The organism is Bacillus sp. UNC438CL73TsuS30, assembly GCF_000482325.1.
In the GTDB taxonomy this organism is placed as follows: Bacteria; Bacillota; Bacilli; order Bacillales; family Cytobacillaceae; genus Neobacillus.
The window spans coordinates 1-115,343 of sequence record NZ_AXVA01000012.1; the positions used below are offsets into that span (position 1 = coordinate 1).

Here is a 115,343-nt window from a genome sequence, read left to right on the forward strand (position 1 = left end):
AACGAATCATGAAGCTGCCAACCATCATGGACTCAGGAAACCAAGAACAAGAGGGAGGGAATCATTAAGGATCACGTCCAAATTGACGGCCATGGTTATCAATTTGAAAATTATGGTAAAGGAATTAACCGAACCTATCAAGCCCTTTTATCGTTTCAAAAAATGCGAAAATCGGGTAAAGGCCCCCGTCTGCCCAAATTAGGGAAATCAGGATAAATAGAGGGCCTTAGGAAGGGAAAATACAAAAAAACAATGAAAGTTTGTGAAAAAATCCAATAAAATTCACAAAGTATGTGAAATAAGGTTTAGAAGTGGAATAAACTACAACTTAATCGACAGTCTCAAATCTCCCCTTATTTACCCCGAAATGAGCTCCTTTCTACATTTAACCGAAAAATCTTCGCTTATTTCTTACCTTTGCTGGTTACTGGTTACAAGATAGGCAGCGACATCTTATGAGTTTTACCCAAAAATCCAAAAGAGCCTCAATCTGATGCATTACGGTAAGGTTTTTGTATTCCTAATAAAGAAACTCGCCAATACTAGGGCGAGTTTTACTTTTTTATATAACCATAAAGATGCCAATACGACTGTCATTTCGGCATGTATTTTAAGAGAAGCACCTCAAAACGGAACCTTTATTAATAAGTGTAGGGTGCCAGGAAAGTCCGGGCGCCCTTTCTTTTGATTTATGACAAAATCCTATAAATCATCAATAACAATATAACCCGCTTTAACCGGACCGTGCACACCAACTACAAGCTTTGATTCGATGTCTGCGGAATTACTTGGTCCTGTAATAAAATTAATACAGGAAGCAATATGCTCTTCACGTTCTACTTTTTCCCGTATCATTCTAGCTGCTTGGGTCATTCTTGGAACAATTGTACTTTTGGGAATCAGGATAATTGAAGTGGTAGGTAAAAAGCTAACAGTCCGGCCCCTATCATTGCTGCTGAAAAGAACAGCTGTGCCGGATTCAGCAAGCGTAATATCGCTTATCGTAATTCCTATATTAGCCCGTTCCGCCCGCTTAATATTTTCTTCTCCAATCGAAGAATCCCACTCTTGAAATTCAATCCCTTCCTCAGGCCATCTCTCATTAAACAGGGGAGATAATCCATATTCCTCAAACCGGGGATCTTTCCACGACAAGATCGGCCCGCCGCCATAATTGGCGACCATTTTATTTATGGTTTCAGCTAATTCAATTTTATTCGTTAAAACAATGTCTGTCAGGATGTTCCCACATTGCGGTTTCAGAACGTCCACTAATTCATCTGAACTTGCATCTTTTAATACCGCATCCTGAGGTGAGTATTTCCACTTTGGTCTTTCTACCCCCACGGTTACTAAATCTCTCCCTAGACGCCCAGCAATATTACTAAGAAATTCATCCCGATTTTGTATGGAACCCTTCATGATCGGTCCTCTCCTTTCGAACGGTTTTTAAACCAATCACGAAAGCGCTCTTTATTAGGCGCAGGAAATTCCCGAATTTCTGTCCATGCCTTTAATGGGCCTGGGCCTTTTGATATTTTATCTCCGACAGTAAAAGGATTCATCACAGACGGTGCAAGTTTTGATCCTAATTTATAAAGAGAGGGGGAAGAGGCACCAAGTCCGAATGCTTTCATTACGAGTTTTTCTGAAATGGGTGCTTTTCCTTCTTTTTCGACGATGATTTGCCGATGTTTATGAAGCAATTCGTGTAACGGTATTTTTACCGGGCAGGCTTCCGTACAAGCCCCGCATAATGTCGATGCATAGGGGAGTTCTTTGTAGTCATCGTAACCGCCTAGTAATGGTGATAAAACCGCTCCGATTGGCCCGGAGTAAATAGAACCATAAGAATGCCCCCCGACATGACGGTATACAGGACAAACATTCACACAAGCTGCACAGCGGATGCATTGGAGAATTGACTGGAACTCACCGCCAAGAATATCTGCCCGGCCATTATCAACAATCACTAAATGAAACTCCTCCGGTCCATCGACATCGCCTTCATCTCTTGGTCCCGATAACACGGTAACATAGCTTGTCAGCTTTTGGCCGACGGCACTTCTTGTTAGCAGGCTGACAAGGACATCTAACTCTTCATGAGTTGGAACAAGCCTTTCCATTCCCATCACTGTAATTTGGGTTTTTGGAAGAGCCGTTACCAAATCAGCATTTCCTTCATTTGTTACTAAGCAGATGGAACCTGTTTCAGCAATGGCAAAATTGCAGCCGGTAATGCCGATATCAGCAGTTAAATATTCGTTGCGGAGCGTTTCACGGGCATGCAAGGCCATCTCTTCAGGCTTGTCTGACTTTTGATAGTTTAATTTTTTCACAAAGACTTCCCTGATTTGCTCTTTATTTTTATGCATGGCAGGGCCGACGATATGGGAGGGGAGATCATGGTCATCCAATTGCAGAATATATTCTCCTAAATCGGTTTCAATGACCTCACAGCCTGCACTTTCTAAGCATGCATTCAAATTAATTTCTTCTGTAACCATTGATTTGGACTTAACAACCTTTTTGGCCTGTTTCGTTTCAACTATTCTACGAATATATTGATTTGCGTCGTCCGCTGTTTTTGCAAAATAGACATGGCCGCCTCTGTTTGCGACATTTTCACTTAATTGATATAAATAAAAATCCAGGTTTTCTAGCACGTGTTTACGGATTTCTTCACCGTGTGAACGCCATTCCTCCCAGTTGCCAAGCTCTTCCGCTGCCATTAGCTTCCTTGAACTTAAGTTATCTTGCGCACTGGATACTGCACCTCTCATAAACGCGTTGTTAATTCCGGTATCTACCCGATGATTAAAATCTTCCGTTCCAATTTTCATCGGCATATTCTTTTCCCCCTTTAGATCGTGAACCTTCTTATCTCTCGTTAATACCTTTGAAATCTGTAAAATTTTAATAGGTTTCCTTTATTTTTAGCGTCCCCCTGACTACTAATTGGGAGGAGTCTTTTACTTTTGAATAGTCTAAATTTTTTGTTTATAAATAAATAGGTTATCATAAATAATTAGGTATGTATACACTATATAATGTATAGCTTAAAGCTGTTCAGGGAAGAGAGTTGAATTTGTAGATCATTTAGGCGTTTCTTTAAACATTACCTTTTTTACTTGCTCCGTTTTGTTGCTAAACTCAATATCGACAAAAACCCCAAATTCCTTTCCATTCTCTTTTAACCAAAGCTTGAATTTTTCTGTAGAAGTTGTGGGGCCACTGATTCTGCCAATATGAAGGTAGTCAATAATTTGAGCTTTCGGATACTTTTCTTTTGTCTTCTTCATCGCAAAAACCCCCCACTTCGCATAGGGAGGAATAGGCTTCCGTTGTGCGTATGCTGTATTCAATAAATTTCTTGGAACAATGATTTCCGAGCAAAAAACAACTGACAAGGCCAAACTAATAAGTAGCTTTTTCAAGGATTTCCCCTCTTTTGTTTTTAATCTTATTTTTCCATAAGAAGTAAAAACTTATGTAAATCTCTGCGATTTAGTATAGAGTTTTGACTGATGGAGCTTAAATAGTATTTTGCTGCGGCAAATTGAAAGAGCACACAAAAATGTGTGCTCTAAAGGTTTATTGTTATCTTTTTTTCTTTTTAGAATTATCTACAACTGCCGCAAGCTTGTTTTTATTAACGACTTCCAAAACAATTTGCACCTGGAACTTTTGCTCATCCACGCTAGTAACACTCGAAACCTTTCCTTTACGGCCTTTAATTTTTAAATCCTCGCCTACCGATGGAACCCGCTGAAGAAGCTGGGTTAATAAAAGATTTTTATTTTCGAAAAAATATACAACAAACATTTTACTCTCTCCTATTTCATATGATTTTGGGTATTCTTCCTATAAAATATTGGAGAAAGATTCAATTTAGACCATATTTTAAAATGAGCTTGAATTTTATGATGAAATGGATGAGAAATAAAAAAGAGCCTGAGGATTACCTCAAGCTCTCATTTCAACCCTATTTTATATTAAAACCACAATCTTTTATTATAATCATAATCGGGGATATCGAAATTCTCTTCAATTTCTTTATTTGGGATGTTTTCTTCACAAGGTTCTTCAGACTGATTGTATACACGTAGTTCAAATAAAAGTTCCATTGTTTGTATCCCCTCTCCTATTTCTTACTTTTATTTTAATGGAAGCGGTTCCATTTGTCAGGTGGTTTTTACTGGAAAAATAAATATGGTATTTTTGTCCCACACTATTAATTTTTTTTGCAAAACCTGAAACCGAATACCGTTTGAAAAACGACATACTAGTGAAACAAATAAAAATGGAGGTACCCCATTTTGAACAAAGACCAAAATCTTATGAATCGTATTCGTCTAGGTGACGAGGATGCATTTAGTTTGCTGGTGGAGGATCTATTATCCGCAGCGTACAAAACCGCTTACCTTATCCTTCACTCAAAGGATCTGGCAGAAGATGCTGTCCAAAATGCATTAGAGGATAGTTATATAAGCATTATGAAAAATAAAGAAATCCGAAATTTTAAGGCATGGTTTTACAGGCTGGTTTATTCACGTTCAATAGATCTTTATCGTAAAAACGCACGAGCCTACTACAGCGATATTGATGAAAATCCTGAGGCAGAAGCCAAGATGAATTCAAAATCTGCTCAGCAGCAAGCCATTCAAAACGAAAATGCTGCAGAAATGATCAGCCTTATTATGACCTTAGATCGGGAACAAAGCGTTCCAATCCTGCTTTACTATTATGAAGATTTATCGTTAAAAGAAATTAGTCTCATACTAAATGAAAATCTTAATACCGTTAAAACGAGAGTGAACCGTGGCAGAAAAAAGCTAGCTGAATTAATGAAAAAGCACAAGAAATATCCTATGGAGGCAAACACATATGGAATTTAAAAAGGATGAGATGAAAAATACATTTGACCAGCTCCCTGTTCCTGTGACTCTTAAAAGTTATACAAAGAATATTCCGCATAGATTTAAGGACGGTCAGTTTGAAGAAGGCAGAATGGAGCGGGTTGAACGAGAGTGGGACCTGTTTCATAAAGGCCGGAAGAATCAATGGTCCACCCGTAAGAAGATAGGAGTTTTTTTCTCAGCGGCAGCTGTCGCTTTCCTTGTATTTGTTGGTTCTGGTTTTGTCTCACCTACAATGGCCAAAATGATTGCTAAAATCCCGCCGCTCAGTGAGCTTTTTAATCAGTATCACGCAGATCTTTCTGATTCCCTTACAAAGGAATTGAAAAAACAAGGCTATCCAGTGAAAGAAGTTAGGGAGCTTGTGGATGGAATTAAAGGTGGAGTCTACATTTCACTTGATTCATCCGAAGAAGAAATTAAAACAATGAAGCCGGCAGTTGAAAAACTAGCTTTCAAGATCCTTCATGGAGACCAATATAAAGGAACAAGGACGGAGGATTATTTCGTACGCGTAAGGAAATATGTACCTGAACCTAAAGAATGGCTGAAGGAACAGGAAAATATCAGTAGAGAAACTGATGAGATTTTCAAAATTGCAGAGCCAGTTTTAAAAGCCCATAACTATAACAGGAGTTTTGGTGGCGGTCCGGATAGGGTTGAACTTGAATTTCCAAGCAAAGAAAGCCCGCAAAAAATTTCAGAGGTTAAAAAGGCCGTAGAGGATGCCCTAAAATCAGCTGGGAAAAGCTCTGTTAAAGTAAAATATCGAACCTTTAATTTGGCGAAAAGGGAGCATTATGATCGCTGGTCTAATGCGGTTTCCGGTATTGGTACTGAATTCATGACCTACAAGAAATACCATGTTTCCGGTGTTGGCTACAAGAGTATTAATGGTGAGAAGATGGAAATTTATATTCGTATGACACTCAAGAGTACTGACCCGAAGGCATCCGAATTAGCATCCGACCTTAATACCATGAGTGAAGAATTTATTCATTCCGATGAAATCTGGAGAAAAGTAAAGGACGATCAATATGAAATCATCATCACGAGTAAGGACAAAAAAAGGATGAATAAATAATGTTTGAAAAAGGACCATCCAAGTGGTCCTTTTTATCACCCATTTTTTGTTAAAATGGAGGATAAAAATGGAATAGTGTCGAATATAAGTTTACTAGAATAATTTTTGATTCGTGTTTAATTAGGAAAGGAGCTAGATCAAATGGGTAGTAAATACTCATTAGGAGCATGTTTTATCATTATCGGGTTAGCTTTTATGTTGTATAGTCCAAACATTGCAGAGGAATGGACTGATTATATTAAATATCCAGGGGATGGAACTTTTTATTATTATGATTATATGTCGCGTTCAATTGTCATAACCTTAATAGGGTTTAGTGTTCAATTAACCGGCATATTAGTTATATTGTTTTCGTATTTTTCAAAAAGATCAAGGCGTTAAAAATTGTAGAACAAACTTTTGAAATAAATAGTATGATTAGGTGATGGGGAGGTATTGGAATTAAGAATACCTTTATTGTTTCTTGTTCGTCCTTCTAGGAATGGAATTCCAAACAGGCTTAATCCAAAAATAAATAGAACAATCCTTTAAAGGAAGTGCACATTTTGTCTAAGAATCAACTCCATTTAAGTAATCACAGCATTAGTCCAGAGAGTCTCCGTTCTGACTGCAGCAATTGTTTTGGTTTGTGCTGCGTTGCCTTGCCGTTCGCAGCCTCAGCAGACTTTGCCGTAGGAAAAGAAGGCGGTTGTCCGTGCGCGAATCTTCAAGTGGATTTTCGCTGCGGTATTCATAAAGGTTTAAGGAAAATGGGCTTTAAAGGCTGCACGGTATATGAATGCTTTGGTGCTGGTCAAAAGGTTTCCCAAATCACTTTTGAAGGAAACAACTGGCGTGAAAATCCACAATCTGCGAGACAAATGTTTGATGTGTTTCCAGTGATGCAGCAGCTACATGAGATGCTCTTGTATTTAAACGAAGCGCTAATGTTAAAGGAAACTCAATCAATCCACAAAGGGCTTAAATCCATGCTTCAGAAAACAGAGGAGCTTACCTTTCTTAGTCCCGAATCTCTATTGGAACTAGACTTGCCTGCACATCGGGCAGAGGTAAATGTGTTGCTCCTTAAGACTAGTGAATTAGTACGTACTGAGTCAGGGGGCCAGAAGAAAGGACCGAAAAGCTCTCGAAAAACCTATGGTCAGGGAGCTGATTTGTTTGGAGCAAATCTTCGTAAGGTTAATCTCCAAGGTGCGAATTTAAGAGGAGCTTGTCTCATTGCAGCCAATCTTAAGGATGCTGATTTAAGAGGGGCGGATCTGATCGGTGCTGACTTCCGCGACGCAGATATTAGTGGAGCTAACTTAATCGGAACTATATTTCTCACGCAGGCTCAAATCAACGCAGCAAAGGGCGATGTAAACACAAAATTACCGAAAACACTTACCCGCCCAGCCCACTGGCTTACTACAGAAAATAAATAAGAGACAGAGATTATTTAAGGGAGTATCCAATGCCGATTTATTATTTTACTTTTGACGCCATACCCTTAGCAGAAAATCCCGAAAAAAAGGAATGTGCCGGTGCAGTTGTCTGTTGCTGGGTGGATTCAATTGATGTTAACTTCGCATTAGCGAAAGCAAAAAACTACATAACCAATGAAGGCTGGGAAGTAATTACGGTTGAGGAACAGTTTATTGCTACTCGTGAACAGTATGAAAATGATCCTGAAAATGAGGATGCACTTGAGTGTTACGATGAAGCAGCTAGCGAGGGTGTTTCTGCTATCTTTTATATTTGGCCGTATGATGATTAAACTAAAACGTAAAGGGCGCCAAATGATAATGGCTTGGTGCACCTGTTGCAGTATTAAAAGGCATCGTGCAATGCGCGATGCCTATTTTCACTCAACAGCGAAGGTAAAGGTTTCTTTTAATGGCCTGCCTTCTTGGCCCTTTTGTGTCCAAATCACTTCTACCTCTAATTCTGTCGCTTTATCAGCCAAAGGGAAATTTTCAAAACGAAAAGGTTTACCCTTATTCAATTGTTTGGCTAAAGAAATTGCCTGTTCAAAGCGGCCTTCCGTGCAATCTTCCCCATCAGGACATCCAAAAAGGGAGAACTTTGTTGTAGAATTTGGTTCATTCCGATACATAAACACTTCCACTGAATTTACCTTTTTCCCAATATTATGGATTTCTAAAGAATAAGTATTAAACTTTCCTTTTTCAGATTTAGCCAGTCCCTTGCCATGCCCTGGCTCTGCTACTTCCACGGACCATTGCTTCGATGAATGTTTGATGGGTAATTTATTAAAGCTCAGCGCCTCTGTCTCTAAAGCGATTGAAATCAGAAATAAAAGAATTAACGCTAAGGTGGTAAGTTTCGTTTTCATATTTCAAATTTCCCCCAACATTTAGTCAGTCGGGATTATTTTTCCCAAAATAGAATGGAATATGAAATGTTTTTTTGATAGAAGGGAGGAAACCTGTGAATAATGATTGAAATCGTAATCTATAAACTTTGGTTTCCATTTATGATAAACTATTCAATTCAGACAGTGGCATTGTAGGTTTATGTTCCCATATAATCAATACTAAAAATGCTTTGTTATCAGGAGGAATTATGTCAAAAAAGACGATTGTGTTTACTGGTGGAGGCTCAGCCGGCCACGTAACACCTAATATTGCCATCATTAAGGAGATCGGTAATGACTGGAATATTCAATATATTGGTTCGAAAAACGGGATTGAAAAAGAGTTAATCTCAAAAATCAATATCCCTTATCATGGAATAAGCAGCGGGAAGCTAAGAAGATACATAGATGTTGAAAATGTAATGGATGTTTTTCGGGTATTAAAAGGCTGTCTAGATGCTAGGAAGGCTTTGAAAAAGATAAAACCGAACCTTGTTTTTTCTAAAGGCGGTTTTGTATCCGTGCCGGTCATCATCGCTGCCAGGTCATTAAAAATTCCAATTTTTATCCATGAAAGTGATATTACCCCAGGCTTGGCCAATAAAATTTCACAAAGGTTTGCAACCAAAATCTTTACTTCATTTGAAGAAACCAAAAAGTATTTTCCGACACAAAAGACTTCCGTGATTGGGTCGCCGATTAGAAGAGAGATTTTTAAAGGTTCAGAGGAAAAGGGCAGAAGGTTTCTCGGATTTCATGATAACCGGCCGATTTTGACGATTATGGGTGGAAGTTTGGGCGCGAAAAAAATTAATGTGGCTGTAAGAGGGGCTCTAAAAAAACTTGCCGCTGAGTACCAAATTGTGCATTTATGTGGCAAAAATAATATGGATTCGAGTTATTCAACTGTGCCAGGGTATAAGCAATTTGAATATATTCATGATGAGCTGCCCGATATTTTAGCTGCAACGGATTTAATTATAACTAGAGGCGGTTCCAATTCCATTTTTGAATTTCTAGCTTTAAAAATCCCGATGCTTATTATCCCTTTAGGCTTGGAACAGAGCCGAGGGGATCAAATTTTAAATGCTAAAGCCTTCGAAGAAGAAGGGTACTCTTTAACGTTACAGGAAGAAATCTTAACGATGGAAACTTTAGTTGACCAGTTGAAGACTTTGCAGAAAAAAAGTGGAGAGATCCGCAGGAATATGGAACAGTCAAAAATGGGGGATGCATTGCAGACTCTTATGAACGAAATTAACGGACTAAGCTCATGAAAAAAGTAGGCGATTCTTCGACATTGGAGGATCGCTTTTTTTTATGGGAAATTTGGGACTTCAAGAATAATACAAATTGAAGTTAATAAAGTGTTATATAAAGGACTAACTGTCTGGATGAATGGTTTTGCGTTGAAAGGAGCTCGTTGAAGTGAAAAGAGAAAATAATGCGGCTCTTATCGTATTTTTGGGTATCGTCTTATTCATTTACATGGTCGTAAATGCTTTCCGCCATATTAAGGTCTATGTTGTTTTTAGTTCCGGGCTAACTCCTTTTATCATTATGGCAGTATTAATTTTGGCGATTGTTATTTTAATTGTTAGAAGCTTATAAGTTACATTTTTAATCTCTAAGGCGATACCTGAAAACATAGGGTATCGTTTTTTCTTTGTTAGGGATTCCATTACCTGCCTTAATCATTATTATTGCTGCGATATTTTTTGTTTCGAAATGTAAGTAGTGATTTTTAAACGATTTTGCGGAAAGGTACGAACGGTCCGAAATAGGGAAACATAGGAGGATAACCATGAAGGGCTGAAAGGATGTGAATCGTGTTATGACCAAGCTGAATACTATGATGGTGTATAATTTGATTCCAAGGTCCAAACATTGGGGCAGAATAACCTAAATAAATAGGCGCACCTGACCCAGTAATAATCGTATGCATGTTATCACCAACTTATTTTTTTACATAGTACGTTCCGAATTTAAAAAAGAGCATGTCCCTCTTATACCAAAGGGCGGATTGGGGAAATAGGGTATCTTTAGTCCGAAGATTAAATTTAAAAAGATTGAAAAAAGAAAAGTAACTGAGGCTGCAACGGCCTACAGTGACTTTTCCTTTTTACATTACGATTTGCATCTGATTAATTTTTTGTGTAGAGGAAGTAAAAGACTAAATACCACAAAGTACAATGGAACTGAAATAATAAAACTCCAGCCATTGGTTTTCATATAACCTACTTTCCTCATTCCCCATTCAATTAAAGTAGAAATTAAAATAAAGATAATGGCTAGCATCCATCTATTTGTCTTCTTTAAATAGTTTAAATAAATAACTGAAAGGGAGGATGGGATTAAGCTGTAGCTTAAAAATTCACCGATTCCTGTGACTTTTGGGTTACCGAAATCAACAAGATTAAGCATCTTTCCTAAAACAGAATCAGAAATCCAAGCAATATAACCAATAATTCCAAATGTAACATAAAACTCTCTCCAGCCAATCTCTTTTTTAGGTATAAAGAGAGCATACAAAAACAATAGCAGAGATATAACAATTGGCAGCCAATTTCCTTGTGCCTGTAAATCCAAATTTCTAGATAGTGAATTCAAAGTGATCACCTTAACCTAGTCCTTAATTAATTTATCACGGTCTGGGGATTGTGGAGGTTTTTCCAACCATCCATTTCTGCAGCCATTAAAGGAATTTTGGTTTTATCTTCCTTTTGACAACCTCCTACACATTCCTGTTGATAATAATATTCCCTAGAAAAATGGAAAATATGAAAATTTAGCCGTAAAATCTAATAGATGAGCTTTTAATCTATTGAGGAAATGGTATTTTTAAAATAGTTAAGGTCTTGCCCAATTAGTAAGGAGGATGATGAAATGATCGCGGAATTGATAAAAACAGAAAGTGGAGCAATTGCACGGTATGAACGGCACTGGAAGTATTCTGAACAAGAAGTTTGGGCGTGGTTAACAGAGAACGATAAACTTTCTAACTGGTTTTCAGAGCTCGAAGTGGAGGAACTCCGTGAAGGCGGGGCAATTATTTTCCATATGCCCGATGGTACTTCTGATAAACTAACGATAACCGAACTAAAAATGTATTCTGTTTTAGAGTTTACCTGGTGGGAGAACAGGATGCGCTTTGAATTGAGCCCGGAATTGGGTGGGTGCAGATTGGTATTGACGGAGAAATTGAAAGAAATCACAGACCATACGCCCAAGGATCTTGCCGGTTGGCATACGTGTCTAGAGGTAATCCTTGCATTGTTAGATGGTAGAACAATCGAATCACGTGCTGAGGAATGGAAAATCTGGTATGAAAAATATATTCATGCAGTACAGGAATTTAACTCGGGAAATGCTGATTAAAGCACCATTTGGTGTGATGAAGGACAAAATAGGGTAGAACCCCGTGAAAATGTCCTTCATCTATCCCTTTGCTACGGATTCGGAAACATTGATTCCACTACATCAATCAGCTCTTTTTCCGTCGGTTGATAAAGCTTCTTTTCACTCTCTAGCTTCACAGTATATTGAATATTATCATACAGAAAAATAACCTCATATCCAGTTGGAATCCCCTTAATAAAAGCCTGTTGACCATTTTTCAGTATTAGAGTGCGATAATCCTTTAAAGCACCCAACTTTCCTAAATGAGGCGTTGCTTGAATGGACAATTTACCATTTTTATCTTGATAAAACCAAATGGCCTCATTGTAGACTACATTACCTTGTACATGGGTTACCTTAAAAGGGAAATATGTGGGGACGAGCAGCTGCTTATTATATTTCTCTTGGTATTCCTTGATTGGTTCATTCATTAATGGGTTGGAAAGATCAGAAAGCACTTTGATCCTAGAAATTTTATTATTTTCGACGTAAACCTCCCATATAAAAGCAATTCTTTCAGTGAATGACTGGTTATCAAAGTATTCTCGTTCAAAACGTGCTAAAAGGATTCTAGCATTTTTATGGGGGGAAGGCAGTGTTTCAATTCCTTGAATTGGTGTGTTTTCACGAATTTCAGGGATTTTAACCGATGGCTTAATCAACTTCCTAGCCAATCTCTCATCTTTATTCATAATCGCAATTGCAAAATCATGAAGGACAGTCTGCGTAGGATCCGGGGACTTTGCCATTATTGGAATAGGCGCCATCAACATTATCAAAAGATAAACAAGGAATGCTTTTTTCATAATCATCACCTATCATTAAATTTCCATTTCAATAACGGAAATATTCTAGACTGTAAATGGGTTCTATTTTTTAAAATAACCGCTCAATCAGTACCCAAACAGGACCTTTAACTTGGAATAGTATCTGTAGGAATTTCTCCATTTATGGCACCTCCATCGTTTGTTTTAAGTCTCTCCAGCAAAGAGACTTTTTATTTTTACAAAGAGAGATTTATCTCCACTCAATTTTTCCCAAATTCCACCTCCTATTAAACTTCTAGTATAAAATAATCTTAAGAAATTCTTAAGAATTATCCAAAATGAATGTTAAGATTTTCCGTTTATTATATAAATAATGAAAAAATTGGTAGATAGAAAGAAGGGGAAACATGGATTCGTATTATGTTCTTGTTGTCGATGACGAGAAAGAGATTCGGGATGTCATCGAGATTTATTTGAAAAATGAGGGTGTAACGGTGTTAAAAGCGAAGGATGGGCTGGAAGCATTAGAGATTCTAAATGAGCACCCGGTCCATCTCATTATTCTTGATGTAATGATGCCGAAGCTCGATGGGATTGCAGCCACCTATAAAATTCGCGGATCGAAAAACATCCCGATTATTATATTAAGTGCGAAAAGCGAGGATACCGATAAGATATTAGGTCTTCAGGTTGGGGCAGATGACTATGTCACAAAGCCCTTCAATCCAATGGAGCTTGTGGCCCGCGTGAAATCACAGCTAAGAAGGTTTGTAACCTTAGGTACATATGAGGGAATCAAAAAGGTAATTGATCTAAATGGGCTAATTCTAGATCAAGCGGCAAAAGAAGTAACAGTCCACGGGGAACCTGTGAAGCTGACCCCAATCGAATATAAAATCGTAGAGCTTCTAATGACAAATGCCGGCCGGGTGTTTTCTATTGATGAAATTTACGAACGAGTTTGGAAGGAGCCAGGCTATAACGCGGAAAATACGGTTGCAGTTCACATTCGAAAAATCCGTGAAAAGATTGAAATTGATCCGAAAAATCCAAGATATTTGAAGGTGGTGTGGGGGATTGGGTATAAAATGGAAAAATAAAGTTCTTATTGGAATCTGGGTGTTGCTGATCACGTATGGACTTGGAGGTATATTAACTGTTTTTACTACAGGAGAACGTCTTTTTACTCGTGATTATTTCCATACGGACAATTTTCAAAGCTATATGGACCAATTCCCAGGGTATTTTACTATGTTTGAGCTAACGAATATCCCATTGGAGGATGCGAAAAAGACGATTAAGGTTACAAAGGATGACATCAATGAGTATCGCTATCGGTACGGGAGTCTGTCTGAACAGGAAAATAACGTTAAAGAACAATATGAGCAACGAATCTTTGAAGCAAAGGCTAAAGAGGATCAAGTGACAGTGGATTCATTGACTTCTGAAAGAGACCAAAAGATTAAGGATATCATCAATACGTTTAATAGTGACAAGTATGTCCAACAAAAGATTGTGAAGGAAAAAGAAAAGAAGATAGAAAAGTACTTTAAAGAAAGAGAGAATTATCGCGAAGATTTTCAGCGCTTTAAGGATGCATTCCTATACTATTATCAGGACAAGGCCACGGGAAAAGTCTACACAAACCTTCAACTATCAGATGGAAAAACGGCGAAAGATGTAATGAACTCTAAAGATATGCTGTTTTATACAAATTATTATCTGCAGCAAGATGATCCCATGTATTTTGGCCCAGGTGAACATGATGTTATTAATGCCATGATTCCCAAATCAATGGAAACGTCCGGGATGCAACTCGGAGTGCCAAAGTCACTGTCTTCTGATAATTGGTTAATGTCTGAAGCAGAAAATTATAAAAAACAGCGAAACTTGTTATGGGTCTACGTTGTTTCAGGTATAATCGCCCTTCTCGTTGGCTTCTTAATCCGAAAAAATTCAAAAGGGATTCAGGCAGAAATTGAAAAATGGAGGCCATATTATAACAAGCTACCCGTTGATGTAAGGGTATTCCTTTTCATACTATTGGGAATCGGATTCATCTTCAGTTTGTTTGTAACAAACAATCAGGTCATTTATTTTTATGAAAATCCAATAAATGCTGGAAAAGACTTCGTGATTCTTCTTTTCATTGGGCTGATTTTGGGAGCAATTACTTTTGTCCAATGGAACTATCTAGCTGTAGTCGTAAAAGAGTGGAAAGCGATTAAAACCCAGTGGGAAAAAGCTTTGATTTATAAATCAGGAAAAAATAGCAAAGTTCTTTTTAAGAAAGCAGTTACAAAATTAAAAGAAGCCTTTTTAAATCAAACAGCGGCAACGCAGGTGTTTATTCTTTTAGCTGCAGCGTTTGGATTAGGGCTAGTTGCTGTGTTGGTTGTTGTACAACCGGTGTTTCTTCCATTTTATCTAATCCTAGTGGGGTGCACGGCAATTCCTATTGTCGTGATGCTGGTTAATCGGATGGCGTACCTAAACCAGATTGTTGAAAAAACGAATGAGCTTGCTGCCGGAAAGATGGGGCAGGATTTGGAGGTAGCTGGGAAATCAGTCCTGGCAACGCTTGCTGCCAATCTTAATGTGTTGAAGCAGGGAGTAAAAACATCCCAGAATGCACAGGCAAAGAGCGAACGCCTGAAAACCGAGTTGATTACCAATGTCAGTCATGACCTAAGAACACCGCTGACTTCTATCATTACCTATACTCAGTTGTTAAAAACAGATGAGGTCTCAACAGAGGAACGGACTGCTTATCTTGAAATTATTGATCGGAAGTCAAAGCGATTAAAGGTGTTAATAGATGATTTGTTTGAAGTATCGAAAATGGCGAGCGGCAATATTGAATTGAAAAGGGAAAAGGTGGATCTCGTCCAGCTATTGCAGCAGGCGCTGGGAGAGTATGATGATATGATTAAGGAATCCAGCCTGCAGTTCCGGGTTACAAATACGGAGAAGCCCATTAACGCGATTGTAGATGGACAAAAGCTTTGGCGTGTGTTTGATAACTTAATAGGAAATATCCTGAAATATTCAATGGAGAATTCCCGCGTGTATATAACGATTTCCAAATTGAATGATCAAGCGATGATTACTTTTAAAAATGTTTCTAGATATGAATTGAATGATAATAGTGATGAGCTATTTGAGCGGTTTAAGCGTGGCGACACTTCACGCCATACAGATGGCTCAGGTCTTGGCCTTGCGATAGCGAAATCCATCGTTGACCTCCACGAAGGCAGCCTTGAGATTGAGACGGATGGTGATTTGTTTAAGGTAAGTATATCATTGTGGCTTTCGGAATAGTCATTCTTAAGATATATCAACACTTTTTAGAAAGATATCAACACTTTTTAAGATATATCAACACTTTTTTAAAGCATATCAACAATTTCGACCGTCAAAAGGCGGTCATTCTTATTTTAACCATCGCCTCGTCGATATAGAAAATGAGCCATATAAAATTAATGTAAAGTGCAAGGTTTTCCATGAATAGATTAAAATAGGTCTTCCCGTCCTTTATAAAATAATATGAAAATGCAATAGGTTATAAAAATATATAGGTGTATTTTAAAAATAACAAGACAAAAGCAACCGCCAATGGTTGCTCTTGACTTGTTATTCGTGTTTTTCTGCAATCTTTGACTCGAGACTTGTACTCTGAATCGCTTCAGTGATTTTCTGCTTATTCTCCATCTGCTCTTCATCGGTCCGTGTTTCCCAAATACTATATTTAACGGTATTTGGAGGATTTTTATTTTCATTTTCCACTGATTCCACCTCCACTAAATAGGGTTTCTATTCTTGATAGAACTATTCACTTGGTGGAATGCCCAATTGGAAAATGATCTGAGTTCATCTCTGAACTGCTTTAAAGTGTCTTTTTTTAAAACAAACTTTTTTTATTAATAGAAGCAAGCTGCTCCAACGATGATTAAAAGAATAAATAATACTACGATTAAGGCAAAACCGCCAGCACCATAACCGAATCCACCGTAACCGCATCCGCCATAACCATATCCAAATCCACCGTAACCAAACATAATAATCCCCCTTTCAAGATTAAATACATTTTTTTCTTAATAGAAGCCGCCTCCAATATATGCAGCTCCTACAATAATAAGGAGGATAAACAATACAACAATCAATGCAAATCCTCCAGCGTATCCATCAGACATCTTATTACACCTCCTGATTTAGGTACTAACAAAATATGTAATGGATGAAAAGAATGGAAGGGCATATACCTATTTCAGGAAGATGTGAAGAGATCTTATGAAAAAAGGTAATTACTACATAGGAAAAAGGCAACGTGTTATTAATTTCGAGGTTCGGAATTAGGGACAAAAGTGGTGGGAGAACCGGGGAATGTGTCTCCAATAAGCGTAATAGGGGACAAAAAATCCACCCAAATCAAGAATAGGGTTTCCAATAAGCAGTATAGGGGACAAAAATAGCAGATGAATAAATAAATTTGTCCCCAACACCATCATGGCCGTAAAATCACCTTAATACAGTCTTCAGTTTTTGTATCAAATACCTCATACCCATGCTTTGCCTGATCCAACGGAAGGACATGGGTGATGATATCGCTTGGGTCAATTTTTCCTCCATTAATCATATCGTAGAGGAACGGCATATATGGAATGACCGGGGCCGGGCCTGTTTTGATATCAACATTGCGTTGGAAAATATCACCAAGTGGGAAGGCGTTGTATCTGCCGCCGTAAACCCCCGTAAGCTGAATCGTTCCGCCTTTTCTTACGGCCTGACTTGCAATTACAATTGCACCCATTGAACCGCCATGCAGCTTTAACCCGGAAGCAAGAAACTCGAGCGGGGTCATTTTCCCGTCCATTCCAACCGCATCAATCACGATGTCAGCCCCACCCTTGGTAATCTCAAGCAGGTAATCCCCAACATTTTCATGATCTTCAAAATTAACAATCTCAACCTTGTTCGTCCGTTTTGCATGCTCGAGACGGTACCCAACATAATCAACAGCGATAACACGTTTAGCACCCTTTAACCAAGAGAATTTTTGTGTCAACAAGCCAACGGGGCCGCAGCCTAGGAATCCTTTACACCCGCATGATCTACACTCCAGTAGGCGGTTGGTGCTGCATCAGCAAGCAGCACTAATTTTTAGTCCTCGACTTCACAATTATCGGGAATTTTAAAGGGAGTAAAGTTTCCGAATGGGACCCGCATGAATTCTGCCTGGCCACCGGCGTATCCACCTGTGGTTTCTGAATAGCCAAAGAAACCTGAACCTTGACCATGGGGGTTTTAACGAAGGCAACCACAATGAGTGCTTTGGCACAAGATCCAGAATTAAAGGCGATTCTAGCAAGTGATGTAACAACAGGCACACAGCATATCAAGCAGCTTCAACAGTTTTTGACGAATCGGGAGGATGTCCAATGAATCAATTCATACAAGGTCTTATGGGAATGGGTGGAATGACAGACCAAGTCATTGCAACGGATTTCTTGATTTCGGTCAAATCGGGGGTGCGAAATTATGCTGCTGCGATTACGGAGGCTGCCACTCCGGAATTAAGAGAAGCTCTTCGGGAACAATTAGGGGATGCCATTGAAACTCATGAAAAAATCACCAACTTTATGATGGCAAGGGGATATTATCATCCACATGAATTGGGCGACCAGCTTCAGGTAGATTTAACAGCAGCTGACACAGCTTTTAATCTTGCACAGAAATCGTAAAAAAACCCCAAGTCGACTTGGGGTCTTTTATCTATACTTTTTGCAAATTTATCACGGTCAGCAGACAAAGGTGGTTCTTCAAGCAGCCATTTTCAATCCAAATATTACCCCCGTCATCGTACAAAGTATTCCCAGACTTTTTTTATTGTCCAACCTTACTAAATCCCATCATTCAGGATCTTCCATTTTAAATATACCTAAAAATAAGGCTTTGTGCTCATAGAAAAAGGATAATGGTTCAAAATACAGAATAAGGACTTTTCTGTAATAAAATCTCATTTAAAAAAAGTTTAATGGTAAAGTTGGGAAGACAATGGGAAAAAGTGACCGCAAAGTTGAAATGCTTTTTTGGAGTATTGCCCTCCCTGGATTTGGGCAGCTTCTAAATGGTAAATATCTAAAAGGGCTATTATTTGTCGGATTAGAATTTTTGATCAATGTTAAAGCCCATTTTAACACGATTATCATGTTAAGTTTTCAGGGCGAAATCGTAAAAGCAATCCAAGTGACGAACTATCAATGGCTAATGTTTTATCCATGTTTATATTTTTTCGCCATGTGGGATGCATGGAAGGATGCTGGAGGTGGGAAGGACCGATATTCATTTATGCCTTTTGTGTTTGCTGCCTATTTTGTAACGGTTGGCTGTATGTATTCCAATACCCTTAAATTATTTGGAGTTCTAATCGGTCCTGTATGGCTTCCGATTTTGTTTATGATTCCTGGATTATTCATTGGTATGGTCATTCGGAAAATTATCCTCCATTTTTCATAGGATGATTTTTCTGTTTTAATAAAAAAGAAGCTAGGAATTTGAGCTTCTGTTGTTTGTTCTGGGTAGCTCATCTTATAAAGAAAGTGCTGCAACACCTGTTTTTAGTACAGGCTTTTAGCTTTTGCTTCATTCGTACTATTTTAGAACAACCAGTCCGTCAGGTATGATTGCCAGTATCTTTATTACACTCTTCAAAAATTCCACTCAGAAAATTTAGCCAAATTGAACGTATTTCCTATTATAATATCGCGGATATTAATTCAAATTAAGAAAATAATATTCAGCAAACGGAAAGAATAAATCAATTAAATTTTATATTGGGATAGCGAAGGAAACGTGAACTTTTATTCAACTTCCAGGAGTTTTCCATTGATATGAGGCTGTAATTCCTTTATGCTAGATATTGAAAGCGTTATATTGAAATAATATATTTCTTTACTCCGGGTCTTTAATATCCTCAAGTTGTATTTCAAAACAGCTTGATTACATTCACAAAAGGGGAGATATAGATGAGGAAAATTAGCTTAGCATGGCAAATTTTCATTGGGTTAGCCTTAGGTATCATTGTCGGTGCCATTTTTTATGGAAACCCGCATGTTGAAACTTATTTGCAACCAATTGGGAATATTTTTATTCGTTTAATTAAAATGATTGTCATCCCGATTGTTGTCTCAAGCTTGATCGTTGGTGTTGCCGGTACGGGTGATATGAAATCCTTAGGAAAGCTTGGGGGAAAAACACTTCTGTATTTTGAAATTGTTACGACCGTAGCAATTGTAATCGGTCTTTTAGCAGCAAATTTATTTCATCCGGGTTCCGGAGTGGATATGTCCCGTTTAACAAAAACTGATATAAATACGTATGTAGAAACCGCAAAAACTACGGAAACACATTCTATGGTTGACACATTTGTCAATATTGTCCCAACTAATATCATGCAATCACTTGCAAATGGTGACATGCTTGCAATTATTTTCTTCTCTGTTATGTTTGGGCTTGGAGTTGCGGCAATTGGAGAAAAAGGAACGCCGATTGTGAATTTCTTTAAAGGAACAGCCGAGGCCATGTTTTACGTGACGAATCAAGTTATGAAGGTTGCGCCGCTTGGTGTTTTTGCATTAATTGGGGTTACAGTATCTAAATTTGGTTTAAGCTCCTTAATACCACTCGGAAAACTTGTGATTGTGGTATATGGTGCGATGTTCTTCTTTATTCTGGTTGTGCTCGGACTTGTGGCAAAACTCGTTGGAGTTAATATCTTTAAATTCCTTAAGTATTTAAAGGACGAATTGCTCTTAGGTTATTCAACCGCAAGCTCGGAAACTGTTTTGCCAAAAATCATGGAAAAGATGGAGAAACTCGGATGTCCAAAAGCGATTACATCGTTTGTTATTCCAACCGGATATTCCTTTAACCTTGATGGATCAACACTTTACCAGGCGATTGCAGCATTGTTTCTTGCACAAATGTATGGAATTCATATGAGTATTGGTCATCAAATTACCTTAGTGTTGGTATTAATGATTACATCAAAAGGTATTGCTGGGGTTCCAGGTGTATCGTTTGTTGTTTTACTAGCAACTTTAGGAACAGTCGGCATTCCCGTTGAAGGTCTTGCCTTTATTGCAGGTATCGACCGGATTTTAGACATGGCCCGTACATGCGTGAACGTGGTTGGAAACTCCTTGGCTGCTATTGTGATTACAAAATGGGAAGGTCACAAGCTCGATGACTCTGGTGAAGAGCAAGTGGCGTAAATAAAAAAGGTGCCCCGGGCACCTTTTTTTCTTTTAAGCAATCTTTATGGCTTTCCCAAAAGGGACTTTTGGCAAAAATACATCTGGGACCAGCCAATAAAGCTCATAATCCACCTTTGTGATTTCTTCATAAATATAACCGGTTACGTCGGTTATGTAGAATAAGGTATCTATCTTTTCCTTTTCGGCCCATTCTAATACATCGGTATAAGAGGCTTTTCCATGTGTATGATATTTGATGGTGTCGGATTTAACCGGGGTAATGCTGCGTATTTTGAAATCGGCTTGAACGAGAAGGGTATCGGGCTTAACGGTTTCGAATAGTTTTACAATGTTATTAATTAGAATTGTTTGTACTTCAACGGATGAGGTATCAACTGCAAGAGCGATTTTTTTATCTTCTTTTTTTTGAATCATCGATAAAAGTCTCATATGCCATTTCAACTAAACCAACTCCCTTGTATTATGAGCAGCAGTTTTTAGTTTGCTTTTTCAGCGAAGAAAATATGTTGGTTAATGCTTCTAGCCTTCTTTTTTAAAGCAATTATTATAAAAAAGAGGAATTTGTACAAGTTGGGGATTTGCCAGTTCAATTTTTATATTTTCTACATATTTATATATAAAAATTATCATTTGGGGGGTGATGATGGTGCAAGGAAGAAAGAAACGAAAAAGTCTTTTTCCAATCTGTATTTTCCCGGAATATAGATGGTGTGGTCCGGGTTGCAGCGGTCCTGGAGCACCGATTAATGATGTTGATTACTGCTGCTATAGACATGACACCTGCCTCGATTACGGAATATCCCCCTGCCAATGTGATTATGAATTCATGGAATGTCTTCGCTATAAAAGAAATCCACATACACAAAAAGGAAGAAATGCAAATCTCATGTATGAATTTATGAAAATGAAAACATCACTAACCTGTGGAGGGTATAGAAGACACAGATAGTTTTTTGTAAGTGGGTAAACTCAGTAAAGATGCCCAGTAGGTTTTTAGTGTCAATAGTATCCTTCCTTAAAGGGAGTCTGATATTACCAGTTAATTACAAAATTTTCTTGATTATTCACTCAAATTAAAGTAGTATTAACTTACTATTTATGAAAAGGGTGACCATTAAGCCGATGATCTACTAATCCTATTGTAAGAAAAAATTCGTATCAACGAAAATATTTCTGGATAGGATTAGTGCGGACTTTTTTACATAAGTTATGGATAGTACAGGAAATTTAGTGTACTATGCCCATTTGTGTATGTTTTGCCTCCTGTCCAGGTTAGGAATATGGAGGTTTTTTTATGGAAAAAACAAAATCAGATATTACTGTCGGAGCGTTGTTTCGAAACCGGGTTATTCGTACCATTCTCTTATCCGTATTTTTCCTGCAAATTGGTATCTGGGTACGTAACTATTCAATTTTACTTTATGTCATTGAACGAACTAATGAAAATCCAGTAGCCGTTTCGCTTATTTCTGTAGCGGAATTTGCCCCGATCTTTCTGTTTTCCTTTATTGGCGGAACTTTTGCAGACCGCTGGCGTCCAAAGAGGACCATGATTTGGTGCGATTTTCTCAGCGCGCTCTCGATTTTTGTTGTCCTGCTGACACTTCTTTTCGGAAGCTGGAAGGTCATTTTCTTTGCGACCCTTGTTTCATCGATTCTATCGCAGTTTTCACAACCATCCGGAATGAAGCTATTCAAGATTCATGTCAAAGAAGAACTGATCCAAATGGGGATGTCGATGTACCAAACGGTATTCGCTTTGTTTATGATTCTCGGTCCAATTATTGGAACCTTTGTGTTTCAGCATTACGGCATTAATGCCGCAATTGCCATCATGGGAATTGCATTTCTATTGTCCGCAGCGATTTTATTCATGCTTCCTCCTGATAAAGAGAGTGAGGAAAATCAAGAGAAGACCACGCTTCTAAATGAAATGAAAGCAGGATTCCGTTATGTTTGGAACAGTCGTGCATTAACACTTCTTGGCGGTTGTTTTGCTGCTGCAGGCTTAGGGTTAGGGCTTACCCAGCCATTAGCTGTTTTCCTTGTTACCGAACGGCTTGGGCTGCCAAAAGAACAGCTGCAATGGCTGATGGCTGCTTTTGGAATCGGGATGATTTTTGGAGGAGCCCTGACAATTGGTCTTGCGAAAAAAACCCCGCCGCAAATCCTGCTTGCGCTTGGTATGTCGGTAAGTGCAATCGGATTCTTCGTAATGGGGGTATCAGATCAATTATGGCTGACCTTGACAGCCCAATTTATCAGCGGACTGTTCATGCCGTGCATTCATATCGGGATTAATACGATGATTCTGCAAAATACTGAGGCAGCTTTTATCGGAAGGGTTAATGGGATCTTAAACCCAATGTTTATGGGAACAATGGTCATTTCCATGAGTGCAAGCGGATGGTTGAAAAAAATATTTTCGCTTCTAACCATGTATGAAGCTTCAGCCCTGTTATTTATTGTTGGGGTGCTGGCCTTAGTGCCTTTATTTAAGCGATCTTCCTCGGTATTAAAAGGAACTGGAGAAATGTAATTGGCTATAACAAACAGAGCTTGGAAACCCAGGCTCTGTTTTATTTAGATTTCCTTAGAGCCTCCTTTTCCAAGTGACGTACCCACCTATAATAATTTAGTAAAATGAGCAGCAAAAAGGGATCAAGAATGGCTGCATGCCAGAGTTTCCACCAACCATAATGAAAATATCCCCAGGGTTCCGGCAGTAGGGTCACTAGTTCGTATAATAAAATGGCGATTACAAAAAAGAATATATAAACAGCTTTCTTTAGGAGATTGGCCGTGTAGGGAAAACGGTTAAGAAAAATGATGTTAACCGGTGGGACCAGAAACATATGAGGTATTAGCCCAGACCAATCGACATCTTTATCAAAATACCAATAGGCATGTAACTTGAATTCAATGATGGTGTCGAAAATGCTTTGAAAAGCGACCGTAAAAACCCAGATATGTGCAATCAGATTGGCAGTAAGAATTTTATTTATTTTAAAGGCAGTAAGGTTAAACACTATAATGGCAATAATAAGTCCAATCATGGAATTTTCCTTTTTTAAGATAATTTACCCATAGTGTTCGTTATTTTATACACCTCGTTAGCACAAAATAAGCCAGGCGCCTGCCTGACTTATCTTTTCACAACTTCAAATAATACGGCAACTCCAACACCACCGCCACTGCCAATCGCAGCTACAGCAAGACGAGCATTTTTCCTTCGCTGTACTTCATAGAACAGCCTCGTAACCAAAATGGCACCCGATGCTCCGTATGGATGACCGATGGTTAAGGCGCCGCCGGACACATTTAGTTTTTCGTACGGGATTGAAAGTTCCTGTGCGCACGCGGCAATTTTTGAAGCGAAGGCCTCGTTGATTTCAAAAAGATCAATCTCTTCAATGGTCAGCCCATTTCTTTTTAACAAAGTTTGGATGGCCGGAATCGGAGCTGCTCCGGGATAGTGGGGATGTACTCCTGCCGCCTGACTGTCAACGAAGCGGAGAACCGGTTTGTATCCAAGATGAAGTGCTGTAGACTCCTCCATTACAACCACGGCAGCTGCACCGTCATGAATTCCGCAGCTGTTGGCAGCGGTCACGGTCCCGTTTTTTACAAAAATCGGTTTTGCCCGTTTAAGCAGTGCGCTCATGTTTCGCTCCTTACTAAATTCCTCATCCCTGCTATGCCGTTTAACTGCGACGATTTCTTCTGTAAATAACCCTTCTTTATAAGCCTCCCAGCTGCGATGATAGCTTAACAAGGCGTATTCATCCTGTGTTTCCTTACTGATTCCAAATTTTTCTGCAACATATTCAGCCGCAACCCCCATATCTGGATCACCGATATGATCAGGTGAGAAGCGGGCTCTTTTTGGAAAAGGTGAGGTGCTTGGACTTTCGACACCACCGGCTAGATAGCATTGACCTGCACCCCCTTGGATATAATAGGAAGCCATGCGAATCGCTTCGAGACCGGCACTGCATTGGCGATCTAGGGTTACACCGGGGACCTGAAGTGGAAGGCCTGCTGTTAAGGCTGAAAGCCGGGCAATATTTCCTCCGGGCCCTGTCACATTTCCTAAAAGACAATCGTCAATCTGATCCTCGATACCTCTTGCTAAGTGCTGAAGCAAGGGAGCAGCCAGCTCATGGGGCTGTAGGGATTGAAATATTCCATTTTGTTTTCCGATGGGGGTTCGCTTTGCTTGGACAATGACTGCTTTTTTAATGGTTGTTCACCTTGCTTTCGACCAATTCGATTACCTGCCTGCGGGCAATTTTTCCGCCGCTTGTATAGGGCATTTCATCGACGAATACCCATTTTCGCGGGATTTTAAATGAAGCAAGTTTTTCCTTGCACAATCTTTGAAGTTCCAATTTTGTGGCGGAGCCTTTGACCACTGCGGTTACGATTTGTCCCCAGTAAGGGTCATTTACTCCAATAACGGCTACTTCCTCTACTTCATGATGTAAGGAAAGTACTTTTTCAATTTCTTCCGGGAAAATATTGATGCCTCCATAGAGAATCATGTTCTTTTCCCGACCGACAATATACAGGTATCCTTCTTCATCCAAATAGCCCATGTCATGAACGGTAAGCCAATCATGTTCTGCTTGAACTGTGTTGTGATCGGGCTCCAGGTATCCGCTGAAAATCATTTTACTTTTTACGAAAATTTTTCCTGTTTGATTCGGCTTTGCCAGCTTAGAATCCTGCAGGCGAATTTCGATTTTTACATTATGGCAGGGCCTTCCGACAGAACCCGGTTTTCGTTCCATTTCCTGATCGGATAATACGGTTACAAAGCTTAGCTCGCTTGCCCCGTAAAACTCATACAGGGTCAGGTTCGGAAACTGGCTGCGGACCTGGCGTTTGGAATGATCCTCCCATTTGGCCCCGGAGGAAAGAATCTTTAGCGGCCTTTCGATGGTACGTTCTGCCTGAAAAAGGGAGGAAATCATCGTCGGGACAACATAAAGAACGGTAATCGGAGCCGTCTCAATCCACCTCATTGCCTGGGATGGGATGTATTTTTCAAGCAAATAAACGGTTCCGCCCAGATACAGCGTACTGATTGCACCGTAGAGGAAGTGGGAATGAATCAGCGCCCCAGGGATCAGAACGTGGTCATTCTCATCCATCTGGAAATCAACGCGGTTGCAGGCAAAGCTTGCAACCCACGAGTTGTGTGAGCGAATAAATGCTTTCGGATTACCTGTCGTACCGGAAGTGAATCCCATGTAAAAGGGAAGTTCCCCGTTAGAGTGCATGGTTTCCAGGGCAGATCCCCGCTGAATTTCCTCCAGGCATTCTTCCCAAATGTAAACTTTAGTGGAGAGATGGAGGTTTTTTAATAGTGTACTCTTGGATTTGGTGGTAATCAGTAGAGACGCCTTGGAAACTGCAAGTCGTTTTTCTACCTCTGATTCGGTCCATTTTATATCAAAGGGGACCGCTGTCCAACCGGCTGCAGCTGCCCCCGTAAACAGCTGCAGAAAAGGAATCCCATTCGGAAGCAAAATCGCAACCGTCCTATTGAGAGAGTGGAAGGATCCAAACCAATTCGCCGTTCGACAAACCCGTTCATACCACTCCTGATATGTAATCCTCTCCCCAGCCGTTAAAACCGCTGTTTTCATTGGAAACTTCTTTGCATGATTTGCATATGAGTCAGTAATCGAAGCCATCTTTATTCTCCTCTCTAGATGAATTCGACAAATTTCGGGTGGCGACAGGCACCACCCGAAATTTGTCGAATGATAGTAAAAAGAGACACCGTTATAGTGTCTCTGCGTTTTTATGCAGGTTTCGTTTTATTGCCGGTGATTTGGCTAGTCTGTATACGAGGTAGGATGCTAGGGTTGCTTTTAGGATGTCTCCCGGGATATAGACTAGGCTGGTGATGATGGCGTCAGTAAGTTTGATGTGCATGATGAAGGCTTGGACTGGAATGCCGATTATGTACATCATGAGTATTCCAACGGTTAGGTTGATGAATAGGATTCTTCCCAGACGCAGTTTGCTGAAACGAGAGATGAGATAGCCGAGGCACAATGCGGTAATCGGCCATGAAATTAAATATCCGGCGCTTGGTCCTAAGAATACGGCAAAACCCCCACGTCCCCCCGACAATAGCGGTGCACCCGCTGCAACTAGCAAAAGGAAAATAATCATACTCCAAGCCCCGCGTTTCGCGCCTAATACACCGCCGGCAAGCAGAACGCCAAACGTTTGCAGGGTGATGGGAACTGGTGTAAACGAGAGCATGATTGGCGGGACAAAGCCTAAAGCTCCCATAAAGGCTGCTAATAAAGCAACATATGTAATATCTAACAGTTTCATATTCCATCTCCTCATATTTAACTATAAATTCATACCTTTTTCAATTTTTATTGTAAAAGCGGCAAGAATATATGTCAACCTAATTTTACGATAAGTTAACATATAAAAATAAAATATTGGGAAAATCGCTCTATTTTTTCAAAAATATTGATAGATTTTGAATGTTATTTCCCAATCTTCCCCAGCTTTTTCCCATGCTATAATTATTTTGAAAATTATAAATTCTCTTTCAGGAGGTCTAAAGTAGATGAAAAAACGTACATCACTTGTTCTTGCCCTTGGTCTAACAGTAGGAGCAGTCATGCCATTTACGGCTGCAGCACAAGCCAAAACACCGTATAATGTGATGGCTGCAAAGGAAGATCAGTTCAATAAAGGTGCAAAGGTGACCTGGAAAAAGGGACAAGCTGTTCCAACCTTTGTGCATGGAAAGCTATCAACTAAAGGTCATAAAGACAAGGAAGCTATTAAACAATTTATTAAAGAGAATAAACAAATCTATCAATTAGATTCGGAAAAAGATCTCACATTATTAACTATTCAAACCGATGAAATTGGCAGCACACATTATGATTTTGTTCAATCGGTGCAAGGCATTCCTGTCGACGGGGCAGCCTTTAAGGTTCATACCGATAAAGACGGAATTGTAACTGCTGTCAATGGGGATGTATTCCCAGAAGCGTCCAGTTATTTTAAAGGGAAGCTAAAAGCACAGCTTTCCAAGGATGCAGCGCTTTCCAATGCATGGAAATCAATCAATCTGACAAAAGATGAAACACTAATTGATGCCGAAGCCGGCCCTAGAGGAGAAAAAGAACGGGGGCTGGTTGAAAAGAGTAAGCAAGTAATCTATAAAAAAGGGAATGACTTCTATCACGCCTACAAAATCAATCTTCAATTTATTCAGCCGTATCCGGCCAACTGGGTCGTTTATGTGGATGCAAACAATGGAAAGATCCTAGATTCCTATAATGCAGTGGCAGAAGGAACGGGTGTTGGTGTTTTAGGTGACACCAAAACCATTAACACCTATTATTCGGGAGGAACTTATTATTTGTACGATACGACGAAACCGATGAGTGGCGTGATTGAAACAAGAACAGCAGCCAATAGAACGCGTTTACCAGGTAACTATTCGGTTGACGCTGATAATAATTTTAATTCGACCTCCCAGCGAGCAGATGTAGATGCCCACTATTATGCCGGTGTTGTTTACGACTATTATAAAAATAATTTTAACCGTAACAGCTTTGATAACAATGGCGCAACCATTCGTTCATCGGTCCACTATAGCAAAAATTACAATAATGCCTTCTGGAATGGCTCGCAGATGGTGTATGGGGATGGCGACGGGACAACCTTTACCTCTTTATCTGGTTCACTGGATGTCGTCGGCCATGAGCTAACCCATGCAGTTACTGAACGAACAGCCGGATTAGAGTACCAATATCAATCAGGGGCCCTAAATGAATCGATTTCCGATACGTTCGGAGTGTTTATGGATCGTGGCGATTACTTAATTGGGGAGGACGTTTACACACCGCAGAAATCAGGAGATGCTCTAAGAAGCTTATCCAACCCGAAACTCTATGGTCAGCCGGATAATATGAGCGGCTATGTGAACACAACCTCTGACAATGGCGGGGTACATACAAACAGTGGTATTCCAAACAAAGCCGCCTATTTAACGATTCAACAGGTCGGATTCGATACGGCTCAAAAAATTTATTATCGTGCCCTAACCGTTTATCTATCACCTAAGAGCAACTTTAGCGATGCCCGCGCCTCTCTTCTTGCTGCAGCGGCAGACCTTTACGGGTCAGGCAGCACTCAATATAGTGCAGTAGCATCTGCTTGGTCACAGGTAGGAGTCTATTAAAAATAGCACTGGTAGGACTGGTAATAATTTGCCAGTCCTACTTGACTTATTAGTTTACAAAAATTAGAATATTCTTAATATAATTGGAGGTGCAGGGAGCGAGGAATTTGATCGGAGAACGGATTCGCTATTTTCGAAAAATGAAAAATATCACGCAAAAACAGCTGGCAGAGGGCATTTGTGCCATCTCCTATCTTTCAAAAATTGAGAGTGGAACAGCTGCTGCGAGTGAAGAAGTTATTCGGTTGCTCTGTGAAAGACTAGAACTCGGTGATGGCACGTTAGATGAAGGCTTTGATGGGGACTTGTTGAAAAAAATGGATCCATTTAAATTAGCAGTAAAGAACAAACAATTTCCAGAAGCTGAAAAAATGAATGAGTCCTTAAAGGAAGCCATACAAAAGAGTCAATCACAGCAGGTTCATATGAAGTATGATACGTATCTGTTTGGCCTTTATGTTTTTTCTGGAAAAACCGAGCTGGCCCAATCTTTACTCGCAAAAATTCAAAAATACCCGGAGCTTTTGCAGGACAGGCCGCATCTTCGTTTTGACTACTATTATTTTTTAAGCATCTATTATTATTTTCAAGAACAATTTCAACAGGCGATGGTTTGCAATGAGAATATGATTCTTTTGTTTAATCTTCCCGAAGTGACTGAGGTAGAAAAAGGAAGAATCTATTATAACCAAGCCCTTGCCTGTACGAGTATCTATCAATATTTTCAATCGATTCTTTTAACTCAAAAGGCCTTAGAATTTTTCCGCCGGGAATTTGATAATGAAAGTAGTCTAAATTCACTTATTTTATTAGGGGTCAACCATCGCCGCGTTCATAATTACAATGAATCGGAACGATTTTTAAAAAAGGCTTTGCAATTATCGCTAAAATTAAAGGATGATCATTCGACTTCAATCATTTACCACAACTTAGGTTATTTATATTCCAGTATGAATCGTTCTGAGGAGGCACTTCAATATTTCCAGGCGGCTCTCGATTCAAAGGGCATTATGGACCATGAGCTTTTAGGTACGTATTACTTAGTGGCAAAGGAATATATGAATCTTGGAAATAAGCAGGAGGCAAGAATATGGTGCGGTCAAGCACTTTCAAAGCTTAAAACTGTGCCAATTGATGAATACCATTACCATATTCATTTGCAGAATCTTGAGATTGAGCAAGTAGAAAACAGCCAATATGAAGAATTGCTGCTAGAAGCGATCCACTATTTTGAACAGATGCAATTATATCATTATGTTACGGAATGCTCGGAAAAACTGGCGAACTATTATTTTAAAGATACAAAGTATAAAAAAGCGAGTGAATATTACCGATTAGCCAATGACGCCCGTAAGAAAATTAACTAAGGGGGAATGTATATGTTAAAAAAATTAATCTTGGTGACCGTGATCATCGGGGCATTTCTTGCCGGTGCATTAAAGGTGTCTTCTAGCCATGATACAGCTCATGACATCCTGCCAAAAGTGATTTACTCACAAGGAAATGAAACTTTGTAACGGAATAATGACAAAAACCTTGCCAGTGTGAGCAAGGTTTTTATTATGCAAAAAAAGAGATTGGTATATCCACCAATCAAAATTATGGGAAGTTTTTGGACTTTTAGGTTCCAAAACCTTAATTAAGTTACTCTTATCTTATAACGTACATGTGTAGAACTTAGGGAGAAGTTGTGTGGAAGTTGTGAAGATTCCTTCATCAAAAAATGATTGCAGGAACAAGCGCCAATTTTAACCGATATAACTTAGGGCTTAAAGGTGCTTATCTTTTTAGCAGGTTAGCCTACATCAACCTGGGTCTTAATCGCTTCTACATTGCTATCCATTTCATTCGTATACGCATTCTTAACAGGTACAACTGCAAGGGCAATGGCCGCAATTATTCCGGGGATAGCAAATGCTATGAAATTTAAATGAATCGGTAAAGAAATCGACAAAAGGAATCCGCCTAAAAGTGGTCCAGCCATTCCGCCAATCCTGCCTATACCAGAAGCCATTCCTAAAGCAGTGGACCTAATATACGGTGGATAGTACTGAGAAACATAGGCTTGGACAATATTTTGGGAACCAATGGTCGCTGCACCCGCAATGGATACTAATAGGTAGATTAAAAATGAACTTCCGCCAAAACCTAGTAATGTTAAAGCAATTGCTCCAGAGGCGTACATCGGAACAAGCATCTTTTTGGAACCGTATTGATCACAAAGTCGACCAATAATAAGTGTTCCGATAATGGCACCGCCTTGAAGTGCAATCAGGAAGCCCAGACTTGAATTTAATCCATAGCCTGCTTCGATCATTAATTTAGGAAGCCAAGTATTTAAACCGTAGACCATTAATAAACAACTGAAAAATGCAATCCAAAACATAACCGTGCTTACTGCTCTTTTATCTTTAAATAATCCAATAATCGGAACCTTTGTTTCTTGTGTTTTCTGTACTTCTACGATTTCATCATTTAGATTAAACGTGGACTCTGGACTTACCTTGGAAAGGGTAGTGATTAATTTTTCCTTCTTGCCAGTTCGAATAAGGTAACTGGCAGTTTCAGGCAATTGTTTTTGCATAAATGGTAAAAGTAATAGAGGCAGGCCCGCAAACCAAAAAATGGCCTCCCAGCCGAACTTAGGCATTAAAAAGATTCCTAATAGTGGAGCAAGAATCCCCCCGACTGAATACCCGCATAATACGATGGATACAATCATACTTCTCATTTTTTTAGGTGCATAATCTGTCAATAACGCAATGACATTTGGCATAATCCCGCCAAGACCTAGTCCGGCTAGAAAGCGAAAAGTGGAGAAAACAGTTGGTGTTTGGGCGAATCCGCAAAGAAATGTAAATAAGCTAAACAAAAGGAGGGTAATCGCAATAACATTTTTCCTTCCAATCCGATCGGCAAGTGTTCCGAACAGGATAGCACCGAACATCATACCAAATAACCCATAGGTTCCGATTGCTCCGGCTTCAACAGGAGTAAGGTTCCATTTTTCAATTAGGGTGGGCACGACGGTTCCATATACAACAAGATCATATCCGTCAAACGAGATGATGAAGAAACTCCATAATAGTAGGATTAAATGAAAGCGGTTAAATTTACTGCCAGCGATAACTTCTGTTGAATTAATCTTTGCCAAGTTTTTTCCCCCTATTTTCAAAAAAAGTTTAATGATAATGCTTACTAAATTGCTAAAAATTATTCTTTAACTATTAACACCACCTTTACTTTATATATAGTGGAAATGGTTCTCTATTTATGGATTATAAACAACGATTAGTATATTTTCAATATTTTGTTTTTAATATTGATTATTTTCTGTAAATTAGGGGCCGAAATTTATTATAATAAAACGAAAAAAAGCGGGGATTCCCCCGCTTTTTATCTATACCTAATTATTTAATTTCTCTTGAGAATTATATCCGAAACTACCGGATATTTCTTTGCTGATATTGATTAAATATTGACTTAGATCATCCTCTTCATGATCCGGGATGAATTGAGAAAAACCTACAATCGTTACGGCTCCAAGCAGTCTTTTTTTATAATTAAATACAGGGAAACTAACAGAGGATACGGATGAAACCAACGGTTCCCTTGCAAAGGAGATTTCTTTTTCTTGGATAAGAAACCGTTCTTCTTCAAGCTGACGAACTTTTTCTTGTGAAAGCTGCATGAATTCCTTTGTCTTCCAATCGTGAATCATTTGCTCATCCATAAACGCCATAAATATTTTTCCGGTTGAGGAATGAATAGGGAGGAAAGTTCCTATCTGAGCGCCAATATTATAGCCTCGATGAATGTTAATATCTTTAACAATCATCGGGCCATTGTGTGTCCAGCTAGAATATAGAACCGTACTCGAACTTTTCTCATTAATTTCTTGCAGAAAGGGTGTAACCCGATCAACAACATTTTCGTGGTCTGCTGCTGCCATTCCGTATTCAATTAACTTACTTCCCAACACATATTCTCCGGTATCCTTGCTTCGATAAAGGATTCCTAATTGGGTAAAGGTATTTAAATATTTGTAAAGATTACTCTTTGTAATTTGCGTTAGATCCTGAATATCGGTAAATTTTAATGGTTTTCCTTGTTTAGCAATTAAATCGACAATACCCATTCCAATCTGTAAGGATTGAATTGTCGTTCCTTTTTTCGTGACTTCCATAATGATCCTCCTACAGAGCTCTATTATTCCCTATATTAGCATAGCGGCTAATGATATCCCACAGGCAAACAAAAGTTCAATTTTCTGAAAGTACTTTCTATTAATAATATTGACAATATGATTAATTTATTATATAAATAGGGAACACAATTACCTAATTTGATAATATGGGCGAGGTGAAAAGATGAAAAAATATTTAGTGTTGATTGAGAGAAAACCTTCTTTCACAGGCAGTTACATTCAAGGTCACCGAGAATTTTTACAGAGTTTGCGAGAAAAGCAATTGTTAATCATTGCTGGCGGATTCGAAGACCAAACTGGTGGAGCTTATGTTGTGACTGCGGATTCCTTGGAAGAAGCCAAAAGTCTTGTAAACAAAGATCCTATGAATCAAGAAAATGAATCCGTTTACACTGTTAAGGAATGGAATGCAAACTAAAATAAGAGCTTCAATACTTGGCGCAGGGAGGATGCCAAGCATTAGATGATGCTTCTTATTTAGCTGACATGCTTAAGGTTATGGGGATGACTTTGAGCAGACATTTGCAACTTATCAGGAAGAACGAATTCCGCGTACAGCAAAGGTACAAAAAATGCACGTACATGGGGAGAAATTATCCATGCAGAGAATCCAGTTTCGATTTTGCTCCGTAACACACTTCTAGGGAAATAGAAGCGAAAGAATTTGAGATGATCGACTGGTTATATGGAAATAAGAAACTTCCTATTAAGAATTATTGTTTCATTTATATAGATTAAGAGAAAGGGCCTATCATTATAGAGATAGTGCCCTTTTCTTTGTATTGCCTTCCTGATACAAATTAGAATAAAATATAAATAATTTTTATGGATAAGGATGTAGTACATGGAACTGAAACAAATACAGTATTTTACTGAGGTTGTGAAACATGGAAGCTTCTCTAAGGCGGCAGAAAATCTCCATTTATCCCAACCGAATATCAGTAAAATTGTTAAAAACTTAGAAGAAGAGTTAAATGCAAAATTATTAATCCGAACCACAAGAAAATTTGAGCTAACGGATACAGGGAAATTACTATATCAATGCGGGCAGCAAATTGCCCAATCTGTACAGAATTTTTATCAGGAATTTGATGATATTACAAATAGTAAGATGGGCTATGTGAAAATGGGGATTTTCTCCACACTTGGAACGGATGTCTTCTCTGAAATCATGTCTTTATTTCACAAAGAATATCCAGGTATCACCGTCCAATTTGTTGAGGATGGAGCGCTTAATTTGAAAAAAATGCTCATTCATGGCGATATTGACTTGGTTGTGATGCCCATACCCATAGAAGAGGAATTTGAGTGCATTCCTTTTATGAGCGGTGATTTACGTCTTCTTGTTCATCAGAACCATCGATTTTCAAGCTATGAGGCCGTTTCGTGGGAAGAACTAAGGAATGAAAGCTTTATCATTTTCCGAGAAGGGTTTAAAGTCCATGAATTAATTATCGAAGAATGTAAACGAGGCGGCTTTCAACCAAAGATTATTTGTGAAACCTCACAGATAAACTTCATTATGGACATGGTCGCTTTCAATCATGGGATCGCGATCCTCCCCCAAAGGTATCAGAAAGAAATTGATAAAAGTGAAAGAGGGGTAAAAATCATTCCGCTAATGAATCCACAAGTAAAATGGCAAGTCGGAATTGCTTGGAAAAAAGGAAGTTATATTTCACATGCAACCAAAACGTGGCTCGAATTTCTTGGTAACACCCTAAAGGTTGTTAGTGGTGAGGTTCAATAAGCTATATAGTAGAGAGCAATTAAAGCTCAAATTGACAGATAGGGGTCAAGTTTGAGCTTTTTGTTTTGCTACCAGATGAATCATGACACAATGCCCCTACTATTTATTACTTATTTATATACTATATATAATTTTTATATATTTTACTTATAGTATTTGGCGGGATAAAATTTAAAAGAATAAATTAAATATTCAAAAGTTTATTAATATTCAAAAGGAGGGTGTTCTATGAAAAGTAAAAAGGTAATGAACTCTTTTATGGAAGCGATTTCAGATATTAAGGGCGGTTCCACTTTAATTGTTGGCGGTTTTGGACTTTCCGGCATTCCTGAGTGCTCCATTCAAGCTCTTAAAGAACAAGGAACTAAGAATTTGACGGTTGTCAGTAACAATTGCGGGGTCGATGAATGGGGTCTCGGTCTTTTGTTAGCAAACCACCAAATTAAGAAAATGATTTCTTCCTATGTAGGTGAAAATAAAATTTTTGAACAACAGTTTTTAAGTGGCGAATTGGAAGTGGAATTGACTCCACAAGGTACGCTTGCAGAGAGGATTCGTGCTGGCGGCGCAGGAATTCCTGGATTTTATACCGCTACTGGTGTAGGGACGCCCATTGCGGAAGGCAAAGAAACGAAAGAATTCAATGGAAAAACCTATTTACTTGAACAAGGCATCGTCGGGGACTTTGCTCTCGTAAAAGCTTGGAAAGCTGATACTCTGGGCAATCTCGTCTACCGCAAAACATCCCGCAACTTCAATCCGCTGGCAGCGATGGCGGGGAAAATTACCATTGCCGAAGTGGAAGAAATTGTGGAGCCGGGTGAACTCGATCCGGATGAAATACATACGCCGGGTATTTATGTGCAACGCTTGCTGCTTGGAACGAATTATCAAAAACGAATTGAACGTCGTACGGTTGTACAAGCTTAATTTTTTACTAGAATGGGGGGCTAAAATGTGAACGATCTTCGTCTTAAAATCGTAAAAAGAGCTGTGAAGGAAATTGAGGATGGCATGAATGTAAATCTTGGTATTGGCATGCCAACTATTGTAGCCAATGAAATTCCGGCTGATTTCAATGTCTTGCTTCAATCGGAAAATGGCCTGCTTGGTATCGGACCGTATCCGTTAGCCGGTACGGAAGATGCCGATTTAATCAATGCTGGAAAAGAAACCGTTACGACAGTTCCGGGGTCTTCCTTTTTTGACAGTGCTGAGTCGTTTGCCATGATTCGCGGCGGTCATATTGATTTGGCGATTCTTGGCGGCATGGAAGTGTCTGAAAATGGAGACTTGGCGAACTGGATGATTCCTGGAAAAGTGGTTAAAGGCATGGGCGGTGCGATGGACCTTGTGAATGGGGCGAAACGGGTTGTCGTCATTATGGAGCACGTGAATAAGCACGGGGAATCGAAAATCAAAAGAGAATGTTCCCTGCCTCTTACTGGCCAGCAGGTGGTCCATCGATTAATTACAGATTTAGCCATTTTTGATTTTACTCTGAATGGAATGGTTCTTGTCGAAACCCAAGAAGGAGTAACCGTTGAAGAAGTAAAAGAAAAAACAGAGGCACAGTTTACGGTAGCAGTTGAGCTTGCGGTAAAATGTTAAGCTCATGCAGAGATATCCGGATCTCTGTGATTGATTTTTGGGATATATCGTATTTCCATTATTAGCAATTAGGAAGTAAATAGTCAAAAGAAATTTCCAAAGGGGAGAAAACTTCACAAAATGAATTCCATTGAAAGTACAACTATCAAAAAAACAATGAAACGGATATTACCTTTTACTCTTTTATGTTATGTAATTGCTTATTTAGACCGCGTAAATATGAGTTTTGCTGCTTTAGAAATGAATGCGGATTTGGGGTTATCCGCTGAAGCTTTTGGTTTATTGTCGGGGATTTTCTTTATTGGCTATTTTTTATTCGAAATACCAAGCAATCTCATCATGCACAAAGTGGGCGCTAAACTTTGGATTAGCCGAATCATGATTACATGGGGCATCATCACAATATTAACGGGATTTGTACACTCAGCCACCCATTTGTATATTGCCCGTTTCTTACTAGGGGTTGCAGAAGCAGGTTTTTTTCCAGGAATTATTTTATATTTTACGTATTGGTTCCGAGGTAATGAAAGAGGGCGTGTATCCTCGTTACTCGTTATGGCGATGCCGATTGGTACCATTATAGGGGCACCATTATCCACCTGGATTATGGATAACATTTCCTGGAGTGGAATGGCAGGTTGGAGATGGATGTTTATTATTGAAGGCAGCTTGGCCGTAATTTTCGGGATTGTCACACTGTTTTATTTAAAGAATCGTCCGAAAGATGCTAAGTGGCTAACTGAGGAAGAAAAAAATTGGCTGGAAAATGAACTGGATCGAGAAAGACAACAAAGTCTTTTGGTAAATAAATCTTCGAAATTGGAGATGTTTAAAGATTCGAAGGTATGGAAATTAGCTTTTATCTATTTTGCAAATTATACAGCCATGTATGGTCTTGGTTTTTGGTTTCCGAGCATTATTAAATCATTTGCTGCCACATCAAGTAATATTGAAATTGGTTGGTTGACCATTATACCGGCCTTGATAGGGATTCCCTCCATGCTCCTTTTTGGATGGAGTTCAGATAAAAGAAATGAGCATAAGAAACATTTGATTGCCAGTTTCCTTATTGCGGCAGTCGGTTTTATTCTATGCGGTTTTACCAATAGTGCAATGATCATGATTATATTGATTGCTTTTTCAGCCATTGGGCTTTATGGATTTGTAGGTTCATTTTTCTCCTTTATGACCCTGTTTTTTACAGAATCTACTGCACCCGCAGGTATTGCAACTGTTAATGCATTCGCAAGTTTAGGCGGTTTTATCGGTCCAATGATTTTTGGTCAGTTAGCAATTTCCCACGGGATGTTCTTGATCGGTATATTAGCGATTCTTGCCTGTGTAGTTGTCCTTTCGCTGAGACAAAAAGGAGAAAGTGTTATAAGCAGACAAGAAGAAAATGTTATTAATCCTTCATAGTCAGGGAAAACGATTGAGAAATGATTAAGATGAATGATGAAACGAAAGCAGGCGGAAAAGAATGAAGAATGAATATAAACTAAAGGTTCGTTGGGGAGATACGGATGCAGCAGGGATTGTGTTCTATCCTAATTTTTATAAGTGGATGGATGAAGCAACTCACGAATATTTTGCAGAAATTGGCTTTCCTATTTCCAGTCTAATAAAGGACAAACAAATGAATATTCCTTTATTAGAAACACATTGTCAGTTTAAATCCCCATTATTTTATGAAGATGAAATTTGTATAACCACAACAGTAGAACTGGTTAAGAAGAAAGTTTTTAAAGCTACTCATCTGTTCACAAGAGGGGAACAACCAATTGCAGAAGGATATGAACTGCGAGCATGGACAAGTTTTGAAAACGGATTAAAAGCAATCGAAATTCCAGACGAAATCAAGCAAAAGATGATATGAAATTAGTGAGATCTGGCTGTCGATTGGATTAGACAGCCAGATCCACTAAATGATAAATAATTTAAATGCTTAAACGAGATTAATAGTCTATTAACTTTTTATGTGAATTTTTATCAAAAGACCACTAAAATCATAAGAAGGCGGGATCCAATGATGGAAAAATTAATTATTACAGTTGCAACAACAGGGGATTTTGCGACAAAGGAGCATACTCCTTATTTACCGACTACTCCACAAGAAATTGCCGATTCTATCTATGGATCATGGCAAGCAGGTGCAGCGATTGCTCATATCCATGTCCGGGATGACGAAGGAATACCGACTTTAGACGCAGAGAAGTATCGTGAGGTAAGAAGACTGCTTGAAGAGAAAAATTGTGATATCATTATTAACTTTACGACGGCTGGAGGAGAACTGAGCGACGTTACGAAAAGGTTCCCAATTTGTGAATTACAGCCGGAACTTGCATCCTTTGATGCGGGATCCTTTAATATCGGACCGAATGTATTTATTCATTCACAAGGAATGCTTGAACAATTGGCGGAAAAGATGCTGGAAACAGGTGTGAAACCGGAGCTTGAAGTGTTTGATGTCGGGATGATTCATAATGCGTTACGCGTGGCGAAAAAAGGATTGATCAAAGAGCCTTTCTTTTTCCAATTTGTACTAGGGGCACAAGGCGGCATCCCTGCAACACCAGAAAATCTCATGTTTATGAAAAATAGTATTCCGGAAGGGGCGTACTGGTCAGCGATTGGCGCGAGTAAGGATCAATTAATGATTAACACGATGACTATTTTGCTTGGTGGTCATGTTCGTGTCGGAATGGAGGATGCGGTTTATTTCCGTAAGGGAGAACTGGCAAAAAGTAATGCTCAATTTGTTGAGAGAATCGTAGAATTAGCCAAGACTCTAGGTAGGGAAGTTGCTACTCCTAATGAAGCAAGGGAGATTCTAGGTTTAAAAGTAAAAAGTGTCGCTTGCAGATAAATATGAATGAATAAAAAAGGGAGGACTGTAAATTCCAGTACTCCCTTAAAATCAGTATGATCTTACTCTCCGCCCGTAACGCCAAGGGCTTCACCCGTGATGGCTGCTGCACCGTCTGATGCTAAGAATAAGGCTGTAGCGGCAATTTCAGATGGTTCAAGTAATCGCTTCATCCATTGCGCTCCTAAGATGTGATGATTTAATGCTTCTTCTATCGTTGTTCCATCTTGTTCTGCAAGTTTTGGTAATTGCTTTTCGATTAAGGCTGTACGAGTTGGTCCAGGTAAAATTGAATTCGCCGTTATGCCATATTGTGCGTTTTCCATCGCTACGACGTTTGTAAACCCAATTTGACCGTATTTCGCTGCAACATAAGCGGATTTATACGCATCAGGCCTTCTGCCGTGTCCAGAAGAAATCGTAATGATCCGGCCTTTTCTTTGTTTCTTCATAGCAGGAAGCACATGTTTCGTTGTTAAGAATGTACCTTTTAGAATGACATCAACAACCAAGTCCCATTTTTCTTCCTGGAAATCTTCAACAGGAGAAATAAACTGAACTCCTGCATTGTTGATGAGGACATCCACCGTTCCACGTTCCGCGATGACTTTTTCAACTGCGGATTGTACACTTTCTTCGTTTGCGACATTTACTTGATAGCCTTTTGCATTTCCTAATGTTTCAGCGGCGCTTTTTGCGGCATCTTCATTTAAATCAAAGATGGCCACAAAGTCACCATTGTTTTTAAATTCCTCTGCAATAGCGTAGCCAATTCCTTGAGCTGCGCCGGTTACAATCACGGTACGTTCTTGTGACATAAGTAGACCTCCTATAGTTTATTGAGTTAGATATCTTTTTTAACACGTTTCCATGTAAGTTTATCTTCTGGTTTAAGTCCGTTAAATATAACAACCGTGTCATCGTTTAATTTGGCGATTCGAGGCTGTGATTGACCAAGCCATGTTGGATTCATGCTTACGTCCATATGATGGGTTAATTCTTGCTTTTCTTCATCCACTTCAAAATGACCTGAATAAGCAAGATAACCATGCGCTGCTTCTGCCATTTCTTCTTTTGTACCCGTATGCAGATCACCAGATTTATAAGCAGAGCGGCCTGGAGCCATGATTTGTGCAGACATATAGCCATCCGGGTTATACATGATAAATCCTTTTGCGTCTTTTCCTAAAGGATATATGACCTTTCCGCTTCTATCTGTTGTTTGGTAAGATACTAACGACCATGTACCAATCACTTTTTCACGAAATGTTTTTGCCATTTACATCCACCTTCTTAATATGTTTCTTTCTAACTGATTACATAAATTATTATAGTTGTTATACATATATAATAAAAATACATAATATCAATAAGATATATTCGTTAAACCTATATATTAGGCGAGATTTTTTGTAAAATTTCTTTTGTTCATAGTTTCACAATATGTTATCATGTAAATAAATCTTGTGATTATATTCACAATCCTTCTATAAAAAAATCTGGTGAAAAATTCACCAGACTTCCATTAATAAATAAGGATGGCTGCGATTAATACTGCGATTAAGGCGAAGAGATTGGCACCGGTCATGGCGATAAATTGATATTTAAAGCCATTTTTATGATTAAGTCCTGTTAGGGCAAAAAACGTTAATACAACGCCACTATGCGGCATGACGGTAAAAACAGCCGATGCCACAGCTGCTACCCTGTGGATGACTTCAGGATCAATTCCCATCGCTAAATAATTTTTAGCGAAGGCCCCCAATACAATCCCCAAGGATCCTGAAGCAGAACCGGTTATGGCTCCAAAAGCTGCAGAAGCAATGGATAAACTGATGAGTGGATTACCTGGGATACCTAATATAAAGTCAGAAATATATTTAAATCCCGGTGCCAATGTGATGACAACACCAAAAGCAACCGTTGAAGAAGTTAAAAAGACAGGCATGATAGAACTGCTAGCACCTTCATTGATGACCATTTTTTGACTCGGAATATATTTGTTAAAGAAAAGCGCTGAGACAATAATAGAGACTGCTAATGCAATTAAGATAATATTCGGTATTTTTAATGCACTGCCAACAATAATAATGACAATGAGAAGTACAATTGGCAGGATACTTATGAAAAATGAAGGCACCTCTTTTTTTAATTCATCTTTCGTCTCACTTACTTCAAAATCAGAAAATTTTTCTCCTCTTGCAATACTTTTCTTTAACATAGATTTCATATACCAAAGACCGAAGGCAATGGCAACGACTGTACCAATTACTCCTAGAAGTGGTGCAGCGGTAAGCGTTGTCCCAAGATAGGCTGTTGGAACAACATTTTGAATGGAAGGTGTTCCAGGCAGCATCGTCATGGTAAACGTACCTAAACCTAGCATGATTGGGATGGAAATTAAGTTCCAGGCGATATTTAATTGTTTAAATAATGGTTTTGCAAGCGGAACGAGTACAAACACAACGACAAATAAACTAAGACCGCCATACGTTAGAACGGCCGTGATAACGAAAAGCGCTACTAAGATTGGAAATGGCTTATCTGTACCTGTTTTTCCTAAAATCTTTTGCGCGATAGATTGAGCAGCCCCGCTCACATCGATATATTTGGCGAAAATGGCTCCTAACAAAAATACAGCGAAGAAATTGATAATAAATCCTGCAAGACCCGTCATATAAGAATGCTTTGCTCCTATGATGTACGGGAAAAAGTCCATTTGGTTCGTTACAATTACGATGATGGAAGCAATCGGAGCAACCATCAAAATATTATAGCCCTTCATTGCGGCATATATGATCACGACAATCGCGAGCACTATTCCCACGACTTGAATGATTTCCATTTTAAATCCCCCCTAATGATTCGTACCTGCTTCCAGGACTTTTTTTTGGTCATGTATTGGTTCATCCTGAAGCAAAACATTGCTAAGCAGACCAGAAATGTTAAGAAAACGTTTTATTATTTGATTCCATTTTTCGATCATTTCAATATTATAGAAGTTATACAATTATAATAAAAATACATATGTTGAATAACATCTATTTGTATATCCTATAAATGAAGATGAGGGAGGGGGAAGGATGGACAATCGACAAATTCATTACTTTACAGAAGTAGTAAAACAAGGTGGCTTTTCGAAAGCAGCCGAACATTTGTATGTTTCCCAGCCTACCATTAGTAATGTAGTAAAAGACTTAGAAAAAGAATTAGGCGTACAGTTATTGATACGGACAACAAGAAAGCTGGATTTGACGGATACTGGAAAATTACTTTTTCACTATGGTGAACAAATTTCTCAATTATACCGCCATTTTTATCAAGAATTGGATGATATAAAAAATGCGAATAAAGGCTCAATCAAGATGGGGATTTTTTCTTCGGTTGGTACGGAAATTCTTACAGACATTTTGTCCGCCTTTAATAAACAATATCCCGACATCACCGTTCGTTTTGTGGAAGATGGAGAAGTGAATTTAAAAAGTGCGTTATTCAATGGGGAACTAGATTTGATTGTGCTCGAGGTGCCGATGAATGAACCGATTAACTATTTTCCGTTTTTGAAGGGGGATCTCCGCTTGCTTGTTCATCATACACATCCTCTTGCGTACAGAGAAACGGTAAAATGGGAAGATCTAAAGGATGAAAAATTTATCATCTTTCATGAGGGTTTTGCTGTCCGCCGCTTTATTTTGAAAGAATGTGAACGAATCGGTTTTGAACCAAATATTATTTGTGAGACGTCTCAGTGGAAATTCATTCTTGAGATGGTTTCTTGCAATATCGGTATCAGCATCCTACCTCAAAGTCATTTAACGCAATTGAATGTAGCACATAAGGGTATAAAGGTGCTCCCGATTGTTGATCAGGTCGATTGGCAAATCGGCATTGTCTGGAGGAAGGATGGCTATATTTCTTATGCGACAAGAGAATGGATTCAATTTTTGAAAGAACGACTCGAGTCGATGATGGAATAAAAATCATCGTTTAAGCACATATCCAAAAGGATCAATGGACCGAAAAATAGACAAGTTTATACTACTTGTCTATTTTCGGTTTTTTCTTATTAGAAAGAATCGATTGTTATAGTGTAAAAATATTTTGTTATATAGAAATAGTATTTTGGGTTATAACCTACAAATTTTTCACTTTTCGGCAAGATTCCGCTAGTTTTCTACAAATACCTTATTACCGCAAACAATTTCACTCTAAATCCTTACATTATTCGACAGAATTCTGACATCCTCTTTGTAGTAATATATCGAATTTTAAGAAAAAATAGATATTGACACTGAATATAACAAGGGGATAAAATAACAAACAGGAATATTCATTCCGTTTTATAAATTGAATTTTCAAAAATATGAAAACGATACCAGAATGGGAGATGAAGCAATGGCAAAGGAATTACAATACGTAGATACAACCTTGCGCGATGGAACCCAAAGTCTATGGGCGGCAGAATCGCGTACGGGAATGGTAGAGGCAGTTGCAGAGGATCTGGATAAAGCGGGATTTCAAGTAGTAGAAGTACCATTAATGCCGTACAATTTCAAAAAAATTATTCGTGATTTAAAAGAAGATCCATGGGAGTTAACGAAAATCGTTGGGGAAAAAATGCCGAATGCCAAAAAGGCATTTATGGGTGAACCGGGCCTTGTCCTATTTGAGCTATTAGAAACTCCTCCATCTGTTGCTAAGCTGTTCTACGACTTATTAATTGAACGCGGTGCCCTTAATCGTGTACAGACGATGGCTAATATTTTTGGAAATTTAAAAACAGATTTCCCATGGTTCCTTCCTTATTTGCGCAGTAAAGGAATGGAAATTGCACATGCCGTTGCTTATAGTATCTCACCAAGACATACAGATGAATATTTTGCGAAGAAAACGAAAGAAGTGGCGGCAAATAAGCCGGATGTCATTTATTTTAAAGATGCAGCTGGTTTGTTGACAGTTGAAAGCCTTAGAAGACTATTACCGATTATTATCGAAAATTCAAATGGAATCCCTGTTGAATTCCATACTCATGGTACAACAGGACTTGCAGATGAACTTTATGTAGAAGCAATGAAACTTGGTGTACGGACTTTACATACAGCCATTCCGCCATTGGCTGGTGGTTCAGGACAACCATCTGTTTTTACAACAGTGGCGAATGCAAAATATTTGGATTTTGATCATAACTTGGATCTCGAACGGATTCAAAGAATTTCAGATCGTCTCATGGTGGTGGCGAAGGCGGATAACTTACCAATCGGCGCTCCTCTTGAGTACGATTACTCACAATATATACACCAAGTACCTGGCGGTGTTATTTCCAATCTGCACCATCAATTGAAAGCGATGAATCTTCACAATAGAGTGAATGAAGTTGTTGAAGAATCGATTCGAATTCGAGCAGAACTAGGTTATCCCGTGATGATTACACCATATTCGCAATTCATGGTGACACAAGCAGCCATCAATGTTGCAACTGGAGAACGTTACAAAGTTGTTATTGATGAATTGATCCAATTTGCAGCAGGTATATATAGTGAAGATTCAGGTTATTTGATGATGGACCAAAATTTAAAAGATAAATTCCTAAATTTACCACGTGCAAAAGAATTACATTATGAGGCAGTTGAAGATATTCCAATTAAGAAAGTGAAAGAGCAATTTGGCGGTCCGACACTTTCGGATGAAGAGTTCATGTTGCGTTATATCATGAAAGGAACAAAAGATATTGAGGAGATGCGTAAAGCGGGTCCGTACCGTCAATATTTTTCAGCTTCTACACCGCTTGCACAACTTTTGGATCGCTTAAGCAAGCAGCCTGATATTACTCATGTACAAATTCAAGGTCACAGTGGTTCGCTTGTTTTAACCAATAACTAAAAAATAGATTTATATAATTGGAGGAATAAATAATGACAAAAAACTTATTTGACGGCCTTAATGATATTGAAAATATTACAACCCTTTTAGAAAAATTAGATGAATCATCCTTTAACTATTTGAATTTAGAAAGTAAAGATTTCAAGATTGTGATTGGCAAAAACGGCGTCGTTGAATCAAGCGCTGTCCAAGCAGTGAAAGAGCAGGCTGCACAACAGGCGAGTGTTGTGGAAATCCCTGCAATAAAAGAACAGTTCGAAGAGGCAGCTGTTGCTCTTGAGCAGCCTGTACAAGAAAAGCCGGCTGTTTCAAAACCTGCTGAGAAAGATTCAGATGAGGGAGTCTTCTATATTAAAGCGGCCATGACCGGACTGTTTTATGCTCAGCCTGAGCCTGGAGCTGCTCCATATGTAAAAGTAGGGGATAAAATTGAAAACGATACTACAGTGGGATTAATTGAAATCATGAAAGTTTACAGTGCCATTATGGCTGGAGTCACAGGCGAGGTTACAGAAATTCTCGTGGAAGATTCTCAGCTAGTGGAATACGGACAGCCATTATTGGCAGTAAAGGTAAAGTAAAAAGACTGTTTCGTCAGTAGGGGATTTCCCCTGCTGATGGTTTAAAAGGAAGAAGGATAAATGGGAGAGGGAGCGTTTAAATGACCATTTCACGAATTCTTATTATTAACCGAGGTGAAATCGCGGTTCGAATCATTCGGACATGTAAGGTTTTAGGGATTGAAACAATCTTGGCCGTTTCGGAGGCAGACAAAGACAGTTACCCAGCTAGATTAGCAGACCGCGCCGTTCTAATTGGGCCGCCTAGTGCATCTAAAAGTTATCTGAACATTCCAGTCATTATTACAACCGCTTTAGCTGTAAAAGCAGATGCGATCCATCCGGGATATGGATTTTTATCGGAAGTACCAGAATTGGCAGAGGCTTGTGCCGAAAACGGTCTTGTTTATGTCGGACCGCAGCCTGACCATATTTTAAAAATGGGGAATAAACTTGTTGCCCGCGACATTGCGGAAAAATGTGGTGTTCCTGTCCTGCCGGGTTCGGAAAAAGTTTCTACGTATGAAGAAGTCATTGAAACGATTGACAAAATCGGCTTGCCAATCATGTTAAAAGCTGCAGCAGGGGGCGGCGGCCGCGGCATGAAAATTGTGACTGACAAATCCGTTGTGAAAACCGTTTTTGAATCCGCTTCTGCTGAGGCGAAGTCCGCTTTTGGCGATGGAACGATGTATGTTGAAAAGTATATCGCCAATGCTCGTCACATTGAAGTTCAAGTACTTGGCGATAAATATGGCAACGCCATTCACCTTGGTGAACGGGATTGTTCCACTCAGCGCCGCCACCAAAAATTAGTTGAAGAGGCGATGGCGCCAAACATTTCTGAAGAGCTGCGTGAGAGTATTCGGAGGTCAGCTGTAAAACTGGCTGAAAATATTTCGTATGAAAGTGCGGGGACGGTTGAATTTATCGTGGACGAAGATGAAGGAACCTTTTATTTCCTTGAAATGAACACGCGAATTCAAGTGGAGCACCCGGTTACCGAATTGATTACCGGTGTCGATCTGATTCAGGAGCAGATCAATGTAGCGAACGGTGAGAAACTACGATTTGCTCAAGAAGATATTTCGTTTAAAGGACATGCACTTGAATGCCGGATCAATGCAGAAGCACCGGAAGAAGGCTTCCGCCCTTCTCCAGGATTGATTACAAAATGGCAAATGCCGCAAGGGCCTGGCGTACGGGTGGACACGCATTGTTACCAAGGCTATACCGTGCCGGTGTTCTATGATTCGATGATTGCAAAAGTTATTGTCCATGGAGATAACCGTGCCCATGCGATTCAAAGAATGCTAGTTGCCTTAGAAGAATTTCATGTCGAAGGAATTCATACCACCATCCCATTCTTAAAACATGTTTTACAAGACGAAGATTTTGCAAGTGGCCATGTTCATACACGTTTGTTGGAAAAGGTTTTGGCTTAAAAAAATTCTTTCATTATAAGGCGGGGAAAGAAGATGGAAAAATTAATTATCACGGTAGCCACAACAGGTGACTTTGCGACAAAGGAGCATACTCCTTATTTACCGACTACTCCACAAGAAATTGCCGATTCTATCTATGAATCATGGCAAGCAGGTGCAGCGATTGCTCATATCCATGTCCGGGATGACAACGGAATTCCAACATTGGATGCAGAGAAGTATCGTGAAGTAAGAAGACTGCTGGAAGAAAAAAATTGTGATATTATCATTAACTATACGACGGCCGGGGGTGAGCTTCGCGATGTTACAAAACGCTTCCCGATTTGTGAATTACAGCCGGAACTCGCTTCCTTTGATGCCGGATCCTTTAATATCGGACCGAATGTGTTTATTCATACACAAGGGATGCTTGAACAATTGGCGGAAAAGATGCTCGAAACAGGTGTAAAGCCGGAGCTTGAAGTGTTTGATGTGGGGATGATTCATAATGCAATGCGCGTAGCGAAAAAAGGATTAATTAAGGACCCCTTCTTTTTCCAATTTGTTCTGGGAGCTCAAGGAGGCATCCCTGCAACACCAGAAAATCTTATGTTTATGAAAAATAGTATTCCAGAAGGGGCGTATTGGTCAGCGATTGGTGCGAGTAAGGATCAATTAATGATCAATACGATGACGATTTTGCTTGGTGGTCATGTTCGTGTCGGAATGGAGGATGCGGTTTATTTCCGTAAGGGAGAACTGGCCAAAACCAATGCTCAATTTGTTAAGAGAATCGTAGATTTAGCGAATACACTGGGCCGGGAAATCGCAACACCTGATGAGGCGAGAAAAATTTTAGGTCTTAAGGTGAAAAGTTCAGTTAATGCTTAATCGGTTATTCATATGGGGGATGAATAATGGGAGAAGCGGAATAAGAGGTTTTAAATGATTGACTGGTTGTCCGGAAAATAAAAAATTGCCGGTTGGTCAAAAGTAGGTCCAGGTGTCGAGGGATAGTTTTAAAAATAGAACCAAAGGGGGCTTTTGTGGCTGCCCCTTTTTGGCGTGAAGGAACTTATTTTTTTAGGATTCCATTTAGGGCTAAATCGGCTAAAAAATAAGGGGTATTTTCCAACGGTATAATTTCGGCCATTTGGTTGACCATTTGAGGGTTTATCATATTGAGGAGAAATATTTCATATATCCGTGGATCGCCCTCTCGAAAAACCCCTTCTTTTTGACCATGTTCGATTGCTTCAGAATAGAGTTGTTTTAAATTGGACAAAAAGGTTTGTTTGAAATCCGTGTCGCCTTTGTCTGTGACTAATAGTTCAACAATCATTGGATGGATTTCTCCATATTTTTGCGTGATTTTTCCATAACAGGCAAATATTTTATAAACCTTATCAATGGCGGGTTGATTGGATTTTAAGATGTCTACTTGTTCCTGATAAATCTCGGAAATGACTTCATTGGCGACAGCGTTCGCTAATTGATCTTTGTTGTTGAATCTTCTGTATATGGTGCCAACTCCCACATTGGCTTCGAGTGCGATTTCTTCGATGGTTGTCTCTAACCCTTTTTGGGAGAATATCTTTTTCGCCGCCTCCAGGATTTTCACGGCATTTTTATTGGCATCTTTTCTCTTGGAGGAAATAACAAATTCGCTATCCATAATCTAGTAAAAACACTCCCCTTTTGTTATTACCCTCTATTATAAATTATTTCGTTGGGAAAAATAAAAGTTTTCTGAATGTATTTGTATTGATTGACTAATATAGAGATGTAAAAAAATAAAAAGTTTTTTTTCCTCCAGACTATTGTTCTAAATCCAACTGGAATATAATTGTAGTAGGGATGTTCACATATTTGTCGGAAATCTATGCTTTAGAAGCTAATGGAGGGGAATGAATTGATTCGTGCAACAGTTGCAGGGGTTCTTGGTTTTATTTTAATGTTTCTAGAATCACTGATTGTCATGTATTTAAAAGGATATCAAACGATTGAATTCGGAGGTATGACTCCATTTATCAACGTCTGGGCGATGAATTTCTTCTTTGTCTTTTCCATCCTGACACAGGTGACAAATTGGTATCAAAATAGAAACCCGCTTGGAGAAGGTAATGAAGATAATAGTTTATAAATTTTAGCGCCTCACTTTGGAAGGAACTCCGAAAGTGAGGTTTTTTTATAATTTTTTCCATTTATCACTTGATAAAACTAATGACATTAGTTATTATAAAACTAATAATATTAGTTAAAAGGGGATGATCATAATGAGAATGATCAAGAACGGTTTTTTGTATCAAGTAACGTTCATGGCCAAGGTTTTTCCTGTCAATTGCTATTTGGTGGAGGAGGAAGAGGGATTAACCCTAGTCGATGCTGCTCTTTCCTTTAATGCAAAAGGGATTCTTCAAGCAGCGAAACGAATTGGCAACCCAATCACTAAAATTGTTTTAACCCATGCCCATGAGGACCATGTAGGCGCACTTGATTTAATCAAAGCAGAATTTCCGGATGTCCCGGTGTATATTTCAGTAAGGGATCACCGATTAATGAGCGGTGACCGTTCGCTGGAACAACATGAAGACCCAACCCCAATTAAAGGCGGCGTTCCGAAAAGTTTACAAACGCGGGCCAATGTATTATTGAACAATGGCGATCAGGTTGGTTCTTTGACCGCAATCGCATCGCCAGGACATACGCCCGGGTCGATGTCCTTTTTAGATAAAAGAACCAATGCGTTAATTGCTGGGGATGCATTCCAAACAAGAGGGGGCATCGCTGTCGCGGGAGATATAAAGCCTTGGTTTCCTTTCCCTGCTTTTGGAACATGGAGTAAACCAACAGCATTAGCAAGTGCAAAGAAATTAGCGGGGTTCCGACCAGCACTGCTTGCTGTCGGGCATGGTGAAATGATAGAGAATCCTGTAGGAGCAATGGAACAGGCAATTGAAAATTTTGAGAGAAAAGTAAGAAAAGGAGCATAAGCAAATGTCACCCAGACCGAAAGTAGGACTTGATTTAACAACGATTCTTGAAGCGGCAGGGGAAATCGCTGACCATTATGGATCAGTAGAGGTTACCTTGGCCAATCTTGCAAAGAAATTAAATATCCGGCCGCCATCGTTGTATAACCATTTTGATGGCCTGCCGGGATTACGGAAGGAGCTTGCTATTTATGGGTTAAATCAGCTTTATGGCGAATTGGCGCAGGCAGCGATTGGGGTATCGGGGGATAAAGCTGTCATTGCATTAAGTAAGGCATATGTTCAATTTGCGAGGAGACACCCGGGAGTTTATGAAGCAACATTAATGGCGCCAGACCCGGAGGATGAGGAAGTTCAGCAGACAGGCACGAAAATCGTCGAGCTTACTCTCCGGGTATTACAGGCTTATGATTTAGAGGGGGACCGGGCGATTCATGCCGTAAGAGGTTTACGAAGCATCCTCCACGGCTTTTCTTCATTAGAACAAAGAGGCGGATTTAAAATGGCACTGAATGCCGACGAAAGCCTGCTCATCATAATAAGGGCCTTCCTCGCTGGAATGGAGGATTAATCCTTCATTGTAATGTCCACTACACACGGACAAAGAGGGCGAAAAGTCCACGAACGGTGACAGGCACTATGTGAATAAATTCACATAGTGCCTGTCACTTTTTGTTTGGACGAACGTTTATAGTGTCTTGCGGATTTGTCGAAAAAACGGGTACAAACCCAAGCTTGTCTCTCGTGTGATACATATACATAGAGTACATCCTGGCAATAGGGATAGATGGAAGGGGGGAACAAGAGCGGAGTATCCACCTGAGGAGGGAGGTCGTCTCATGAAACATCATGAATTACGAACTAGTTTGAAAGGGGAAAGACATGTTTCTTCAACCGATGGTTTGGATGACCATACTCACATTTGTAGTTACACTAGTTTTCATTCTCTGGAGGCCTAAAGGAATCAACGAAGCGATTCCGGCCACGATTGGCGCGATCCTTGTGTTATTAAGCGGAAGTGTAACACTTTCCGACCTTGGAATCATCACCGAAACAATCAGTGGTGCCGCGATTACTATTATGGCCACGATCGTCATGGCGATTGTTCTCGAGAGCTTTGGATTTTTCCACTGGGTGGCGGAGAAGCTCGCTGCCAAAGCAAAGGGTTCCGGAATTCGTTTATTCTGGTACGTCAACCTTTTATGTTTTCTTATGACACTTTTTTTCAACAATGATGGTAGTATCCTAATTACCACCCCTATTCTTGTTATGTTACTTAATAATATGGGGTTAAAAAATCATCAAAAGATTCCTTATTTACTTTCTGGTGGCTTGATTGCGACTGCATCGAGTGCACCGATTGGGGTAAGTAATATTGTAAATCTAATTGCGTTAAAAATCGTTGATATGTCGTTATATATGCATACTGCGATGATGTTTGTCCCAGCCACACTTGGTCTGCTTTTTCTCGTTGGTCTGCTGTTTCTAAGATTTTATAAAATCCTTCCAAAGACTGTCCCGGCAAAAGTTACCGGATTGTCATTCCCATCCTATCACCCGCTTAAACCTGGACCAATTTATAAAACGGAAAAGCAGCGCTCCCGTTTTATGCGAAACGTTCTTTTATTCGTGTTTGCTGTCCGAGTCAGCCTATTTGTCGCTTCGTTCTTTTCCATTCCCGTATCTGTAATGGCTGTTTTTGGCTCACTTGTTCTCTTGGGCTGGAGGTGGATGTATTTAAAGGTTCCTCCTACCGATATGTTGAAAAAAACACCTTGGTATATCATCATTTTTGCTTTTAGCATGTATGTGGTTATTTACGGTCTCCATAATATCGGCTTAACCGAATGGCTGGTTGGATTTATGCGCCCGATTGTCTCCGGGAGCCTGCTCCATGCAAGTGTTATGATGGGCGTGCTTTTATCAGTCCTCTCCAATATCTTCAATAACCACCCGGCGTTAATGGTAGGAACTTTAACATTAACCAATATGGGTTTGGACACGCTCACTTTGAAAGTTTCCTATCTTGCGAATGTCATTGGCAGTGATATGGGGTCCTTACTGCTCCCGATGGGAACCTTGGCAACCTTGATGTGGATGCACATTGTCAGAAGAGGAAAAGTACGCATTACGTGGTGGGAGTATGTAAAAATCACAGGTGTCGTTATTCCTCCTGCTGTAATATTCACATTAGTAGTCTTATATTATTGGGTTTCATGGATTTTTGGAGGAGCACTTCAATCATAATCGTATGCAGGAAAAAGGAGAATCATAATGAATGATTTTAATGAATTATTAGGAAAAAATATCGAGATTGAAATTTCCGGGGGGAGTTTCCATATCGGAGTTCTTGTTGATTCCGGGCTGGACATCATTGTGATTTATGATGGCAGAACTCAATCTTTTCTCTATATCCCAGTTGTTCACATTCAAAGATTAAAAGAAATCGTGATTGAGGAGTATTATTTTGAAAGCCCACCTTCAGAAAAACCAATTGAGCTCGATACACAATCCATCTCTTTTCGTAAAATATTAAACAATGCAAAAGGACGGTTTGTCCAGGTTTATGTGACAGGAAACAAATCCATCCATGGTTATTTAACCAGCATTTTAAATGACTATTTTGTCTTCCATTCACCCGCTTACAAAACGATGTTTATTTCGATGCAGCATGTAAAGTGGCTGATTCCATATCCTGAAAATGCAACGCCTTATAATTTAAACAAAGAAAGTATTCCGCTAATTCCAGCAGCTGCTCCGTTGGCCAGGACCTTTGAAGAACAGATGAAAAAGTTGGAAAACCAAATGGTTATTTTAGACGGCGGTGACCATCCGGAAAAAATCGGATTGCTTCAAAAGGTTCGAAATAACAAAATGACGATTGTTACAGCGGAAAGGGAAACGGTGTATCGGAACTTAGAGCATATTAAAACGATTCAATTGCCTTAATGAAAAGGAGATTCAGAACATTTTGCTTAGTGGACGAAAAACGGCAAAAAATAATCCATCTTCTGTTAAACAGACAAGATGGATAAATAAATGATTCCGGATTTACAATCTGTCCGTGGCATATGGGTGCCACGGACTTTCACCATGTATTTACTTTTAAGATATGTTTTTTTCAATCACTTGGTTCCCGCTGTCTTATTCTTTGCTTAATTTGGAAATAGGAAGGTAAGATAAGCTTTGTTATAATAGGGATAAGATAACAGATAAAAGGTGATAAATTTGCACAGTATCCAAAAATTAGGCTTGTTAGTCGATGTAGAAACAACTGGTTTAGGACCTACTACAGATGAAGTGATTGAACTTGCATTAAAATTATTTTCTTATCGGGATGATACTGGAGAGATTTTGGATGTTCTTGAGGAAGATTCTTTTTTGCGTGAGCCGTTGTCCAGTTCCGCTCTGAACAATTATGAGCGGGCCTATAGGATTCATGGTATTCCCTACGATTCTGTCAGAGGAAAAAGTTTTTATGATGAGAAAATAAAAACCTATTTTCACCGTGCGGATTCTATATTTGCTCATAATGCTTCATTTGACCGCAGCTTCTTGGTTCATATGTACCCAGAGGTGAATGATCAGAAATGGTTTTGCACGATGCGGAATATTCCTTGGAAAAACTATGGCTTCGCAAATGGAAAGCTTTTAACTCTTTTACAATCGCATAATATCACGAATCACCAGACACATAGAGCAATGGACGATATTACATACTTGATGGAATTGCTCAAGAAAACAAGTCCTAATGGGAATCTCTATTTACAGGAAGTCCTTGAATATGGCCCAATGCGGAAATATCAGCCCGCTGCAGCCAAGAGGAAAATGGGGTAAGCGGGTTAAATATTTTAAAAACAAGAAAGTCCCCTTTTTGGCAGGGGACTTTCTTGTTTTTTATGTATCACTAGATGCAATTTTTTTAATGTTGTTTGCCTTCCGTGAAGATTTGGAAGTGGACACCAAACTTGTCGATTACATTGCCGTATGCCGGACTAAAAAAAGTTTCTTGGAGCGGCATGGTCACCTGACCGTTGTCCGATAAAGCATCAAAGAATTTTCTTGCTTGGTCCGCATCGTCGGTTGTAACACAGATTGTAACCTGTGATCCAGTTTGATGCGGTTGACCAGGAAACGTATCAGAAAACATTAGTTCCGTTTCACCAACTTTTATTGTTGCATGCGAGACAAGATCCTTTGCTTCCGCAGGAAGAGGGAAGTCCGGGTTTGCCGGCATTTCACCAAAAGATTGTGAAAAGAGAACTTGAGCATCCAATGCGTTCTGATAAAATTGGATTGCTTCTTTTGCATTACCATTCATCACTAAATAAGGAATTAAACGTACGGTCATTAATCAATCATCTCCCGGTTCATTCATATTTTTTTATTTTGCTATGAGCAAAGATTAGTTCATTGATTTTTATCAAAGCAATGAAGAAACACAAATCCTATTATTGCCCATAAATAAATTATATAACCTGGAACAAATGTTCGCAATGAAAAAATAAAAAATAATAAAAAAACTTGAAAATGAGTGTGTCCATTACACACGGACAAATTTAGCCATTTGTCCACGAACGGTGTCAGGCACCGTATCTTTCTTTTACGATTTTTTTGTGGTGGATGGCGTGGCCGGCGATGATGTAGGCGATGGCACGGGTGGTGATGGGCATGTTGTTGGCGAATCCGTTATTTTCCCACGCTGTTTCCGGCATGTTATGGATCAGACTGATGGTGGCTTTTCGTGTTGCTATAAAATCGTCAAGAATATTTTTTAATGGCAGCCTCTCAATTTGGGCGCCTTTTATATAATCATTCTCATCAAATCCGGCTAAAGATGTCTCGTCACCGCGGCCCACTCGAAGCAAGCGGTAGCTCATGATTCTCTCCGTATCGGTTATATGACAAAGTACTTCTTTTATACTCCATTTGTTTTCAGCATAGCGAAAATAACTATCTTCCTCGGAAATCCCTTCGAAAAGAGCAATTGTTTCTTGGAGATCATCTTTTAGCACCTGCAAAAGTTCACCTTCAGGAACTAGCTGAATATAAGGTTGATAATAAGCTGGAAATTCATTTTCATTTGGTCGCTGCAACATGTTAAAGCTCTCCCTTCCCATTCGTTTAAAAAATCAATTACTAAAACTATCCTACCACATTTTTCATGCTGACTAAATTGCAAACCCAGCACTCCATCATATTTAAATAAAATTCATTGAGCATTAAAAAATCAATCTATAAATGTTACAATTAGGTGAACTTATAAATATTTCTAAGGTGATAATAGTGTTATATTCTTTTATTTTTATCTTTTTGTGCGCAAGCCTTATTGCATTTTTTCTTTTGAAAAAAATATATGTCCCTACATCGACAATGGCAGCGGTTATGTCGCTTGGAATTATCACACAGGGAGTACTTTCTAACTTTTTCGGAATTCATTCCCTTGAAAAAATTCTCAGTGTCATCAATTTCGCTTTATGGAGCTCTTTTTCCTTTTCAATCCTCATGACTTTTTTTAACAAAAAGTTTAGGGAAATCCATTATTCCAATCCAATCAATCGGTTTGGAATCGGAACATGGGTGGCGGGGACCTCAATTTGTACGATTTTAATTTCAAATCAGTTTACCGAATGGGCACTGATTGCCAAAATCATATCCTATTTCAATTTTGGGCTGTGGTTTTTTTACGTCCTCATTTGCATTCAAGCATTTTTTGAATTAAACAGCAAACAGCTCAGTAAAAATGTTCACGGCATCCTGCTCTTAACAACCGTCAGTACACAGTCCTTAGTGCTTGTGATGAGTTCCGTTTACAAAAAGGTACCCATCGCAGTAGACCATTTCTTTATCCTGCTCGGGTTGTGCTTCTATTTAATTAGTGCGTTTATCATCGTGAAGCGTTATCTTATGAAATCGTCTACGTGGTCGATTGAAAAGGACTGGAATAACACCAATTGTATTCTCCATGGTGCCTTGTCCATCACTGGCCTTGCTTGTATTCGATCCCAATCAGTAAATGAGCAGGTAATCATAGTGATATGGCTATGTGCAGCCACTATTTTTGTAATTGTTGAGTCGATCGAAATCTATCGAATGTATAAGCGAATAAAATCTTTGGGGTTAAAAAAGGCAATCTTTATTTATGATCTAAGCCAGTGGAGTCGGGTCTTTACGTTTGGTATGTTTTTTACTTTCACATACATGCTAGCTCCTGGCTTGTCTGCACTATCCGTCATTCAAAAAGTAATTATTACGGCTGGAATATGGGCAGTTCCGTGCCTGCTCATTTTGGAGGCATGCCTTTGTGGAAGCCACCTTCTCCAATTCAGTCGCAATTATCCAAAACAATATCAAAAAAACAGCGAATTAAATGCATAACAAAAGAAAAAAGAGCTGAACCTAAAAATGGTGCAGCTCTTTTTACTATTCGAAGCAGTAAAACATACACAAGGATCTTGCTAATTAAAATAAAAAAAGAACCAGAAATCTGGTTCTCATTATCTTCTTGTTTTCACCTTCACAGCCGTTGCACTGCTTACATTTCCGGAAGGATCCTTGGCGGTCACATATAGTGTTGTGCCGGTTTTTTGTCTTGAAATCGTTGCTTTAAATTTGCCTTTCGAGTCTGCCTTTGCATATTTCAGTGTTTTGGTACGAGCTTTAATCGTGATTGTAGCTTTGGCCTCGGTTGTTCCTGTTACTACTGTGTCTAGATAAGTAACTGTGTTCACCTTTGGTTTAGATGGAGCAATTTTATCATTTACTGTTAAATTAAAGGATTTGCTTGTATTGCCCACGGTATCTTTAGCAGAAATTGAAAGTTTAGTTCCTGCTTTTTGTTTAGGAATCGTTACTTTAAATTTGCCCTTTGTGTCAGCAACCCCCTTACCAATCACCTTTGAACCGGCTCTTACATAAATGGCCGCATTTGCTTCAGCTGTTCCGGAAACGGATGAAGACGTGTTGGAAACTGTACCGACCTTAGGAGTAACCACAATTTTGTTTACGGTAACCTTCGTAATAGCTGAGGATTTTTGTGAGTTTGAAATAATAATCCCAAATGTATATACACCATTTGGCAGCTTTGAAACATCTACTGTCACATGCTGGTTACCAGGTTTTTGTTTAATTGCTTTTACAGGATAGGAAATAATCTTTCCAGCAGCATTTTTTACATAAACAGTAGAGGTAACATTTTCATAAACGGTATAGTTAGCTGAAATTTGCTTCGTTTTAGAATTGTAACCAGAGCTAACATTTGAAATACTAGGTGGCTTCGTCGCATTCTCTGAAGCATTAGCAGAAGGTGTTGATTGCTCAATCCCATTGTCATTGCTGGAGTCCGCAGAAGCAGGAGCTTCGTTTACAACGCTGGATGTGGGATTATCGGTTCCACTAGTATTATTAGGAGTACCTGTATTTACTGCCGGTGCAAGATCTGAGTTTGTTAACGTTGTTCCAGGATAATAAAAATTTAAAATATCACGATAGCCTAGTCCTTGATCGGCCATCGCTTTCGCACCCCACTGGCTCATTCCCACGCCATGGCCATTACCGAGACCTGTAACAAAATAAGAAGTACCATTGTCTTGGTAACGGGTCATCAAATAACTTTTCATTACATTAATGCCAATCATGGCACGAATTCTTGATGCTGTAACATTGATAAATTCAAGTGTATTTGTTTTCACTTGCTTCTGGTCATCCAGTACAAAATCACCGGCGATTTTATCTTTTAAAAAGAAGTTCAGTTTAATCGTTGCTAATTTTACCCTGCCTCCAGAAGTCAATTGGTCGGAGAAAGATAATTTCGGGATTGAGATTATTTTAATCTCTTTGTCGGAATAGCCATTTTGGACCATCCAGTTTTTAATACTTGTAACAAGTGAGGAATCCGTTTCTTTAACCGAAGTCCACCAGTTTTGTGGTTGAGCTAAATCTAATGTAGAGGTATTAATTTGTGTCTTATTTAAGGTGAAACTCCAAGGAACCTTTGTATCATATGGATCATTTTTAATAGGGTAAAATGCGAGTGGAGTGCCTCCCCAAACACTTGCATTGGATTCGGTCATTCCGCCATTACTTGCAGAATAAAAAGCATCAATCAGCTTGCCATTATAGGTTAAGGTTTGTCCGGTTGTTTCTTCTACTGCAGATGTGCTATTTGAATTCCAAGAATAGCCGCCGTAGGCTTGGAAACTTACCGTATCGTCAAAGCCGGATAATGATTTGTAACGATCCGCATAGGTTCTAGCAGCAATTGCCTGGGCCTTCAATGCTTCCTTGTTCCAAGACGCCATCATTTCATATGGAACAACGCCTTTTAAGTAGTCTTCTAATGGAAGTGTGTTAACGGGGCGGACATATGCATTGTTTTCTAATGTAAATTTCATTGTCCCGAGGTACGGGCGATTATTGATGGAGATTACATTGTTTGTTCCATATTCTTTCGGAACAGCAGTAAAGCTAGTAAACTTTGAAATCAAAGTATTATTTTCATATAAAGAGAGTGCACTGTTTTCGACTTGTACTTTATACGTTTTTCCTTCTACTAATGAAACATCCGCATCGGGAATGTCATATTTACCTTTTACAGAAATCGTCAGTGTCTTCTGATTGCCAATATAATTTTTAAGCTTAACTGTCATCAACTTGACTTCCTCTGCTGATGCAATATTAATAAAATTAAGTGAAGAGAGCAAAAGCAGCAGGACTAGAAAGGCAGAGTAAAACTTCTTCATTTTTTTCCCCCTGATGTATATTTATAATCTATTTTTAATAGTGTTATATATTTGTAATATAACTATATTAATTTATTAAAATGGCTACAATGTTAGTTTTTTCCCTTAAGTGGATACTTCAACCAATTAAAGGATTGAAAAGACGACAGCTAATCTCCCAAAAATAAATATGTTATATTGTAGAATACAGGAGGGGTTTATTTGGAAAATAATCAATGGTGGAAAAAGAGTGTGGTTTATCAAATTTATCCGCGAAGCTTCCATGATTCCAATCAGGATGGGATTGGTGATCTTCAAGGGATTATTGAAAAATTGGATTATTTGAAGCTTTTAGGTGTGGACGTTCTATGGTTAAGTCCTGTTTATGACTCACCAAATGATGATAATGGATACGATATTCGTCATTACCAGGAAATCATGCAGGAGTTCGGAACGATGGAAGATTTTAATCAATTACTGGATCAAGTTCACCAACGTGGTATGAAGTTAGTCATGGATTTGGTCGTGAATCACACTTCTGATGAACATCACTGGTTTGTGGAGTCAAAAAAGTCGAAGGAAAGTCCTTATCGGGATTATTATTTTTGGCGTAAAGGGAAAGACGGAAGAGAACCGAATAATTGGGGATCTGTTTTTGGCGGATCTGCTTGGAAATATGATGAAATCACTGATGAATATTATTTACATATTTTTTCAAAAAAACAGCCCGACCTGAACTGGGAAAATCCAAAGCTGCGGCAAGAGGTTTATCAAATGATGAGATTTTGGCTGGATAAGGGGATTGACGGCTTCCGGATGGACGTCATTAATTTTATTTCGAAAGATCCAGGGCTGCCCGATGGCGAAATTCACGATGGACAAACCTATGGGGATGGCAGTCGTTATTTTATGAATGGTCCTAGAATTCATGAGTTTTTACAGGAAATCAACGAACAGGTTTTGTCGGATTATCCGGTGATGACAGTGGGGGAAATGCCTGGGGCTTCTCCTAAGGATGCGGTGCAATATACGGATCCCAATCGAAATGAGGTTAACATGATTTTTACCTTTGAACATATGGATTTGGATAGTGCACCAGGTGGAAAGTGGAATTTAAAGCCGCTGAATCTTGTCGACTTGAAGGAAAACTTGGCAAAATGGCAGACCGCCTTACACAAAAAAGGCTGGAACAGTTTATATTGGAACAATCATGACCAGCCGCGAATTGTTTCCCGTTTCGGTAATGATCAGGAATACCGGGTGGAATCGGCTAAAATGCTTGCGGCCTGCCTCCATTTCATGCAGGGGACTCCTTATATTTACCAAGGGGAAGAGATTGGCATGACCAATGTGAAATTTGAGTCGCTCGAGGACTATCGAGACATTGAAACCCTTAATATGTATCAGGAAAGAAAAGCATTAGGGTATGTACATGATGAAATCATGCAATCGATTTATGTCAAAGGAAGGGATAATGCTAGAACTCCAGTGCAATGGGATGATTCCGCGCATGGCGGTTTTACGAGCGGTTCTCCTTGGATTAACGTGAATCCAAGATACAAAGAAATTAATGTAAAAGCTGCTATAGAGGATCCGGATTCTATTTTTTATTTTTATAGAAAATTAATTTCTCTTCGTAAAGAGATGGACATTATCGTGGAGGGAGATTTTCAGTTGCTTTTACAGGATCATCCGGCGATATTCGCGTATGAGCGCAACTGGAAGGATGAAAGCCTGCTTGTATTCTGTAATTTTAGTGACAAAACGATAGTGATGGAGGATGAGGATTTGCTGAACCGTATTCCTGAGTATGAGATCATCCTTACTAACTGCGAAGAGGCGGATCCAAAAGAGCTGCGGCCATACGAGGCGATTGTTTTAAAAGGTAAATAGTAATTTTGAAGTTAGATGGATAGGATTAAGGTTATTTTTGGGGGTTCTGAGCGAAGAAATGTGGTACAAAAACCAAAATAAAGGACATTTCCGGCCATAACGAGCCAAGAAATGTCCTAAAAACCTACAAGCTTTAAAATTCCAATATCATAAACCCGTTCCCGGGCAGAACAACACTAAATTCATCCCCTGAAACAACATGCTCTTCATTTTCCCAAAGGTTCCTCACCGTTTTTCCACGCAGTTCAAAAGGAATCACATACTGAGTCTCAATGCTGCTCGTATTTAGAACCACCAAAATGGTCCGGATCCCATTGGATTTTGTATAAGATAAGCAGCTTTCATGGTATTCTGGCGGAATGAACGAAAGCTGACCTTCATTTGCGAGCAAGGGATTTTCTCGGCGGAGCCGAATCAATTTTTGTAGATGTGCAAAAAGCTCATGATTTTGCCGAGCGCTTTCCCACTCCATACATTTGCGGCAGCCCGGGTCCATCGCTCCTGTCATGCCAATTTCATCCCCGTAATAGATACATGGCGTACCAATAAAGGTCAATAACAGGGTATAAATCTGCTTCACCCGTTCAATATCTTCTCCACATTCCGTTAATATTCTAGGTGTATCATGACTTCCTACCAAATTAAAAGCTACCTCATTGATATTACGAGGGTACATATGAATGAAACCCGTCATATTTTCTACAAACTCTTTTGCTGATATTTTTTGCTTCGCAAATAGATTTAAAATATTTGAAGTAAATGGGTAATTCATCACCGCATCGAATTGGTCGCCACGAAGCCACGGCATTGCATCATGCCAAATTTCACCGAGAATATACATATCTGGCTTGATTGCTTTTACCTCCCGTCGGAAATTGCGCCAAAATGCGTGATCGACTTCATTGGCTACATCTAAACGCCAGCCGTCAATATCAAACTCTCTTACCCAGTAACGGCCAACCTCCAGTAAATATTCTTTCACTTCCGGGTTTTCCGTATTTAACTTTGGCATAAACGGTGTAAAGGCAAACGTATCATAATTCGGCTCCGGCTCCGTCACCAAAGGAAACTCCCGGACATGGAACCAATCTTTATAGCGGGAGTTTTCACCGTTTTTTAAAACATCCTGAAACTGTGGAAAATAAAATCCGCTATGATTAAATACTGCATCAAGCATCACCTTAATGCCATTTTGATGACATACTTCAATTAACTCCCTAAAGGTTTCTTTTGTGCCAAATTGCGGGTCAATCTCCATATAGTCAATCGTATCGTATTTATGGTTGGAATAGGCTTTAAAGATGGGGGTAAAGTAAATACCGCTAATCCCTAATTCCTTTAAGTAATTAACATGTTGAATAACTCCTTCTAAATCACCGCCAAAAAAATTAACAGGAGTCGGCTTATTGCTGCCCCAAGGCAGGGTTCCTTCGGGGTCATTGTCAGGGTTCCCGTTTGCAAAACGCTCCGGAAAAATCTGATACCATACTGTGTTTTTTACCCAGTCAGGAGCTCGGAAAATATCAATATTATTTAAAAAAGGAAAACTAAAATAATAGGCAGTATCGTCCAAGGGAGGATCCGAGTAAAATCCCTTTTCCGTAAAGCAGGCTGATTCAGACTCATCCGTTAGGATAAAACCGTACCGCAGCCTTTTGAAAGGGGGAGCGACAGAAATAAACCAATAATCAAACAGTTGGTCAGAACCGTTTTTTTTCATCGGTGCAGTTGTCGGCTGCCACCCGCTGTCAGCCCAATCATATGGGTCACCATGAAGGAGAGTTACTTCTTTTACGTCGTTTTTTTTCGTCCGAAGTTGAATGTGTAATTCACCATTAGTGCAAACGTATGCATAATTATCTTTTGGTCGGTGATAAATCGCTTCTCTTAACAATACAAATCAACTCTTTCATTTTAGTGTTGGATAAGGTTAATTTTACTAGATAATCACTAATATTAGTAGAATTTAGTTTATCCATCTTCAAATAATATAAAAATATTTTTTAAAAAAATAGTTGTAAAATTTAATAATCGACTTATAATGAAAATATGTTGTGCAACCGTTTTCGCAAAATGTAAGCGTTATAGTATTTTCTTTAATCTGGTGAAAACTAAGCACACCACAAAATTTTAATACTACATAAAACAGGAGGGGTAGAAATGAAAAAAGCACTTTCGATTTTTATGATGATTGTCTTAATGCTAGGTGTTCTTGCTGCATGCGGTCCTAAAAGAGATGCGTCTAGCACAAAAGATACTGGAAAAAAAGAAGAAGCTGCAGCTAAACCGGAAAAACTAGTTGTTTGGGAAGATAAAGACAAATCAGGCTGGCTGAAAAAGGTCGCTGCGGATTTTGAAAAGAAAAACGGAATTAAAATTGAATACAAAGAAGTTGAAATGGCTACAAAAATGCGTGACCAATTGCGTCTTGATGGACCAGCTGGTACAGGCCCGGATATCGTAACATTACCACATGATCAAATTGGCCAGGTTGCAACAGAAGGTTTAATTGCAGAGTTAAAAGTAGATAAAAGTGTTACCGATACATTCTCTCAATCTTCTATTGATGCAGAAACTTACAATGGCAAACTTTACGGGCTTCCGAAGTCCTCTGAAACACCTGTTTTTATTTACAATAAAGATTTAATGCCAGAACCGCCAAAAACAATGGATGAGGTATATAAATTCTCTAAAGATTTCACAAAAGGCGGAAAATACGGTTTCTTAGCGCTTTGGGATAACTTCTATTTCGCACATGGAATTATCGGCGGAATGGGTGGATATGTATTCAAAAATAACAATGGAACCCTTGATCCAAATGATATTGGTTTGAACAATGAAGGTGCTGTTAAAGGTACGGAGTATATTCAAAAATGGTATAAAGAAGGTTTGTTCCCGAAAGGAATCATCGGTGAAAATGGCGGATCGGCTTTAGACGGTCTATTTACTGAAGGAAAAGTAGCTTCTGTTATGAACGGACCATGGGCGTATAAACCATACCAGGATGCAGGTATCAAAATTGGTATGAGTGCACTTCCAACTATGCCAAATGGTGAACATATTAAAACGTTCATGGGTGTAAAAGGATGGCATGTTTCAGCCTATTCTAAAAATCAAGAGTGGGCTGCGAAATTCTTAGAATTTATCACAAATGATGAAAATGCAAAATACCGTTTCGAACAAACAGCTGAAGTTCCAACGAATAAAGCATTACTTGACGATTCCGCTATTAAGGATAACGAAGGTGCCAAAGCGGTTGCTGAGCAATCTCAATACGCTGTACCGATGCCAAACATCCCTGAAATGGGTCAAGTTTGGAAGCCAATGGCTGACTCGCTTCAAACGGTTGTAACCGGTAAAGCAACTCCTAAAAATGCACTAGACGATGCAGTAAAACAAATCAAAGCAAATATCGAAACTTCTAAGTAATGATTTCTCAGCAGTACCTCATCCCCCTTGAGGTACTGCTGTCTATTACATAATAGTAGAAACTCATCAGATGCTTTGTGAGAAAGGAATCCCTTTTTTTCTGACAAAGCCTCTGAGCTTAAAAAATAGTACTTGAAGAAAGGGGTGCGGGGGATGCCAAAAACTGTTTCTGAATCCTTTCCAACCAGTCACCGAAAAAAGGCACTAATTCTTTCCATTATTCCAGGGGTCGGTCAACTTTACAACAAGCAATTTTTAAAAGGATTTTTCTTTCTTATCTTAAGTGCGGCATTTGTATATGTTTTTAAAGACCTAATTAATATTGGATTATGGGGATTAGTGACACTAGGAGAAATTGTACCAGAAGACCATTCCATTTTCTTGCTTGTATACGGCATTTTATCTGTCATCGTCATTATTTTTGGTCTTGGATTCTACTTATTTAATTTGCGTGATGCCTATAAGGTTGGGAAAAAACGTGACAGTGAAGAACCAATCAGCACCATCAAGGAACAATATCGTAATCTCATTGATCATGGATTTCCATATTTAATCATGTCACCTGGTTTTTTGCTATTAGTCTTCGTGGTTATTTTTCCAATTATTTTCGTTGTGTTACTAGCGTTCACGAACTATGACCTATACCATACACCTCCTGCGAAACTGGTGGATTGGGTTGGGTTCAAGAACTTTACGGAAATCTTTGAAATCGATATTTGGCGGCAAACCTTCTTCTCTGTTTTGGCTTGGACATTGGTGTGGACATTTGTTGCCACTACGCTTCAGGTTGGTTTAGGAATTTTCCTAGCGGTCATCGTAAACCAAAAGGATGTCAAGGGAAAAGCCATCATTCGTACCGTCTTTATCTTGCCTTGGGCTGTACCGGCATTTGTATCCATCCTTGTTTTTGCCGGGATGTTTAACGAATCCTTCGGTGCCATTAACCGGGATATCCTTGGATTTTTCGGAATCGACGGTCTCCCATGGATGACAGAAAAGGTTTATACCAGAATTGCCCTTATTTTCATTCAAACTTGGCTCGGGTTTCCGTTCATCTTTGCAATGACAACAGGGGTACTGCAATCAATCCCTGCTGATCTTTATGAAGCGGCAACAGTTGACGGAGCAAATAACTTTCAAAAGTTTAAAAACATTACCCTTCCGTTAGTGTTATTTGCCACTGCGCCCGTTATCATTACACAATATACGTTTAACTTTAATAACTTTAATATCATCTATTTATTTAATGGCGGCGGACCGGCAGTTACCGGTCAAAACGCCGGCGGGACTGACATTCTCATTTCATGGATCTATCGTTTAACGATGACTTCGGCGCAATACTCGAAGGCTGCCACGTTAACCTTGTTGTTATCCGTGATTGTCATTACTGTCGCACTTTGGCAGTTTAAACGAACTAAGTCATTCCAAGAAGAGGATATGATGTAATATGAATTCAAAAAGACAAAATTTCATTCGGCTGACGTTAACTTATCTGGTGATCTTCATTATGTTTGTCCTGATTTTGTACCCACTCGCTTGGATTATCGGTTCCTCTTTTAATCCGGGTCAAAGTTTATCAGGGTCGAGCATTATTCCGAAGCATGCGACACTCAGCCATTACAAGCAGTTGTTTGATCTGGATAAAAGCAACTATGTATTCTGGTATATCAATTCGTTAAAAGTTAGTATTTTAACAATGGTTTTTACCGTTATGATTGTCAGCTTAACTGCTTATTCTTTTTCCCGCTACCGATTTATGGGGAGAAAGAACGGCTTAATGACATTTCTGATCCTGCAGATGATTCCAAACTTTGCGGCACTTATCGCTATTTATATTTTAGCGACCTTGACCGGTTTAATTGATACGCATATAGGACTTATCTGTGTGTATGTCGGTGGTCAAATTCCGATGAATACTTGGCTGATGAAAGGTTACTTAGATACGATTCCAAAAGAGCTGGATGAATCAGCCAAAATTGATGGTGCAGGTCATTTACGAATCTTTTTCCAGATCGTGATGCCGCTCGCAAGGCCAATGATTGCAGTTGTAGCCTTATTCGCTTTTATTGCACCGTTTGCCGATTTTATCATTGCCAGCATTTTGCTAAGGACGGAAAAAAATTATACATTAGCAGTAGGATTATATGATCTTGTTGCAAAACAATTTGGTGCTGAATTTACGACTTTTGCAGCTGGTGCTGTATTGATCGCTGTACCGATAGCGATTCTTTTCTTATCCTTCCAACGTTACTTTGTATCTGGTTTAACAGCAGGAGGTACAAAAGGTTAAACATAGAATATTTTTTCAGGTGAAGTGGGGTGAAATGGATGACTGTAACGATTAAAGATGTAGCAAAGCTTGCGAATGTGGCCCCGTCTACCGTATCAAGGGTTATTGCCAATAATCCTCGGATTAGTAAAGCAACAGCGCAAAAAGTGAAAAAGGCGATGGAGCAATTAGGGTATCATCCGAACTTAAATGCACGGAATTTAGCTAGCCAGTCCACGCAAACCATCGGGCTTGTTATGCCGAGTTCAGGAGATGTGGTATTCCAAAACCCGTTTTTCCCTACTGTATTACAAGGAATCAGCGAAGGGGCTCATGAAAAACAATATGCGATGCATATGACAACAGGGAAGAAAGATAAAGAAATCCTTGATGCAGTGATTCGGATGGTTCAGGGGAAAAGTGTAGATGGTGTCATTCTTCTTAATTCAAAGGTAGAAGATCAGGTGATTTCCTATTTAAAAGGAAGAGAGTTTCCCTTTGTTCTAATTGGAAAGCCATATAAGGATGTAGAGGAAATTACCCACGTAGATAATGATAATTTCCGGGCGATGAAAGAGGCGACTGAATATTTAATTCAGCATGGGCACAGTCAAATTGCCTTTATCGGCGGGAGTCTTGAACTTACTGTAACCGTTGAGCGGCTTTTAGGTTTTGAGCGGGCGCTTAGGAATGCCAAAATTCCTTTGAAAAATGAATATATTATTCACGAGGAATTTCTGAGGGAAGGCGGACAAGAGGCTGTCAGGGAGTTAATGTCGCTTGAAGAACGGCCGACGGCACTGGTTGTCGCGGATGATTTCATGGCACTTGGTGTCTTGAACATGCTTGATGAATTAGGGATTAAGGTTCCCGAAGATATCTCGATTGTCAGCTTTAATAATGTTCTTTTGGCGGAGATGTCAAAGCCGCCGTTAACCTCTGTTGATATCAATATCTTCGAACTTGGCTATCAAGCATCAAAGAGCTTGATCCAAATGATTGAAAATAGCAAAGAACCGACAAAACGGATTATTATCGCTCACAAATTGGTCGAACGTCTTTCATGTGCAGAACCAATCAAGTAACAATGCTAAAGTACGATTTGGGAAGGATATAATATGAATAAATTATGGTGGAAAGAAGCGGTTGCCTATCAGATATATCCCCGGAGTTTTATGGACTCAAATGGGGATGGGATTGGGGATATCCAGGGGATTATTGCAAAGCTGGACTATTTAAAAGAGTTAGGGATTGATGTGATTTGGGTCTGCCCCATGTTCAAATCTCCTAATGATGACAACGGCTATGATATTAGCGATTATCAAAAAATCATGGATGAATTCGGGACGATGGCTGATTTTGACCAGCTTTTACAAGAAGTCCATCACCGTGGTATGAAATTAATTCTTGATTTAGTGATCAACCATACGAGTGATGAGCATCCATGGTTTATTGAATCTCGTGCTTCTAAGGATCATCCTAAACGGGATTGGTATATTTGGCGGGATGGTAAGAATGGAGAAGAGCCGAATAATTGGGAAAGTATTTTTGGCGGCTCGGCATGGGAATATGACGAGAAAACGAACCAGTATTTTCTCCATATTTTCTCGCGAAAGCAGCCTGATCTGAATTGGGAAAATCCAGAGGTGCGGAATTCTCTCTATGAAATGATCAATTGGTGGCTTGATAAAGGAATTGACGGTTTCCGTGTGGATGCCATCAGCCATATTAAAAAGGAACCAGGACTCAAGGATATGCCGAATCCGGATGGTCTAAAATATGTCTCTTCCTTTGATAAACATATGAATGTAAAAGGGATTCATACTTTTTTAAAAGAGTTAAAAGAAGAAACCTTTGCAAAATATGACATTATGACTGTTGGGGAAGCGAATGGTGTTTCAGTTGACGATATTGATCTTTGGGTCGATGAGAAGCAGGGGAAATTCAATATGGTCTTTCAATTCGAGCATCTCAACCTTTGGGATGCGGAGCTGAAAAAAGTACTGAATATTATTGAACTAAAAAATGTTTTATCCCGTTGGCAAAAGGGACTTGAAGGTATGGGCTGGAATGCCTTATTCATCGAAAATCATGATAAGGCCCGGGTCGTTTCCACGTGGGGAAATGATCGGGAATATTGGCAAGAAAGTGCAAAGGCATTTGCGGCTATCTACTTTTTGATGCAGGGAACTCCATTTGTTTACCAGGGACAGGAAATTGGGATGACCAATGTAAAATTTGAGTCCATTGATGATTACGACGATGTTGCTACGAAAAATCTTTATCATTTGAAAACGGCAGCTGGGGTTCCCCATGAAGAGATTATGAGAATCATTTGGGCGTCAAGCCGCGATAACTCACGGACACCCATGCAATGGTCCGCAGAACAAAACGCAGGTTTTTCGACTGAAACGCCATGGATGAAGGTCAATCCAAATTTTTTGGAAATCAATGTTGCGGACCAAGAGAAGAATCCGGATTCCGTCTTGAGTTTTTATAAAAAAATGATTCGGTTAAAAAAGGCGAATGAAGTTTTTACTTATGGGATGTATGATTTGTTATTAGAGGAAGACCCACAGATTTATGCTTATACAAGAACATTATCACAGGACCGGGTCATAGTGTTAGCCAATCTTTCTGAAAGGCCTGCTAGCATTGGCGAGGGAATTGGCATTGTATTTGATCATAAAAACCTACTTTTAAACAACTATGAGATTGAGAAACATGAATCATCTAAACGAATTACGTTAAAGCCATATGAAACAAGAGTCTATCGGGTATAGAAAAAAGCGGAGGGAATATTGACCTCCGCTTTTAAATTTCAATTAAGATATTGCTTTAGATTTTTCTTTTTCAATATGATTTTTCCTTGCTTTTCGAATGAAAGGAATAACCCAGTGGTCTAACCCAATTTTACCTGCGTTATATCCAGCAGTTAAAATAATAAAGCCAAGGAAAATGTCTCGTGGGTTATGAGATACAGTTCCTGCTAAGAAGAAGGTAAAGTTCATCATTAAGCCAAAGAACATGGCAGCAGTAGTGAAGCAGCCTAGAATAAGACCAAGTCCGACTAGTGTTTCTCCCCATGGTACAAGGAAATTAAATAAATCTACATTTGGTAGGGCAAATCCTTTAAGAAACCCGACAAACCAGCCGAAGACAACATCCCCTTCTGGTCCTTTTACCGGGTTGGCAATCACTCCTTTTAAATAACCAGATGCATCGAATCCTCCCATTAATTTGTGCAGCCCTGCTGTGAACCAAGAGTAACCCAAGTATAAACGTAATATCGTTAAAAGGACGGTAGCGCTTTTATTTTCACGTAAATATTGATTAAACATAACTCATTCCACCTTTCATGTTTTTATTGATTCTTTATACTACAATGTATTCACCGGTCATCTTTTTAACATATTGATAGGATGATGTTCACCGTTTGTTCGAAATGTTTTGACAAACTGTTGACTGGGTTAGAATCTAAAAAAAGCGATTTTCTCTTGGACAAAGAGAAAATCGCTTTTTTTATAACCTATTATGTTCTTACGGTTATATGTGAGTTTTTTAGATAGGTAATTTAAATTCCCCATTTCATGGAAACGGATAAGGTGCAGCAGCTCATTGGTGCTTGCTGGGTGGCTTGCGTGGTCAGCTCAAAGATTACGCCAGAGGGGGTAAATTTCGTAATGACAGGGACCTTTAAGCCAATGGATTTAATTAACTGATCGACCTCCGCTTTTTTCCCTTGTTGCGCAGCGGTCATCATTTTATGAGCAAATCCCGCATCCCCTAATCGGTCTAATAAAATACTTCCCTGTTCCATTAAGAGACGAAAGGACTTCACTGACTTTGAAAATATTTTTATATCAACAGGTGGATACGTTCTTGGTATCGGTTGGTTTACATAATAACCAGGGTAGGCGGGTACGGGAGGATAGATAGGGTAATGAAAAGGGTTATAGTACATTCGTTACTCTCCTTCCAGTAGAAAACACAAGGCAATATACCTTATGTATAATGGGATATTTTGGTTACTTAATGAAAATGCATTGCGTGGCGGGAAAGAATTGTAAAACGGTGTCGGAAGGTTTATCTGGGAATTCCTTGATAACGTGATACATATCACCGAATTACTTGTCTCCATTTGGTAAATTGTTCCTAGAGTCAAAATATTTAAATACAGGGGGATGAAGGTTGAACAAACGAAATTTAGCATTGCTGACTATTTTTCTTACCTATTTTTTGATTGTGTTTGGAGGGTATGTGGCTTCCTCTAATTCCGGTATGGGGTGCGGGCCTGAATGGCCGAAGTGTAATGGTGAAATGATTCCATCCTTAAAAGGAGCTACTCTGATTGAGTATCTGCACCGGGTGATTGGGGCTTTACTTGGAATCCTTTCTTTACTGTTATTTTTCCAGATTCTTCGCTCAAAGCTGGGTTTTACCGCTCGTATGGTATCCTTTGTGATGCTCGGGCTGCTCACGGTTCAGGTTCTTCTTGGTGCAGTGGTCGTGGTACGAGATCTTCCTTCTATTATCATTACCATCCATTTATTAATTGCGATGCTTTTTATGGGCTGTTTAATATGGATATGGAGATACCCTTATTTAGATGGTGCGCAACAGTCCTATCAGGTTCGACACCGAAGTCAAAAATCAATTATCTTTCATTTAAACATCTTACTGGGCCTTATTCTATTAACGTTGGGATTTGGGGCATATATTAAGCATGAAACTTACGGACTGGCCTGTGGCTGGTTGGGCTGCAGGCAATCATTTTTCCCAGGTACAACACCAGAGGTGCTGCAATCTTTCCATAGAGGGTTAGCAGTTGTCACGGCACTTTATCTTCTAGTCGTAACGTATTATGCTTTTTCAAAAAGCTGGGGCAAGGCTTTAAGGAGACGCATGTTATTGTGTACCTTTACGGTTCTTATGCAGCTCCTGATTGGCGTAATGGTTATTGTCACAAAGCTTGATCTCCCATGGGCTGTTTTCCACTTGGCCATCGCTACTGCTTTGTTCGCTTTTGTTACGGAAGCAAGGGTTTATGCAGGGAATTTGGCAGTTAAAGCAGGTCCTAAATATCCGCAAAAAGTTGGAGAGCATGGGAGGCGAAGTAGTTTTTGACAGGATTCGCTGATAAACCATTTACATTCGCTGATAAATTGACTTGATTCGCTGATAAACTGCTCCAATTCGCTGATAACAGTGAAAAATACGCTGATAAATTAAAAAGCGCTTGGATTTCTTACAATCCAAGCGCTTTTTCTCAATGAATATCAATATTCCCGCTCGAAACAGACAAATTGATTTTATGTTCTCCTGAACCATGTGTACCTTTAATGTTTTTCCGATTAAATTCTTTGGACTTCAAAGGAAAATCACAGGAAATATTACCGCTGCTCACTTCACCGTCTAAATCAAAGTCTGCATCATTCGGCAGGTCAAGATTAACGATCCCGGAACTTACATCAAGATTAATCGAATCGGTTAATTTGTCTACCTGAATTTTTGCTCTTCCTGATGAAATATCCCCGTTTATTTTCCCTTTATAATGTTGAATATCAAGATTCCCTGAACTGAGGTCAAACGATCCTGTCTTGGTCGTTAATGAATCAATTTGAACATTACCAGAAGAACCATCATGATTAAAATGATTCACAGTGAGGTTGTCGAGCTTCATATTTCCAGATCCAATATCGAGGGATAATTCGTCTAATTTCATAGACTTCCCCGAAAATTCAAGATTGCCGGAACCTAAATCAATTTCCATATCTTGTTTATAGGATTCCGGAATATAGATTTTTAATGTTTTCTTTTTAAATGGGGTCCAATCAAACCAATCAAACCATTTCTTTTTCACCGTGACTTCAACCGTATCACCGTCCTCGTTCACAGTCAGTTTCCCGTTTCCCTGAAGTACAGCTTTTAAATTCAGGCGATCCGCTGGGATAATAGCCGCATTAACAGCGGAAACATCAACTTTAATGACATGGACATCCTCTGAAATCACAGCAATACCTTCACGACTCCCGGCAGAAAACCAATCAAAACGCAGCGATTGTTGAAAAACAAAATATAAACCCGTAATGATTAATAAAATAATCACAATTCTTTTCATCTTTTTTCTCCCACCCTATTTCCAGTTTTTATCTCTAAATACATCTTATAGGGGGAAAGCATTTCTCACAATGTACTGGAGATTTAATTCTTTTTAAGACTTAAGACGTACGGAACTGGGGGACCTTTCACACGAAGTAAAAGTGGATATATTTTGGTAGACGAAATACTTTAAATTACTGGAATTTGTGCTATTCTTTGTATTGGAGGTGTTTAAGTTGACAACAGAAAAAATTACGCCAAAAGAATTACATGAACGATTAAAAAGAAATGAAAAGGTTTTGCTTCTTGATGTCCGAGCTGAAGATAAATATCAGGCTGAACACATAGCAGCCCCTCAAATTGAAAACCTCAATATTCCTAAAACGATTATTTTTGGAGTAGAGGAAACAAAAGAGGATGCGAAATTATCCCTTCCAAGGGAAGAGGAAATCATCGTTACCTGTACGACAGGAAATTCTGCAGCGAAATGTGCTAGTATCCTCCGAAACCTTGATTATAAAGTCAAAGTTTTAGAGGGTGGCCTTACGGCATGGAAGGAATATAAAAAATCTCTGGAAAAATAGTGGGGAGAGATCTTCATGCTGCAAAGATTAAATAAGCAACTAGAAAAAACTTTGCCTTTGATAACACCCATCAGCGTCATCTTAGGAGTTATATTGAGTGTTTATCTAAAGGACTTTTCCTATTTAGTCCCTTGGTTATTTGCGTTTATGACTTTTTCCGGAAGCCTAAGTTCAAATTTTAAATCGCTAACAGAGGTAATTACCCATCCATTCCCTGTATTCTTAGCTATGTGCATTTTACATGTGTTCATGCCGCTTTGGGCCTGGGGGGTGGGGCATGTTGCCTTTTACGGGGATGACTTTACAATCACAGGGTTAATCCTGGCTATGGTCATTCCAACAGGTGTCACAAGTTTTATTTGGGTATCGATTTACAAAGGAAATATTCCGTTGACCTTATCGATTATTTTAGTGGATACATTACTTTCCCCACTTATTGTTCCTTACTCCATTTCTCTTTTCATGGGTCAAAAAATCAACATGGATTTCATAAATATTATGAAGGGTTTATTTGGAATGGTGGTCATTCCTTCGTTAATCGGTATGTTCTTAAATCAGCTAACGAAGGGAAGGATTAAGGAGCAACTAGGTTCAAAGCTTGCTCCTTTTTCAAAAATTTGCATGGGGGTCGTCGTAATGTTAAACGGCTCTGTTGTTGCCCCCTATTTGCGGCATCTCCATCTAAAATTAGTCCTTATTACCTTGGTGGTATTTTTTATTGCCCTTACTGGTTATTTATTTTCCTTTTTCCTAGGACGGTTAATCAAAAGTGACCGTGATACGGTGATTACATTAACTTTCACTGGCGGAATGCGGAATATTAGTGCAGGAGCTGTTATTGCCGTTTCTTATTTCCCTGCTGCTGTAGCTGTTCCTGTCGTGGTCGGCATGCTATTCCAACAAATTTTAGCCTCATTAAATGGACATTTTTTAAATAAATATTATGATAGAAAGATTGGACACCAAGAATCTAAATCTGTTGCTGTATAGTTGTTAAAAAGGAGTAAAGATGAATGAGTAATTTCACAAAAACGGGAAGTGGATTTTTGACTGGAATTCAAGGCATTCAATGGTCAGTCTTTATGCTCACCAATATTATTGCCGTCCCTATCGTCGTCGGGGCAGCTTTTCATATGTCTCCCGCCGAAATCTCAACATTTATGCAACGCATGCTATTTGTAACGGGGGCAGCTACCTTAGTCCAGTTGTTCATTGGACACCGACTTCAAGTGGTGGAAGGTGCTGCCGGTATGTGGTGGGCTTTGTTCATTGTTCTTGGTTCCATGAGTGCCCCTTCTGAAAAAGGGCATTTATTGCAGCAATTAGAAATGGGTCTAGTCATTGCAGGAATTATTTTAGTGATATTGGGTTTTTCACCAATAATTGAAAAAGTTACAAATTTGTTTACCCCTATTGTAACTGGAGTCTATTTAATTTTGCTCGTCAGCCAAATGAGTGGTTCCTTTATAAAAAGCATGCTGGGAATTACCGAAACGAATCATCTAAATGGGAAAATTATTGGTATTTGTTTAATAGAAATCGTTGTAATTTTATTTTTTTCCTTAAAGGCAAGAGGAATTCTGAGGAGCATGGGACCTCTAATTGGAATTGTGATTGGCTGGTTATTATTTCATTTTTTAGGATTAATTCAACCAGGAAAAACGTACGAGCCAGCAGGATGGTTTGCGGCTCCGAAAGTATTTACCTGGGGTGCACCACAGTTTGATTTTGGGATTGTCTTAACTTCTGTCATCACTGCTATTATCTTAATTTCAAATGTAATTGCAAGTATACTAGTGGTTGGGACTGCTATCGATAGGGAGATAAAGCCACGCGAGTATTCAAAAGGAATTCTCGGCAATGGGGTCAATTTATTTCTCTCAGGACTCTTTTCTGTAGTAGGAGTTGTGCCATTATCCATTTCTGCCGGATTCATTGGAACCACAGGAATTAAAGAGAAAAGTCCAATTGTGGTTGGGGCGGTTTTAATTGTGATTTCTAGCTTTTTTCCATACATTGGTGAGTTTTTTTCTCATTTGCCGATGGAGGTTGCCTATACATCCCTATTTATTCTATTTTCTCAAATGATGGGTTTTGGCATCCGCGACCTCATGGGGCAGGAACCATCGTCGAGAAATTTACTAGTAATTGGTCTTTCGTTAATGGCTGGGATTGGAATGATGTTTGTCCCGACTGCTGCGTTTGAAACGATTGCTCCATGGCTGCGTAATATCATGGCCAATGGCTTACTTGTTGGTCTAATTTTATGTTTACTACTAGAACATGTGGTATTCCGGGAGAAAAAAAATCCTGCTATATATTTGAACTAAATTACAAAACGAAATCCTCTCGCGTTCTTCGCCGAGAGGATATTGTTATTCTTTATTAAACCAGAGGGGATCATCGATATCGACATCGCCATTATAATTAATGAAGATTTCTTCTCCTGCTTTAATATCTTTGTAAGCATAGAAATCAAAGGTGTGATTATCAAAGTTAATTTCATACCTGGCATTGGGTGTGTAAGAATGGTTAAACAGCATCCCATACCCTAATAGAATGGCTGTATGGTTTTTCCCATACTCAAAGGCATAATCCGCAAGAAGTGTCTTTTCGATGTGTTCATGTTCTTCATTCGGATAAGAAATGACCGGGGCTTCATGAATCAATTCCCCTTCTGCAATATCACAAGTGGCAAATACTCCTCGATTAAACTCTCCTGCACTGATCGTTGAAGTCTTAATCTCAATCATAGTAATCTCCTGTTTAAAGTTCTTTTCTTCTTAGCTTGACAGTTAGTATGGATAAAAGCAAATATTTTTACTCTTAATTCAAGTACCTGTTTTTTACGTGGAAGAGAAGTATAATGGGTGTATCTTTTATTTCTTTTTAAAAGGAGCTTTCAATATGAATATCATTGACCTGCATTGTGATGCATTACTTAAGCTTTCAGAGGGGAAGGGTAGACTGCGTTTTGCCGATGCCCTTGAATTAGAGACGAATAAAGCACGTTTACATAAAGGGAAAGTGAAGGTTCAGTGCTTTGCGATTTTTATCGAACCGGAAATTCCTTCTGATCAAAAATTCCAAGAAGCCCTTCAGCAGATTGATTATTTTTACAAGGAGGTTCTTGGGAAGAACCCAGATATGGTTCAGATACGGGAGTGGTCAGATTTTGACAATCTTAAGCTTGGTCAGATTGGAGCGATGTTAACGCTTGAAGGTGTTGATGCAATTGGCAATGATTTAGCGAAGCTGAATATTCTTTATCAGCTTGGAGTTCGTTCGGTCGGCCTGACTTGGAATAATGCCAACCTTGCAGCAGATGGAGCTGGGGAACCACGCGGTGCCGGACTTACCCATTTTGGGAAAAAGATCGTCAAATTTCATAATGATCATAAAATCCTAACGGACGTTTCCCATCTTTCTGACCGGGCATTTTGGGATGTTATGGAGATTGCAAAATATCCAATTGCCAGTCATTCCAACTCAAGAACGCTTTGCAACCATCGACGGAATCTAACGGATGAAATGGCTGTGGAAATGTTTAAAAAGGACGGGTTAATTCATGTTGTCTATAATCCTCCCTTTGTAAAAGAAGAGGGAGAAGCAACCATTGCAGACCTTATTAAACATATTGACCATTTTTGTTCACTTGGCGGTGTGAAACAGATCGGATTGGGTTCGGATTTTGATGGGATTTCTGAATTTATCACGGACTTGGAAGATGCATCGAAGAGCCAAAACCTCATTAATGAATTATTAAAGCATTATTCCGAAGCAGAGGTTAGAGGATTTGCTGGCCAAAACTTCCTAGATAAGAGACCGGGAATTGGAAGATGAAGATCAGGGAGGCTGGTTTAAGGATCGGGAAACTGCCAACAGGTGATAAGAATTGTATTACCGATGTAATAGGGGTTAGGGTAGGACATGTAACATTGGATTACCCTTTGGATGCATCAGGGAATGAGTATGCCTGTACAGGAGTTACTGCCATTTTGCCGCATAACGGAAATTTATTTCGAGAAAAAGTAACGGCCAACTGCCACGTCCTAAATGGATTTGGGAAAACCACGGGTCTAGTTCAAATCAATGAATTAGGAGTGCTTGAATCACCTATTCTGTTAACAAATACCTTTGCTGTTCCGGCGGTTGCGCAGGGCACGCTGCAATATATGTTAGAGGAAAATCCTGAAATTGGAGAGTCAACAGGAACTATCAATGTGGTTGTTGGTGAATGCAATGACAGCTATCTTAATTCGATACGTCTCTTTCCGATAAAGCCGGAGCATGCCGTAGAAGCCATTCGAAAAGCAACCGCTGAGCCTGCTAGAGAAGGGGCTGTTGGTGCTGGTAAGGGAATGGTGTGTTTTGGCTATAAAGGCGGGATTGGAACGTCTTCACGTAAAATTGAAGAATATACGATTGGCTGCCTTGTTCTAAGCAATTTTGGAAGAAAAGAAGAGTTTCAATGGGCACGTTATTTTAGTGAAGGAGAAGCTCTTTCGGAAACAGCTGATGGCTCGATCATCCTTGTTCTTGCGACAGATGCGCCATTAAGCGACCGGCAGCTTAAGCGTGTGGCTAAGCGCTGCGGAATTGGTTTAGGGCGGACAGGCAGCCATTTCAGCCATGGAAGTGGAGATATTGTGATTGCTTTTTCAACGGCACATAAAATTCTTCATTTTTCAGAGGATGCTTTGGAGATGCGCTCACAACTACGTGAGGACCATTCGGTTATGAATCAGCTTTTTATGGGAGCTGCTGAGGCGGCCGAGGAGGCGATTTTAAACTCCCTGTCACAGGCTGAGACCACAAAGGGGCGTAATGGCCGCGTTGTTAACCAACTTAATTTTAAAAAGGAATGAACTTTAAAGTGTATCTAACTATAAAAGAAACAGCAGAGTATTTATCTGTCCCGGTTTCAACTGTAGAAAAGCTCGTGCAGAAGCGAAAGATTCGTACCCTCTATGACGGAACAGAATATTTAATTTATAAAGATCAATTTAATACGCATTTGAGGCAGATGGAAAAATACAAACAACTAGTTGAGGAAATCTTAAATGAGCCGATTCCGGAAGATCTTGATGTGAAGGATGAGGATTAACTTTCAGGCTAGCAACGAATGAAAGCGATCATGGAATGCATACTAATAACAAATTTTCTTTTCTGAATGATAGAGGGGAATGAAGATAATTTTGGCAGATGAACATTACGGTATGGAGATTGGAATTTATACATTAGGTGATTTAGTTCCAGATCCTCAAACCGGGAAAACAATTCGTGCAAGTGAGAGATTGAAAGAAATTATGGGTGCGGCAAAGATGGCTGACGAAGCTGGTCTCGATGTATTTGGTGTTGGTGAACATCATCGTTTAGACTATGCGATTTCATCACCGCCAGTTGTATTGTCTGCCGTATCGCAGGTTACAAAGCGGATTAAACTGGCAAGTACTACAACTGTATTAGGTACTGTGGATCCTGTCCGGTTATTTGAAGATTTTGCAACACTGGATCTTTTATCAAACGGCAGGGCTGAAGTTATAGCAGGGCGAGGGGCTTTTGTAGAGTCTTTTTCATTATTCGGGTATGATTTGGACAATTATGACGGCTTATTTGAAGAGAATATCGATTTGTTTTTAAAGTTGAATGCGAATGAAAAAGTGACTTGGAATGGCCATTATCGTACGCCATTATTTGATGCTGAGATTGCACCGCGTCCTCTACAAAATGGTATTCCTTTTTGGGTTGGGGTAGGAGGTTCTCCGGAAAGTGCAGAACGTGCAGGTAAATTCGGTACGGGATTAACCATGGCGATTCTCGGTGGTGATCCGAAACGCTTTAAACCGCTTGTGGATGTATATCGCAAGACAGCGGAGCAGTCAGGACATGCGCTGGAAAATTTGAAAGTGGCTGTAACGGGACATGCGTTTATTGGGGAAACGACCCAGCAGGCGAAAGACGATTATTATCCTTATTATGCCCATTACCGTGATTTTTTCAGTAAAGAGCAAGGAAGAAATCACATGAGTCGAGAAGAATTCGAACAGCTCGCAGCACCAGATACAGCATTATTTGTCGGAAGTCCACAACAGATCATCGAAAAAATCCTAACCCAATATGAACTTTTTGGACATCAACGCTTTATAGCACAAATGGATATTGGTGGCATGCCTTTCAAGAAAGTGGCTGAAAACATAGAGTTGTTGGCAACGAAAGTAGCACCAGTTGTTCGAAGGGAAACAAAAAATTCAACATTGGCTACCCAAGCTGACAAATAAACAAACCATGACTTAAGAGTGAATCATAGAAGAATTTCCCTTGCTGCTTAATGAATTATATAATTGTATGGACGGAAAAGAATACTTAAGCAAGGAAGGGTTAAAGACATTGGCTGATATTTTCTTAAAAAGAATCTACGACCCATATGACGAAATGGATGGTTATCGAATTTTAATTGATCGCCTTTGGCCTCGCGGAATCTCAAAGGAATCTGCAAAACTAGATGAGTGGCTGAAGGATGTGGCCCCAAGCAGCGAGCTCAGAAAATGGTTTTGCCATAAGCCGGAGCTTTTTGAGGAGTTCAAGTTGAGATATGCGGAAGAGCTTAGGAACGATGAAGAAAAGGTGAGAGGGATTAACCATATCGTTGATTTAACCTCCAATGGAAGGGTAACGCTTTTATATGGGGCAAAGGATCCAATCTATAACCATGCCAACGTATTACAAGAAGAGCTAAATCGGAAATGATAAAAATCGGCCTGGGGAGCAACCCAAGCCGATTTTTTATATTACATATAGATAAACACAGAGGAAATGAGCTAAGCTTCCAAGTAAAATAAAAATATGAAAAATCTCGTGGAATCCCATATTTTTAAATTCCAAAAATTTAGGTTTTGCTCCGTAAATTACACCGCCAATGGTATAAAAAACGCCACCTAGAATTAATAAAAACAAACCGAACGGATTCAAACTACCTGCAAGGGGAGAGAAAACAAAGATTATCATCCAGCCCATTGCGATATACAGGGCGGTTGAGATCCACCGCGGACATTGAAACCAAACCATTTTAAAAACAACCCCGCAAATCGCAACAGCACCAATAATTGAAAAGAGAATCCAGCCAATTTTTCCATTTAAACTAATAAAGCAAAAAGGTGTGTACGTCCCTGCGATTAACACAAAAATCATCGAATGATCGAGTCGTCTTAAGAAAGCAATCACTTTATCACGGGCAATGACCATGTGATAGGTGGCTGATGCCGAATACAGTAAAATCATGCTGACTCCAAAAATAATAACAGCAGTTATCGAAAGTGGTGATGGAGTGTTCATCGATACTTTGATGACCATTGCAAGCAGGCCGATAAACGATAAAAGGGCTCCGGCCAAATGGGTAAATCCATTGATGGGTTCACGAACATACTGATACATTTTAAATCCTCCCAACGCAACATGTAGTTTTAATGACTACATATAATCATACCGATAAAACATTAGCTAGTCAATGTTTATTCGTTTAGGTATAATCAAATTAGAAATTTTTGAGAACGGGGTTTTTGAATGGAAAAAATTAAAGCTATTATGGATCAGCTTGATTTAAATACAAGCCTGACTTTAGAGGAAATTCCGAAGATTGATTTGTATATGGACCAGGTTATTCAATTATTTGAAAATAAATTTGGTGAGTCAAAACGGAAGGAAGACGATAAGGTTTTGACGAAAACCATGATTAATAACTATGCAAAAGGGAAGCTTATTTTTCCAATACAAAATAAAAAATATTCCAAAGAACATCTCATTTTAATCAGTTTGATTTATCAGCTTAAAGGAGGCCTCTCCATCAATGATATTAAGGTAATGCTCGATGAGATGAATAAAAAAATTATTATGGAAGACATTGAGTTAGACTCTTTTTATTCGAGCTATTTGAATCTAACTGCGCAGAATGTAGAGGATTTTGACAAGGATATTGAGGAGCGGATTAAAGCAGTAAAACAAGAAGTAAAGGGATTGCAGGAAGAAAAGTCTCAGTATATAGAGGAAGTTTTAATGATTTCTTCGTTAGTTCATATGAGCAATCTTTATCGACGAGTGGCTGAGAAGCTCGTGGATACCATTACGGTTGAAAAAGAAGGCAAGCACCATAAATGATCATCCTAGAGGGTTCCGTTTTCGGGTGCTTTCTTAATAAAAAATAAGAATTGACGTATGAATTAGGCATACGTCTTTTTCTCTATATATCAAGGTTTCTACGAAATTTCATTAACTTTGACATAGCAATTGACATCATTATTATGATGGACAATAAGTCAGTGCCGTTTTGAGTACCAATTTTATTGATATTTAGCTGCTGATTCCCGCCTACAGGACCAAGGGGGTCCGCACTTATCGGTTGGGGGATCAGGTTAAGCACCCAAGCTAATAAATAGACGGAGGAATTACGCTTAATTAGAAATTATTATAAAAAAAAGCCTAAATAGGCGGAGAAATTCCGCCTATTGACTCGAAAAATGCGAAATTGGGGGATTTTTCTTTGTATAATCGGAAAACCTTCCCTTATTTATCCCGAAATGAGCTCCATTCTACATTTAACCGAAAAGTCTCCGCTTATATATATTACTTTTGCTGGTTACACGATTAAGGACAAGATATGCTTATTTTTTATTCAAAGCAGGTTCTGTAAACTCTTTTATATTTATGGTCATCACATCCTGTATCCCTTGCTCAACCTCAACCGCACTAGACCCAGAATTTTTAGCGACCACATTTTCAATTCGAACGGAATCGGCCTGATTGGCACCACCGTAAATCTTTATACCGGCACCTGCTTTTTTAAAATCGCAAAGGTTTATATGGTTTAAAATGACCTTTCTTGCACGGTATTGAATCGCGATTACGGGGTTGCCTTTGTATTCATAATCAGGATCTCCTACAAGAGTAAAATGGTTGATGACAACATTCTCATAAGCAGAAACAACCAACCCCCTTGGTGTCGAGTCCACATATAAATCCGAGTAAATTGGCGCAATGGCAGCTAGATTCGTTGCCATTAGATTAAAGGCCGTCTTTGATTTATGATCAGTACTTTTGTGATGGCCGATATGGCGAAAATTAAAAGAACGGTTATCGTTAACGGAAAGATGGCCGATGATTTGTATATTTGCAGCTGCAGAGGAATTTTCATGTGCTTTACATTCAACCCCGCCAAAGCATCTAGCGGTGGAATTATTGGCGAGCATAACGTCTCTAGAGCCGTCATCAATTTCAATACCATTAGAATTTGAAAAGCCTTTTTTATGAGCACGCCCGCTTGGGTCGCACATATGGGAATTCGAAATAAAGATCTTTTCGCTGTGATGGGTGGTAATTCCATCGTCGCCAAACCCGTAGCCATTCAGGTTATCCAGCCATATATAGCTGCTTCCGCCCTTGGCACGATAGCCATCCCCGGCATAATTGTACAGGGTAGACGTAATATCAAAGCAATGGAGACCAGGATTAATCGCTTCAACATCTCGAACCCAGCCATAGATAACATTCGCATACGTTAAACAGCTGGAATGATTGCCCCAGGAGGCCGTTTTTGGAACATTACCAAGCCTTTCGACATTCCAGTCTAACGTCATGCCTTGGACAAAGAGATGGTGATTACCGCGCCAATGATTGGCGTTTGTCACAAGTCTTTTTCCTTTTGGGGCTTCATCGTGCAGTTTGATGATTGTTTTCCCTTTTCCTACCCCAACTAGGCAGGTCCAGGAGGGCAAAAGGAGTCCTTTTGTTATAAAAATACCTTCTGGCACATGAACTTTAACCCGGCCAGTCCCAATCGCTTTTTTAAAGGCCGCGGTGTTATCCGTTCGCCCATCTCCGATTGCACCAAAATCGGCTACATTTACTTCTTGAGTGAGACGGCTTAATAAGTGGCTGTATTCATTATCTAGCGTCTCTTTCCACTCTGGATAAACATTTCCTGCTGCATCCATCATAGTTTTGGAAGGAGCTCCGAGCTCTGTTATGGAAGAGAGGGGACGAAATAGTCCAGAAAGGATTCTCTCTTGAAAAGCCTGCTTCTTTTGCACAGGAGCAGGGAGGGGAATCTTTTTCTCCGTACATTCCAAGTATAGTTTCTCAGTTTCATGCAAAACTCTTTTTATGTCAAGCTGACCGCCATTGATTTGGCTGAGAATCGCCCCATTCCTTTTCGGATCATGATTTTTACCTAAAGAAAGCAACTCATACTCACCTCCGTTTCAAAAAGTGACACTGTTTCACAAAGTGACAGGCACCGTTCGTGGACAAAATAGAAGTTTTGTCCGTGTGGAGTGGGCAGGACTTCTATTTTGTCTGATCTTTCTTATTTAGTGTCTTTATCATGATATAAACTGTCAATATTCCAAGTGTATCGATGCCAAGATCATATAAACGGCCATCACGCCCCCAATAGAGTTGAAAAAACTCGGTGAAGAAGGCGAAGGCAACGGATATTGTAATGGACGACTTATGGCTTTTTAACAAGTTGAAAATGAGCAGGTCCATGATAGCAAAGCCAATAAAATGTCCCAGTTTGATCACAACAAAGTAGGGATGGATTAAGGCGATATCATTAAAATTAAAGAATGATATAAAGTCTGGTGACGGGTTCCATTTAAATTCAACAGATCCGGAATGAATCATTAATTCAAGGTTATTTGTCCAAGTATTGATCAATAGAAACAAGCCCCATAGAAGGATTGCGAAAATTTTAATAGGCTGATTATCTTTTTGGGGATCAACTATTTTGGAGGTACGTTGTTGATTCATGAATTACTTCTCCTACACTTCTTTTATCCATCATTTTTGACGGATTTTAATGGCTCTAAACAAATTATACGGCTTTTGCATGATGAAGTTAATGTTCGTTACCTGCTTTTTATTAGTAATTTAAAAATATATGGGGAAGATAATAACCGGACCTTTATCGTTCGGAGATAACTGTTTTAAAAGTATTAAATAAGTGCAGGAATTTATATCGTTGTAGTGAACTTTCAATTCGAATAAATTAGACATGGAAGGAAGTTGAAATTGAAGAAAAAAATATTATTATCAGGGTTTGTAGCATTTTTTGTATTTTTATCTTTTAGTTTAGGGGTATGGGCTGCACCAAAATTATCAGTCTGGTTTAATGGTAAAGCCAAAAAAGTAAGTGTTAAAATGATTAATAAAAAAGCATATGTACCTCTTAACGACGTTGTTTCGTGGTTTGGCGGTAAAGTAAAATATGATAAAAAATCAAATAAATATATCGTTACATCTAAGGATTATCATCCAAGTGGGACTAAGCTGAAATCTTATAATGTAAATGCTGTACTTCAATCAGGTCCGATGAAAATGACCGTGAGTAAGGTTACAGTTAATCCTAGTTACAAATATGACCAATACATGCCGGCAATTAAAGCGGTGGTTTTAGATGTTAAGGTTCAAAACACTTCAACTAAAAAGGTAAATTGGTTCCCTGTACAAGGAATTTACGCTTTTAATACAGGAGAACAAATAGAGGATGCCATTTCATATTCACAACAGGTTGATGGGGAGTTCCTTGGGAATACTACAAAGAGTGGAAAGATTGTATTAAAAGTAAATAAAAGTAACTTGGATTCGATTAAATCCATACAAATACAGGTGGATGGACCATTCGATGATGAATTTAACCAGTTAGGTGAAAAAGTTACTTATAATTTAAAATTCAGGTAAAAAAGCAGCCCTTCACTGGTTAGTGGGGGCTATTTTCAATACAATCTTGATGGTGATGACAGGCACCCATTCTCCTTCACTTCAAACTCAAAAAAGGTGAAGTGGGCGGAAAGATAAAGAATGATAAAGATGGCTTTGGAGTCTAAATGTTATTTAATAATTCAATTAGTTCATTGTTTTTCTTTTGGCGTTCCTTTCGGGCTTCGATTGCCTGCTCAATCGTCACTGCTAAAAATCGAGATGTGGACAAGGGTCTGGACTGTGCAATCCGGTCTAGGTCAGGACTAATAACGGTTCCAATTGTAACAAATCCGCCACCGGTTGTTCCATCATGTAATGGGATAATAACTTCCTCTTCATTCGGTACAATGATCCCGCCGATTGGATACATAGTATCGACAACATTTCCGGACCCTTCTCCCGCCCCAAATGGCGGCTCCGTATTTCGGAACCCGATTGAACCGCCTTTAAATCGATAGGCTACTTGATTGGATTCTGTCGATACTCTCCAGTTAGTATTAAGGAAAGATTTTATTCCCTCATCACTGACTAATGACCCCGACAGACCCATCAACACACGAAGCTCATTTGAATTAGGGAAATCGGGTAAAAAATTAGAGCTAATTGTTTTACCAACCTGTTTAAACACTCCCGGCAATGGTTCGCCAATAGGAACACAATCTCCAGCCAGAAGCTTGCGACCCTTATAACCGCCAAATTCGCTAAATATATAAGTTGATCGGCTTCCTAATATTTCAGGGACTTGGATTCCTCCCGAAATACATAGATATGTTTTAACTCCATGTTTCACGGGTGATAAACGTAAGATATCTCCTTCCTGTACCTTGACATTCTCCCACATCGGAATACGACGATTATTAATCTGCGGCTCCATCGGTGCCCCAGTAATAGAAATCACGGTATCTTTTTGAAATTCTATTTTTGATCCAATTATTGTCATTTCTAATCCTGCAAATTCAGGGGGATTGCCAAGTAGGAGATTCCCAGCCATGAATGAATACTTGTCTGCTGCACCACTCGGAGGGACACCATAATGATAGTTTCCGTATCTCCCAAGGTCTTGAACAGTTGTTTGCAAACCTGGCTCAAGAATTCGTAGCATATTAAAATCCCTCCATTAGCTCAAGTATATAAGCTCTTCCTTTACAAAAATATTCTTCCGGAGAAAAGTCAATTTCCTTAATCCTGAACCGATAAGTACCCTGTTCAACCTCTTGACTAATCCTCTGATACTCTGACTCCGTAACAGAGCAGTGTTTCCACAAATCACCTGGCCGAGCGAGAAAAAGGGATTGATTGAAATCCTTCAATTGTTGCTCCTTCTGGAAGACAGGGACTGCAGACATCCCGATCAGTTGATAGCTTCCCGGTCCAGATACCGGATAAATTGCCGTAAAAGACCCCCCTAAACCAACAGCTTGTTTTGGAGTATCCGTTCTTGGACTCATATATTTGGGAGTTTGAATCATTTTTTCCCGCGGCAAGCCTAGCTGGAATTCCCAAGCAGTCCCTGGATTAAATCCCATCATACTGATAAGATACGGCATTGAGGTATGTGCTTCTATAAAGGCATCTTTATCTCTAAAACCATTTTTTTTCATTACAAACTCAAAATTAGTTAAAGAGGGGTCTTGGTGGCGATCCTTAAATCGTCTAGAATATTCTTGTGTAACAGGATCGTCATACCATATGGGAATTTCCACAATACGTATGGATAAATTTAATTCTGCTGGATTGCTTTTTATAATATCGATTTCCTTAAGATAATCTAACAAATCATATGCGGAAATAATATCAGGATTAAAACGAATAAGATACGATGCGTTAGCCGGGCAAATATCCCAAACACCTGGGATTTTCCGACTTCTCAGTTCTTTCGTGATCGCTAATGCCTTGAAGTTGCTTTCTGCACTCATTTCTTTAGAAATTTCAGCAAATATATATTCGTCACCCCCAAAGTGAAAACGAGTCTCTGGGATTGTAAACATGATTCCACCCTCATTTCAATAGTTTCTTAATACGTCGGCTTATGGTTGCAGGACTTACGCGTAGAACTTCAGATACTTTTGCAGCAGTACCATACTTTTTTAACCCCAATGTGATTAAACGGATTTCAACCTCTTCTATAGCTTGCTTTAACGGCATTAACCCCAAGGTTACAACATCTTCTGTTATCCGCTTTTGGTCGGCATAGAGGATAGAAAGGACATCATCTCGATGTATTCTGTTTTCCCGTGAAGTCACCACCAGCCGTTCGGTCACGTTTTGGAGTTCTCGAACATTCCCTTGCCACGTATGGCTCTCTAGTACATCTATAGCTTCACGAGAAAAGTGTTTATCTTTCTGGTACATCTGATTGTAATGCTGAAGAAAATATAAAGACAAAGGCATAATATCTTCTTTTCGTTCCCTGAGTGGGGGGATATAAATCGGAATGACATGTAAGCGGTAGTATAAATCTTCTCTGAATTTTCCTTCCTGCACCAACTCCCATAAATCCCGATTGGTGGCTGCAATAATTCGTACATTAAGAGGAATCGTTTTTATGCCTCCAACACGGGTAATTTCCCGTTCCTGAATAATTCTCAATAATTTAACTTGCATGTTTAATGGCAGTTCGGATATTTCATCTAAAAAAATGGATCCTTGATTCGCCATTTCAAAATAACCGGGCTTTCCTTTGGCATCCGCACCTGTGAAAGCTCCTTTTTCATAGCCGAACAATTCGCTTTCAATTAGTTGTTCGGGAATTGCCCCGCAATTCACTTGGACAAATCGGTGTGTGTGCCGCGTACTCCACTCATGGATAGCATTTGCGATGACTTCTTTTCCTACCCCGGATTGACCATGAATGAGGATTGTGGAATCGACATCAGCAACCATTCGTATTTCCTCTACTACCCGCTCCATTACCTGGGATTGATAGACCAGCTTGCCTTTTTTGGAGGAGTTGGTTTTTATTTCCTCTAACGCTTGCTTATATCCCTTTGATTCTTGCTGAACTTTCATTAATTCTTCTCTTAGTTTGTTTACCTCTGTAATATCCCGAGAAATGATAATAATCTTGCTTATTTCTCCTTCATAAAAAAATGGAGTAGCTACAGACCAGAGTCGTTTGCCATTTTTCCCTTCTTGAATACAAGCTAGTTTACTTCCTTTTTTTATACACATTTCCACAATATTCGGTTGAAAGAAGCCCTTTTTTTCCAAATCGAAAACATTCAGCCCTGTAACTTCATGTGGATGGTCTAAGTCCCAATAATCTTTTAAAAATGTTCCCGTGAGCCGCATGATGGTCCCTTGCGGATTAACCACCATGATTTGTTCATGTGAGGATGAATATATTGCTTGTAAATCTTCACTAAGGTCACGGACAAACTCCAACTCCTTAGCAGCTTCTTCCCAATGTTCTCTCAAAAAGAATATATGAATTAACCCCGTACATTTCCCATTTACGATTAGGGGAGAAAAATTTCCAATCATATGTTTAAAATTTAGGTAACTGCTTTCGCTAATAAGTGATTTTCCTGCTAAAACATCCACTAAACTCTGTTTCATTTCTATTAAAGTACTATATTTGCGATTTAATAGAAAAGCAGAGGATAACCCTAAAATTTTTTCAGCCATTTCATTAACAAAGGTAATTTCAAGGGAAGAATTAGTGGTGATCATTCCAATTCCTGCTCCTGCAGAGAGTTGATTTAAATGAGCAAGCCGAAGTTCATGCATCCGTTGTCGTGCCTGTTGATCGGTACAGTATCCTTCAACTTCATCACATTCGTTGACTCCGATGTAAACAGATATATTGTGATAAAATTCTACCTCATGTTCTAAAGGCACCTTTAAAATATCTTGACGATATTCAATAGGCCGCTGTAGATTGAATGAAATTTGAATCTGTTGTAGGAGTGATTGTTGATCCACGTAACCTACTACTCTACCATCTTTTACGATAAGTACCAGTTCGGTATGAGTTATTGTTATTTGATTTAATACCTGCTCAATCGTGGACTCAATTGGTAATCTAACTGGATTTAATTGTAAAATTTGTCTCCAGGTAAACATGGTAATCACCGCCTTTTTGGACTTATTTTATTATAGCAACTTTTAAGAACATTCAGGTAATGTTTATAACCATACCATCTTTCAATATCAAAATAACAAACAATTATAGTTAGATTGAATTATATAGGTATTTCATTTTTGAAAGATTGACGAGTAGTTTTCTGGCTTGCCCCTTTTATACTGTAGGATTTTCCTGAAATCTTTCAAAATTGAAACATAACTTTCAATTTTGAAAGATTTTATGGATTAATTGGTTGAATAATCGAAATTTAGTGAGTTTTATAATAATTTGAACCCTCTGGCACAATTTTTGCAAATGTAATTTTGTAGTAGTTTCACACCTTTTCTTTTCTAAGAGTGAAACTCACAATAAAACAAAATATTTTATACCCAAAAGAAATGGAAGGTGGAATGCTGCAAAGAAATAGAAATGAGAGCGATTTCAAATGGCTATTAATCACCAAAATCAATCATGAAAGAAAAATAATTATTAATTTAACTAGAGGAGGTAATTCATTTGAAGCAAACAAGACTTGCAATTGATGTAGGTGGAACATTTACAGATGTTTTTGTTTTTGACGAAGAAACAGGAAAGATTTCAGTTACCAAAACTTCCTCTACTCCTTCAAACCCAGAACAAGGTATATTGGATGGAATTGAAAAAGCACAGCTAAAAGGAGAAAACATTAAGGTGTTTTCCCATGGAACAACAGTGGGCACTAATGCACTGATTGAAAGGAAGCTTCCAAAGACTGCTTTAATTACGACGAAAGGATTTCGAGATGTACCGGAAATTCGAAGGGGAACAAAGCTAGATCTTTGGGATGCCTATAAAGATACGGCAAAACCTTATATTCAAAGACGTGACCGCTTTGAAATAAATGAACGAATCGATTATAACGGCAATGTTTTAACCGCGGTTGATCCAGAAGAAGTACGTGTTCTCGCTCAAAAGTTAAAAAAGCGCGGGACTGAATCCATTGCCATTTGCTTTATGAACGCCTATGTAAATGCTGAAAACGAAAGAATTGTGAAAGAAATCATTCAGGATGAATTGCCGGATACATATGTATGTACTTCGAGCGAAGTTTTACCGGAAATTTTTGAACATGAGCGGATGAGCACAACGATTGTAAATGCTGTTTTAGGGCCAATTGTAAGTAAATATATCAGCACACTAGAGGGGGAAATGAAACAAAAAGGATATGAAGAGGATATCCTTGTTCTTCATTCCGGCGGAGGTGTGATGACTTCCAGTACAGTTCCGCGTTATGCTGCACGGCTTGCCAGCTCAGGGATTGCCGCAGGTGCAATTGCAAGTAAACACATCGCCAAACTATGCGGCTTCAATAATGCAATCGGCCTTGACATGGGGGGAACCAGTACGGATATTTCCTTAATGTATGAAGGCGATATCCGGATAACAAAGGATTGGTACATCGAATATGGTTATCCAATCGGGTTTCCAAGCATTGAAATCTTAACGATCGGTGCTGGCGGAGGAAGTATTGCCTGGAAAGATGAGGGTGGATCTTTACGCAATGGTCCGCAGAGTGCTGGTGCTGTCCCTGGGCCAGCTTGTTATATGCGCGGAGGAGAAGAGCCAACGAACTCTGATGCCAATTTAGTTCTTGGCCGTCTTGGAATCGATTTATTAGACGGGAAAATGCAGTTGGACAAAGAAAAAGCGGTTAAAGCTGTTGAGAAAATTGCCGATGAGTTTGGGTATTCAAACGTCGAAGCGGCAAATGCCATTCTCGAAGTGGCGAATGCCAATATGTGTGATGCACTAAGATTGATTTCTGTCAGACGCGGTTATGACCCAAGGGATTTCGCACTTGTAGCATTTGGTGGTGCCGGTCCATTACATGGTGCATATTTAGCTAAGGAAATGGAAATCCCGACAGTCATTGTACCGCCGCACCCTGGGGTTGCTGCAGCAATGGGCTGTCTGCTAGTCGATGTCCGCCATGACCTTTCAAAGACATATGTGAAAAACTTTGAACAGATTACGCTGGACGAACTTGATTCAGAGTTTTATGCCTTGGAAAAGGAGGCTGAAATTTTACTTCAAGAAGAGGGAGTCACTAAGGAGAACTCTACGCTAATGCGTTATATTGACATGCGCTATAGCGGCCAGTGGAGGTCTTTGGCAGTCCCAATCGGAACAAGAGAGCAATCTTTAGATGCGACTCTAGAAGCTTTCCATCAAGAGCATGAACGTGAATTTTCTTTTTCGGACCGAAATCAGCAGGTTGAAATATATGGGTTGCGTTTAACTGCGATCGGAACAGTTCCAAAACCTGAGTTTCCGAAGTTTGGGCCTGATGGAAGGTTGGAAGATGCACTTAAAGAGGAGCGAGAAGTTTACTTCGATAAACAATTTGTTTTAACAAATGTTTATGATCGCGAAAAAATACCTGTTGCTTCCGAAATTCAAGGCCCTGCCATCGTGGAACAGCTTGATTCCACAACGGTTATCCCGCCGGATTTCACCGCAGTTGTCGATGAATACCGCAACTTAATTATTACAATTAATAAGTAAAGAAGAGGTGAAAAACATGAGCAATACCCAATTAATCACTGAAGTACAAAGCAACCGATTAGATCCGGTCACATTTGAGGTATTAAAAAATGGATTTGTAAATCTTGTTGACCAAATGGCTGAACAAATTTTAAGAACTTGTTATTCGTTTGTTATTTATAACCGTGATTTTAGCTGTGCTCTTTGTGATGCAGAAGGAAATACGGTCATGCAAGGAACGCAGGATATTTCCGTTCACGTGGGAACATTGCATTTAACCGCAAAGGCAGTGTTAGAGGATTTTAAAGATGATATACACCCTGGAGATGTTTTCTTGGTGAATGACCCTTACCGGGGAGGCACTCATTTTAATGATACCCGTGTCATACTGCCGGTATTCTACGAGGATAAATTAATAGCCCTAATGCAGACAAATGGACATTGGGCAGATATGGGAGGGTCCACACCTGGGTCTTTCGATATTAATGCAAAAGAGCATTATGGTGAAGGTGTTCGAATTCCACCAGTAAGAATTTATAGTAAAGGCCAATTCCTAAAAGATGTTGTTAATGTAATAGCAATCAATATGCGTCTTCCTGAAGAGAGAATCGGGGATTTACGGGCTCAGGTAGAGGCGGCCAAAGTGGGGCAAACACAGCTGCTTGGTATTGTTCAAAAATATGGGATTGAGACCACTTTGACTGCATTTGAAGAAGTTCAGGATTATGTGGAACGATTAACGAAAGCGAAAATTGTTTCCTTGCCAAAAGGTACTTGGGAAACTACGGATTATATTGATATGGATCCAGAAGTAGGAGATGGCCTTATTCCAATTCATGTGAAAATGACCATTACAGATGATGAAATTTTATATGATTTATCCGAATCCCATGGCTATATTAGCTGCTTTTTAAACGCTGGATTTGGTGCATCTTTATCGGCTGCCTATGCTGGAACTAAAACCTTTTTCCCAGAAGTGCCATTAAACTCAGGGTTTTATCGGGTCGTTAAAGTAAAATTACCTGAAAACTCTGTTGTAAATGCGCCAGCTCCGATTGCGGTAACAGGTTTTTGCTCAGGAGCTTATGAAAAAATTATGAATGCCTGCTTTGAATTGTGGTCGAATATTATGCCGGAACGAGCATTAGCCTGTTCATTTAATCTAGAGTATTTATTAATCGGAGGAAATGATCAACGAACCGATCAAAATAATTATTTTATGTGGTATGACTGGATGGCCGGGGGGCATGGTGGCCGTTCGGACCGCGATGGCGCAAATGCTACATCTCCAGTATTTGGTGTAGGGTTAAGTGTGCAGCCTTGTGAAGGTCAGGAAAGACTGTCTCCTGTTATCACAACGAAACATGAAATTATCACGGACTCCGGCGGCCCAGGAAAATACCGCGGAGGGTGCGGTGTTGAGAAGGGCGGATACCTAACCAAATTATCGAATTCTGTTATGTCCTATTGCTGTGACCGTTCACGTTCCGTTACATGGGGGATATTTGGAGGTTTGCCATCCTATCCTCATGGCGCATGGTTAAATCCAGGCAAAGAAGAAGAACAATATTTGGGGGCTATTTTCTCAAATGTAAAGGTAAAAAGCGGCGATTCCTTTACAAGACCATCTGCTGGCGGCGGCGGTTTAGGGGATGCTCTTGAGAGAGATCCAAAATCCATTCTTGAAGATGTAATTGATGAGTACGTGTCAATTGACAGAGCCAAGAAAGATTATGGGGTTATTATAAAGGAAATTGACCGGGATCTCGATCAATTTGAAATTGATTTTGAAGCAACAGAACAGGAAAGAAATTATATTAGAGAGAATCGAAAACAATGGTTAGAAACGGACCCAATGGTTGTTGAGGAAAAGTATCAGAATGGAGAGATTGACAAATTAGATGTCATCCGACAATACGGTGTCATCATGGATTATAAAACAAATAAGGTTTTAGTTAAATCATCTGCACAATTCAGGGAGTCAATGAAAAAACGTTCACTTGTATATTGGGGGTAATTTAAATAGCAAGGGTCTCAGGATCCTTGCTATTTTTAGAGAAATCAAAAAGGAGATGAATGTATGGCTGAAATTATTAGACCAACGAACGCAATAGACGGGGACTTAAGTAAAGAAGCAAAAAATGATGATTTTGCATTGGAAAAGGTACCTTTAGAAGGCAGGAAAATGAGTTGGGTTAGTATTACAAATGTTACTCTAGGTGTTGCTACAGCCATGCTTTTTATTCAAATGGGAAGTTTAATGGCAACTAGTTTTGGGGCTGTAAATGCATTGTTAGCAGAAATTTATGCAACACTTGTTGCCGGAGGATTAGGAATTGGGATTTGTTTTATTGCTGCTAAATCTGGCCTGAATGTAAATTTGTTGGCTAGAGGCGGTGGATTTGGATATTTAGGAGCATCGATTACTTCATTAATTTATGCGCTAAATTTCATTATGTATTGCGCAATAGAAGGATCTATAATGGCATCTGCTGTCCATGAATATCTTCCATTTATTCCAGCTTGGGTTCTCATGGTTGTGTTTGGATTGCTAGTTATTCCACTTAATTGGTTCGGGATTAAACAGTTAGATAAGCTTCAAAAATGGTCAATTCCGATATTCTTACTATTGTTAGGAACTGCATTTGTTTTAGCTTTAAACATGAACCCTAAATTTGCAGGAAATATATGGTCCTTTCTTCCAAAAGGAGCTTCGACTGGGGGAGCTGGTCTTCTTGCTTGTATTGGAATAATGAATGGATTAGTTGGAATTATGGCCCTTCTTGTTTCCGACTATGCAAGGTTTATTAAAAAAGATGAATTTAAAAATGGTGTATTTGCGGTTGGTTTTATCCCTCAACTTGTTTGTTTTCTGATAATGGGGATTATAGGTATTTGGTTTGGAGTTCGTATGGCTGAGCAAAACCCAGGGATTTATTTCGTTCAAATTCTTGGAATTGGAGGAGCATTATTTACGATTTTAACTCAACTAAGAATTAATGTAACGAACTTATATAGTGGATCACTTTCATTAGCGAGTTTCTTTGAAAATATTTTTAAATTTAAGCCAGGAAGACCATTTTGGGTAGTCTTTGTATCGATTTCAGCGATTATTTTGATGTTGGGAGGGGTGCTTGACCATATTGGAAGTTTGTTAACTTTCCAGGGTGTGTTCTTATTAGCTTGGGGAGCAGTTTTAGTGTGTGATGCAGTGCTGGTGAAGAAACTTTTAAAAATAGGTCCTAATTATTTTGAGCATCGCCAAGAATATTTATTTGGCTGGAATCCAGTAGGCGTTGTTTCCCTTATTGTCTCATGTATAATTGGTTCATTTGCAGCCTTTGGATATTTTGGAGTGTTCTTACAAAATATAGCTGCCTTTTTTGCCGCAATCATTGCATTTGTCTTAACGGTTCTTTTAGCCATTGTTACTAAAGGTAAATACTACAGTAAAAAGAGGGCAGATGATATTACACTCAATGAATATATTAAATAATATTCATGAATGAACAAATTTTAACCTTAATTTTCTGAATTTACAGATAATATTTAACGAAAATGTATTTTTTCTTCATGTAGAAAGGTTTTTACCAAACGGGCGCTTTCCTTGAGTAAAGAAAGTGTCCTTTTTCTATATTTCAGGAGTTCTTTTTAGACATTCAAAATTATTACTCGGTGTTTAATAGATAGTAGGAAAAAAGAAAATGGAAGAAATAAACGAACAATTAAACGATTATACTAGTAACTGAAATTGTATTTAACGGAGGTAAATAAAATGGAACAACAGGATTTTGAAAAAATTTATGAAGAATACAAACAGCAAAGTGAACAGCAGGCTCAAATAGAAGCAGGGAGCAGTAATCCGGATGGGAAAGAGGAATTTGTTGCTGTTCGGAAAAATGATGATGGCGATATTATTGCGTTTAAAACCAGCGCTGGCCGGGAATTGGATTATATTACTGCGTTAGGGGATGCAAAAGCAGGAAAGATTGCGCACATTGATGTATTCCATAAGTATGGCCGGGATATTATTCGAAGCGAACCGGATGGAATAAAAGAAAATAACTTGGATCGATTACCGGAGTTTTAAAAGGAAAAACTCCAACGCAGATAAATTGACTACTTTCGCAGATAAACCCAAACTTATCGCGGATAAACGGGTGAGTATCGCAAATAAATACTAATTTACCGCAGATAAAAGCCTAATGGCTAAAAAAAAAAGCAACAAAATATAAAAATTGCCCCCTAATTTGGGGGCAACTTATAATAGCTATCTATGTGCAGCCTCATATTTATTAATTTGTTCCTCATAGCTTAATGTAACGCCGATTTCGTCCCAGCCATTTAGCAGCATTTGCTTAGGGTAGGGAGCGATATCAAACTTGATTTCAAAGCCCTCATTATCTGTAACCACTTGCTCTTCCAAGTTCACTGTTAATGAATAACCTTCAGATTCAGCCTTTTTCATAAGGGTTTGTACTTGCTCTTCGCTTGCAACAATCGCAAGGATACCGTTTTTCACACAGTTGTTCTTAAAAATATCAGCATAACTTGGTGCGATGATGACCTTAAATCCGAAGTCTTGAACAGCCCACGGAGCATGCTCACGGGAAGATCCGCAGCCAAAGTTATCACCGGCAACCAAGATGGATGCACCTTGATATTGAGGCTTATTTAAAATGAAATCTTCTCTTAATTTACCTTCGTCATCAAAACGCCAGTGATAAAAAAGGAATTGGCCGAAGCCGCTGCGTTCAATACGCTTAAGAAATTGCTTCGGAATAATTTGATCTGTGTCCACATTTGTCCGGTTTAATGGACAAACAAGGCCTGTATGAATGCGTAACGGTTCCATTGATTAACCAACCTCCTGGGCAGTAAATTGACGGACATCGACGAAATGCCCAGCAACTGCAGCGGCAGCTGCCATTTCAGGGCTGACAAGATGGGTGCGTGCCCCGTTCCCTTGACGGCCTTCGAAATTCCGGTTAGAGGTAGAAGCGCAGCGTCCGCCCGGTGGAACGATGTCGTCGTTCATGGCAAGACACATACTGCAGCCAGCTTCACGCCATTCAAAACCTGCTTCGATAAACACCTGGTCAATTCCTTCTTTTTCAGCTGCAAGCTTAATACTGAAGGAACCTGGTACAACAATCGCTTTAACGGATGGCTTTACTTTATGACCGCGCACCACTTCAGCGGCTTTACGTAAATCGCTTAATCTTGAATTTGTACAAGAACCAATGAAGACATGGTCAATTTCAATGCTGGAAATGGATTGGCCTGCTTCAAGACCCATATATTCAAGCGCGCGTTTGATTTCATCTTGTTCACTTGGCTTTACTGCGTCGTCCGGATTTGGAACAGAAGCCGTAATTGGAAGGCACATGCCAGGATTTGTTCCCCAAGTTACTTGCGGCTCTACTTCAGCAGCTTCAATTTCAACAACCGCATCATAAGTAGCTCCCTCATCTGATGCAAGTGCACGCCATCTTTCAACGGCTTTTTCAAATTCCTCGCCCTGTGGAACATCACGTCTGCCTTTTAAGTATTCGAATGTAGTCTCATCAGGGGTAATTAATCCCGCTCTTGCTCCGGCTTCGATGGACATGTTACAAACAGTCATCCGTTCCTCCATGGAAAGGTTGCGAATGGCTTCGCCAGTGTATTCCATTACATAGCCTGTACCAAACTGAACACCAAATTTACCGATGATTGCAAGGATCAAGTCTTTTGCAGTTACTCCTGTGCCTAGCTTGCCATTTACTTTAACATTTAAAGTTTTAGGAGGAGCCTGCCAAAGCGTTTGAGTTGCTAAAACATGCTCAACCTCACTTGTTCCGATACCAAACGCCAAGGCTCCAAAGGCACCGTGAGTAGAGGTATGGCTGTCACCGCAGACAATGGTTTTACCAGGCTGTGTTAAGCCAAGTTCTGGACCAATGACGTGAACAATTCCATTATCAGGGTGGTTAATTCCTGCAAGGGTAACACCGAATTCCTCACAGTTTTTCACTAATGTATCCATTTGAGTTTTTGAAATTGGATCTTTGATTACTTCGCGGTTGCGCGTTGGAACGTTATGGTCCATTGTTGCATAAGTTAGGTCTGGGCGGCGTACTTTGCGGCCGTTCATTCGTAATCCCTCAAATGCTTGAGGAGAAGTTACTTCGTGAACAAGGTGCAAATCAATATACAATAAATCAGGTTTGCCGTCTTCCTGATGTACTACATGCTGTTCCCAAATTTTTCGAATAATATTTTTTGGTTTTTGCATAATTTCCTTCCTCACGTTCATATTTTTTAGGCGATTATTTACCCTTTGACTAAAAATCTAATTTTTAAAAATATGGGTTCGGCCCCGGTAACCGAGTCCAAACCCATAGCTTTTCTTACACGTAACAGCTCATGATACATTTTGAAGCATTTTGTGATTGAATAAAATCAACAATTAGCTTCGACATTTCCCAAGTGCCGACAAGGCGTCCATCACTTACTTGTAAATCAGCTGTATGGTAGCCGGCATCCAGTACTGATTGGACAGCTTCTTCAATTAATTTCGCTTCATCTTCTAATCCAAAAGAGTAGCGGAGTAAAAGAGCAGCGGATAAGATGGTCGCAATCGGATTAGCTACCCCTTTACCGGCGATGTCCGGTGCAGATCCATGAACTGGTTCGTAAAGACCAACACCGTCTTCACGTAAGCTGGCAGAAGGGAGCATTCCAAGAGAACCAGTTAATACGGATGCTTCATCACTTAAAATATCGCCAAACATATTCTCGGTGACGATCACGTCAAATTCGGTTGGATTGGTAATTAACTTCATGGCTGTTGAATCCACTAGGGCATGCTCAACGACAACATTTGGATATTGAGCCTTTTTCTCTTCTACAATTTCGCGCCATAGCTTACTGGACTCAAGCACATTTGCTTTATCGACAGAGGTTAGATGCCCGCGGCGCTGCTCGGCAGCTTGAAAGGCTTTATCTACAATTCTCTCAATTTCTCTGCGGGAATAGGCAAGTGTATCAACAACAGTTTGGCCTTCGTCCCGGCGTTCGCTTGGCGTCCCGAAATATAGACCACCTGTTAACTCACGGACAATTAATAGGTCACTGCCTGTAATCACTTCTTCTTTAAGAGGGGAGGCATGTAGTAGATTTTTGAACCCTTTGATTGGTCTTAAATTTGCATATAGATCAAGCGCCTTGCGAATTCCCAGCAATCCTCTTTCAGGCCGTAAATGGGAGGGATTTTGGTCCCATTTTGGACCACCAACGGCTCCTAATAGAACAGCATCTGCTTGCATACAAGCATCAACGGTTGATTGCGGCAGGGGAGTTCCGTGCAAATCAATGGCCGCTCCTCCGATATCATGGCTTTCGAAGCTGAAAGTATGATTAAATTCTTCAGCTATGGCACTTAATACATCTTTTGCAGATTCAACAACTTCCTTACCGATTCCATCACCTGGAAGCAAAACAATTCGTTTATTCATTAAGAGCAACCTCCTCATTTTATTTTGACACCAAAAGAGTTGTTGGTAAGCGCCGCAAAGGCGGCACTTACGCTTTTTCTAGATGTCTCAAGTTTTATGCGTTTGCTGGTTCTTTTAAGGCAATCTGTTGATTAAAAAATACACGGTTTACTGCGTTCAAAAAGGCTTTTCCGGCTGCTTCTAAAACATCCTGGGCAGAACCGCGTCCGCTGACAGGAGTACCGTTAACGGTCATTTTTACGTGAACTTCAGCTAAAGCATCGCGACCTTTGCCGACAGAGCTCAAGTTAAAATCAGTAAGATGAATTTTTTCTTCAATTAATGCCTCAAGCGTGTTGTATAATGCTTCGACGCTTCCGCTGCCAGTACGGGCTGTTTCTACTCTGTTTCCATCAGGAGTTGTAAGGGCAACTGTAGCGGTAGGTAAGTTTCCGGATCCGCTCTGAACTTGGAAAGCAACAAGCTCATATTTTTTTACATCGATAGAAGCTGTTTGAATATCTAGTAAAATGGTATATAAATCTTCATCCGTTACTTCTTTTTTCTTATCCGTTAGTTGTTTAAAGGATTGGAACGCTTCGTTCAGTTTTTCGTGAGATAGCTCAAAGCCCATTTGCTCAATTTTGTCTTTAAACGCATGGCGTCCGGAATGTTTTCCAAGGACTAAGTCGTTCGATCCGACTCCTACTAATTCAGGAGTAATAATTTCATAGGTTTGGGCATTTTTTAAGACGCCATCCTGGTGAATTCCTGATTCATGGGCAAAAGCATTTTTTCCGACAACTGCTTTATTCGGAGGGACCTTCATACCTGTGAAACGGCTGACTAAGTCACTTGTGCGTTTAATTTCCTTTAGTACCAAGTTGGTTGTGTAAGGATATTTATCACCACGAATATTTAAAGCAACACCTATTTCTTCTAGTGCGGCATTACCGGCGCGTTCCCCGATTCCGTTAATCGTACCTTCAACCTGTGTAACGCCGTTTTCGATGGCAGCTAGTGAATTGGCAACAGCCATTCCTAAGTCATCGTGACAGTGGCAGGATAATGCTGCTTTATGAATATTTGGCACATTTTCGCGAATATAGCGGAACATGCGGCCGTATTCTTCGGGAGTTGTATAACCCACCGTATCTGGAAGATTGATAACTGTTGCTCCAGCATCAATTACGTTTGTAATAATGTTTACTAGAAAATCAAGATCAGAACGAGAAGCATCCTCAGCCGACCATTCAATATGTGGAAATCTCTTTTTCGCGTAACTTACCATCTCAACCGCCGTTTGCACGACTTGATCAGGCGTTTTCATTAATTTGTATTGCATATGGATAGGGGAGGTTGCAATGAAAACATGCAATCTAGGTTCTGCTGCATCTTTTAAAGCATCCCACGCAATGTCAATGTCCGATTTCATTGCTCGTGCCAAGCCGGTAACTGATGAATTTTTGATGGTTCTGGCAATGGCTCTTACTGCTTCGAAATCACCTTGTGAGGAAGCCGGAAAGCCGGCCTCCATAATGTCAACGCCAAACCGTTCTAGCTGTCTGGCAATCTCTAATTTTTCAAGCTGGTTTAAATTAACACCAGGGGACTGTTCGCCATCACGTAGTGTGGTATCAAAGATGTTAACGTGAACCATTTACCGCCACTTCCTTTTTCTCGTTTACAGGTTTGTTTTTAATAAATGGCATTAATGCACGAAGCTCGCGGCCAACTTTTTCAATTTGATGGTTGTTTTCTGCACGATTAATTGCGTTAAATTGTGGGCGGTTAGTTTGGTTCTCTAAGATCCAGCCCTGAGCAAATTTACCAGTTTGGATATCTTTTAATACATCTTTCATGCGTGCTTTTGTATCTTCGTTTACTACGCGTGGTCCAGATACGAAATCTCCCCATTGAGCAGTGTCAGAGATAGAATAACGCATGTTTTCAAGTCCTCCTTCATATAGAAGGTCAACGATTAATTTCAATTCATGTAAACACTCAAAGTAAGCAACCTCTGGCTGGTAACCAGCTTCTACAAGTGTTTCGAAACCAGCTTTGATTAGGGCAGTAGTACCGCCGCAAAGAACGGCTTGCTCACCGAATAGATCTGTTTCAGTTTCTTCTTGGAATGTAGTTTCTAATACACCTGCACGAGCAGAACCGATTCCTTTTGCATAGGCAAGTGCAAGATTACGAGCTTCGCCAGTATAGTCTTGGTATACAGCATATAGTGCTGGAACTCCGGCACCCTCAGTGTAAGTACGACGAACTAAGTGTCCTGGACCTTTTGGAGCTACTAGGAATACGTCTACATCTGCAGGTGGTACGATTTGTGAAAAATGAATGTTAAAACCGTGAGCAAACACTAGGGCATTACCAGGTTGTAAGTTATCTTTAATGCTTTCTTCATAAACTTTTGGCTGCATTTCATCTGGAAGTAAAACCATTACTACATCGGCAGCAGCAGTTGCTTCAGCAACAGAGGTAACTTCAACACCATCTTCAACTGCTTTATCGAATGATTTTCCTTTTCTTAAACCTACAACTACATCAAAGCCGCTTTCCTTTAAGTTAAGAGCATGTGCGTGTCCTTGTGAACCATAACCGATTACTGCAATTTTCTTTCCTTGTAAAACCTCTGCTTGAATATCTCCGTTATATAATACCTTTACCATTTAATATCATCCTTCCAAATATAGTAGTTTATTTTAATAGTGAATATGTTGCTAGTTCGTTTATTTGTGGCTGATGCCCACGTAAGAAGGCTGTCAGACCGGTTCTTGCAATTTCTTTAATGCCATAAGGGCGAAGTAAATCAATTAATGCATCAATTTTTTCCGGCTTACCGGTAATTTGAACCGCTAAGCTATCTTTACTTACGTCAATAATCACGGCACGGAACGGATCGATGATTCCATTAATTTCACTGCGCAGCTGTGAATTGCTTGCTACTTTGATTAAGGCTAGCTCCCGTGCAACGATGGCTTTATCGGTAATATCAGAAACTTTTAAAACATCGATTTGCTTGTTTAATTGTTTAGTCACTTGTTCAAGCCGTTGTTCATCTTCAATTTCAACCACCAAAGTCATTTTTGAAATGCCTTCGATTTCTGTTTTTCCAACCGAAACACTTTCAATGTTAAATTGGCGCCTTAGTAAAAGGCCGGTGACACGGTTGAGGACACCGCTGCGATCCTGAACTGTGGCCGTTATAATGCGTTTCATGGTTTCACCCCAATCATTTCGTGTAATCCCTTGCCTGGAGCAATCATTGGAAATACTTTTTCCTGCTGTAACACGCGGCAATCCAGAAGAACAGGTCCGTCATAAGCAAATACATCCGGAAGTGCTGCAATAAGTTCTTCTTGAGTGTCAATTCTCATGCCTCTGATAGAGTAGCTGTCAGCAAGCTTTACGAAATCTGGCTGTACCGGAAGCAGGGATTCGGAAATACGGTTATCATAGAGTAATTCCTGCCATTGGCGAACCATGCCAAGTGCGCCGTTATTGACAATGATAATTTTAACTGGCAGGTTTCTTTCCTGAATAACCGATAATTCTTGCAGTGTCATTTGGAATCCGCCATCTCCAACAATCGCTACAACTGTACTTTCAGGTGATGCCAGCTGTGCTCCAATTGCAGCAGGGAAGCCAAAGCCCATTGTTCCAAGTCCGCCGGAAGTAATCCAGCGATGCGGTTGATTGAATGTATAGTACTGAGCAGCCCACATTTGATGTTGACCGACATCAGTAGCAACAATCGCTTCACCGTTTGTCACCTTATGAACAGCCTCAATGAGCCATTGCGGGCACATACCATTTGGATTGTGTTTATACCAAAGTGGATATTCCGCTTTATATTTTGCAAGTGTTTCCAGCCATTCCTCAATTTCCGGTGATTTAATTGCTACAGATAATAATTCGCTTAATGCTTCTTTTGTATCAGATACAATCGGAATTTGTGTTGGAATATTTTTTCCAATTTCTGCAGGGTCGATATCAATGTGAGCGACTTTTGCATTTGGTGCAAAATGCTTTAGATTACCTGTAAGTCTGTCATCGAAGCGGGCACCAAAGTTAATAAGCAAGTCACTTTCATATAAAGCCATGTTGGCCGCATAGGTTCCGTGCATACCGCCCATTCCTTGAGATAGAGGGCTGTCAGCAGGAAAGCTTCCTAATCCTAAAAGGGTGGTTACAACTGGCAAATTGTGTTTGGTTGCAAAAGCTGTTAATTCAGCTGAAGCCTTGCCGTGTAGGACACCTGCGCCAGCCAGTACAACCGGCTTCTTTGCCTTAGAAAGGGCATCGGCCAATTTTTTGATCTGTAAAGGATTTGGCTTTGTTGTTGGCTGGTACCCTGGTAAATCAATTTCAACTTCATCTTGAACTGCTTCAGGAATTCCTGATGAGATATCTTTTGGGATATCGACTACTACTGGACCTGGCCGGCCTGTAGAAGCTATGTGAAATGCTTCCTTGACGATTCTTGGTAAATCAGAAATCGACTGTACCTGATAATTATGTTTCGTAATTGGGGTAGTGATGGCAACCACATCAGCCTCTTGGAAAGCATCCGTCCCAATTACGCTTCGTGCAACCTGTCCTGTAAACACAACGAGCGGCAAGGAATCCATCATGGCGTCGGTAATTCCTGTAATTAAATTCGTAGCACCTGGACCGGAAGTCGCCAGGACAACACCAGGTTTTCCTGTAACTCGGGCATACCCTTCTGCAGCATGGATCATACCTTGTTCGTGGCGGAAAAGAATGTGCTTAATTGAGTTTTGAGCCCGCCAGATTGCATCATAAATTGGTAGGACAGCACCTCCGGGATACCCAAATATTGTGTCAACACCCTCTTTAATTAATAAATCAATGAGAAGGTCTGCACCTGTTAGTGGTGCGGTACTAGTTTGGAATTCCGGTTTTGCTTCAACTTTCACGTCGTAATCCCTCCTTAGGGTTATTTGAATATTTTAAAAACTTAGTATGCAGTTTTGCGTTAAAGCCTAACCTTCAAACGGATATAATCAAAGTAAAAAGCCCTTTTCTCTCCGAATAAACTGCAATTAATAGAAATAAGCAGAGTAATCGGGGAGAAAAGGGCCTTCATTTTCTCGGTACCACCCGGTTTCACAGTATCCTTACGAATACTGCCTTATGAAGCGATATTAAATGGAATAACGCTTCTTTTAGTAACAGGTGCCTAAGATTTAGCACCCGATTGAACCTACTAGACCTAAGCCGTTCAGCCCAACACTCAGGGATGATGTCAGAATAAGTTGTATTGCCGGGCTCACAGCAACCCCGACTCTCTGAAAATACAAGTTTCTTATTCTTTTATTCCCGTCATCGATTTATAAATATTCCGTTGTCAATATGGTTTTAGCACCTTTACTTCTCTTCGGAAGGGGAGGGGTACTAATCAATCCCTTGGAATTTAACTAACTTAGATTTTCATGACTCCGCCTGTGTTAGCAGAGGTAACAAGTTTTGCATATTTTGCAAGATAACCAGATTTGATTTTTGGCTCCGGTTTTTGCCAAGAGCGGCGTCTTTCCGCTAATACTTCATCATCTACTAGAAGGTCAATCGAACGTTCTTGTAAATTAATTAAAATTTTGTCACCATTTTTCACTAGGGCGATTGGGCCGCCTTCAGCAGCTTCCGGTGAAATATGTCCAATAGAGATACCTCGGCTTGCACCAGAGAAGCGGCCATCTGTTATCAAGGCAACTTCCTTATCTAACCCTCTTCCGGCAATCGCGGAAGTAGGAGCAAGCATTTCCGGCATTCCCGGACCGCCTTTTGGACCTTCATAACGGATTACAACAACATGACCTGCTTGAACTGTTCCATTATTAATGTTTTCCTGCGCTTCATCCTGGGATTCAAAAACAATGGCTTCACCCAAGAATGTTTTAATTGAAGGATCAACAGCTCCTACTTTGATAACACCGCCATCCGGGGCAATGTTTCCATATAGGATGGATAGTCCGCCCACAGGGCTGTATGGATTATCTTTTGTCCGAATAACTTTTTCATTGGTAATGACTGCATCTTTTACATTCTCAGCTAGAGTTTTTCCTGTTATTGAAATGCAATCCTTATTAAGCGCTCCCTCAACCTTACAAAGTTCATTAAGGATGGCACTAATTCCACCAGCCCGATGAACATCATCCATTGAATAATTAGATGCTGGCATGATTTTTGCGAGATAAGGAACTTTTTCTGCAATTTTATTAATATCACGTAAGTCGTATTCAATACCGGCCTCATGAGCGATTGCCAAGGTATGTAATACCGTATTGGTGGATCCTCCCATGGCCATATCCAATGCGAATGCATTATCAATTGCTTCTCTTGTTATGATATCGCGTGGGCGGATATCTTTTTTCACTAATTCAATTAAATGCTTTGCAGCTTGACGAATCAATTCATGTCTTTCTTCGGAGGTTGCCACAATCGTTCCATTTCCAGGAACCGTCATTCCAAGTACTTCCATCAGACAGTTCATTGAGTTCGCTGTAAACATTCCTGAACAAGAACCACATGTTGGACAGGCACTTGTTTCAATTTCATATAACTCCTGTTCGGTCATTGTACCTTTATGAAAGGCTCCAACACCCTCGAAAACAGATGTTAAAGAAAGGTTTTCTCCGGAAGAGGTTTTTCCCGCTTCCATTGGTCCACCTGAAACAAAGACTGATGGGACATTGGTTCTGGCTGCTGCCATCAACATTCCCGGTGTGATTTTGTCACAGTTTGGAATATAAAACACACCATCAAACCAGTGTGCGTTTATTACTGTTTCGGCACTATCAGCGATGATTTCCCTACTTGGAAGGGAGTACCTCATCCCGATATGCCCCATTGCGATACCATCATCAACGCCGATGGTATTAAATTCAAAAGGTATTCCGCCTGCCTCACGAATGGCTTCTTTCACAATCTCACCGAAATGATTAAGGTGTCTGTGACCAGGGATAATATCAATATAGGAGTTACATACACCGATGAACGGCTTGTCAAGATCACTCACTTTTACCCCAGTTGCGTATAATAGGCTGCGGTGGGGAGCACGGTCAATCCCCTTTTTAATCATATCGCTGCGCATATTTTCGCGCCTCCTAACTTACAATTGCGTGGTTTGCAGCAGATGGATAATAAGCGACTCCGTCTGTTGTAACAATTCATCTAAATTCTTATCATTCATATTTTAATAATGGCTCTAAATAATCAGCCTGGCTCCTTCTATTTAGGGAAGAATGTAAAAGGCTGTGTTCAACTTATCACTTTCGTATAAGTTTTATTGTCAGTTATCATAACTCCATTTGTATACATGGTCAACATAAAAATCTGACAATTCAAACTAATCGTAAAAGCTGGTAGCGTTTACAATGTTGTAACGATAAGGAAAACCTAAGAATAAAAAAATTTTAAAAATTTTTATTTCACAATCTTTTTTGATAATAGCAGGAGAAAAACGAGAGGAATTTATGGGGTAATAAAGGAAAAAATGGCAGTCAGTAATACATTTTCACTAATGATAAAACACCCTATTTTATACTATTTTTATTATTTTAGAATTGTTAATTATATGATTTTGCAAGGTATTCATACACTTCTCTTAAATTTCTAAACCCCATCTCTTGTGCTTTATTTAAATAATTCCGCCAAATTTGAGCAGTCATCATCGCATCTCCCAGTGCATGGTGGCGGTTTTTTATCTCAATTCCACATTCTTGGCAGATATCATCAAGTGAGAACGATTTCCATTGTGGATTTGATAATCGAATCAGAAAAGATGTATCGATGATTCGATGGACAAATTTTATTTTTAGGTGATCCCAGCAGCTTTTTTGCATAAAGGCTTTTTCATGTTTGGAGTGATGGGCTACAAGAATATCCCTTTTAATAAACTGATAGAATTGGAGTAACACCTCTTTCCCTTCGGGGGCGTTTTGTAGTTCATCCGTTTGTATCCTGGTTAATAAAGAAATTTCATCGGAGATAGGGTGTTCAGATTTTAAAAGGGTATAAAAGGTTTGATCCGTAATAATCGTAGTGCCTTTCATTTTAACAGCCCCAATGGAAAGGATCCGGTCTCCCTTTTCAGGGAAAAAGCCCGATGTTTCCAAGTCAAAAACTGTAAAATATAATTCATGCAAGGGAACGTCCAAGACTTTAGTGTCTTGCATTTCTTTTTGCAGGTTTCTTATAAAAGATAATTGTTGCAGATTATGCGTATCCTGGAATCCTGTGTAAAAGTTTGAACCCAGTTTTCCTGATATTTGCTTAAAGTATTGAATCATTTCATTCATTCTCAAGTTAATCCCCCTTTCCTACTAGCTTGATGGTTGATTGAAGTAGAGTCATGCCATTTTTTATGATGTTTCTAACTTCTTTACGTTGGATTTTGTCCAGTGAGGCCATAGGTAAATAATGCCCGGATTCATAATCGGAATGGTTTCCGAAATGCAGCCTGTATTCTAGTAATTTTAAGAAATACTGTTTATAGATAGTGTGATCTTGTATCTTTAGTTGACTAAGTCTTGAAAGCGTGGAAGTCTCTTGCAGATGATTTTGAATGGCCAATACCCGAACAGCATTTACATATGGTAAAATGGCCATTTCTTTCAAATTAAGCGAACCGGCATGATTCCCGTGTGTTTCCACTAAAAGCTGTCCTAATATGCCGACTCCTTTTTTTACATGCAAGGTATTTTTCAAAATGGCTGGCAGCAGAAGATTCTTTTCAACCTTTTGAAAAACCATTGTTTTTAATTCTTGAATATAGACGGATTCTCCATAAAGAGACCGTCCATCCATAAAGATTAACAAATACCGAATGGTTTCCCAGGATGCATCGATCATCCACTCTAATAACTGTCGCTGCCAATCAGGATAGGATTTGCACCATAAAGGATGATTAGCCATTACTCCGCCTTCGCAGAATGCATACCCCGCTATGTAGAGTCCATGTGAGATTTCTTTCCCTAATGCGAGGAAATATTCCTGTGCTGCTTTACTTGGATTTTGATAGATGATTCCATGATCTTGATCACTCCATATGGATTGTTCGAATCTGCCCGCACTTCCCATAACAAAGAAAGAAAAAGGGGATGGGGGAGGTCCGAGGAGATGAGCGACGTGCTTGATGGCAGTCTTAATGACATGCTGAATGATTTCGTCATGTAAATGATTTAATCGGAAATGATCCCAAATGGCATCCTTTAACTGACTTTCTCTAAAGTTTCTGATTTCTTGGAAGCTTTTATAGGTCATTTTTTCCCTCCTAGCAGTAAAAACGGATATAGCGATGCAATCCCTCCGCTTGCGAAGAGAGATTGGACACCGCATTTTGCTGAAAGATTATTAAGCTTTCAGTTTTTGTTCAGCTTTGATTAATTCAGGATAACCATAACTTCCATGCTCGCTCATATCCAGTCCAATAATTTCTTCTTCCTCCGTAACGCGTAACCCATTCATAACCGCCTTCATTATGGCCAAAATAATAAAGGATACAATGAATGCGTATGCGGCGCATGTGATGACCCCCATAGCTTGAATGCCAAGTTGGTGAAAGCCTCCCCCATAAAATAATCCTGGTTTACCTACGGTTGCCAATTCCTTTGTTGCAAACAAGCCATTTGAAAGTGTTCCCCAAACCCCGGCCGTACCGTGGACCGATAAAGCAGCAATCGGATCATCGATTTTTCTCTTCTCAAAGAAACGAATGCTATAAAACACAAGGATGCCAGAGATAAAACCGATTACGACAGCAGCCCATGTATCGACAAAGCCACAGGAAGCGGTGATGGCAACTAATCCTGCTAGAGCGCCATTTAACATCATTGGTACATCTGCTTTTCCTATAACCATCCATGAGATCATCATTGCTGCAACAGTACCAGCTGCTGCACCCAAGTTTGTATTTAGGGCAACAAATCCAAAGAATGCTTTGTCTGCGGATAATGTACTCCCTGCATTGAATCCAAACCAGCCTACCCATAAAAGCAATACACTTAATGCTGTAAAAACTTGGTTATGCCCAGCGATATTATTAGGTGATCCGTCTTTATTATATTTTCCAATCCGTGGTTTCAGTAGAATGGTAGCCGCTAGTGCCGCCATGGCGCCAGTTAAATGGACGACTGTTGAACCGGCGAAATCTTGTTTTCCGTGTTCTGCCAACCAGCCGCCTCCCCAAATCCAATGAGCAATTGGCGGATAAACAAGTACTGAAAAAAGAACAGCGAACACAAGATAGGCAGCTAATTTCGCTCGTTCTGCAAAACCGCCGAAGGCGATGGTTAGAGAAATACCAGCAAAAGCTAATTGGAACATGAAGAATACGGAACCGGATAGAGATAATCCTTTGATTTCATAACCAGAGTAGAAAAAATTGGAGAGGCCAATCAGTTCATTTCCTTTTCCGAAGGTTAATCCATATCCTACAGCCCAAAATAGGATGGAGCTTATGCTAAAGGTTAGAATCGTTTTACCAGCAATGTGACCTGCATTTTTCATTCGAGTAGATCCTGTTTCAAGAAGGATAAAACCTCCAATCATAAGGATGACAAGGACCGACCCTACCATCACCCATACACTGTTTAATAAAAACGTTGTATCCATTTAATCTCCTCCTTTTGTTATGTTAATTTTGTTAACATTCATCATAGTTGTATTTTTGCATGTTTGGGAGATTAATTTCTATAAGGATGTTAGATTACCTTACATGATTTTTACGAATATGAAATTGTAAAGGGGATGAGGGGGGCTAAACAAATAAAAGGCCCGCTATAGCAGCAAGCCTCCTGCACCGATGTATTCTAATTCACTGACCTTTCCTAAAACCAAACCGGGCGTTTAGTTGCCCTTGAATCATTTTTCTGCGTATTTCTTCCTGGTTTTGCTTCTTTTGTTCACGAAGCATTTCTCTTCTAATCTCATGTGTCTGGACCCCATCTTCGATCTTATTTGCAATCTCCATCAATAATTCAACATCGTTAAAGGAATATTTACGACTCCCACCGCTTGATCTTTCTGGGAAAATTAGTTTTCTCTCCTCATAATAGCGGATTTGTCTTTCGGATAGACCGGTTAGATCTCTGACCACTCCGATCGTAATAACCTTCTTATCTTTATAAGACAAATCTTTTGCCATGTATCTCCTCACCACACTCCGTTTGATTTTTTTGGTTTATAACATTTTATGTTAAATTTCCTTACATTGGAATGAATTTTCCTATATTTTTTAGAAAATTAATTGGAATTCCTTGAGGGATTTTTTTTCGTAGGGTAACTTTTCTTCAGGATCAACTCTAATTCACTTAAAGTAAGGGAATATAATTCATCCTCGGAATCTTTGTATAGACATGATTCCATTAATTTATGAATGTAATATTTTTTTAGAGTCTCGATTCCTTTCTGTATATGGGTAGACATAATTTTCACTCCTTTACTGATTTTGAATTTTTCTTAAAAGCTCAGGTGCCTTGGAACCTAGTTGTCTCATTAATTCTTCATACAGTTCATCTCGTAATAAATCTAATTTCACTATTTTGGCTGCCAGCTGGATATCGTTTTTTCGATACATTTCAATCTTCCTCTCAATAGTTTGTAAAGTTAAGATAGCTATTTTTTTCTTTATTGTCAGTGAAATTGTAAGAAAAGGTAACACACAATTTGCTTAAATAGTGCCTGTCACCTTTCGTGGACAAAATGGTCTGTTTTGTCTGTGTGGGAAGGACATAAAAATGAGCCCTGTTCTCTTTTTATTAGGAATACAAAACCTCATATAAAGATAAAACTCACTCCCTTTTAAATATGATGTTTTGTCCTTAATTGAGTAACCAGCAAAAGTAAGAAATAAGCGGAGATTTTTCCGTTAGATGCAGAATGGAGCTCGTTTCGGGGTTAATAAGGGAAGGTTTTCCGATTATTCAAAGCAAAATCTATCATTTTTGAATTTTTCGAGTCAATAGGCGAAATCTCTCCGTTTATTTAAGCCTTTTTTCATAGTAATTTCTAATTAAGCGGAATTCTTCCGTCTATTTATTAGCTTGGGTACTTAATCTGATCCCCCAACCGAAGTGCGGACCTGTTGATTCTAGATGCGAGAATCAACAGCATTTAGTAGATAATGTAATCTCTTTTGTATCTTTATTATAAGTGTTTGGCCTTATCTCTTTTTTTAGCCTCTCACGAAGAACTGCTTTCGCTTCATCGCTAATTGCTGAATACTTTTCCCCACAAATACTTTTTTAGTAAACAATCATTTTGTTTTAAAAATATTATTACCGATTTATTCAATTACCGTATTAAAATAGTAATATACTAAACCTCATTTAGATATATAGGTATTTAGAAGTTTTGAAATCCGAAATATCATCAACATTTTCAGAAAATACTTTAAAAATGGTATATGGTATTGTATATTCTAAATATTATTAATATTTTTAATAATACTTTTATAAAAAAACATTGGAGGTAGAAAATGAAGAAGTTTAAAATCTTTTCAACGCTTTTAGTCTTTTCCTTGATGTTTGTTTTATCGGCCTGTGGAACGAGTGAAAAAACAAATGGTAGTTCAAAGGAACAGGAAAAGAAAACTTTACGAGTCGTAACCGATGCGGCTTATGCACCATTCGAGTATATGGATAAAGGTAAAGTAGTTGGTTTTGATGTTGACTTCCTTAATGCTGTTGCAAAAGAAGCAGGATATAATGTAAAACTTGAACATGTTGGCTGGGATCCGTTATTCGTAGAAATCAAAGGAAAGACTGCTGATTTTGGAATTTCTGCGATTACCATCAATGATGAGCGTAAACAAACCTATGATTTTTCTACTCCATACTTCCTTTCTAAAAACGAAATTCTAGTTCCAAAAGATAGCCCAATTAAGAGTGCTGCAGATCTAAAAGATAAAGTAGTTGCCGTACAAAATGGTACAACAGGCCAGGAAGCAGTCGAAGCGCTTATTGGTAAAAATAATTCGAATCTTAAAAAATTCAAAAACAACAATCTAGCGATTATGGAACTTAAGAGCGGTGGTGCCGATGCAGTTGTTGCTGATAACACAGTAGTTGAACAATATGTAAAAAATAATCCAAATGAAAATTTTGTGGTCATTCCAGATGACTCTGCATTTGAAAAAGAATTCTATGGATTAATGTTTGCAAAGGACAGCAAGTTAAAAGCTGATTTTGATAAAGCGATTCAAAAAGTGATTGAGAATGGGGAATACACAAAGGTTTATCAAAAATGGTTTAAGGTTGATCCGGATTTAAATGCATTGAAACAACAATAGGAAAGAATAAAGTTGCGTAACCCTTTGCCGTTACGCAATTTTTATTCCTATCAAAAAATATATGATCAAAGCATTATTTATCTTATTAAAATAGTAATTTATTACATATTGAATAAGAATACAGTGGTAGTTATAATCATGTATATTCAAAATATTCCCGATATTTGTAGAAATCTCTTTAAAAATAGGTTATAATATTGTATATTCAAAATATTATTAATATTTTTATAGAAAAATATTGGGGGGTACAAAATGAAGAAGGTTAAGATTTTTTCTACCATTTTAGTCGTTGCATTGATGTTTGTTCTATCAGCTTGTGGATCGAGCGAAAAGACAAATGGCAGTGTAAAAGGAGATCAAAAGAAGACTTTACGAGTTGTAACAAATGCAGCATACGCACCATTTGAATACATGGATAAAGGGAAAATTGTTGGCTTTGATATTGATTTTATTCAAGCTGCCGCCAAGGAAGCCGGATATAACGTAAAGGTTGAACATGTTGGCTGGGAACCGCTATTTGTTGAAGTGAAAGGGAAAAATGCTGATATAGGAGTTGGTGCAATCACCATCAATGACGAACGAAAACAAACCTATGACTTCTCTACTCCATACTTTTTATCTAAAAATGAAATTTTAGTTCCGAAAGACAGTCCTATAAAAAGTGCTGCAGATTTGAAAGGGAAAGTAGTTGCCGTACAGAATGGTACAACAGGTCAATCCGCGGTAGAAGCTCTGTTTGGAAAAAATAACTCGAAACTTAAAAAGTTCAAAGATAATAATCTAGCGATTATGGAGCTTAAGAGCGGCGGTACCGATGCAGTGGTTGCTGATAACACAGTTGTTGAGCAATATGTAAAAAATAATCCAAATGAAAATTTTGTTGTTATTCCAGATGACTCTGCATTTGATAAAGAGTTTTATGGAGTGTTGTTTCCAAAAGGAAGCAAGATAAAGGCAGAATTTGATCAGGCGATTAAGAAGATGATGGAAAACGGTGAATACACAAAAATTTATCAAAAATGGTTTAAGTTCGAACCGGATTTGAAGTCATTAAAGCAACAATAGAAGATGAAAATTGCGTAACTCTAAAATATTAGAAGTTACGCAATTTTTGCATCTGCTTAAAATATTTTATTGCGATAAATAACTAAAGTATAAAAGGTGGATTTTTAAAAAGATTGAGGGGGTCAATGAATGGATTTTCGTTGGGATTTATTAGCTGAGTATGGTCCTTTTTTCTTGAAGGGAACCCTATTAACCATTGGGCTTTCCATTGGCAGTATTATCATTGGAACAGTACTGGGGCTATTAATTGGATTAGGAAAAATGATGAAAAATCAATGGGCAGCGCTACCGTTTAAATGGTATATTGCCTTTTTCCGCGGGACACCGTTTATGGTTCAAATATTACTCATTCATTTTGCTGTGGTTCCAGTATTCCTTGGCGAAACCAATGCGATAGTGGCTGCCATTGTTGCACTTTCTTTAAACTCAGCGGCCTACATCGCTGAAATCTTCCGTGCCGGGATTCAATCAATTGATAAAGGACAAATGGAAGCAGCCCGTTCATTAGGGATGAACCATGTACAATCGATGCGATTTGTCATTCTGCCGCAGGCCTTTAAACGTATGATTCCGCCACTTGGAAATGAATTTATTGTATTAATCAAAGATTCCTCCCTCGCAGCGCTCATTGCGGCACCAGAGCTTATGTACTGGGGACAAGCCATGCAAGGGCAGTATTACCGTGTGTGGGAGCCATATCTCACAGCAGCCGCGATTTATTTAGTGTTAACTCTTTCCTTAAGCTTCCTGTTATCTCGACTTGAAAGAAGGTTGGCCACAGAATGATTAAAGTAACCAATTTGAAAAAAAGCTTTGGTAATCATGAAGTTTTAAAAGATATTAACGTTACCGTAAAACCCCAGGAAGTGGTTGTTGTCATTGGGCCTTCCGGTTCAGGGAAATCCACCTTTCTTCGCTGTATTAACTTACTAGAAACCATCACAGGCGGACATGTCCTGGTTGAGGGAATCGATATAACTGATAAAAAGACAGATATTAATAAAGTGCGGACAGAAGTAGGAATGGTGTTTCAGCAATTTAACCTATTCCCGCATAAAACCGTCATTGAAAATATAATGCTGGCACCGATGAAGGTAAGGAATGTATCTGCCGAAAAGGCGAAAGCAAAAGGTTTGGAGTTATTGAAAAAGGTAGGGTTGGCCGAAAAGGCGAATGCCTACCCGGATTCACTTTCCGGGGGACAAAAGCAGCGGGTTGCAATTGCAAGGGCACTGGCGATGGAGCCGAAAATCATGCTTTTCGATGAGCCAACCTCTGCACTTGACCCGGAAATGGTCGGTGAAGTGTTAGAGGTAATGAAGCAACTCGCAAAAGAGGGCATGACGATGGTTGTCGTCACGCATGAAATGGGCTTTGCCAAGGAAGTCGGAGACCGGGTCATTTTTATGGACGGCGGACTAATCGTTGAGGAAAATGTTCCAAGTGAGCTATTTGATAACCCGCAAGAAGAGAGAACGAAATCATTTTTGAGTAAGGTCTTATAGAAAATGAAAGGGAGGCCCGCGATTAAGGCCTCCCTTTCATTTTCCTATCGTTCTAGTTTATGTGGATCATCAAAATCAAAGACTTCGACAATCCGGTCCGCTTTTATCCTTCTTGAACAAAGAAGAAATAGTTGGCTAAAGAATTCGGCTAAATCAAGGGGGGATGAAGGAAGCTTAATCTGAACAGTCACAGAGCCAAACATTTGTTTAAAGTAGGCTTTACGTTCTGCATTTTTCCCGTCCCTCTTTAATGGATTATATGCCCATAGCAGATGCAAGTCCCCGTTGACTTCTTCCACATTG

At 39.3% G+C, this 115,343-nt stretch carries 115 protein-coding genes and 1 pseudogene (1 of these 116 running past the window's edge); 63 read left to right on the top strand and 53 right to left on the bottom strand.

What is annotated here, in order from left to right:
• Nucleotides 1–202: hypothetical protein (locus M028_RS33550; RefSeq protein ID WP_035423835.1), on the top strand; the 202-nt coding region annotated here is incomplete at its 5' end.
• Nucleotides 203–702: 500 nt separating this feature from the next.
• Here M028_RS33550 and M028_RS0105580 read toward each other — a convergent pair.
• The 5 genes from M028_RS0105580 to M028_RS33820 all read right to left on the bottom strand — a co-directional run bounded on the left by M028_RS0105580 (nt 703) and on the right by M028_RS33820 (nt 4,127).
• Nucleotides 703–1,422, bottom strand: coding sequence for a LutC/YkgG family protein (locus M028_RS0105580; protein WP_026573021.1), 720 nt, complete (start codon nt 1,420–1,422; stop codon nt 703–705).
• Entirely contained in the window at nt 1,419–2,849 is a 1,431-nt protein-coding gene (locus M028_RS0105585; RefSeq protein WP_026573022.1) for a LutB/LldF family L-lactate oxidation iron-sulfur protein, read from the bottom strand. Before M028_RS0105585 ends, M028_RS0105580 begins: the two co-directional genes overlap by 4 nt.
• Before the next feature lie 246 nt (nt 2,850–3,095).
• On the bottom strand, nt 3,096–3,437 hold the full coding sequence (locus tag M028_RS0105590; protein WP_026573023.1) for a DUF3889 domain-containing protein: 342 nt from the start codon (nt 3,435–3,437) through the stop codon (nt 3,096–3,098).
• Nucleotides 3,438–3,600: 163 nt separating this feature from the next.
• The gene (locus M028_RS0105595) at nt 3,601–3,825 is read right to left on the bottom strand and encodes a hypothetical protein (RefSeq protein ID WP_026573024.1); all 225 of its coding nucleotides are present in this window, start codon (nt 3,823–3,825) and stop codon (nt 3,601–3,603) included.
• A gap of 170 nt (nt 3,826–3,995) precedes the next feature.
• Nucleotides 3,996–4,127 carry a hypothetical protein gene (locus tag M028_RS33820; RefSeq protein ID WP_268884110.1) on the bottom strand — a complete coding sequence of 44 codons (132 nt, stop codon included), beginning with the start codon at nt 4,125–4,127 and terminating at the stop codon, nt 3,996–3,998.
• A gap of 192 nt (nt 4,128–4,319) precedes the next feature.
• Between M028_RS33820 and M028_RS0105610 the strand changes: the two genes are divergently transcribed.
• From M028_RS0105610 to M028_RS0105630, 5 genes are all read left to right on the top strand, one after another.
• A complete protein-coding gene (locus M028_RS0105610) occupies nt 4,320–4,898 on the top strand; it encodes an RNA polymerase sigma factor (protein WP_026573025.1) in 579 nt (192 codons plus the stop codon).
• Nucleotides 4,888–6,003, top strand: coding sequence for a DUF4179 domain-containing protein (locus tag M028_RS0105615; RefSeq protein ID WP_026573026.1), 1,116 nt, complete (start codon nt 4,888–4,890; stop codon nt 6,001–6,003). Before M028_RS0105610 ends, M028_RS0105615 begins: the two co-directional genes overlap by 11 nt.
• A gap of 141 nt (nt 6,004–6,144) precedes the next feature.
• Nucleotides 6,145–6,384, top strand: coding sequence for a hypothetical protein (locus M028_RS0105620; RefSeq protein WP_026573027.1), 240 nt, complete (start codon nt 6,145–6,147; stop codon nt 6,382–6,384).
• A 161-nt stretch (nt 6,385–6,545) separates the two neighbouring features.
• The gene (locus M028_RS0105625; RefSeq protein ID WP_155925495.1) at nt 6,546–7,427 is read left to right on the top strand and encodes a pentapeptide repeat-containing protein; all 882 of its coding nucleotides are present in this window, start codon (nt 6,546–6,548) and stop codon (nt 7,425–7,427) included.
• Nucleotides 7,428–7,456: 29 nt separating this feature from the next.
• Entirely contained in the window at nt 7,457–7,759 is a 303-nt protein-coding gene (locus tag M028_RS0105630; RefSeq protein ID WP_026573029.1) for a hypothetical protein, read from the top strand.
• Between the two features lie 87 nt (nt 7,760–7,846).
• On the opposite strand, the gene M028_RS0105635 is transcribed toward M028_RS0105630, so the two are convergent.
• A complete protein-coding gene (locus M028_RS0105635; protein ID WP_026573030.1) occupies nt 7,847–8,338 on the bottom strand; it encodes a hypothetical protein in 492 nt (163 codons plus the stop codon).
• Nucleotides 8,339–8,568: 230 nt separating this feature from the next.
• Between M028_RS0105635 and M028_RS0105640 the strand changes: the two genes are divergently transcribed.
• Complete coding sequence (locus M028_RS0105640) at nt 8,569–9,636, top strand: undecaprenyldiphospho-muramoylpentapeptide beta-N-acetylglucosaminyltransferase (protein WP_026573031.1); 1,068 nt, start codon at nt 8,569–8,571, stop codon at nt 9,634–9,636.
• A 151-nt stretch (nt 9,637–9,787) separates the two neighbouring features.
• Complete coding sequence (locus tag M028_RS0105645) at nt 9,788–9,970, top strand: hypothetical protein (protein ID WP_026573032.1); 183 nt, start codon at nt 9,788–9,790, stop codon at nt 9,968–9,970.
• 133 nt (nt 9,971–10,103) lie between these two features.
• On the opposite strand, the gene M028_RS32655 is transcribed toward M028_RS0105645, so the two are convergent.
• Both M028_RS32655 and M028_RS0105650 read right to left on the bottom strand, forming a co-directional pair.
• The gene (locus M028_RS32655; RefSeq protein ID WP_155925479.1) at nt 10,104–10,304 is read right to left on the bottom strand and encodes a hypothetical protein; all 201 of its coding nucleotides are present in this window, start codon (nt 10,302–10,304) and stop codon (nt 10,104–10,106) included.
• 182 nt (nt 10,305–10,486) lie between these two features.
• Nucleotides 10,487–10,969: a hypothetical protein gene (locus tag M028_RS0105650; protein WP_026573033.1), complete on the bottom strand. Its 483-nt coding sequence runs from the start codon at nt 10,967–10,969 to the stop codon at nt 10,487–10,489.
• Nucleotides 10,970–11,245: 276 nt separating this feature from the next.
• On the opposite strand from M028_RS0105650, the gene M028_RS0105655 reads away from it, so the two are divergent.
• A complete protein-coding gene (locus tag M028_RS0105655; protein ID WP_026573034.1) occupies nt 11,246–11,737 on the top strand; it encodes an SRPBCC family protein in 492 nt (163 codons plus the stop codon).
• A 71-nt stretch (nt 11,738–11,808) separates the two neighbouring features.
• Here M028_RS0105655 and M028_RS0105660 read toward each other — a convergent pair whose 3' ends face one another.
• The gene (locus tag M028_RS0105660) at nt 11,809–12,564 is read right to left on the bottom strand and encodes a hypothetical protein (RefSeq protein ID WP_026573035.1); all 756 of its coding nucleotides are present in this window, start codon (nt 12,562–12,564) and stop codon (nt 11,809–11,811) included.
• 368 nt (nt 12,565–12,932) lie between these two features.
• Between M028_RS0105660 and M028_RS0105665 the strand changes: the two genes are divergently transcribed.
• Both M028_RS0105665 and M028_RS0105670 read left to right on the top strand, forming a co-directional pair.
• Nucleotides 12,933–13,625, top strand: coding sequence for a response regulator transcription factor (locus M028_RS0105665; protein WP_026573036.1), 693 nt, complete (start codon nt 12,933–12,935; stop codon nt 13,623–13,625).
• A complete protein-coding gene (locus M028_RS0105670; RefSeq protein ID WP_026573037.1) occupies nt 13,603–15,846 on the top strand; it encodes a sensor histidine kinase in 2,244 nt (747 codons plus the stop codon). The genes M028_RS0105665 and M028_RS0105670 overlap by 23 nt, the downstream gene beginning before the upstream one ends.
• Nucleotides 15,847–16,158: 312 nt before the next feature.
• On the opposite strand, the gene M028_RS32660 is transcribed toward M028_RS0105670, so the two are convergent.
• The 4 genes and pseudogenes from M028_RS32660 to M028_RS29505 all read right to left on the bottom strand — a co-directional run.
• Nucleotides 16,159–16,311 carry a hypothetical protein gene (locus M028_RS32660; RefSeq protein ID WP_155925481.1) on the bottom strand — a complete coding sequence of 51 codons (153 nt, stop codon included), beginning with the start codon at nt 16,309–16,311 and terminating at the stop codon, nt 16,159–16,161.
• 134 nt (nt 16,312–16,445) lie between these two features.
• Nucleotides 16,446–16,583, bottom strand: coding sequence for a YjcZ family sporulation protein (locus M028_RS34035; RefSeq protein ID WP_081810668.1), 138 nt, complete (start codon nt 16,581–16,583; stop codon nt 16,446–16,448).
• A 36-nt stretch (nt 16,584–16,619) separates the two neighbouring features.
• Nucleotides 16,620–16,718 carry a YjcZ family sporulation protein gene (locus M028_RS31960; RefSeq protein WP_081810669.1) on the bottom strand — a complete coding sequence of 33 codons (99 nt, stop codon included), beginning with the start codon at nt 16,716–16,718 and terminating at the stop codon, nt 16,620–16,622.
• A 311-nt stretch (nt 16,719–17,029) separates the two neighbouring features.
• Nucleotides 17,030–17,814 (bottom strand): annotated as a pseudogene (locus tag M028_RS29505) (zinc-binding dehydrogenase); the annotation flags it as partial.
• Between the two features lie 149 nt (nt 17,815–17,963).
• On the opposite strand from M028_RS29505, the gene M028_RS0105700 reads away from it, so the two are divergent.
• From M028_RS0105700 to M028_RS0105710, 3 genes are all read left to right on the top strand, one after another.
• Nucleotides 17,964–18,266 carry a spore coat protein gene (locus tag M028_RS0105700; protein WP_026573038.1) on the top strand — a complete coding sequence of 101 codons (303 nt, stop codon included), beginning with the start codon at nt 17,964–17,966 and terminating at the stop codon, nt 18,264–18,266.
• Between the two features lie 313 nt (nt 18,267–18,579).
• Nucleotides 18,580–19,041 carry a hypothetical protein gene (locus M028_RS0105705; protein WP_026573039.1) on the top strand — a complete coding sequence of 154 codons (462 nt, stop codon included), beginning with the start codon at nt 18,580–18,582 and terminating at the stop codon, nt 19,039–19,041.
• 509 nt (nt 19,042–19,550) lie between these two features.
• Complete coding sequence (locus tag M028_RS0105710; RefSeq protein ID WP_026573040.1) at nt 19,551–20,798, top strand: cation:dicarboxylate symporter family transporter; 1,248 nt, start codon at nt 19,551–19,553, stop codon at nt 20,796–20,798.
• Nucleotides 20,799–20,831: 33 nt separating this feature from the next.
• On the opposite strand, the gene M028_RS0105715 is transcribed toward M028_RS0105710, so the two are convergent.
• Nucleotides 20,832–21,242 carry a VWA-like domain-containing protein gene (locus tag M028_RS0105715; RefSeq protein WP_026573041.1) on the bottom strand — a complete coding sequence of 137 codons (411 nt, stop codon included), beginning with the start codon at nt 21,240–21,242 and terminating at the stop codon, nt 20,832–20,834.
• Nucleotides 21,243–21,547: 305 nt separating this feature from the next.
• Here M028_RS0105715 and M028_RS33290 point away from each other — a divergent pair, with 305 nt between their 5' ends.
• Together M028_RS33290 and M028_RS0105725 are read left to right on the top strand one after the other, a co-directional pair.
• Entirely contained in the window at nt 21,548–21,703 is a 156-nt protein-coding gene (locus tag M028_RS33290; protein ID WP_197031380.1) for a hypothetical protein, read from the top strand.
• A 392-nt stretch (nt 21,704–22,095) separates the two neighbouring features.
• Complete coding sequence (locus M028_RS0105725) at nt 22,096–23,340, top strand: MFS transporter (RefSeq protein ID WP_026573042.1); 1,245 nt, start codon at nt 22,096–22,098, stop codon at nt 23,338–23,340.
• Between the two features lie 40 nt (nt 23,341–23,380).
• Here M028_RS0105725 and M028_RS0105730 read toward each other — a convergent pair whose 3' ends face one another.
• The 4 genes from M028_RS0105730 to M028_RS0105745 form a co-directional block, all read right to left on the bottom strand.
• Nucleotides 23,381–23,857 (bottom strand): hypothetical protein, encoded by a 477-nt coding sequence (locus M028_RS0105730; RefSeq protein WP_026573043.1) that lies wholly within the window; start codon nt 23,855–23,857, stop codon nt 23,381–23,383.
• A gap of 89 nt (nt 23,858–23,946) precedes the next feature.
• The gene (locus M028_RS0105735; protein ID WP_026573044.1) at nt 23,947–25,044 is read right to left on the bottom strand and encodes an acetyl-CoA C-acyltransferase; all 1,098 of its coding nucleotides are present in this window, start codon (nt 25,042–25,044) and stop codon (nt 23,947–23,949) included.
• Nucleotides 25,040–26,503: an AMP-binding protein gene (locus M028_RS0105740; RefSeq protein ID WP_026573045.1), complete on the bottom strand. Its 1,464-nt coding sequence runs from the start codon at nt 26,501–26,503 to the stop codon at nt 25,040–25,042. The genes M028_RS0105735 and M028_RS0105740 overlap by 5 nt, the downstream gene beginning before the upstream one ends.
• A gap of 91 nt (nt 26,504–26,594) precedes the next feature.
• Entirely contained in the window at nt 26,595–27,158 is a 564-nt protein-coding gene (locus M028_RS0105745; RefSeq protein WP_026573046.1) for a biotin transporter BioY, read from the bottom strand.
• 247 nt (nt 27,159–27,405) lie between these two features.
• On the opposite strand from M028_RS0105745, the gene M028_RS0105750 reads away from it, so the two are divergent.
• The 3 genes from M028_RS0105750 to M028_RS32665 all read left to right on the top strand — a co-directional run bounded on the left by M028_RS0105750 (nt 27,406) and on the right by M028_RS32665 (nt 30,554).
• Nucleotides 27,406–29,037 carry a M4 family metallopeptidase gene (locus tag M028_RS0105750; RefSeq protein ID WP_026573047.1) on the top strand — a complete coding sequence of 544 codons (1,632 nt, stop codon included), beginning with the start codon at nt 27,406–27,408 and terminating at the stop codon, nt 29,035–29,037.
• 107 nt (nt 29,038–29,144) lie between these two features.
• Nucleotides 29,145–30,404, top strand: coding sequence for a helix-turn-helix transcriptional regulator (locus M028_RS0105755; protein WP_026573048.1), 1,260 nt, complete (start codon nt 29,145–29,147; stop codon nt 30,402–30,404).
• A gap of 12 nt (nt 30,405–30,416) precedes the next feature.
• The gene (locus M028_RS32665; RefSeq protein WP_155925483.1) at nt 30,417–30,554 is read left to right on the top strand and encodes a hypothetical protein; all 138 of its coding nucleotides are present in this window, start codon (nt 30,417–30,419) and stop codon (nt 30,552–30,554) included.
• A 278-nt stretch (nt 30,555–30,832) separates the two neighbouring features.
• On the opposite strand, the gene M028_RS0105765 is transcribed toward M028_RS32665, so the two are convergent.
• Both M028_RS0105765 and M028_RS0105770 read right to left on the bottom strand, forming a co-directional pair.
• A complete protein-coding gene (locus M028_RS0105765) occupies nt 30,833–32,191 on the bottom strand; it encodes an MFS transporter (RefSeq protein WP_026573049.1) in 1,359 nt (452 codons plus the stop codon).
• 252 nt (nt 32,192–32,443) lie between these two features.
• Complete coding sequence (locus M028_RS0105770; protein WP_026573050.1) at nt 32,444–33,223, bottom strand: IclR family transcriptional regulator; 780 nt, start codon at nt 33,221–33,223, stop codon at nt 32,444–32,446.
• 184 nt (nt 33,224–33,407) lie between these two features.
• On the opposite strand from M028_RS0105770, the gene M028_RS0105775 reads away from it, so the two are divergent.
• From M028_RS0105775 to M028_RS0105805, 7 genes are all read left to right on the top strand, one after another.
• On the top strand, nt 33,408–33,662 hold the full coding sequence (locus M028_RS0105775; RefSeq protein ID WP_026573051.1) for a YciI family protein: 255 nt from the start codon (nt 33,408–33,410) through the stop codon (nt 33,660–33,662).
• A gap of 426 nt (nt 33,663–34,088) precedes the next feature.
• A complete protein-coding gene (locus M028_RS0105780; protein ID WP_026573052.1) occupies nt 34,089–34,994 on the top strand; it encodes a LysR family transcriptional regulator in 906 nt (301 codons plus the stop codon).
• A 228-nt stretch (nt 34,995–35,222) separates the two neighbouring features.
• A complete protein-coding gene (locus tag M028_RS0105785) occupies nt 35,223–35,924 on the top strand; it encodes a CoA transferase subunit A (RefSeq protein WP_026573053.1) in 702 nt (233 codons plus the stop codon).
• A 27-nt stretch (nt 35,925–35,951) separates the two neighbouring features.
• Entirely contained in the window at nt 35,952–36,605 is a 654-nt protein-coding gene (locus tag M028_RS0105790) for a 3-oxoacid CoA-transferase subunit B (protein WP_026573054.1), read from the top strand.
• Nucleotides 36,606–36,725: 120 nt separating this feature from the next.
• On the top strand, nt 36,726–38,024 hold the full coding sequence (locus M028_RS0105795) for an MFS transporter (protein WP_026573055.1): 1,299 nt from the start codon (nt 36,726–36,728) through the stop codon (nt 38,022–38,024).
• Between the two features lie 61 nt (nt 38,025–38,085).
• On the top strand, nt 38,086–38,481 hold the full coding sequence (locus M028_RS0105800) for an acyl-CoA thioesterase (protein ID WP_026573056.1): 396 nt from the start codon (nt 38,086–38,088) through the stop codon (nt 38,479–38,481).
• A 150-nt stretch (nt 38,482–38,631) separates the two neighbouring features.
• Nucleotides 38,632–39,471, top strand: coding sequence for a 3-keto-5-aminohexanoate cleavage protein (locus M028_RS0105805; protein WP_026573057.1), 840 nt, complete (start codon nt 38,632–38,634; stop codon nt 39,469–39,471).
• A 62-nt stretch (nt 39,472–39,533) separates the two neighbouring features.
• Here M028_RS0105805 and M028_RS0105810 read toward each other — a convergent pair whose 3' ends face one another.
• From M028_RS0105810 to M028_RS0105820, 3 genes are all read right to left on the bottom strand, one after another.
• On the bottom strand, nt 39,534–40,289 hold the full coding sequence (locus M028_RS0105810; protein WP_026573058.1) for a 3-hydroxybutyrate dehydrogenase: 756 nt from the start codon (nt 40,287–40,289) through the stop codon (nt 39,534–39,536).
• 26 nt (nt 40,290–40,315) lie between these two features.
• On the bottom strand, nt 40,316–40,750 hold the full coding sequence (locus M028_RS0105815; RefSeq protein WP_026573059.1) for a lipocalin-like domain-containing protein: 435 nt from the start codon (nt 40,748–40,750) through the stop codon (nt 40,316–40,318).
• A 246-nt stretch (nt 40,751–40,996) separates the two neighbouring features.
• On the bottom strand, nt 40,997–42,316 hold the full coding sequence (locus tag M028_RS0105820) for a GntP family permease (protein ID WP_026573060.1): 1,320 nt from the start codon (nt 42,314–42,316) through the stop codon (nt 40,997–40,999).
• 238 nt (nt 42,317–42,554) lie between these two features.
• Between M028_RS0105820 and M028_RS0105825 the strand changes: the two genes are divergently transcribed.
• The 5 genes from M028_RS0105825 (at nt 42,555) to M028_RS0105845 (ending at nt 48,226) form a co-directional block, all read left to right on the top strand.
• Nucleotides 42,555–43,448, top strand: coding sequence for a LysR family transcriptional regulator (locus M028_RS0105825; protein ID WP_026573061.1), 894 nt, complete (start codon nt 42,555–42,557; stop codon nt 43,446–43,448).
• 418 nt (nt 43,449–43,866) lie between these two features.
• Nucleotides 43,867–45,351 (top strand): hypothetical protein, encoded by a 1,485-nt coding sequence (locus tag M028_RS0105830; protein WP_026573062.1) that lies wholly within the window; start codon nt 43,867–43,869, stop codon nt 45,349–45,351.
• Between the two features lie 32 nt (nt 45,352–45,383).
• Nucleotides 45,384–45,932: an acetyl-CoA carboxylase biotin carboxyl carrier protein gene (locus tag M028_RS0105835; RefSeq protein ID WP_026573063.1), complete on the top strand. Its 549-nt coding sequence runs from the start codon at nt 45,384–45,386 to the stop codon at nt 45,930–45,932.
• An 80-nt stretch (nt 45,933–46,012) separates the two neighbouring features.
• Entirely contained in the window at nt 46,013–47,356 is a 1,344-nt protein-coding gene (locus M028_RS0105840) for an acetyl-CoA carboxylase biotin carboxylase subunit (RefSeq protein ID WP_026573064.1), read from the top strand.
• Between the two features lie 33 nt (nt 47,357–47,389).
• Nucleotides 47,390–48,226, top strand: coding sequence for a 3-keto-5-aminohexanoate cleavage protein (locus tag M028_RS0105845; RefSeq protein ID WP_026573065.1), 837 nt, complete (start codon nt 47,390–47,392; stop codon nt 48,224–48,226).
• Between the two features lie 184 nt (nt 48,227–48,410).
• Here M028_RS0105845 and M028_RS0105850 read toward each other — a convergent pair whose 3' ends face one another.
• On the bottom strand, nt 48,411–49,010 hold the full coding sequence (locus M028_RS0105850) for a TetR/AcrR family transcriptional regulator (protein ID WP_026573066.1): 600 nt from the start codon (nt 49,008–49,010) through the stop codon (nt 48,411–48,413).
• A gap of 237 nt (nt 49,011–49,247) precedes the next feature.
• On the opposite strand from M028_RS0105850, the gene M028_RS0105855 reads away from it, so the two are divergent.
• From M028_RS0105855 to M028_RS0105880, 6 genes are all read left to right on the top strand, one after another.
• Nucleotides 49,248–49,478 (top strand): hypothetical protein, encoded by a 231-nt coding sequence (locus M028_RS0105855; protein WP_026573067.1) that lies wholly within the window; start codon nt 49,248–49,250, stop codon nt 49,476–49,478.
• A gap of 133 nt (nt 49,479–49,611) precedes the next feature.
• Nucleotides 49,612–50,328, top strand: a complete 717-nt coding sequence (locus tag M028_RS0105860) for an MBL fold metallo-hydrolase (RefSeq protein WP_026573068.1) — start codon at nt 49,612–49,614, stop codon at nt 50,326–50,328.
• Between the two features lie 4 nt (nt 50,329–50,332).
• The gene (locus M028_RS0105865; protein ID WP_026573069.1) at nt 50,333–50,899 is read left to right on the top strand and encodes a TetR-like C-terminal domain-containing protein; all 567 of its coding nucleotides are present in this window, start codon (nt 50,333–50,335) and stop codon (nt 50,897–50,899) included.
• 311 nt (nt 50,900–51,210) lie between these two features.
• Entirely contained in the window at nt 51,211–52,575 is a 1,365-nt protein-coding gene (locus M028_RS0105870; protein ID WP_026573070.1) for an arsenic transporter, read from the top strand.
• Nucleotides 52,576–52,602: 27 nt separating this feature from the next.
• Nucleotides 52,603–53,277 carry a hypothetical protein gene (locus M028_RS0105875; protein ID WP_026573071.1) on the top strand — a complete coding sequence of 225 codons (675 nt, stop codon included), beginning with the start codon at nt 52,603–52,605 and terminating at the stop codon, nt 53,275–53,277.
• A gap of 270 nt (nt 53,278–53,547) precedes the next feature.
• A complete protein-coding gene (locus M028_RS0105880) occupies nt 53,548–54,165 on the top strand; it encodes an exonuclease domain-containing protein (RefSeq protein WP_231510773.1) in 618 nt (205 codons plus the stop codon).
• 85 nt (nt 54,166–54,250) lie between these two features.
• Here the strand turns inward: M028_RS0105880 and M028_RS0105885 are convergent, their stop codons facing one another.
• Nucleotides 54,251–54,679 carry a VOC family protein gene (locus M028_RS0105885; protein WP_026573073.1) on the bottom strand — a complete coding sequence of 143 codons (429 nt, stop codon included), beginning with the start codon at nt 54,677–54,679 and terminating at the stop codon, nt 54,251–54,253.
• A 232-nt stretch (nt 54,680–54,911) separates the two neighbouring features.
• Entirely contained in the window at nt 54,912–55,427 is a 516-nt protein-coding gene (locus tag M028_RS0105890) for a DinB family protein (protein WP_026573074.1), read from the bottom strand.
• A 244-nt stretch (nt 55,428–55,671) separates the two neighbouring features.
• On the opposite strand from M028_RS0105890, the gene M028_RS29510 reads away from it, so the two are divergent.
• A complete protein-coding gene (locus tag M028_RS29510) occupies nt 55,672–56,706 on the top strand; it encodes a hypothetical protein (protein WP_197031381.1) in 1,035 nt (344 codons plus the stop codon).
• 119 nt (nt 56,707–56,825) lie between these two features.
• On the opposite strand, the gene M028_RS31435 is transcribed toward M028_RS29510, so the two are convergent.
• A complete protein-coding gene (locus M028_RS31435) occupies nt 56,826–59,069 on the bottom strand; it encodes a SpoIID/LytB domain-containing protein (protein ID WP_051590949.1) in 2,244 nt (747 codons plus the stop codon).
• A gap of 201 nt (nt 59,070–59,270) precedes the next feature.
• Between M028_RS31435 and M028_RS0105905 the strand changes: the two genes are divergently transcribed.
• Entirely contained in the window at nt 59,271–60,941 is a 1,671-nt protein-coding gene (locus tag M028_RS0105905; protein WP_026573075.1) for a glycoside hydrolase family 13 protein, read from the top strand.
• Nucleotides 60,942–61,074: 133 nt separating this feature from the next.
• On the opposite strand, the gene M028_RS0105910 is transcribed toward M028_RS0105905, so the two are convergent.
• Nucleotides 61,075–62,835 (bottom strand): alpha-glycosidase, encoded by a 1,761-nt coding sequence (locus M028_RS0105910; RefSeq protein WP_026573076.1) that lies wholly within the window; start codon nt 62,833–62,835, stop codon nt 61,075–61,077.
• Between the two features lie 266 nt (nt 62,836–63,101).
• On the opposite strand from M028_RS0105910, the gene M028_RS0105915 reads away from it, so the two are divergent.
• From M028_RS0105915 to M028_RS0105935, 5 genes are all read left to right on the top strand, one after another.
• Nucleotides 63,102–64,370 (top strand): extracellular solute-binding protein, encoded by a 1,269-nt coding sequence (locus M028_RS0105915; protein ID WP_026573077.1) that lies wholly within the window; start codon nt 63,102–63,104, stop codon nt 64,368–64,370.
• A 153-nt stretch (nt 64,371–64,523) separates the two neighbouring features.
• Nucleotides 64,524–65,816, top strand: a complete 1,293-nt coding sequence (locus tag M028_RS0105920; protein WP_026573078.1) for a carbohydrate ABC transporter permease — start codon at nt 64,524–64,526, stop codon at nt 65,814–65,816.
• A 1-nt stretch (nt 65,817) separates the two neighbouring features.
• Nucleotides 65,818–66,660 (top strand): sugar ABC transporter permease, encoded by an 843-nt coding sequence (locus M028_RS0105925; RefSeq protein WP_026573079.1) that lies wholly within the window; start codon nt 65,818–65,820, stop codon nt 66,658–66,660.
• Nucleotides 66,661–66,698: 38 nt separating this feature from the next.
• Nucleotides 66,699–67,724, top strand: coding sequence for a LacI family DNA-binding transcriptional regulator (locus tag M028_RS0105930; RefSeq protein WP_026573080.1), 1,026 nt, complete (start codon nt 66,699–66,701; stop codon nt 67,722–67,724).
• Nucleotides 67,725–67,757: 33 nt separating this feature from the next.
• Nucleotides 67,758–69,422 (top strand): glycoside hydrolase family 13 protein, encoded by a 1,665-nt coding sequence (locus M028_RS0105935; protein WP_026573081.1) that lies wholly within the window; start codon nt 67,758–67,760, stop codon nt 69,420–69,422.
• Between the two features lie 42 nt (nt 69,423–69,464).
• Here the strand turns inward: M028_RS0105935 and M028_RS0105940 are convergent, their stop codons facing one another.
• A complete protein-coding gene (locus M028_RS0105940; RefSeq protein ID WP_026573082.1) occupies nt 69,465–69,980 on the bottom strand; it encodes a DoxX family protein in 516 nt (171 codons plus the stop codon).
• Nucleotides 69,981–70,213: 233 nt separating this feature from the next.
• Nucleotides 70,214–70,603 (bottom strand): hypothetical protein, encoded by a 390-nt coding sequence (locus tag M028_RS31440; RefSeq protein WP_051590950.1) that lies wholly within the window; start codon nt 70,601–70,603, stop codon nt 70,214–70,216.
• Nucleotides 70,604–70,830: 227 nt separating this feature from the next.
• Between M028_RS31440 and M028_RS0105950 the strand changes: the two genes are divergently transcribed.
• Entirely contained in the window at nt 70,831–71,766 is a 936-nt protein-coding gene (locus M028_RS0105950) for a COX15/CtaA family protein (protein WP_026573083.1), read from the top strand.
• 142 nt (nt 71,767–71,908) lie between these two features.
• Here M028_RS0105950 and liaG read toward each other — a convergent pair whose 3' ends face one another.
• On the bottom strand, nt 71,909–72,760 hold the full coding sequence (liaG, locus tag M028_RS0105955; RefSeq protein WP_026573084.1) for a LiaG family protein: 852 nt from the start codon (nt 72,758–72,760) through the stop codon (nt 71,909–71,911).
• 208 nt (nt 72,761–72,968) lie between these two features.
• Between liaG and M028_RS0105960 the strand changes: the two genes are divergently transcribed.
• From M028_RS0105960 to M028_RS0105970, 3 genes are read left to right on the top strand one after another with little or no spacing between them, the layout of a single operon-like run.
• A complete protein-coding gene (locus tag M028_RS0105960) occupies nt 72,969–73,325 on the top strand; it encodes a rhodanese-like domain-containing protein (RefSeq protein WP_442852776.1) in 357 nt (118 codons plus the stop codon).
• Between the two features lie 15 nt (nt 73,326–73,340).
• Nucleotides 73,341–74,315, top strand: coding sequence for a bile acid:sodium symporter family protein (locus M028_RS0105965; RefSeq protein WP_026573086.1), 975 nt, complete (start codon nt 73,341–73,343; stop codon nt 74,313–74,315).
• Between the two features lie 23 nt (nt 74,316–74,338).
• On the top strand, nt 74,339–75,655 hold the full coding sequence (locus tag M028_RS0105970; protein ID WP_026573087.1) for a purine/pyrimidine permease: 1,317 nt from the start codon (nt 74,339–74,341) through the stop codon (nt 75,653–75,655).
• Nucleotides 75,656–75,700: 45 nt separating this feature from the next.
• Here M028_RS0105970 and M028_RS0105975 read toward each other — a convergent pair whose 3' ends face one another.
• Entirely contained in the window at nt 75,701–76,078 is a 378-nt protein-coding gene (locus tag M028_RS0105975) for an SET domain-containing protein (protein ID WP_026573088.1), read from the bottom strand.
• 154 nt (nt 76,079–76,232) lie between these two features.
• Here M028_RS0105975 and M028_RS0105980 point away from each other — a divergent pair, with 154 nt between their 5' ends.
• The 5 genes from M028_RS0105980 to M028_RS0106000 all read left to right on the top strand — a co-directional run bounded on the left by M028_RS0105980 (nt 76,233) and on the right by M028_RS0106000 (nt 80,075).
• Nucleotides 76,233–77,168, top strand: a complete 936-nt coding sequence (locus M028_RS0105980; protein ID WP_026573089.1) for a dipeptidase — start codon at nt 76,233–76,235, stop codon at nt 77,166–77,168.
• Nucleotides 77,165–78,193, top strand: coding sequence for a P1 family peptidase (locus M028_RS0105985; RefSeq protein WP_026573090.1), 1,029 nt, complete (start codon nt 77,165–77,167; stop codon nt 78,191–78,193). The genes M028_RS0105980 and M028_RS0105985 overlap by 4 nt, the downstream gene beginning before the upstream one ends.
• An 8-nt stretch (nt 78,194–78,201) precedes the next feature.
• On the top strand, nt 78,202–78,432 hold the full coding sequence (locus tag M028_RS0105990) for an excisionase family DNA-binding protein (protein ID WP_026573091.1): 231 nt from the start codon (nt 78,202–78,204) through the stop codon (nt 78,430–78,432).
• Nucleotides 78,433–78,511: 79 nt separating this feature from the next.
• Nucleotides 78,512–79,606: an LLM class flavin-dependent oxidoreductase gene (locus M028_RS0105995; RefSeq protein WP_081810673.1), complete on the top strand. Its 1,095-nt coding sequence runs from the start codon at nt 78,512–78,514 to the stop codon at nt 79,604–79,606.
• 40 nt (nt 79,607–79,646) lie between these two features.
• A complete protein-coding gene (locus tag M028_RS0106000; protein ID WP_331280305.1) occupies nt 79,647–80,075 on the top strand; it encodes a DUF488 domain-containing protein in 429 nt (142 codons plus the stop codon).
• Between the two features lie 36 nt (nt 80,076–80,111).
• Here M028_RS0106000 and trhA read toward each other — a convergent pair whose 3' ends face one another.
• Nucleotides 80,112–80,759: a PAQR family membrane homeostasis protein TrhA gene (trhA, locus tag M028_RS0106005; protein ID WP_026573094.1), complete on the bottom strand. Its 648-nt coding sequence runs from the start codon at nt 80,757–80,759 to the stop codon at nt 80,112–80,114.
• A 129-nt stretch (nt 80,760–80,888) separates the two neighbouring features.
• Between trhA and M028_RS0106010 the strand changes: the two genes are divergently transcribed.
• Complete coding sequence (locus M028_RS0106010; RefSeq protein WP_026573095.1) at nt 80,889–81,479, top strand: DUF1836 domain-containing protein; 591 nt, start codon at nt 80,889–80,891, stop codon at nt 81,477–81,479.
• A 503-nt stretch (nt 81,480–81,982) separates the two neighbouring features.
• Here M028_RS0106010 and M028_RS29525 read toward each other — a convergent pair.
• Together M028_RS29525 and M028_RS29530 are read right to left on the bottom strand one after the other, a co-directional pair.
• Nucleotides 81,983–83,560: a glycosyl hydrolase family 28-related protein gene (locus tag M028_RS29525; RefSeq protein WP_035423843.1), complete on the bottom strand. Its 1,578-nt coding sequence runs from the start codon at nt 83,558–83,560 to the stop codon at nt 81,983–81,985.
• Between the two features lie 103 nt (nt 83,561–83,663).
• A complete protein-coding gene (locus M028_RS29530; RefSeq protein WP_035423845.1) occupies nt 83,664–84,128 on the bottom strand; it encodes a VanZ family protein in 465 nt (154 codons plus the stop codon).
• A 261-nt stretch (nt 84,129–84,389) separates the two neighbouring features.
• Between M028_RS29530 and M028_RS0106030 the strand changes: the two genes are divergently transcribed.
• A complete protein-coding gene (locus M028_RS0106030) occupies nt 84,390–85,058 on the top strand; it encodes a hypothetical protein (RefSeq protein WP_026573097.1) in 669 nt (222 codons plus the stop codon).
• A 142-nt stretch (nt 85,059–85,200) separates the two neighbouring features.
• Here M028_RS0106030 and M028_RS0106035 read toward each other — a convergent pair whose 3' ends face one another.
• The 3 genes from M028_RS0106035 to M028_RS0106045 are packed head-to-tail and all read right to left on the bottom strand — an operon-like array spanning nt 85,201 to nt 89,144.
• Nucleotides 85,201–86,181, bottom strand: coding sequence for a biotin-dependent carboxyltransferase family protein (locus M028_RS0106035; protein WP_026573098.1), 981 nt, complete (start codon nt 86,179–86,181; stop codon nt 85,201–85,203).
• Between the two features lies 1 nt (nt 86,182).
• Nucleotides 86,183–87,067, bottom strand: a complete 885-nt coding sequence (locus tag M028_RS0106040; RefSeq protein ID WP_026573099.1) for a 5-oxoprolinase subunit B family protein — start codon at nt 87,065–87,067, stop codon at nt 86,183–86,185.
• 10 nt (nt 87,068–87,077) lie between these two features.
• On the bottom strand, nt 87,078–89,144 hold the full coding sequence (locus M028_RS0106045) for a sigma 54-interacting transcriptional regulator (RefSeq protein WP_026573100.1): 2,067 nt from the start codon (nt 89,142–89,144) through the stop codon (nt 87,078–87,080).
• Between the two features lie 517 nt (nt 89,145–89,661).
• On the opposite strand from M028_RS0106045, the gene M028_RS0106050 reads away from it, so the two are divergent.
• From M028_RS0106050 to M028_RS0106065, 4 genes are all read left to right on the top strand, one after another.
• Entirely contained in the window at nt 89,662–91,689 is a 2,028-nt protein-coding gene (locus tag M028_RS0106050) for a hydantoinase/oxoprolinase family protein (protein ID WP_026573101.1), read from the top strand.
• A gap of 16 nt (nt 91,690–91,705) precedes the next feature.
• Nucleotides 91,706–93,685, top strand: coding sequence for a hydantoinase B/oxoprolinase family protein (locus M028_RS0106055; RefSeq protein ID WP_026573102.1), 1,980 nt, complete (start codon nt 91,706–91,708; stop codon nt 93,683–93,685).
• Nucleotides 93,686–93,748: 63 nt separating this feature from the next.
• Entirely contained in the window at nt 93,749–95,164 is a 1,416-nt protein-coding gene (locus tag M028_RS0106060) for a purine-cytosine permease family protein (RefSeq protein WP_026573103.1), read from the top strand.
• Nucleotides 95,165–95,443: 279 nt separating this feature from the next.
• The gene (locus tag M028_RS0106065) at nt 95,444–95,758 is read left to right on the top strand and encodes a DUF3892 domain-containing protein (protein WP_026573104.1); all 315 of its coding nucleotides are present in this window, start codon (nt 95,444–95,446) and stop codon (nt 95,756–95,758) included.
• Between the two features lie 180 nt (nt 95,759–95,938).
• Here the strand turns inward: M028_RS0106065 and leuD are convergent, their stop codons facing one another.
• The 14 genes from leuD to M028_RS33295 form a co-directional block, all read right to left on the bottom strand.
• The gene (gene leuD / locus M028_RS0106070; protein WP_026573105.1) at nt 95,939–96,523 is read right to left on the bottom strand and encodes a 3-isopropylmalate dehydratase small subunit; all 585 of its coding nucleotides are present in this window, start codon (nt 96,521–96,523) and stop codon (nt 95,939–95,941) included.
• Nucleotides 96,524–96,526: 3 nt separating this feature from the next.
• Nucleotides 96,527–97,945: a 3-isopropylmalate dehydratase large subunit gene (gene leuC / locus M028_RS0106075; protein WP_026573106.1), complete on the bottom strand. Its 1,419-nt coding sequence runs from the start codon at nt 97,943–97,945 to the stop codon at nt 96,527–96,529.
• Between the two features lie 115 nt (nt 97,946–98,060).
• Nucleotides 98,061–99,167 (bottom strand): 3-isopropylmalate dehydrogenase, encoded by a 1,107-nt coding sequence (gene leuB, locus M028_RS0106080; protein WP_026573107.1) that lies wholly within the window; start codon nt 99,165–99,167, stop codon nt 98,061–98,063.
• 94 nt (nt 99,168–99,261) lie between these two features.
• The gene (locus M028_RS0106085; protein WP_026573108.1) at nt 99,262–100,806 is read right to left on the bottom strand and encodes a 2-isopropylmalate synthase; all 1,545 of its coding nucleotides are present in this window, start codon (nt 100,804–100,806) and stop codon (nt 99,262–99,264) included.
• The gene (gene ilvC / locus M028_RS0106090) at nt 100,793–101,827 is read right to left on the bottom strand and encodes a ketol-acid reductoisomerase (RefSeq protein ID WP_026573109.1); all 1,035 of its coding nucleotides are present in this window, start codon (nt 101,825–101,827) and stop codon (nt 100,793–100,795) included. The genes M028_RS0106085 and ilvC overlap by 14 nt, the downstream gene beginning before the upstream one ends.
• A gap of 28 nt (nt 101,828–101,855) precedes the next feature.
• A complete protein-coding gene (ilvN, locus tag M028_RS0106095) occupies nt 101,856–102,377 on the bottom strand; it encodes an acetolactate synthase small subunit (protein ID WP_026573110.1) in 522 nt (173 codons plus the stop codon).
• Nucleotides 102,374–104,098, bottom strand: a complete 1,725-nt coding sequence (ilvB, locus tag M028_RS0106100) for an acetolactate synthase large subunit (RefSeq protein WP_026573111.1) — start codon at nt 104,096–104,098, stop codon at nt 102,374–102,376. The genes ilvN and ilvB overlap by 4 nt, the downstream gene beginning before the upstream one ends.
• 506 nt (nt 104,099–104,604) lie before the next feature.
• Nucleotides 104,605–106,272 carry a dihydroxy-acid dehydratase gene (gene ilvD / locus M028_RS0106105; protein ID WP_026573112.1) on the bottom strand — a complete coding sequence of 556 codons (1,668 nt, stop codon included), beginning with the start codon at nt 106,270–106,272 and terminating at the stop codon, nt 104,605–104,607.
• 475 nt (nt 106,273–106,747) lie between these two features.
• Nucleotides 106,748–107,479 (bottom strand): exonuclease domain-containing protein, encoded by a 732-nt coding sequence (locus M028_RS0106110; RefSeq protein WP_051590954.1) that lies wholly within the window; start codon nt 107,477–107,479, stop codon nt 106,748–106,750.
• Nucleotides 107,480–107,486: 7 nt separating this feature from the next.
• The gene (locus M028_RS0106115; protein WP_026573114.1) at nt 107,487–108,443 is read right to left on the bottom strand and encodes a DUF294 nucleotidyltransferase-like domain-containing protein; all 957 of its coding nucleotides are present in this window, start codon (nt 108,441–108,443) and stop codon (nt 107,487–107,489) included.
• A 90-nt stretch (nt 108,444–108,533) separates the two neighbouring features.
• Nucleotides 108,534–109,793, bottom strand: a complete 1,260-nt coding sequence (locus M028_RS0106120) for an ammonium transporter (RefSeq protein ID WP_026573115.1) — start codon at nt 109,791–109,793, stop codon at nt 108,534–108,536.
• Between the two features lie 202 nt (nt 109,794–109,995).
• Nucleotides 109,996–110,325: a MerR family transcriptional regulator gene (locus M028_RS0106125; protein ID WP_026573116.1), complete on the bottom strand. Its 330-nt coding sequence runs from the start codon at nt 110,323–110,325 to the stop codon at nt 109,996–109,998.
• A gap of 98 nt (nt 110,326–110,423) precedes the next feature.
• Nucleotides 110,424–110,606: a Fur-regulated basic protein FbpA gene (gene fbpA / locus M028_RS34040; RefSeq protein WP_026573117.1), complete on the bottom strand. Its 183-nt coding sequence runs from the start codon at nt 110,604–110,606 to the stop codon at nt 110,424–110,426.
• Nucleotides 110,607–110,619: 13 nt separating this feature from the next.
• The gene (locus tag M028_RS33295) at nt 110,620–110,757 is read right to left on the bottom strand and encodes a hypothetical protein (RefSeq protein ID WP_197031382.1); all 138 of its coding nucleotides are present in this window, start codon (nt 110,755–110,757) and stop codon (nt 110,620–110,622) included.
• Nucleotides 110,758–111,657: 900 nt separating this feature from the next.
• Here M028_RS33295 and M028_RS0106140 point away from each other — a divergent pair.
• The 4 genes from M028_RS0106140 (at nt 111,658) to M028_RS0106155 (ending at nt 115,040) form a co-directional block, all read left to right on the top strand.
• Nucleotides 111,658–112,470: a basic amino acid ABC transporter substrate-binding protein gene (locus M028_RS0106140; protein WP_026573118.1), complete on the top strand. Its 813-nt coding sequence runs from the start codon at nt 111,658–111,660 to the stop codon at nt 112,468–112,470.
• Between the two features lie 252 nt (nt 112,471–112,722).
• Nucleotides 112,723–113,535 (top strand): basic amino acid ABC transporter substrate-binding protein, encoded by an 813-nt coding sequence (locus M028_RS0106145; protein ID WP_026573119.1) that lies wholly within the window; start codon nt 112,723–112,725, stop codon nt 113,533–113,535.
• A 129-nt stretch (nt 113,536–113,664) separates the two neighbouring features.
• Nucleotides 113,665–114,321, top strand: coding sequence for an amino acid ABC transporter permease (locus M028_RS0106150; protein ID WP_026573120.1), 657 nt, complete (start codon nt 113,665–113,667; stop codon nt 114,319–114,321).
• A complete protein-coding gene (locus M028_RS0106155) occupies nt 114,318–115,040 on the top strand; it encodes an amino acid ABC transporter ATP-binding protein (RefSeq protein ID WP_026573121.1) in 723 nt (240 codons plus the stop codon). Before M028_RS0106150 ends, M028_RS0106155 begins: the two co-directional genes overlap by 4 nt.
• A 44-nt stretch (nt 115,041–115,084) precedes the next feature.
• On the opposite strand, the gene M028_RS0106160 is transcribed toward M028_RS0106155, so the two are convergent.
• A protein-coding gene (locus M028_RS0106160; RefSeq protein WP_026573122.1) for a hypothetical protein crosses the window boundary here: on the bottom strand, nt 115,085–115,343 show its end. The gene runs 269 nt beyond the window's last position; only the last 259 of its 528 coding nucleotides appear in the window; its start codon lies off the right edge, out of view; the stop codon is at nt 115,085–115,087.

What these genes read in the sequence shown, in the direction of transcription:
- fbpA (WP_026573117.1), bottom strand. Translation starts at nt 110,606, where the DNA reads ATGTCTACCCATATACAGAAAGGAATCGAGACTCTAAAAAAATATTAC.
- M028_RS0106060 (WP_026573103.1), top strand. Translation starts at nt 93,749, where the DNA reads ATGGCTGAAATTATTAGACCAACGAACGCAATAGACGGGGACTTAAGT.
- M028_RS0105810 (WP_026573058.1), bottom strand. Translation starts at nt 40,289, where the DNA reads ATGTCACAAGAACGTACCGTGATTGTAACCGGCGCAGCTCAAGGAATT.
- M028_RS0105710 (WP_026573040.1), top strand. Translation starts at nt 19,551, where the DNA reads ATGAGGAAAATTAGCTTAGCATGGCAAATTTTCATTGGGTTAGCCTTA.
- M028_RS31435 (WP_051590949.1), bottom strand. Translation starts at nt 59,069, where the DNA reads ATGAAGAAGTTTTACTCTGCCTTTCTAGTCCTGCTGCTTTTGCTCTCT.
- M028_RS0105580 (WP_026573021.1), bottom strand. Translation starts at nt 1,422, where the DNA reads ATGAAGGGTTCCATACAAAATCGGGATGAATTTCTTAGTAATATTGCT.
- M028_RS0105985 (WP_026573090.1), top strand. Translation starts at nt 77,165, where the DNA reads ATGAAGATCAGGGAGGCTGGTTTAAGGATCGGGAAACTGCCAACAGGT.
- M028_RS0105980 (WP_026573089.1), top strand. Translation starts at nt 76,233, where the DNA reads ATGAATATCATTGACCTGCATTGTGATGCATTACTTAAGCTTTCAGAG.
- M028_RS0105850 (WP_026573066.1), bottom strand. Translation starts at nt 49,010, where the DNA reads ATGGATAGCGAATTTGTTATTTCCTCCAAGAGAAAAGATGCCAATAAA.
- M028_RS0105660 (WP_026573035.1), bottom strand. Translation starts at nt 12,564, where the DNA reads ATGAAAAAAGCATTCCTTGTTTATCTTTTGATAATGTTGATGGCGCCT.
- M028_RS31440 (WP_051590950.1), bottom strand. Translation starts at nt 70,603, where the DNA reads ATGTACTATAACCCTTTTCATTACCCTATCTATCCTCCCGTACCCGCC.
- M028_RS0105620 (WP_026573027.1), top strand. Translation starts at nt 6,145, where the DNA reads ATGGGTAGTAAATACTCATTAGGAGCATGTTTTATCATTATCGGGTTA.
- M028_RS0105975 (WP_026573088.1), bottom strand. Translation starts at nt 76,078, where the DNA reads ATGATTGAGATTAAGACTTCAACGATCAGTGCAGGAGAGTTTAATCGA.
- trhA (WP_026573094.1), bottom strand. Translation starts at nt 80,759, where the DNA reads ATGTATCAGTATGTTCGTGAACCCATCAATGGATTTACCCATTTGGCC.
- M028_RS0105830 (WP_026573062.1), top strand. Translation starts at nt 43,867, where the DNA reads ATGGCAAAGGAATTACAATACGTAGATACAACCTTGCGCGATGGAACC.
- M028_RS0105935 (WP_026573081.1), top strand. Translation starts at nt 67,758, where the DNA reads ATGAATAAATTATGGTGGAAAGAAGCGGTTGCCTATCAGATATATCCC.
- M028_RS0105740 (WP_026573045.1), bottom strand. Translation starts at nt 26,503, where the DNA reads ATGGCTTCGATTACTGACTCATATGCAAATCATGCAAAGAAGTTTCCA.
- M028_RS0105795 (WP_026573055.1), top strand. Translation starts at nt 36,726, where the DNA reads ATGAATTCCATTGAAAGTACAACTATCAAAAAAACAATGAAACGGATA.
- M028_RS0105860 (WP_026573068.1), top strand. Translation starts at nt 49,612, where the DNA reads ATGAGAATGATCAAGAACGGTTTTTTGTATCAAGTAACGTTCATGGCC.
- M028_RS0105970 (WP_026573087.1), top strand. Translation starts at nt 74,339, where the DNA reads ATGAGTAATTTCACAAAAACGGGAAGTGGATTTTTGACTGGAATTCAA.
- ilvN (WP_026573110.1), bottom strand. Translation starts at nt 102,377, where the DNA reads ATGAAACGCATTATAACGGCCACAGTTCAGGATCGCAGCGGTGTCCTC.
- M028_RS31960 (WP_081810669.1), bottom strand. Translation starts at nt 16,718, where the DNA reads ATGTCTGATGGATACGCTGGAGGATTTGCATTGATTGTTGTATTGTTT.
- M028_RS0105865 (WP_026573069.1), top strand. Translation starts at nt 50,333, where the DNA reads ATGTCACCCAGACCGAAAGTAGGACTTGATTTAACAACGATTCTTGAA.
- M028_RS0105890 (WP_026573074.1), bottom strand. Translation starts at nt 55,427, where the DNA reads ATGTTGCAGCGACCAAATGAAAATGAATTTCCAGCTTATTATCAACCT.
- M028_RS0105875 (WP_026573071.1), top strand. Translation starts at nt 52,603, where the DNA reads ATGAATGATTTTAATGAATTATTAGGAAAAAATATCGAGATTGAAATT.
- M028_RS0105730 (WP_026573043.1), bottom strand. Translation starts at nt 23,857, where the DNA reads ATGATTGGACTTATTATTGCCATTATAGTGTTTAACCTTACTGCCTTT.
- M028_RS0105930 (WP_026573080.1), top strand. Translation starts at nt 66,699, where the DNA reads ATGACTGTAACGATTAAAGATGTAGCAAAGCTTGCGAATGTGGCCCCG.
- M028_RS32665 (WP_155925483.1), top strand. Translation starts at nt 30,417, where the DNA reads ATGTTAAAAAAATTAATCTTGGTGACCGTGATCATCGGGGCATTTCTT.
- M028_RS0105630 (WP_026573029.1), top strand. Translation starts at nt 7,457, where the DNA reads ATGCCGATTTATTATTTTACTTTTGACGCCATACCCTTAGCAGAAAAT.
- M028_RS0106035 (WP_026573098.1), bottom strand. Translation starts at nt 86,181, where the DNA reads ATGCTACGAATTCTTGAGCCAGGTTTGCAAACAACTGTTCAAGACCTT.
- M028_RS0105665 (WP_026573036.1), top strand. Translation starts at nt 12,933, where the DNA reads ATGGATTCGTATTATGTTCTTGTTGTCGATGACGAGAAAGAGATTCGG.
- M028_RS0105655 (WP_026573034.1), top strand. Translation starts at nt 11,246, where the DNA reads ATGATCGCGGAATTGATAAAAACAGAAAGTGGAGCAATTGCACGGTAT.
- M028_RS0106140 (WP_026573118.1), top strand. Translation starts at nt 111,658, where the DNA reads ATGAAGAAGTTTAAAATCTTTTCAACGCTTTTAGTCTTTTCCTTGATG.
- M028_RS0105915 (WP_026573077.1), top strand. Translation starts at nt 63,102, where the DNA reads ATGAAAAAAGCACTTTCGATTTTTATGATGATTGTCTTAATGCTAGGT.
- M028_RS0105800 (WP_026573056.1), top strand. Translation starts at nt 38,086, where the DNA reads ATGAAGAATGAATATAAACTAAAGGTTCGTTGGGGAGATACGGATGCA.
- M028_RS29530 (WP_035423845.1), bottom strand. Translation starts at nt 84,128, where the DNA reads ATGAATCAACAACGTACCTCCAAAATAGTTGATCCCCAAAAAGATAAT.
- M028_RS0105995 (WP_081810673.1), top strand. Translation starts at nt 78,512, where the DNA reads ATGAAGATAATTTTGGCAGATGAACATTACGGTATGGAGATTGGAATT.
- M028_RS0106045 (WP_026573100.1), bottom strand. Translation starts at nt 89,144, where the DNA reads ATGTTTACCTGGAGACAAATTTTACAATTAAATCCAGTTAGATTACCA.
- M028_RS0105825 (WP_026573061.1), top strand. Translation starts at nt 42,555, where the DNA reads ATGGACAATCGACAAATTCATTACTTTACAGAAGTAGTAAAACAAGGT.
- M028_RS0105840 (WP_026573064.1), top strand. Translation starts at nt 46,013, where the DNA reads ATGACCATTTCACGAATTCTTATTATTAACCGAGGTGAAATCGCGGTT.
- M028_RS0105700 (WP_026573038.1), top strand. Translation starts at nt 17,964, where the DNA reads ATGAATCAATTCATACAAGGTCTTATGGGAATGGGTGGAATGACAGAC.
- M028_RS0105615 (WP_026573026.1), top strand. Translation starts at nt 4,888, where the DNA reads ATGGAATTTAAAAAGGATGAGATGAAAAATACATTTGACCAGCTCCCT.
- M028_RS0105815 (WP_026573059.1), bottom strand. Translation starts at nt 40,750, where the DNA reads ATGGCAAAAACATTTCGTGAAAAAGTGATTGGTACATGGTCGTTAGTA.
- M028_RS0105820 (WP_026573060.1), bottom strand. Translation starts at nt 42,316, where the DNA reads ATGGAAATCATTCAAGTCGTGGGAATAGTGCTCGCGATTGTCGTGATC.
- M028_RS33295 (WP_197031382.1), bottom strand. Translation starts at nt 110,757, where the DNA reads ATGTATCGAAAAAACGATATCCAGCTGGCAGCCAAAATAGTGAAATTA.
- leuD (WP_026573105.1), bottom strand. Translation starts at nt 96,523, where the DNA reads ATGGAACCGTTACGCATTCATACAGGCCTTGTTTGTCCATTAAACCGG.
- leuB (WP_026573107.1), bottom strand. Translation starts at nt 99,167, where the DNA reads ATGAATAAACGAATTGTTTTGCTTCCAGGTGATGGAATCGGTAAGGAA.
- M028_RS0105725 (WP_026573042.1), top strand. Translation starts at nt 22,096, where the DNA reads ATGGAAAAAACAAAATCAGATATTACTGTCGGAGCGTTGTTTCGAAAC.
- M028_RS0105845 (WP_026573065.1), top strand. Translation starts at nt 47,390, where the DNA reads ATGGAAAAATTAATTATCACGGTAGCCACAACAGGTGACTTTGCGACA.
- M028_RS0105640 (WP_026573031.1), top strand. Translation starts at nt 8,569, where the DNA reads ATGTCAAAAAAGACGATTGTGTTTACTGGTGGAGGCTCAGCCGGCCAC.
- M028_RS0106145 (WP_026573119.1), top strand. Translation starts at nt 112,723, where the DNA reads ATGAAGAAGGTTAAGATTTTTTCTACCATTTTAGTCGTTGCATTGATG.
- M028_RS0105585 (WP_026573022.1), bottom strand. Translation starts at nt 2,849, where the DNA reads ATGCCGATGAAAATTGGAACGGAAGATTTTAATCATCGGGTAGATACC.
- M028_RS32655 (WP_155925479.1), bottom strand. Translation starts at nt 10,304, where the DNA reads ATGCATACGATTATTACTGGGTCAGGTGCGCCTATTTATTTAGGTTAT.
- M028_RS33290 (WP_197031380.1), top strand. Translation starts at nt 21,548, where the DNA reads ATGATGTTGATTACTGCTGCTATAGACATGACACCTGCCTCGATTACG.
- M028_RS0105965 (WP_026573086.1), top strand. Translation starts at nt 73,341, where the DNA reads ATGCTGCAAAGATTAAATAAGCAACTAGAAAAAACTTTGCCTTTGATA.
- M028_RS34035 (WP_081810668.1), bottom strand. Translation starts at nt 16,583, where the DNA reads ATGTTTGGTTACGGTGGATTTGGATATGGTTATGGCGGATGCGGTTAC.
- M028_RS0105805 (WP_026573057.1), top strand. Translation starts at nt 38,632, where the DNA reads ATGATGGAAAAATTAATTATTACAGTTGCAACAACAGGGGATTTTGCG.
- M028_RS0105770 (WP_026573050.1), bottom strand. Translation starts at nt 33,223, where the DNA reads ATGGAAGTCACGAAAAAAGGAACGACAATTCAATCCTTACAGATTGGA.
- M028_RS0105595 (WP_026573024.1), bottom strand. Translation starts at nt 3,825, where the DNA reads ATGTTTGTTGTATATTTTTTCGAAAATAAAAATCTTTTATTAACCCAG.
- M028_RS0105940 (WP_026573082.1), bottom strand. Translation starts at nt 69,980, where the DNA reads ATGTTTAATCAATATTTACGTGAAAATAAAAGCGCTACCGTCCTTTTA.
- M028_RS0106155 (WP_026573121.1), top strand. Translation starts at nt 114,318, where the DNA reads ATGATTAAAGTAACCAATTTGAAAAAAAGCTTTGGTAATCATGAAGTT.
- M028_RS0106055 (WP_026573102.1), top strand. Translation starts at nt 91,706, where the DNA reads ATGAGCAATACCCAATTAATCACTGAAGTACAAAGCAACCGATTAGAT.
- M028_RS0105785 (WP_026573053.1), top strand. Translation starts at nt 35,223, where the DNA reads ATGAAAAGTAAAAAGGTAATGAACTCTTTTATGGAAGCGATTTCAGAT.
- ilvC (WP_026573109.1), bottom strand. Translation starts at nt 101,827, where the DNA reads ATGGTAAAGGTATTATATAACGGAGATATTCAAGCAGAGGTTTTACAA.
- ilvD (WP_026573112.1), bottom strand. Translation starts at nt 106,272, where the DNA reads ATGCGCAGCGATATGATTAAAAAGGGGATTGACCGTGCTCCCCACCGC.
- M028_RS0106040 (WP_026573099.1), bottom strand. Translation starts at nt 87,067, where the DNA reads ATGTTTACAATCCCAGAGACTCGTTTTCACTTTGGGGGTGACGAATAT.
- M028_RS0105775 (WP_026573051.1), top strand. Translation starts at nt 33,408, where the DNA reads ATGAAAAAATATTTAGTGTTGATTGAGAGAAAACCTTCTTTCACAGGC.
- M028_RS33820 (WP_268884110.1), bottom strand. Translation starts at nt 4,127, where the DNA reads ATGGAACTTTTATTTGAACTACGTGTATACAATCAGTCTGAAGAACCT.
- M028_RS0106125 (WP_026573116.1), bottom strand. Translation starts at nt 110,325, where the DNA reads ATGGCAAAAGATTTGTCTTATAAAGATAAGAAGGTTATTACGATCGGA.
- M028_RS0106120 (WP_026573115.1), bottom strand. Translation starts at nt 109,793, where the DNA reads ATGGATACAACGTTTTTATTAAACAGTGTATGGGTGATGGTAGGGTCG.
- M028_RS0105835 (WP_026573063.1), top strand. Translation starts at nt 45,384, where the DNA reads ATGACAAAAAACTTATTTGACGGCCTTAATGATATTGAAAATATTACA.
- M028_RS0106010 (WP_026573095.1), top strand. Translation starts at nt 80,889, where the DNA reads ATGGAAAAAATTAAAGCTATTATGGATCAGCTTGATTTAAATACAAGC.
- M028_RS0105780 (WP_026573052.1), top strand. Translation starts at nt 34,089, where the DNA reads ATGGAACTGAAACAAATACAGTATTTTACTGAGGTTGTGAAACATGGA.
- M028_RS0106110 (WP_051590954.1), bottom strand. Translation starts at nt 107,479, where the DNA reads ATGAATGAAATGATTCAATACTTTAAGCAAATATCAGGAAAACTGGGT.
- M028_RS0106115 (WP_026573114.1), bottom strand. Translation starts at nt 108,443, where the DNA reads ATGACCTATAAAAGCTTCCAAGAAATCAGAAACTTTAGAGAAAGTCAG.
- M028_RS0105745 (WP_026573046.1), bottom strand. Translation starts at nt 27,158, where the DNA reads ATGAAACTGTTAGATATTACATATGTTGCTTTATTAGCAGCCTTTATG.
- M028_RS0105705 (WP_026573039.1), top strand. Translation starts at nt 18,580, where the DNA reads ATGGGAAAAAGTGACCGCAAAGTTGAAATGCTTTTTTGGAGTATTGCC.
- M028_RS0105750 (WP_026573047.1), top strand. Translation starts at nt 27,406, where the DNA reads ATGAAAAAACGTACATCACTTGTTCTTGCCCTTGGTCTAACAGTAGGA.
- leuC (WP_026573106.1), bottom strand. Translation starts at nt 97,945, where the DNA reads ATGCAAAAACCAAAAAATATTATTCGAAAAATTTGGGAACAGCATGTA.
- M028_RS0106065 (WP_026573104.1), top strand. Translation starts at nt 95,444, where the DNA reads ATGGAACAACAGGATTTTGAAAAAATTTATGAAGAATACAAACAGCAA.
- M028_RS0105635 (WP_026573030.1), bottom strand. Translation starts at nt 8,338, where the DNA reads ATGAAAACGAAACTTACCACCTTAGCGTTAATTCTTTTATTTCTGATT.
- M028_RS0105925 (WP_026573079.1), top strand. Translation starts at nt 65,818, where the DNA reads ATGAATTCAAAAAGACAAAATTTCATTCGGCTGACGTTAACTTATCTG.
- M028_RS0105920 (WP_026573078.1), top strand. Translation starts at nt 64,524, where the DNA reads ATGCCAAAAACTGTTTCTGAATCCTTTCCAACCAGTCACCGAAAAAAG.
- M028_RS0106150 (WP_026573120.1), top strand. Translation starts at nt 113,665, where the DNA reads ATGGATTTTCGTTGGGATTTATTAGCTGAGTATGGTCCTTTTTTCTTG.
- M028_RS0105885 (WP_026573073.1), bottom strand. Translation starts at nt 54,679, where the DNA reads ATGACCGTACGTTTAATTCCTTATTTAGTGATGAATGGTAATGCAAAA.
- liaG (WP_026573084.1), bottom strand. Translation starts at nt 72,760, where the DNA reads ATGAAAAGAATTGTGATTATTTTATTAATCATTACGGGTTTATATTTT.
- M028_RS0105870 (WP_026573070.1), top strand. Translation starts at nt 51,211, where the DNA reads ATGTTTCTTCAACCGATGGTTTGGATGACCATACTCACATTTGTAGTT.
- M028_RS0106085 (WP_026573108.1), bottom strand. Translation starts at nt 100,806, where the DNA reads ATGGTTCACGTTAACATCTTTGATACCACACTACGTGATGGCGAACAG.